A 102112-nucleotide genomic window follows, 5' to 3' on the forward strand; every position below is an offset into this window, starting at 1 on the left:
CGTCGTGGAACTTCACGCCCTGGCGCAGGTGGAAGGTCCAGACCGCCTTGTCGTTCGGATCCTGCTCCCAGCGCTCGGCCAGCGCCGGGATGATGCCGGCCAGCTTGGTGGTGCTCTTGAGGTCCCACTGCACCAGCCCCTCGAAGATCGGGTAGCCGAGGAAGCGCATCCCCTCGAAGCCGTTGTTGGGCATGCCCGTCGTGGTGGGGATGTCGCTCGCCGTCATGGCGATGCGCAGGACGCTCTCGGCGCTGGCCGACCCCGTCAGGGCCACGGTACCCGCCAGGGCGGCGGCAATCAGGCGGCGAAATGTCATCCGGATCCCAATCGTCGAAGTTGCGGCGCGCCAACCGCAATTCCCGCGCCACGCCCAGGCTTAGGCCCTGCGTTCGGCGAACAGAAGATGCCGGACGTCGCCTCTTGCGCGTGGCGCCGGCTGCGTCACGATAATACAAAATGCGAGTCGCCAGCCGGGACGGCCGGCCCCTGAAGGAGACGCCCGTGACCGACGAGACGCCGCGCGCCATGAACGGGGCCGAGAGCTTGGTCCGGACCCTGGTGGAGGGCGGCGTCGAGGTCTGCTTCACCAATCCCGGCACCTCCGAGATGCACTTCGTCGCCGCCCTCGACCGCGTCGAGGGCATGCGCTGCGTCCTGTTCCTGTTCGAGGGCGGGGCGACCGGCGCCGCCGACGGCTACGCCCGCATGGCCGACAAGCCGGCCTCGACCCTGCTCCATCTCGGGCCCGGCCTCGCCAACGGGCTGGCCAACCTCCACAACGCCAAGAAGGCGCGCACGCCCGTCGTCAACATCGTCGGCGAGCACGCGACCTACCACCGGGAGTACAACGCGCCGCTCACCTCGGACATCGAGGGGCTGGCCCACCCGATGTCCTCCTGGGTGCGGACCGGCATGAGCGCGACCGAGATCGGCTCCGACGGCGCCGCCGCCATCGCGGCCGCCCGCACCGCCCCGGGTCAGGTCGCGACCCTGATCCTGCCGGCCAACACCGCCTGGGATCCCGGCACCGGCCCCGAGCCGGTGCCGCCGATCCCCGAGCGGGCGCGGGCGAGCGACGACGCGATCGCGGCGGCCGTGCGGGCCCTGCAGAGCGGCGAGCCCGTGCTCCTGCATCTCGGCGACCGGGCCGTGCGCGGCGAGGGCCGGGTGATCGCCGACCGGATCGCCCGCAAGACCGGCGCCCGGCTGATGGCGATGACCTCGAACGCCCGGATCGACCGCGGCGCCGGCACCGTGCCGATCGAGCGCCTCCCCTACCCGATCGACCAGGGGATCGCGGCGCTCAAGGACTTCCGCCACATCGTCCTGATCGGCGCGACCCCGCCGGTCGGCTTCTTCGCCTACCCGGGCAAGCCGAGCCTGCTGGCGCCGGAGGGCAGCACCACGATCACGCTGGCCACGCCCGAGGAGGACCAGATCGACGCCCTGGAGCGGCTCGCCGAGGCCGTCGCGGCCCCGCCCGCCGAGCCGGTCGCTGTCGGGCCGCGGCCGAAGCTCCCGACCTCCGGTCCCCTCGACCAGGACACGATCGGGCAGGTGCTCGGCGCGCTGATCCCCGAGGGCGCGGTGATCTGCGACGAGTCGATCACCACGGGCCGCAACTTCTTCGCCCTGACCCGGGACGCCGCGCCCCACACCTGGCTCCAGCTCAGCGGCGGCTCGATCGGCCTCGGCATCCCGATGGCGACCGGCGCGGCCGTGGCCTGCCCCGACCGCAAGGTCATCAACCTGCAGGCCGATGGCAGCGGGCTCTACACGGTGCAGGCGCTCTGGACCCAGGCGCGCGAGCACCTCGACGTGGTGACGCTCGTCTGGTCGAACCGCTCCTACGCGATCCTGCGGGCGGAACTCACCAATGTCGGCGCGCTCAATCCCGGCCCGAAGGCGCTGGGCATGCTGAGCCTCGACGATCCGGCCGTGGATTGGGTGAGCCTCGCCCGCGGCTTCGGCGTCGCGGGGCGGCGGGTCGAGACCCTGCCCGACTTCATCGAGGCGTTCCAGCACGCGCTGGCCAACCCGGGACCGCACCTCATCGAAGTGGCTCTGTGAGCGTGGCGACCTACGCTCTCCCCGGCCTCGACGGGCCGGTGGAGATCCGCGTCGACCGCTGGGGGCTGGCGCATATCCGCGCCGGCACCGCGCTCGACGCCTTCCGCGCGCAGGGGTTCAACGCGGCGCGGGACCGGCTCTGGCAGCTCGACCTGTGGCGCAAGCGCGGGCTCGGCCTGCTGGCGGCGGATTTCGGACCGGGCTACCTCGCCCAGGACCGGGCCGCCCGGCTGTTCCTCTACCGCGGCGACATGGCGGCCGAGTGGGCGGCCTACGGGCCGCAGGACACGCGGGCCATCGTCGCCGCCTTCGTGTCGGGGATCAACGCCTACGTCGCCCTCGCCGAGGCGCGGCCCGACCTGCGTCCGCCGGAATTCGCCCTGACGGGCACGCGCCCGGCCCTGTGGCAGCCGGAGGACGTGGTGCGCATCCGCAGCCACGCGCTGATCCGCAACGTCCTGTCCGAGGTCGCCCGCGCGCGGGTCCTCGCCCGCGGTCGCAGCCCGGCGGACGGGCTCGCCACGGACGATCTGCGCAAGCGGATCAGCCCGCCCCATGAGCCGGTCGTCCCGGACGGCCTCGACGCCGCCGACTGGCCGGACGACCTCCTCGATGCCTTCCGTCTCGCCACCGCGCCGGTCGGGTTCGGCCCGGACCGGGTGGCGGCGACCCGCGCGGAGGCCTGGGACTGGTCGAGGGTCGACGCGCACGGGACCGTCACGCGCGGTCCCCGCAGCGCGCCGAAGGAGCCGGCCGAGGGCTCGAACAACTGGGTGGTCGGGCCAGCCCGCACCGCCACCGGCCGGCCGATCCTGGCGAGCGACCCGCACCGGGTCTACCTGCAGCCCTCGTTGCGCTACGCCGTCCACCTCACCGCGCCGGGACTCGACGTGATCGGGGCCGGCGAGCCGGCCCTGCCCGGCATCTCCATCGGCCATAACGGCCACGCCGCCTTCAGCCTCACCATCGCGCCGATCGATCAGGAGGACCTGTTCGTCTGCGAGACCGACCCGGCCGATCCCGACCGCTACCGCTCCGGCGACGGTTGGGAACCGATCGCGCGCGTCGCGGAGCGGATCCCGGTGCGCGGCGGGCCGGACGAGACCGTGATCCTCGGCTTCACCCGGCACGGGCCGGTCCTCCGCGAGGAGAGGGGCCGCGCCTTCGCGCTGCGGACCGTCTGGACGGAGCCCGGCGCTGCCGCCTATCTCGGCAGCCTCGCCTATCTCGGCGCCACGACGCCCGAGGCCTTCGGCGAGGCCCTGCGCCACTGGTCGGCGCCCTCGGTGAACCAGCTCTACGCCGACGCGGCGGGGCGGATCGCGTGGTTCATGGCCGGCAAGGCGCCGGTGCGGCCCGGCCATGACGGGTTGCTGCCGGTGCCGGGCGACGGGCGGTACGACTGGGCCGGCTTCCACGATCCCGGCGCCCTGCCCCGGAGCGTCGATCCGGAAGCGGGCTGGCTCGCCACCGCCAACGAGATGAACCTGCCGCCGGACTATCCCGCGGAGGACCGGAGGGTCGGGTTCGAGTGGGCCGAGCCCTGGCGGGCCCGCCGCATCCGGGCCGTCCTCGGCGGGCAGGACCGGCACAGCCTCGCGGATTCGCGGGCGCTCCAGGGCGACGTGGTCTCCGAGCCGGCCCGGCGGCTGGCCGACCTGGTGCGCGCCCTGCCGGCGGCGGACGATCCCGACGCCGCCGCGGCCCGGGCCGTGCTGGCCGCGTTCGACGGCGCGCTGCACCACGGCTCCGCGGCGGCCGCCCTCATCGAGGTGGTCTGGGTCCGGCACCTGCGCCCGGCCCTGCTCGCGGCGCTCGTGCCCGATGCCGGCACGCGCCGCCTCCTGCCGCCCGGCGACACGCAGAGCCTGCTCGAGCGGCTGGAGACCGGTCTCGACCCGGCGACGCGCGCCGGCCTGATCAGCGACGCCCTCGGCGCCGGCCTTCGCACCTGCCGGGAGCGGATGGGCGCCGACCCGGCGCACTGGTCCTGGGGCCGCCTGCACCACGCGCTGTTCGCGCATCCGCTGACGGCCCTGGCGCCCGGATCCGGCTGGGACGTCGGCCCGCTGCCGGTGGGCGGCGCCGCGGCATCGGTCATGCACGCGGAGTACCGGACCGACACGTTCCGGCTCACCCACGGCGCCTCGTTCCGCATGGTCGTGGACGTCGGGGACTGGGACCGCTCGGTCTTCATCAACGTGCCGGGCCAGTCGGGAGACCCGGGAAGTCCGCACTACGCCGACCTGGCCCCGGTCTGGGGGCGCCAGGACTACGTGCCGATGCTCTACGGCCGCGCGGCCGTGGACGCGGCGACCGAGACGGTCATCACGCTGACCCCGAGCCCCGCCTGACCCGGCGGCCGGGACGGATTGGGACAGGACCTTGAAGATCTTCATCGCCGGCCTCGCCACCGAGACCAACACCTTCGCGCCGCTGCCCACCGGACGGTCGGCGTTCCACGCCGACTACGCCCGCCGGGACGGCAGCCGGAACCCGCCGAGCCTCAGCAATATCGGCCTCAAGGCCTGGCGCGCGATGGCCGAGGCGGACGGGCATACGGTCGTCGAGAGCCTCTCGACCTTCGCGCAGCCCGGCGGGATCACCCTGCGGGGCGTCTACGAGGAGCTGCGCGACGCCCTGCTGGAGGACCTGGAGGCCGCGATGCCGGTCGACGCGGTGCTGCTGTTCATGCACGGCGCCATGGTGGCCGAGGGGTACGACGACTGCGAGGGCGACACCCTGGAGCGGGTCCGCGCCGTCGTCGGCCCGGACGCCACGATCGGCGTCGAGCTCGATCTCCACTGCCACCTCACCGAGACGATGCGGACCAGCGCCGACGTCATCGTGATCTACAAGGAATACCCGCACACCGACATCGTCGACCGCGCCCGCGACCTGTATCCGCTGGTCGTCCGGACCGTGTCGAAGGACATCCGGCCGGTGATGGCCTACGCCGACTGCCGGATCGTCAATATGTGGCGCACCAGCCGCGAGCCGGTCGCGGGCTTCGTGCGCCGGATGGAGGCGCTGGAGGGGCGCGACGGGATCCTGTCGGTCTCATTCGGGCACGGCTTCCCCTGGGGCGACGTGGCGGATGTGGGCGCCAAGATGCTGGTCGTCGCCGACGGCGATGCCGCCCGGGCGCAGGCGCTGGCCGACGAGCTGGCCGGCGCCGTCTGGGCCATGCGGGAGGAGGCGGCGAGCCGCTGCGACACGATCGACGCGGCGATCGACCGCGCCCTCGCTTCCGACGACCCGCGCCCGATGGTGCTCGCCGACTTCGCCGACAATGCCGGCGCGGGCGCCCCCTCCGACAACACCGCGATCCTCGCCCGCCTCGCCGAGCGGGGCATCGCGGACGTGGCGCTCGGCCTGATCTGGGATCCCGGCGCGGTCGGCATCTGCCACGAGGCCGGCCTCGGGGCGACCTTCACCCTGCGGATCGGCGGCAAGTGCGGCGTGACCTCCGGGAACCCGGTGGACCTGCGCGTCACGGTCCGCGGCCTTTCGGACGACCACAGCCAGACCGGCCTCAGCGGCGGCCGGGCCCATCTCGGCCCCGCGGCGTGGGTGGAGGCGGACGGGATCCACGTGGTGCTGACCCACAAGCGCCAGCAGGCCTTCGCGCCCGACGCGTTCACGGGCCTCGGCCTGAGCCTCGACGACAAGCGGATCGTCGTGGTGAAGTCGATGCAGCACTTCTACGCCGCCTTCGCGCCGATCGCGAGCGAGGTCCGCTACGTCGCGGCGCCGGGCGCCGTCCCGCCGGATTACGGCGCGATCCCCTACACCAAGCGGTCCGGCCTCTACTGGCCGCGGGTCGCCGATCCGTTCGCCGAGGAGAAAGCCCGATGATCCCGGAGATGATCCCGGACCTGCCCTTCGACGCGCGCGACATCCTCGCGACCCTGGAACCCTGGGTCCTGTGCGAGAGCCCGACCCACGACACGGCGGCGGTCAACCGCATGATGGGCGTGGCCGCCCGCGATCTCGCGCTCCTCGGGGCCACCGTCGAGACGATCCCGGGCCGCATGGGCCTGAGCGACTGCGTCCGCGCCCGGTTCCCGCACCGGGACCGCGACGCGCCCGGCATCCTGGTGCTCGGCCACCTCGACACGGTGCATCCGGTCGGCACCCTCGGCAGCCTGCCCTGGCGGATCGAGGGCGACCGCGCCTACGGTCCCGGCATCCTCGACATGAAGGGCGGCAACGTCGTCGCGCTGGCGGCGATCCGCGCCCTGGCGGCGGCCGGGATCGAGACGCCGCTGCCGGTGACCGTCCTGTTCACCGGCGACGAGGAGGTCGGCAGCCCCTCCACCCGCGACCTGATCGAGGCGGAGGCCGCCCGCCACGCCTTCGTGCTGGTGCCCGAACCCGGCCAGCCCGAGAACGGGGTCGTCACCGGGCGCTACGCCATCGCCCGCTTCGAGCTCGAGGCCCTGGGCCGCCCGAGCCACGCCGGCGCCTCGCCCCACGAGGGGCGCTCGGCGATCCGCGCGATGGCGCGGAAGATCCTCGCCATCGACGCGCTGTCGGATGCCGACTGCACCGTCTCGACCGGGGTCGTCTCGGGCGGGCAGTGGGTGAACTGCGTCCCGACCGTCTGCCGCGGGCAGGCGCTCAGCATGGCGAAGCGGCAGGCCGACCTCGACCGCGGCGTCGCGCGGATGCTGGCCCTGTCGGGCGAGGAGGACGGCGTCCGCTTCACCGTGACCCGGGGCGTGACCCGGCCGGTCTGGGAGCCGGATGCCGGCTGCATGGCGCTCTACGAGCGGGCGCGCGCGCTGAGCGAGGCGCTCGGGCAGCCCCTGCCGCATCGCAGCGCCGGCGGCGGCTCGGACGGCAACTTCACCGGCGCCAACGGCATCCCGACCCTCGACGGGCTCGGGCCTCTGGGCCAGGGCTACCACACCCTGGAGGAGCACGTGCTGATCGAGAGCCTGCCGCGGCGGGCGCGGCTGTTCGCGGCCCTGCTCGCCAGCCTCGGCGCCGCCGGCCGGGCGTGAGCCCGGCCGCGCCGCGGTCAGGCGCGACCCCGGCCGAGGGCCGCGACCGCCAGCGCGCCCAGGAGCCCCCCGGCCGTGCCGCCGCCGAAGAAGCCCGCCAGGGCGAGGAGCGGCCCCGACGGCAAGGCCAGCAGACAGGTCAGGGTGCTTCCGAGGCACCCGCCGGTAGCGATCATCGACATGCCGCGCTCCATGCCGCGCTCTCTGCAACCAATGGTTGTAAAAGCGGGGCCGCCACGGTTCGGTTCCGGCGGAGGCGATTCCGCGTCAGGCCGGGTCGACCGGCATCTCCGGCACGCCGCCGGCCTCGATCGCCGCGCCGGCCGCGAGGCAGAGGTCTTCGCGGTAGCGGGCCGCGACCAGCTGGACGCCGACGGGCGTGCGCCCGACGAGGCCGGTCGTCACCGTGAGCGCCGGGACGCCGATCGGCGCCAGCCCGACCTGCAGCAGGTTCGCCTCGAAGGCCCGGGCGATCCCGGCATCGCCGGTGCGGTCGAGCCCGTCCGGGAAGGGCAGCTCGCCCGACACCGGGACCAGCAGCACGGGGTTCTCGGCGAGGAACAGCGCCCATTCCCGCGCCAGCGTCGCGCGCCGCGTCAGCGCCCGCGCGATGGCGTCGGGCGCCATCGCCTCGGCCCGCGGCCGGAAGCTCTCCAGGAGACCGATCGCCGCCGGATCCCCTTCCCGCTCGGCCGCGGCCCGGACCGCCGCGTAGCCGTCGCCGAGCCAGAGCTGGAGCTGGAGTTCGCTGGCCTCCCGGATCGGCGGGGTGTCGGCGATCTCGGTGACCGCCCACCCGGCCTCGACGAGGCGCCGCGCGGCCTCGCGCAGGGCGGTCTCCACTTCCGGTGCGGTGGCGAGTCCCCCGGGCCGCATGCAGAGGGCGACCTTGCGCGCGACCGGCGGCCCGTCCAGCGGTGCCGGCACCCACCACGGGTCGCGCGGGTCGGGCGCCGCCATGACCTCGAGGCCGAGGCGCACATCGGCGATGCTGCGGGCGAGCGGACCGGAGACCGCCATCAGCTGGGGGCCGATGCCGCGCTCGGGCGAGGACGCGTTCCAGGCCGGGATCCGGCCCAGGCTCGGGCGCAGCCCGTGCACCCCGCAGGCGTAGGCCGGGTAGCGCACCGAGCCGGCGATGTCGGTGCCGTGCGCGATCGCCCCGATCCCGGCCGCCACCGCGGCGCCGGCGCCGCCGGAGGAGCCGCCGGGCGTCAGCGCCGGGTCGCGGGGGTTCTTGGTGTCCCCGTGGAGCTGGTTGGTGGTGAACCAGCGGAGCGAGAAGGCCGGCGTGTTGGTCCGCCCGAGCAGCACGGCGCCGGCCCGGCGCAGGTTGGCGACGACGGGGTTGTCGTCCGTCGCCACGAGGTCGCGCTGGAGGCGCAGGCCGTTCGTCGTCGCGAAGCCGCGCTGGTCGGCGTTGACCTTGATGGTGACCGGTACCCCCGCCAGCGGCCCGGGGGCCTCGCCGCGCGCGCGGGCGGCGTCCACCGCCTCCGCCTGCGCCAGCACGTCCTCGGGGCGATGCTCGACCACGGCGTTGATGCGCCCGTTGACGGCCTCGAGCCGGTCGAGGGCGTCCCGCGCGGCCTCCCGGGCCGAGACCTGGCCGGAGCGGATCAGGGCCGCGAGGTCGGTCGCCGTGAGACGCCAGAGCTGCATGGGTGTTCCTTTCGCGCGCCCGGACGGGCGGGATCCATCCTACGATTCGCACCGCCCGAGCGGCTCTCGGCCGGCGCGCGCAGCATATTCAAAATGCAAGACGCCGGCCGCTTTTTTGCGCATCCGCGGATCGCGAGCCCGGCCAAGGCTTTGCCGCATTGCAGCGGAAGGGCCTAAGCATTTCGACGTATACGACCCTTGCCACCCTCGGAACGACTGTTAACCTCGCCCTCGTTCGCGCGTTCGACCGGCCAATCCAGCGAGAAGGGACGATTTCCTCAGACGAAAGCAGGCAACCTCCAGCATAAGGCAGGCTCCCATGGCAGAGGTGATTCGCGTCAGGCCGACTCACGACGGCACCTATACCGTGTATCGCGGGACACTCGCGTTGATATGCGGTCTCACCCGCCTCCAGGCCGAGCGCTACGAAGCAAGTCTCAGCCGACAGCAGCGCGCCGACCTCGCGGTCGCCGGCATCTGAACCGCATCCGTGCTGAACATTGACCCGGCACGGCCGTGATCGCGGCCGCGCCGGGTCGCGCCCTCAGGCGCGATCCGGCGCGTCGAGGTCCAGCGTGCCGAGGTCGGTCACGGTGCCCGACGCGTCGAGGCCCCGCCGGCGGGCCGTGACCGCGTAGCCCTGTTCCGCCCGGCCGATCTCGAACAGCAGGTAGGAGGCCCGGCGCGACGCGATCGCCCCGTGCCCGTCCGGGCGCGCCGAGGCGGAGGGGGCGCCGATGACCGGAACGGTCCGCCCGTCCGGCCCCGCGATCCGGGCGGTGCTGGTGACGTGATTGTGACCGTGCAGGATCAGGTCCGCGCCGGCCCGCGCGACCATCGCGGTGAACGCCGCCGCGTCCTTGAGCTCGCGCCCCGGCGAGGCTCCGCCGGGCTGCGGCGGATGGTGGATCATCACCACCCGGAACGGCCGACCGGGCTCGGTGGCCAGGGCGCGGAGCAGGGTCTCGGCCGCGGCGAGCTGCGACGCGCCGAGGCGGCCGGTCGCCACGAAGGGCTTCGTCGGGATCGCGCTGGACAGGCCGACCAGGGCCAGGGGCCCGCGCCGCCGCAGGTACGGGAAGTGGCCCCACGAGCCCGAATCGTCTCCCGTGTAGCGGCCGCAGGCGGCGAGCAGGCCCTCCAGGGAGCCGCGGACATAGGCGTCGTGGTTGCCCGGCACGAAGCTCACCGCCTCGGGGGAGCCCAGAGCCTCCAGGAAGGTGCGGGCGGTCTCCCACTCGCTGGGCAGGCCGATGTTGCACAGGTCGCCCGTACAGGCCACGTGCCCGGCGCCCTGCGCCTTCAGGTCGGTGACCAGCGCCTCCAGCACGGTCATGTCGTGGCTGCGCGAGCGCCCGCGCCGCCAGTTGGCGTAGCCGGTGGCGCGCTTGCCGATGAGCTGGCGGAGGCGCACCCGGCCGAGGGGGCCGACATGCGGGTCGCTGAGATGGGCGAGGCGGAAGGTCAACGCCGGTGGTCACCCTCGACACGGGGAAAGGCGCCCCGCATCGCGGGCGCGGCGCGTCCCGTCAAGCGCTTCCGATCAGCATCCCGACGACCAGCACCAGCGCGCCGCCGAGCATGACCTGCAGGGCCGCGCGCCAGAACGGCGTCGCCATGAAGCGCGTGCGGATCGCCGCGATGACGGCGAGTTCCACGATCACCACCAGGATCGCGAGGCTCGTCGCCAGGACGAACGGGTTCGGCCAGCCGGCCGGGAGCGTGTCGGGGATCGCGTAGGGCAGCGTGTGGCCGAGGCCGCCGAGGGTTGTCATCGCCCCGCAGACCAGGCCGCGCAGCCACGGGTCGCCGCGGCCCGTGACGGCGCCGTCGTCCGACAGGGCCTCGGTGAACCCCATGCTGATGCCGGCGCCGACCGAGGCCGCGAGCCCCACCAGGAAGGTCGCGCCGTTGTGACCCGTGGCGAACGCCGCCGCGAAGATCGGCGCGAGGGTCGAGACCGAGCCGTCGATCAGGCCGGCGAGGCCGGGCTGCACGTAGCGCAGCACGAAGGCGCGGCGCGCTTCGGCGTGCAGTTCGGCAGCGCTGTTGAGAGCGGCAGCCATGGGAAGCTCCTTCTTTTGATCCATTCCAATCTATACTCTGGAATTGATCTAAACAAGGAGCGCTGCCGTGTTTTCGCCGCGCCGCGGGAGCATCCGCGGCGCCGGGATGCCCGCCGATCTCGGCGGCCAATCCGTGTGGTTGTGGACGAGGCCGATTGTCTCGTCTCCGGAGCGGGGGCTAGACCATGCGCGGTCGAATTCGATCCGGACCCGATCGGGCGGCGGCGCGCCGGCCCGACCCAAGCGTGACATGAGCCTCGGTAAGCGTCTCCTCCGTAACCCGCCCGTGCAGCGCCTCCTCGGCCGCCTCGCGGCGGCCTATCTGCGGCTCGTGCGCCTCACCAACCGCTTCGAGATCCACGCGGGCGAGGCGCCCGCGGGCGCGGCGGACGGGTGGATCGACGCGCGCACGCCGCTGATCCTCGGCATGTGGCACGGCCAGCACATCATGATGCCGCTCCTGCGCCGGCCGGGCGACCGCGTCGCGACGATCATCTCGCGGAACCAGGACGGGAACATCAACACCATCGCGCTGGAGCGATTCGGCGTCCGCGTCATGCGCGCCTCCGGCGCCCGCGGCCGCGGGCGCGCCACCGATCAGCGCGCCAAGGGCGGCGCGGAGGGCCTGCGGGCGATGCTGCGGGCCCTGAAGGCCGGCGAATCCGTGGCGTTCAGCGCCGACGTGCCGAAGGTCTCGCGCCGGTGCGACGCCGGGATCCTCACCCTCGCGCGCTTCTCCGGCCGGCCGATCGTCCCGGCGGCCGTGGTGACGAGCCGGCACCTGCGCTTCAACTCGTGGGACCGGGCCTGCCTCGGGCTGCCCTTCGGCCGCGGCGCGATCGTGCTGGGCGACCCGATCTACGTCCCGCGGGACAGCGAGGGCGAGGCGTTCGAGGCGCTCCGCCGCTTCGTCGAGGCCGAGATGAACCGGGTCCACGCCCGCGCCTACGCGCTCGTCGGGCGCGCCGACCGGGCGGCGCTCTACCGCGACCCGCTCCCCGAGACGCGGCGCGCGCCGGTGGGAGACCTCGCGTGAGGCGCCCCTCCGTGACCCTGCCGCTGCAGGCCTACCGGGCCGGCCTGCGCATCGGCGAGCCGGCGCTGACCGGTCTGCTCGCGTGGCGCGCGCAGCGCGGCAAGGAGGATCCGCGCCGGCTGCCGGAGCGGCGGGGCCTGCCGGGGCGGGCCCGGCCGGTCGGGCCGCTCGCCTGGATGCACGGCGCCAGCGTGGGCGAGGCCCTGTCGTTGATCGGGCTCGTCGAGGGCATGATCGCCCGCGGCTTCTCGGTCCTCGTCACCACCGGCACGCGCGCGGCCGCCGAGCTGGTCGGCGGCCGGCTGCCCCCGGGCGCGGTGCACCAGTACATGCCCCTGGACGCGCCGCGCTGGGTCGGACGGTTCCTCGATCACTGGCAGCCGGACCTCGCGGTGATCGCCGAGTCGGAGATCTGGCCGAACACGATCCTGGCGCTCGACGAGCGCGAGATCCCGCTGATCCTGGTCAACGGGCGCATGTCGGAGCGCTCGTTCCGGGGCTGGGAGCGCTGCCCGCGCACCGCGAAGGCGCTCCTGGCGCGGATCGCGATCTGCCTCACGCAGACCCAGGAGGACGGCGAGCGCTTCGCCAAGCTCGGCGCGCCGCGCGTGAGCATCGCCGGCAACCTGAAGTTCGACGCGTCGGTGCCGCCGGCCGACGCGCAGCAGCTCGCCTATCTGGGATCGATGGTGGCCGGCCGGCCGGTCTGGGTCGCGGCGAGCACGCATCCCGGCGAGGAGGCCATGGTCGCCTACGCGCACGCGATGCTGAAGGCGCAGTTTCCCCAGCTCCTGACCATCATCGCCCCGCGCCACCCGGCGCGGGGCGGCGAGGCCGTCGCCTGCGCGAACGCCGTCGGCCTGCGCAGCGCGCTGCGGTCCACCGGCGGGCGGCCCCATCCCTCGATCGAGGTCTACGTCGCCGACACGATCGGCGAGCTGGGCCTGTTCTACCGCCTCAGCCCCCTGGTGTTCCTCGGCGGCTCCCTGGTCCCGCGGGGCGGCCAGAACCCGATCGAGCCGCTGCGTCTCGAATCAGCGGTGCTGCACGGGCCGCACACCGAGAATTTCGGCGTGATCTACCAGGCCCTCGACCGCGCCGGCGGCGCCGTGCCGGTGCGCGACGGCGTCGAGCTGGCGGCGGTCGCCGCCGAACTTCTCGGTGACCGGCAGCGCCTCGCCGACATGGCCCGCGCCGGGCAGCGCGCCCTGGAGCCGTTCGAGGGGGCGGTGGCGCGCACGCTCGCGGTCCTCGACCCGTTCGTGGCGCAGATGAAGCTCCAGCGCCTCGACCGCGGCAGCCCCGCGCGCCCGCTCGCGCGGGCCTGATGCGACCGCCGGCCTTCTGGGCCGCGGGGCCGGACCACCCGGCCGCGCGCGGGCTGGGGCCGCTCGGCGCGGTCTACGGGGCGCTGGCGGCGCGACGGATGGACCGACCCGGCGCGCGGGCCGGCTGCCCGGTCCTGTGCCTGGGCAACTTCACCCTCGGCGGTGCCGGCAAGACGCCGGCCGCCCTGGCGGTGGCGGCCCTCGTCGCCGAGCTCGGCGCCGCGCCGGCCTTCCTGTCGCGCGGATACGGCGGCCGGCTCGCGGGTCCGGTGCGGGTCGATCCCGCGCACCACGCCGCCGCCGAGGTCGGCGACGAGCCGCTGCTCCTCGCCCGCCGCGCCCCCGCGGTCGTCGCCCGCGACCGCCCGGCCGGGGCCGCCCTGTGCCGGAGCCTCGGCGCCGACGTCATCGTGATGGATGACGGCCTCCAGAACCCGAGCCTCGCGAAGGACCTCAGCCTCGCGGTGGTCGACGGCCCCGCCGGCCTCGGCAACGGCCTGCCGTTCCCCGCGGGGCCGCTGCGCGCGCCGCTCGCCCGGCAATGGCCGCATGTCGGCGGCCTGATCGTGATCGGGAACGGGGCCGGAGGCGACGCGGTCGCCCGGGCGGCCGAGCGGCGCGGCCTCCCGGTCCACGGGGCGCGCCTCGTCCGTGAGGCGGACGATCTGGCCGGCCGCCGCTGCCTCGCCTTCGCGGGGATCGGCCGCCCGGAGAAATTCTACGCGACCCTGGCCGAGGCGGGGGCGGTGATCGTCGGGACGCGCCCCTACCCCGACCATCATCCCTACCGGGCGCGCGAGCTGGCGGCCCTTGCCGAGGCGGCCCGGCGCCTCGACGCCGAGCTCGTCACCACCGAGAAGGACGCGGTGCGCCTGCCTCGGGCCTTCGCGGCGGGCGTGCGGGTGCTGCGCGTCCGCCTCGCGTTCGACGACGCGGAGGCGCTGCGCCGGCAGATCCGCGGCGCGCTCGGTGCGCCGTGAGCGTCAGGGGCGGCCGGTTTCCTTCAGCCGCTTGAGGATCGCCTCGGGGGAGACGTACGCCTCCTGGCGGGCGGCGCTCCAGTAGCGCAGGGCGTCGAGCGGGATCGGCTCGCCGGTCACCGCGCAGCGCACGAAGCTGCCGGGCTTCACCACCCGCATGGTGCCGTCGCCGTACTCGACGACCGCCTCGCCGTTGTTCGCGCGCTCGTAACGACCCAGCACGTCCGCCTCCTGCTCGATGGTACCTTCTACACGATCCGCGCGCCCCGCGATGCCCGCAAGGCTCAGGTCAGCATCGACGGGGTCTCGTCCCGCGCGAGCATGGCCCGGGCCGCGGCCGCATCGACGTGCATCCGCTCGACGAGCGCCTCGGCGCTGGCGAAGCGCTCCTCGCCGCGGATATAGCCGACGAACTCCACGGCGACGTCCTGCCCGTAGAGATCGCCGGAAAAGTCGAACAGGTAGGTCTCCAGCAGCGGCGCCCCGTCGTCGAAGGTCGGGCGACGCCCGTAGCTCGCCACGCCGTCGCGGAACGCGCCCGAGGCCAGGCGGACCCGCACCGCGTAGATGCCGTGCGCGAGCCCGCAATCGGGCAGCATCACGTTGGCGGTGGGGAAGCCCAGCTGGCGGCCGCGCTTGTCGCCGTGGCGGACCGCGCCGAGGACGAACCAGCGATAGCCGAGAAGGGCGTTCGCGCGGGCGACGTCGCCGGCCGCGAGGGCCGCGCGGATCGCGCTCGAGGAGACCGGCGCGGTCTCGCCGCCGAGGGCGACCGGCGCCACGATGCGGCAGCTCATCCCCGCCTCCCGGCACAGGTCGGCCAGGATCGCGGGCGTGCCCTCGCGGCCGCGGCCGAAATGAAAATCGTGCCCGACGACCACGCCGGACAGGCCCAGGGATCCCTTCAGGAAGTCGAGCACGAAGGCGCGGGCGCCGGTCTCGGCCAGGGCCCCGTCGAAGCGGCGCACGATCAGCCCGTCGAGGCCGAGATGCGCGAACACGATCTCCTTCGCGGCGGGGCCGGTCAGCCGGAACATCGGCGCGTCGGGCATGAAGTACGCCCGCGGGTGCGGCTCGAAGGTCAGGATCGCCGACGGGCGGCCGGCCGCGCGGGCGGCGGCGCGCACGCTGTCGACGAGCGTCCGGTGCCCGAGATGGACGCCGTCGAAGTTGCCGATCGCCGCCACGGCCCCGGCCAGGGCGGGCGGGACGGGGGCGTCGGCGCGGCAGATCGTGAAGGGTCGCGCGGCCGTGTCGTCGCCTGGGGCCATCGGTTCGGGGTCGAGTGCTCGGAAGGGTCGGATGGGGTCGCCTGACATGTCCGCGAGGGGCCCGACGCGGCCGGACCCTGCCCAAAGGCGCCCGGAGGGTCAAGCGACCGATCCCCGGTCGCCTGCCGGCCACGCGCCGGCCGCGCCGATTAACGGCTTCGCAATGCGCATGCCCTATTTGAAATGCTGTGCAGCGCAGCTAAATTGCAGCGTTAGCGAAGCGTTAATCTATCCGGGAGCCGCCGCGGCTTCCCGCCGGGCAATACGGAGCAGTTGTTCGATGGCTCTCGACCTGAGCATGCCGATCCTCGTTGTCGACGATTACCAGACGATGGTCCGCATTATTCGCAATCTACTGAAGCAGCTCGGCTTCGAAGAGGTCGACGACGCTTCCGACGGGACCGAGGCCCTCGCGCGGCTGAAGGGCCGCAAGTACGGGCTGGTCATCTCCGACTGGAACATGGAGCCGATGACCGGCTACGAGCTGCTCCGTCACGTGCGGGCCGACGAAAATCTTCGCACGACGCCGTTCATCATGGTGACGGCCGAATCGAAGACCGAGAACGTGATCGCGGCCAAGAAGGCCGGCGTGAACAACTACATCGTCAAGCCCTTCAACGCGGCCACGCTGAAGTCGAAGATCGAGGCGGTCTGCGGGAGCTGATCGCTCCCCGTCTTCGTCCCCCGCACCGTCCGGGCGGATCGCTCCGGCGCCGCTGGGCGCCGAGACGTGGCGTGGCCGGCCAGGACGGCCACAGATCCGAGGAGGAGAGCATGTCGACAGCCGCCGCGCGGCAGACCGATCTGCGGCTTCGGGAGCCGCAGACGGTCATCGCCGAGCTGATCGAGATCGCCGATTACATCGCCCATCTCCGCGAGGAGATCGGGGCCTTGCGCGCGAACGAGATGAGTCGCGACCGGATCCCCATGGCGCACGAGGAGCTCGGCAGCGTCGTGCAGGCGACGGCCGGCGCCACCAACACGATCATGGAGGCCGCCGAGGCGATGCTCGGCCTGCCCGACGGGCCGGGCTACCGCGACGCGGTCGAGGAGCGCATCAACACGATCTTCGAGGCCTGCGCGTTCCAGGACATCACCGGCCAGCGGATCGCCAAGGTGGTCGAATCGCTGCGCCTGTTCGAGCAGCGCCTCGCCCGCTTCGTCGGCGCCGTGAAGGCCCGCGACGCGGCCTCCATGGATCCCGCCGAGCGCGCCCGGCGGACCCGGGCCGAGGACCTCATGCTGAACGGCCCGCAGGCCGTGGAGGCCATGCCTTCCCAGGACGACATCGACGCGCTGTTCGCCTGACGCGATCCGGGCCGGCACGGGGCCCGTCGTCCGGAGGCCGGCCGCCGGCGCGGCGGTCGACTCGGCGGCCGCCTGCCGGCTAGATCGCCTCCCGGACCCGCCCCGACGCGGGTCGGGAGGAGGCCGCGGCAGGATGACGGCGCAGTTCTGGTCCGAGCTGACCACCGATGACTTGGCCCGACGCGACATGGGCCGCGCGATCGCCGTCCTGCCGGTGGCTGCCACCGAGCAGCACGGTCCCCACCTGCCCCTCGCGACCGACACCCTCATCGCCGAGGGCTACCTCGCCCGGGTGCGCGACGGCGTGCCGGCGGATCTCGACGTGCTGCTGCTGCCGGTCCAGCCCGTGGGCAAGTCCGACGAGCACGACGCGTTTCCCGGCACCCTCTCTCTGGAGACCGGCACCGCCCTCGCCGCCTGGACGGGGATCGGCGCGGCCGTCCACCGCGCCGGCTGCCGCAAGCTGGTGATCGTCACGAGCCACGGCGGCAACAGCGCGCTCATCGATCTCGTGGCGGGCGAGCTGCGCGCCCGGTTCGGCATGGTGGCGGTCACGACCTCCTGGGCGCGGCTCGGCTATCCCGACGGCCTGTTCCCGGCGGACGAGATCGCCCACGGGATCCATGCCGGCGGCATCGAGACGGCGCTGATGCTGGCCCTGCGGCCGGATCTCGTCCGGACCGACCGGGTCGCGGATTTCCCGCCCCGCACGCTGTCGATGATCCGCGATTTCACCCACCTGCGCGCCGGCCGCCCCGCGGCCTTCGCCTGGAAGGCCGGCGACCTCCAGGCTTCGGGTGCGATGGGCGACGCGCGGCTCGGCACCGCCGAGGCCGGCCGGGCGGCGCTCGACCACGGCGCCCGGGCCTTCGTCGCCCTGCTGCGCGACGTCGACGCCTTCGAGCTCGCGCCGCCGGTGTAACCGCCGCCGCGCCGCCGCCGAAGGAGCCGGTACGCCGGGTACGAAGCGCCGGCGTGCGGGAGTTCCGGCCATGCGCCCTACCCTCTTGATCGCCGCCGCCCTCCTGTGCGGCGGCCTCTATCGGGCCGACGCGGCGGAGCGCCCCGTCGTCGTCGAGCTGTTCACCTCGCAGAGCTGCTCCTCGTGCCCGCCCGCGGAGGCGCTGATCGGCCGCCTCGCCCGCGAGCCGGCGGGGGCGCGGGGCGACGTCCTGCCGCTCGCGTTCCACGTCACCTACTGGAACCATCTCGACTGGCGCGATCGCTACGCCCTGCCGGCAGCCACCGCGCGCCAGGAGGCCTACGCGGACCGCCTCGGCGGCTCCACCTACACGCCGCAGGCGGTGGTCGACGGGCAGGTCGGGCTGGTCGGCTCCGACGAGGCGGCCCTGCGCGCCGCGATCGCGCGCGCGCGGCAGGCCGGGCCCGGCATTCCCGTGACGCTGGCCCGCGACGGCGAGCAGGTCGTCGCGCAGGTCGGGGCCGGGGCGGAGGGCGGCGGCTCCGCGGGCCGCGTCCTGCTGATCGGGTACGATCCGAGCCACACCACCCGCGTGCTGCGCGGCGAGAACGCCGGTCGCACCATCGAGCAGGCCAACATCGTCCGGTCGGTGCGCGATCTCGGGCGCTGGTCCGGCTCCGCCGCGACCTTCGCGTCGGCGCATCCCGAGGGCGAGGCGGCCGCCCTGCTGCTCCAGTCCGATGACGGGCGCATCCTCGGCGCCGCGCGCCTCGCCGCTTCCCCCGCTGCTTCCCCCGCCGGGGCGGTCCTGGAGGCCGTGCGATGATGCTCGCCGTTCCGGGCGGGATGCCCGCGCGCGGCTGGGCGCTGGCGTCGGGATCGGACCGTGGGGTAGATACGCCGCGTGCCGGGGGACGGAACGACGGCGGAGCCCGGATGGCGCTCGAACAGGAACTGGCGACCCTGATGACGGCGGCCCAGGGCGGCGACGCGGCCGCCTATCGCGCGCTGCTGAAGGCCTGTCTGCCCGTGGTCTCGGCGATCGCGCGGGCGCAGGGCGTGCGCGGCGAGGCGGTGGACGACGTCGTGCAGGACGCGCTGATGACCGTCCACCGCGCCCGGGCGAGCTACGATCCCGCCCGGCCGTTCCTGCCCTGGCTGCGCGCCATCACCCAGCGGCGCGCCATCGACCGGCTGCGCCGCGCCGGGCGGCGCCCGCGGGAGGTCAACGACCCGCTGGCCTACGAGGCGGAGGTCGATCCGGGGCCGGCCCCCGGCCAGGGGCTGGAGGCGCGGGACCGGGCCGCCGCGCTGGCCAGGGCGGTGGCGGCCCTGCCCGACGGCCAGCGGCAGGCGGTGGAGCACCTGGGCCTGCGCGAACTGTCGCTCGACGAGACCGCGGCCCTCACCGGCCGCAGCAAGGGGGCCCTCAAGGTGAACCTGCACCGGGCGCTGAAGGCGCTCCGGGCCAGCCTGACGCAGGAGCGGGAGTGATGCCCGGAGAGGGGAGCAACTGGGCCGGCGGCGACCTGTCCCGTCACGAGCGGCTCGTCGAGGAACTCGCGGGCGGGCTCGAGCCCGTGCGGCCGCTGCCGGCGCCGGAGGCCCGGGCGGCCCTCTGGCTCGGCGCGACGCTGGTGATCGGCGTCGTCCTCGCGGCCTGGATCGGGACCGGCGGCTTCATGCTGCGCATGCATGTACCGGATCTGGCCCTCGCGGCGGTCGGCGCCGTGCTGACGGCGATCACCGCGGCCTTCGCGGCCTTCGTCACGAGCGTGCCGGGACGGTCCGGCCGCTGGGCGCTGCTGCCGCTTCCGCCCCTCGCCCTCTGGGTCGGCGCGAGCGGGCTGGGCTGCCTGCGCGACTGGATCGCGCCCGGGGCCGACATGCCCGGCGAGCACGCGATCACGGGCTGCTTCAGCTTCCTGATCTGCGTCTCGGTGCCGCTGTCCGTGCTGATCGTCGTGATGCTGCGGCGCGCCTGTCCCCTGCGACCGAACCTCACGGCGGCCCTCGGGGGGCTGGCGGTGGCCGCCGCGGCGGCGGCGCTGCTGATGCCGGTTCACCCGCACGACGCGACCGCCACGGACCTGCTGTTCCACGCGGCGGCGGTCGCCATCGTCATCGCGGCGAACGGATTGGCCGGCGGCCGGCTGCTCGGCCGGGACTCCGGGGCCGGCTAGGGCGTACCGGTCGAGGCGGCGCGGCCGCTCCGGCGTGAGCGGGGCCGCGGGCGTCGGGCGCGGGCGCCTCAGGCGGCGCTCGGATCGAGGCCAGGCCAGTCCACGATCCGGTCCGGCAGCTCGTCCTCCGAGAATTCCTCCTCGTTGCCGCTGAGCCGGCCGCGGACCGAGATGCCCGCCTCGTGCACGCTCGCGGCCCGGCCGGAGACCAGGGGGTGCCACGGGTAGAGCGGCTGCCCGTCGCGCACGAGCCGGTACGCGCAGGTCGGCGGCAGCCACGCGATCGACCGCACCGCCTCGGGCGTCAGGCGCACGCAGTCGGGCACGCGCTTCTGCCGCCTTGCGTAGTCGCGGCACCGGCAGGTCAGGCCGTCGAGCAGCGTGCAGCCGATATCGGTGTGGTGGACCGCGCCGGTATCCTCGTCCTCGAGCTTCATCAGGCAGCACCGGCCGCAGCCGTCGCACAGGCTCTCCCACTCGGACGGGGTCATGGCTTCGAGCGTCTTGGTCCGCCAGAACGGCTCGACCGCCCCGCGGCGCGGCGCCTCGGGCTTGGGCATCGGAAAAGTCTCTCGACTGGGAAGGCGCCTCTCTGCCCGAGGCGCGGCACCGCTGCAAGCGCGGCCGCCGACGGGTCCCATGCGACCGGATCGCGCCGCCGCGCGTTACGTCCGGGCTCGTCCGCGGCGAATCGCGAGACTGCGCAGAGCCTCGCCGCCGGTTCCGGATCCTGCTATGGACGTCGGATGCCGTGCGGCGGCGCCGGCGCAGGGTTCGTCTCCGCGGCGCGGGCGCCCGACCATCCGCCGCCAGGATCCGCCGCAGAGGCGCTCGACAAGCCGGGTTCGACATCGTGCGCCTGCCGACGTTCACCGAGATCAAGGTCCGCCTCGAACGCGCCGCCCTCGCCTTCGACGCCTGGGTCAACGCGAGCCTGTACGACGGCGGCCAGTCGACCGGTCAGGCCTACGAGCGCTTCCAGCGCGTCATGAGCCGCTTCGCGGTGCGCGGCTGGAAGCGCGCCGCCCTCGACCTGACGAGCGAGGGCGTCACCATCGGGACCGGCGGCGCCATCCTGATGCTCGCCCTGGCGCAGCCCGCCTTCCAGCTCACCAGCGAGAACTGGCTGAAGCAGCAGGACCTCGCCGTCACCTTCCTGGACCGTTACGGCACCGAGGTCGGGCGCCGGGGCATCAAGCACGACGACTCGCTGAAGCTCGACGAGTTTCCCGACATCATGATCAAGGCGCTGGTCTCCACGGAGGACCGGCGCTTCTACGAGCACTGGGGCATCGACCCGATCGGCACGCTGCGGGCGCTGGTGAACAATTCCCGCGGCGGCAGCGGCACGCAGGGCGGGTCCTCGATCACCCAGCAGCTCGCCAAGAACCTGTTCCTGACGAACGAGCGCTCCCTGGAGCGGAAGATCAACGAGGCCTTCCTGGCCCTGTGGCTCGAGAGCCATCTCACCAAGAACGAGATCCTGAAGCTCTACCTCGACCGCGCGTATATGGGCGGTGGAACCTTCGGCGCGGTGGCGGCCGCGGATTACTATTTCGGCAAACCGCTCAAGGACATCAGCCTCGCGGAGGCCGCCATGCTGGCGGGCCTGTTCAAGGCGCCGACCAAGTACGCCCCGCACGTCAACCTGCCGGCGGCCCGCGCCCGGGCGGCGGACGTGCTGCACAACATGGTGGAGGCGGGCTTCGTCACCGAGGGCCAAATCCAGACGGCGCTGCGCAACCCGGCGACGCCGGTGACCCGCACCCGCGACATCACCGCCGACTACTACCTCGACTGGGCCTTCGGCGAGATCAAGGCGATGGCCGACGCCGGCAAGCTGCGCAACGACCGCGTGCTGACCGTGAAGACGCCGCTCGACCTCGCGATCCAGAAGCGCGCCGACGAGGTGGTGGCCGACATCCTGCGCAAGTCCGGCGACGCCTACGATGTGGACGAGGCCGCCATGGTGATCCTCGATCCCGACGGGGCGCTGCGCGCCATGGTGGGCGGTGCCGATTACGGCGAGAGCCAGTTCAACCGTGCCACCGACGCGCTGCGCCAGCCCGGCTCCTCGTTCAAGCCCTACGTCTACTCGGCCGCCCTGAACTCGGGCCTGTTCAAGCCCGACACGACCGTGGTCGACAGCCCCGTCTGCATCGGCAACTGGTGCCCGCAGAACTACGGCCGCTCCTATGCCGGCCGGGTGCCGATGTGGCTCGCGGTGGCCAAGTCGATCAACACGATCCCGATCAAGATCTCCATCGCCCTCGGCAAGGCGATGGGCATCACCCACGAGGCGAAGGCCGCGAAGGCGGGCCGCGCGAAGATCATCGAGCTCGCCCACAAGATGGGCATCACCTCGAACCTGATCGACACGGTCTCGATGCCGATCGGCTCGGACGAGGTGACGGTCATCGATCAGGCGGCGGGCTACGCGGTGTTCGCCAACGGCGGCTTCCGCGCCAAGCCCTACGCGGCCATCGAGGTGAAGAACTCGTCCGGCGAGGTGATCTACCGCCACGCCGACGAGGCGCCCGAGCGGGTGCTCGCGCCCCAGGTCGTGGCGGACATGAACTTCATGCTCAACAAGGTCGTCGAGGAGGGCACCGGCAAGCGGGCGCAGCTCGAGGGCGTGAAGGTGGCCGGCAAGTCCGGCACGACGAACGCCTACCGGGACGCGTGGTTCGTCGGCTACACCGGCAATTACGTCGGCGCCGTCTGGTTCGGCAACGACGACCACACCTCGACCAACAAGCTCACCGGCGGCTCCCTCCCGGCCCAGCTCTGGCACGACGTGATGGAGCCGGCCCACCAGGGCATCGAGATCAAGGGTCTGCCCGGCCTGAAGGAGAGCCCGCGCGCCGCCCAGCAGCAGGCCTCCGGCGGCCCGACCGCCCCGACCGATCCCAATGCCAGCGCCTACGGCAAGCTTTCCCGCCGCTCCTTCGAGGTGATCAGCGGCCTGAACGGCCTGTTCCGCACCGTCGAGCGCGCCCCCGGATCCGCCGCGGACGCGCCCGCCAACGCTGGGGACGCGCCGAAGACGGGCCGGAAGCCCGGCGACCGGGCGGCGGCGCCGTCGGGTCAGCTGCGCGAGGTCGCCGAGGGCGCCCGCCCGGTCGGCGGCTTCACCGAGGTCCGGTGAGCGCATGAAGCTCACGATCCCCGACGCGTTCGGCCGGACCGCCGCGCTCGCCGGCGCCCCGCGCGGCGGCGCCGCCCGCCTCGTCCTGCGCCTCTGGCGCAAGAGCTCGATCGCCGGCCTCGCCGCCTACGCCCTGGCGCTGGGCGCCGTGCTGGGACTCGCCAGCGCCGACTGGGCCACGAGCGGCGGCTACCCGTTCGGCGGCGTGCAGGTCGGCGCCTGGACCGCGTGGCCGCGGGCCGGCGCGGCGAATGCCGATCCCTACACGCGCGCCGTCAACGCGCGCCGCGGCGAGATCCCCCTGGCGGTCGGTGAGGGCCTGCTCCTGACGGCGGCGGTCGACGATTCCGGGCAGGCGCTCGACGCCACCTGCACGTACCAGATCGGCGGCGCGACGCCGCCGGCCCGCGCCTGGACCGTCACGGTGGCCGGGCGCGGCCCGCGTGAGCCCGGCCGCGCGCCCCTGCGCGAGGGCTTCACCTCCACGGAGGTGCTGCGCGCCGCCGACGGGCGGTTCACCATCACGCTCGCGCCGGATGTCCAGCCGGGCAACTGGCTGCCGAGCCCGCGGGCGAGCGGGCCGGTTCGCCTCGCCCTGCGCCTGTACGACACGCCGGTCGCCGCCAGCGTCGGGTCCCTCGACCGGAGCTCCGTGCCGGCCATCACCCGTCTGGGATGCGCCCCGTGAGCCTGCGCTTCGTCTACGCCACGCTGATCGGCCTCGTGCTCGCCGGGATCGTCCACATCGCGGCGGTCCTGGCGATCCCCGCCCTGTCGGAGACCGACGCTGTCTCGCGGGCCCGCACCAGCGAGAACCTGGACCATCCGCAATCGATCTACGCGGTCGCGACCGGCGACGACCCCTCCCCGCCCGAGGCGTGGCTGCCGATCCCGGATCCGGCGGTCGCCGTGGGCGTGTGCGCCTACAACCTCGCGGACGGGCCCATGCGCGTCTCGGCCCGCACCGGGCCGCTGTCCCTCTCGCTCGCCGCGCATGCCCGCCGCGGGGCCTTCTACGCGGTGACCGATCAGGCCGCGGTCCGCGGCGCCCTCGACCTCGTGATCCTGACCCGCGCGCAGTACGACGAGGCGCTGGCCGACGACGACGAGAACGATCCGAGCCGCGACGTGCGCATCGTCGCGCCCGACACGCGCGGCTTCGTGGTGGTGCGGGTGATCGCCGGTCTCCCGAGCCAGCGTCCCGCCGCCAACGCCGCCGTCCAGGCCGTCTCCTGCACCACCGACACGCCGACGGACGACGCGCCGGCGGGCAAGGATGCGTCCGGCAAGGATGCGTCGGGAAGGGGATCGGGACGCTGAGGGCGGACCTCGCACGGGTTCGCCGCGTCGCGCGGCCGATGTTGAGCCTCCGCGGCCCCGCGCTCTCCCGGGCGGCGGAGCCAGCCGCGCCGTCGCGATGACCGGATCCGCCGCGACCGTGCCCTCCCCGGCCGCCGGGCTCGCGCCGTCCGCCCTCGATCTGCTGGGCAACGCGCCGCTCGTCGCCCTCGACCGTGTCCATGCCGGTTCCGGCCGCGCATCCTCGCGAAGGCCGAATTCATGCGGCCCGGCGGCCGCGCCGCTGTCGTCCGGGCGTCTCCCCCCGCGAACCGACCGCCGTGACCGTCCACTGCGACACCGGGCTGAAAGGCTCGGGCCGGCGAGGTCCGGCTTCGGGGCATCCGCGAAGCGCGAGCTTCGTCCTGGGGCGGCCTCGGCCGCTCAGTATTTGACCACCAGCGGCTCCGCCTGCGCGACCGGCGGCGGGGGCGGCAGCGGAACCGGCCCGAGGCCGCACCGGGCGGCCGCGTCCGGCGGGAGGAGCGGGTCGAGCAGGTTGCGGCGCGCGGCCAGCATCATGATGGATCGCTCGGCCGAGACCGATTCCGACGCCGGTGCCGCGGCGAACAGGTGCTCCAGGGCGAACCGGTACCGGGCGAGCCGCAGGCCGGCCTCGAAGCGCACCCAGGCGATCAGGCAGCGGTTCTCGGCGACCCGCTGGACGGCATCCCGGACGGCCGCGTCGTCGAGGGTCTTGGCGAAGGGCAGGCTGCGCAGCCGCGCGGCATCCGCGTCGATGACGCGGGCGGCGAGCGCCACGAAGATCGGGATCAGCCGGGCATCGGCGGTCGCGTCGTCGCTGAGCTTCCGATAGCGGGAGACCGGGGAGCGGGACGGCTCCGCCGTCAGGGCCTCGTAATAGGCGCCGACCTCCTCGTAGCGCCACGTCGGCGGGAGCGTGTGGGCGCTGGCGAGGCCGAACACCGTGTCCTGGAAGGCCGCGAAGCTGCTGGCAGGCTCGACGAACCGCCACGCGCGGTCGCGCAGGGCCTGCTCGTCGTCGGTCAGGCCGGATTCGAGCAGGAGGCGCCCGCGATCCCGGGTGCTGAAGCTGCCCGTCGTGTCGATGAACCCGTTCCAGACGCCCGTGCGCGGCCGGCCGAAATCGCCGCTCTGGGTGCAGGCCGCGAGCAGGGCCAGCGCGGCGCCGGCGGGGGCGAGGCGCAGCGCGGTGCGCGCGTGGCCGAGCGGCCGGCGATCCGGGGCAGGCATGGGAGAACCGTCGGTGGTGTCGCGCGGCCGGGACGACATGCGCGGGTCTGTCCTCAGGACGCCAGGCGCTCGTAGCGCACGCCGAGGAACAGGAGGATCTCGCCGCGCCGCTCGTCGGAGCGCGGGATCCGGCAGGTCCGCCGCGCCTCCGCGCCGGGGAACGGGATCAGGGTGGCGGACGCCGCCGGGGCAGCTCTGCGCGCGGACTCGGCGGCGAGCGTCGACGGACGGGTTTCGCCGGTCTCCTGCGGCTTGAAAAGGGTCATGGTCTCCGGCTCCTGTCGGCGGTCCGAGCATCTGGCCCGGGCCCTTCGGAGGGCGTCGGCAAGGGCTACCGAAACAATCCAGCACGACGTGGTTAACGGAGTCTTGCCGCGGCAGGACCGCGAATTGCGGCGCCTCCGGAAGTTGGCGCGTGAATTGCGTGGCTGTCTCCGCCCATGGCGGGCGTTTCCTCCCTTCGACTTGAGGCCCTGTCCGATCCCGGACGGGGCCTTCTTATGTCCGGCCGGTCCCGCCGGGCGGCGACGCTGTGCGACCCGCGCGCCACACCGCGGCGAAGCGTGGCCGCGACGTTCCCGCGCGGAACCCGTCGGGACCCTCGGCGCTTGCCTACCGCCCGGCCCGACCGATATGCCGGACTCGGGCGATGGCGGGACTGCCGCGTCGGTTCTCCGCCCGATCGAGATTGAGGACACCGCTGAATGCGACTGGTTCCGGAACGATCCCTGCGCGCCTCCCGCCGCCGCGGGCTGGCTACTGCGGCGCTGGCGCTGTTCGCGCTGACCGCCGGCCCCGCCTATGCCCAACGGGAGGACCAGGGCCTGCAGCTCGGCTGTGCCAACGACTATTTCCGCCTCTGCGCGGGCGTCGATCCGAACAGCCAGGACGCGGATCGCTGCATGATGCGCAACCGCAAGCGCCTGTCCCCCGAGTGCCGGTCCGCGATCGGCGACTACGACAAGCGCACGGGCAGCAAGTCTCTGTCCGACGATTGAGACGGGACCCGGTCGAGTTGCCCGCCGTTGGCGAGAGGCGTTTCGTATGAGCCTGACCGTCGCGGTTCAGATGGACCCGATCCAGAATATCCGGATCGCGGGTGACACCACCTTCGCCCTGCTGCTGGAGGCCCAGCGGCGGGGGCACGCGCTCGTCTACTACACGCCGGACCGGCTCTCGATGCAGGGCCGGCGCGTGACCGCCCGCGTCGAGCGGCTGAAAGTGCAGGACGTCGAGGGCGCGCATTTCACCCTGGCGCCGCCAGAGCGGCTCGACCTCGCCGAGGCGGACGTGGTGCTGATGCGCCAGGACCCGCCCTTCGACATGGCCTACATCACGGCCACCCACATGCTCGAGCGGATCCATCCGGAGACGCTCGTGGTCAACGACCCTTTCGAGGTGCGCAACGCGCCCGAGAAGCTGTTCGTCCTCGACTTCCCCGAGTTGATGCCGCCGACCCTGATCAGCCGCGACAAGGCGGAGATCGAGGCCTTCCGGCTGGAGCACGGGACCGTGGCGATGAAGCCGCTGCACGGGCACGGCGGCGCGGCCGTGTTCAAGGTCACCGAGAAGGATCCGAATTTCGGCTCGATGTTCGACCTGTTCGCCACGACCTTCCGGGAAGCCTGGGTCGTGCAGCGCTACCTCGACCGGGTCACGGAGGGCGACAAGCGCATCATCCTGGTCGACGGCGTCGCGATGGGGGCGGTCAACCGCGTCCCGGCCGCGAACGACATCCGCTCCAACATGGTCCGCGGCGGCGCCGCCTCCGCCTCCGAGCTCACCGACCGCGAGCGCGAGATCTGCGCCACGATCGGCCCGGAGCTCGCGCGGCGAGGCCTGATCCTGGTGGGCATCGACGTGATCGACGGGCACCTCACCGAGATCAACGTCACCTCCCCCACCGGCATCCGGGCGATCCAGCGGCTCGGGGGGCCTGACCTGTCGGTCGCCGTCTGGGACGCGATCGAGGCTCGGATCGCGGCGCGCAAGGGCGTCTGACGGGGCGCGCCCTCACGTCTCCGCGCGCGGGGTCGCGCTGAGTTCGGCCCAGTCGAATTCCTCCTCCAGCAGGTAGTAGGCGTCGTCGCCGATCCGACCCTGGCGGCGCAGCGCGAGCACCGCGTCGCGAGCGGCCTCGACGGCGCGCCGCCGCGCGGCATCCGCCGGCAGGCTCTCCGGCGCCAAGCCCTCGTCGTGCGCCTCCGCCTCCGCGAGCGCCGCGCGGAACTCGGCGCGCAGGGCGTCGGTCGCCGGCTCGTTCTCGGCGTCGGCGAGGCTCTCGAGAGCGGCCTCGTAGGCGGCCGCCCGAGCCCAGCCCGTCTCGCGGCCCACCGGGTCGTCGTCCTCAAGCCGCAGGTGGGCGAGCAGCGGCCGCAGGGTCAGGCCCTGGACGATCAGCGTGCCGAGCACCGTGACGAAGGCCGTGACCACCACGAGGTCCCGGTGCGGGAACTCGGCGGGCAGCGCCAGGGCGGCCGCCACGGTGACGATCCCGCGCATGCCCGCCCACGACAGGGCGATCCCCGGGCCCAGCCGCGCCGCGGCTCCGGCCTGCCGGAGGCCGAAGCCGCGGATCCCGGTGGTCGGCAGCACCCAGGCGAGGCGAGTCAGCACCACGGTGGCGAAGGTCGCGCCCGCGAGGATCATGGCCTGCCACGCGTCCGCGCCGCTCAGCCGCTCCCGGATCGGGTCGATCTGGATGCCGATGAGCACGAAGGCCAGGACGTTGAGCACGAACACCGCCGTGTCCCAGACCGCGTAGGAGATCACCCGGGCGCGGGGCGCGGTGATGCCGGGTGCCCGGCGGGCGACCGTCACCGCGAAGGTCACGATGGTCAGGACCCCCGACAGCTCCAGCCGCTCGGCGGCGAGCCAGATTCCGAAGGCGGCGACGAACTGCAGCACGATCGCGCTCGCCGGATCGGTCACGCGCCGCGTCAAGGCCACGAACAGCAGGCCGAGGCAGGGGCCGACCACGAGGCTCGCGACGACGCCCAGGAGGAACGCCGGCGCCACCTCCGCCGGGTGGAACGTGCCGGCCATCGCGGCCGTCACGCCGAGCCGGTAGATCAGCAGCGAGGCCGCGTCGTTGAGGAGGCTCTCGCCGCGCAGGATCGTGGCGAGCCGGTGCGGCATCGGCGCGTGCTTGAGCACCGCCAGAGCCGCCACGGCGTCGGGCGGCGCGACCACGGCGCCGAGCACGATGCAGGCGGACAGCGGCATGTCCGGCACGACGAGCCGCGCCGCGATCGCGACCGCGGCGGTCGTCACGGCGACGGCTCCGACCGCGAGCCCGAAGACCGGGCGCCAGTTCTCCTTCAGGTCCCGCACGGAGGCGTCGAAGCCGGCGTCGAGCAGGACCGGGGCCAGGAACAGGGCGAGCGCCAGTTCGGGATCGAGGCGCAGGTTCGGGACGCCGGGGACGAAGGCGAGGCCGACGCCGCCCAGCGCCAGGAAGGCTGGATACGGCGCGCCGAGCCGGCGCGCGACGCCGGCCAGGAGGACGGCGCCGAACAGGACGCCGACGACCCACTCGAAGATCAACATGCTGCTGAAAGAGGCGGAGGCCCGGGACCGTTCCGGGTGCCGCGGTCGCAGGCCCGCTCAGTACTGCACGGTCGCGCGCAGGCCGAGCACCGCCGCGTTGCGCAGCCGGCGGCCGTCCGGACCGGCGATGCCGGCGCCGGGCCGGATGACGTACTGCGCGTCGGGCTGCACCGTGAAGCCCGGCACCACCACCGCCTGATAGGTCGCCTCGATCACCGCCTCGGCGCGGCGGCGCGGCATCGGCAGGCCCGTGTAGAGGATCGTGTCCCGGTCGGCCCGCTGCGCCTCGTCGCCGATGCGGGCGTAGGCGAAGCTGAGGCCGATCGTGTCGTCGTCGCGCCCGTCGAACAGGCCCTTGTAGGCGAGGCCGGTATCTACGTAGGCGTCGATCAGGCTGGAGCGGGTCGGCGACCACGCGGCGCGCACGAAGAAGCCGAGACCCTCGTCGTCCTTGCCGGATTCGCGGTACAGGGTCTGGTCGTAGATCGCGTAGAGGCCGGCATTGCCGCGCACCGGACGGCCGATCCCGGTGGCGTTCGGGTCGGCGAGCGGCACGCCGGTGATGTCGAAGCGCAGGCTGTCGAACCGGCCGAAATGCTGCCAGCCGCCGAGGGTAATGTCGCCGGGCAGGCCCTTCGATCCGGGGGCGATGTTGTACGCGTAGGTTGCCTCGGCGATGACGAGGGCCGGATCGCGCAGGCGGAAATTGGTGCCCGTGCGGTCGAGACGCTGCGCTTCCGGGTCGTCTCCCGGGCGGTTGGCGCCCGCCGGATCGCCGTCGTAGAGCCCGACCTGCAGGGAGAAGCCGTTGCCCGGCACGTACTTGGCCCGGATCGCCGGCGCCGCGAGCGGGTAGGCCGGTCCCCCGCTCGGCAGGTCGAGCCCGGTGATGGCCGGCCAGCCGAAGGTGGAGTTCACGAACAGGGTCGCGGTCTGGCTGACGAAGAACTCGGTATCGGCGGCCTGCTGGCCGATCCGGATCCCGAGCTGGCCGTCCATCAGGCTCTGGTCGAGCCAGAGCACGTAGAGTCGACTCGAGGGCAGCGCCTCGATGACGCTCGTCGTCAGCAGATTGCCGACATAGTAGCGCGACAGGCCCGTGCCGTGGATGAAGTAGGCGTTGGCGTGAACCGTGGCGCCCTGCCAGCCGACGAGTCGGTCGAGGTCGAGATTGAGGCGGAGGTTGAGGCGATCCTCGACGATCGCGCCCTGGCGAAGGCCGCCGACCGGATTGCCGAGGACGTCGACGATGTAGGTGAGGCTGTACTCGATGCCCCGCGCCTTCAGGGCGGGGCGGAGGGCCAGCGGATCGCCGAGCGGTCCGAGATACGGCTCCACCGACCGGACGTAGCCGCCGGAGGCCTGGCTGGTCGTCTCCGGCTGTGAGACCGAGATGCGGGGATCGGCGCCCGCACCCTCGAAGGCCGACGGGACACGTTGCTGAGCCGTGGCAGGCACGACCGACAGGCCGAGGGCGATCCAGGGGGTGAGCTTCGGGACCATGGGCCGCTTCTGGGCGACAGCGCGCGCGCAGCATAGCACGGCGCACCGCTTGTACACGGCCGGCCTTTGCAGGAGGCACCGGCTCGCCTAACCCTGCGGCCGGTACAGCACAGGACCGTCGATGCCCGAGACTCCCGTCTTCACGTCCGCCGCCGTCGCCGCGCCCCACAGCCTCGCCGCCCAGGCCGGCCAGACCGTCCTGGCGCAGGGCGGCAACGCCATCGAGGCGATGGTGGCGATGGCCGCCTCCATCGCGGTGGTCTACCCGCACATGAACGGCATCGGCGGCGACGGCTTCTGGCTGGTGCGCGAGCGCGGCGGCCGGGTGCGCGGCATCGAGGCCTGCGGTCCGGCCGGGCGCCTCGCCACGATCCCGCGCTACCGGGAGAAGGGCTACGACGCGATACCCGCCCGCGGCCCCGACGCGATGGTGACGGTCGCGGGCGCGGTGGGCGGCTGGCGCCTCGCCCTCGAGCTGGCGCGGGCGCTCGGCGGCCGCCTTCCCCTGGAGACCCTGCTCGCCGACGCGATCGCGCAGGCGCGCGGCGGCGTCCCGGTCTCGCCCTCCGAGGCGCGCTACGTGCCCCAGGAGCTCGATACCCTCCACGACGCCCCGAACTTCGCGGGGACGTTCCTGAAGGACGGCAAGCCCTACCCGGCCGGCGAGACCCGCGCCCTGCCGCTGCTCGCCGCCACTCTGGAGCAGCTCGCCCATGCGGGCCTCGGGGACTTCTATCGCGGCGATATCGGCCGGGAGATCGCCGCCGACCTGGAGCGCCTCGGCGCGCCGGTCACCCGGGCGGATCTCGAGGCCTTCGCGGCGGTGGAGCGGGCGCCCCTGTCGATCCGGCGCCGCGACGCGACCCTCTACAACTTCCCGCCGCCGACCCAGGGGCTCGCCGCCCTGCTGATCCTCGGGATCTTCGACCGGCTGAACGTCACGGAGCCCGAGACCACGGCTCATTACCACGGCCTGATCGAGGCGACGAAGCGCGCCTTCGCGATCCGCGACCGGGTGGTCACCGATTTCGCCCGCCTGCGGCACGACCCGGCCACCTTCCTCACGCCGGAGCGGCTCGCCCGCGAGGCCGCACTCGTCGACATGGGCCGCGCCGCCCGGGTGCCCCTGCCCGACCCGGGTCACGGCGACACGGTGTGGATGGGCGCGATCGACAAGGACGGCCTCGCGGTCTCCTACATCCAGTCGGTCTACTGGGAGTACGGCTCGGGGACGGTCCTGCCCGCCACCGGCATCTGCTGGCAGAACCGGGGCATGTCGTTCGCCCTCGACCCGAAGGCCGTGAACCCCCTGGAGCCGGGGCGGCGCCCGTTCCACACGCTGATCCCCGCGCTCGCCGCCTTCGACGACGGGCGGGTGATGAGCTACGGCAGCATGGGCGGCGACGGGCAGCCGCAGTTCCAGGCCCAGATCTTCACCCGCTACGCCGATTACGGGCTGTCGGTGGCGGATGCCGTCGACGCGCCGCGCCTGCTCTACGGGCGCACCTGGGGGGCGCCCTCGCTCAGCGTGAAGGTGGAGGACCGGTTCGATCCGGCCTGCATCGCGGCCCTCGGCCGCCTCGGCCACGAGATCGAGGAGCTCGGCGGCCCCTACATCGACTCGCTCGGGCACGCGGGCATGCTGGTCCGCCATCCCCGGAACGGTCGGATCGAGGCGACCCACGACCCGCGCTCGGACGGCGGCGCCCTCGGGCTCTGAGAGGACGCGCCGCCCGCCCGGCGGCGCGGGACGCCGGCTAGCCCGCCTGCACGAGCCAGCACGCGGCGCGCAGGCGCACGGCGCCGCCCGCCGCGTGCCGCGCGAGGGCCTCCGCCACGGCCGCCTCGGCGCGCGCCCTGAGATCCGGTGCGGCCTCGCGCACGAGGTGGGAGCTCGGGCCGAGGTTCAGGGAGACGTGGGTGGCCGCCGCGGTCGCCGCCGCGTCGGTCTCGCCCTCCCCGACGACGATGTCGCGGTCGAGGGCGTCGCAGGTCACGGCGTCGAACCCGGCACCGCGCAGGAGCGCGACGAGCGGGTCGGCCCCGGCGAAGCGGAACGGCCCCGGCGTGTCGGGCTGCGGCGGCGGCGGCACTTCCGGGAGGAGCGGCAGCACCGCGTCGCGCGGCACGCCCACCCACGGGTTCTCGGACAGGGCCCGCCAGCACAGGAAGGTCATCCGGCCCCCCGGCCCGAGCATCCGGCGCACGTTGGCGAAGGCGCGGGCGGAATCCGCGAAGAACATCACGCCGAACCGCGACACGATCCGGTCGTACCGGCCGAGATCGGCCGTCTCGACATCGGCCTCGACGAAGCGGATCGGGGCGGCCCCGGGCGGCTCCGCCCCGGCGCGGTCCCGCCCCACGGCGAGGAGCGGCACCGAGATGTCGGCGCCGGTCACGCCGCCGCCGGGCCCGACCCGGCGCGCCGCCTCCAGGGTCGTGGCCCCCGCGCCGCAGCCGATGTCGAGCACCGTCTCTCCGGCGGCGAGCCGCGCGCGGGCGAAGAGCGCCTCCGTCAGCGGCACGAACATCGCGTCGAGGACGGCCTGATTGCGCGCCCAGCGCGTGCCGACCTCGCCGTTCCAGTACTCGGCCTGGGTGACGCCGCCCGCCATGGTGACCCCCGTCAGGCCGTCGTCGCAGCGACCGACAGTTCCGGCTTGTGGTTGAGGGTCTGGAAGACCACGCAGTAGCGCTCGGTCAGCTTCAGGAGCTGCGCGAGCTTGTCCTCCGGCGCGTCGGTGTCGAGTTCGAAGAACAGGCGGATGCTGCGGAAGCCCACCGGCGCCTCCTTGTCGACCCCGAGGGTGCCGCGGAAATCGAGGTCGCCCTCGGCGCTGACCGTGCCGGCGCGCAGCGGGATCTCGAGGGCGGTTGCCACCGCCTTGAGCGTCACGCCCGCGCAGGCGACGAGCGCTTCCAGCAGCATGTCGCCCGAGCAGAGCTCCGCGCCCGAGCCGCCGGTGGCCGGATGCAGCCCAGCCTCCGCGATGGCGCGGCCCGTCTCGACCTTGCAGGCGATCTTGGTGTCGTCCAGCGTGCCCCTGGCCTTCAAGGTGATGACCGCCGCGTCCGGCGCGGTGCGGTACTTGTCCTTGATCGGAGCCTGGAGGGCTCGCAGCGCGGTGGCGTCCATGGCGTCGTCCTCTCGATCCCGGGGCCGTCCCGCTTCTCGGCGGCGGGCCGGCCGGAGCGCTCCGGCTCCGTCAGGGCCTCGGTATAGGTGCGCGCCGCGCGGACGGGAAGCGGCTCTCAGGCGCGCCCGGTGAGGGCGGCCACCGCCTCCGCCAGGGCGTCGACCTGGGCCTCGTCGTGGGCGGCCGAGCAGGCCACCCGCAGCCGCGCGGTCCCGGCCGGCACGGTCGGCGGGCGGATCGCCACCACTAGGAAGCCGGCGGCCTCCAGCGCGGCCGAGATGTCGAGCGCCGCCTGCGCCTCGCCCACCAGGACCGGCACGACCGCGCTCTCGGCCTCCGGGAGGCCCAGACGGGCGGTGAAGCGCCGGGCCAGGGCGAGCGGCCGGGCCCGGCGCTCGGGCTCCGCCTCCAGGATCGCCAGCGCCTCCAGGGCGGCGGCGGCGGAGGCCGGGGGCAGGCCGGTGGTGTAGACGAAGCTGCGGGCGCGGCTCGTCATCAGGTCGACGACCGGGCGCGAGGCGCAGAGATAGCCGCCGTACGAGCCGAGCGCCTTCGACAGGGTGCCCATCTCCAGGGGCGCCCGCGGTCCGTCCTCGACCACGCCGATGCCGTGGGCATCGTCCACCAGCGTCCAGGCGTCGTAGGATTCGGCGATGCCCAGGATGTCGCCGAGCGGCGCCCGGTCGCCGTCCATGCTGAACACCCGCTCGGTGAGCACGAGGGCGCGGCCGTGGTGGGGCCGGTGCTCGGCGAGCCGCGCCGCGAGGTCGCCGGGATCGTTGTGGCGGAAGGTCATGACCTGGGCGCCCGAGAGCCGCGCGCCGGCCCACATGCAGGCGTGGGACAGCTCGTCCAGCAGGACGAGGTCGCCCCGCCCGGCGAGCGCCGGGGTGATGCCGAGATTGGCGAGGTAGCCGCTGCCGAAGACCAGGGCGGCCTCCGCGCCCTTGTGGCGCGCCAAGCCGTCCTCCAGCGCGCCGAGATAGGGGTGGTCGCCGGTCACGAGCCGCGACCCGCCCGCCCCCGCGCCGTGGGACGCCGCGGCCGCCTGAGCCGCCGCGATCACCCGTGGGTGGTGCGAGAGGCCGAGGTAATCGTTGCACGAGAAGGAGACGAGCGCCCGCCCCCGCCGCGCCGCCGCGGCGCCGGAGCCGCGCTCCGTCGGCACAAGCTTGCGGCGCAGGCTGCCCGCCTCGAGGGCGTCGAGTTTCCCGGTGGCGAAGGCGTCGAGGCTGTCCATGGGGACGGGGATGGGCGGTGCCGCGCCGGCAAAGTCAAGCGGCGGGTGCCGGACCCTTGACCCTCGTCCGAGGCGCCCCCATGCCGGAGGCATGACCCTCGCGACGCCCGCAGGCCATCTCTGGCGGCCCTACACCCAGATGCGACACGCGGCGGCGCCCCTGGAGGCGGTCGCGACCCACGGCACCCGCATCCGCCTCGCCGACGGTCGCGAGCTCGTGGACGGCATCGCTTCCTGGTGGACCGCCGTGCACGGCTACAATCACCCGCACATAGCGGGCGCGGTGGCCGAGCAGCTCGCGCGCATGCCCCACGTGATGTTCGGCGGCCTCACCCACGCGCCGGCGGAGGCACTGGCCCGGCGGCTCGCCGCCCTGCTGCCGGGCGATCTCGACCACGTCTTCCTCAGCGATTCGGGCTCGGTCGCCGTGGAGGTCGCGCTCAAGATGGCGGCGCAGATGTGGATCAACCGCGGGGTGAGCGGTCGGACGAAGGTCCTCGCGTTCCGCGGCGGCTACCACGGCGACACGATGGGGGCGATGTCCGTCTGCGACCCCGAGGAGGGCATGCACCGCCGGTTCGGAGCCTACCTGCCGAGCCAGATCTTCTGCGACCTGCCGCGGGGCGCGGCCGAGACCGCGGCGCTCGATGCCGCCCTGGCGGCTTATCGCGACACCCTGGCGGCGGTGATCGTCGAGCCGCTGGTGCAGGGGGCCGGCGGGATGCGGACCCACCCGCCGGAGGTGCTCGCGACGATCGCCGGGCTGGCGCGCCACCACGGCCTGCCGCTGATCGCCGACGAGATCTTCACCGGCTTCGGGCGCACCGGCACCCTGTTCGCCTGCGAGCAGGCGGGGATCGTGCCCGACATCCTGTGCCTGTCGAAGGCGCTCACGGGCGGCACGATGGCGCTGGCCGCCACGGTCGCCCGCACGGAGGTGTTCGCGGCGTTCTGGTCCGAGGATCCGGCGGCGGCGCTGATGCACGGCCCGACCTTCATGGCCAATCCCCTCGCCTGCGCCGCGGCCAACGCCAGCCTCGACCTGTTCGAGACCGAGCCGCGCCTGAGCCAGGCCCGCGCCATCGCGGAGCGCCTCGCCGCGGGGCTGGCGCCGCTGCGGCGCGTGCCCGGCGTGGCGGATGTCCGCGTCCTCGGGGCCATCGGGGCGGTGCAGTTCGCGCGGGCGCCCGACCTGGCCGTCCTGAAGGCGGAGCTGCTCGCCCGCAGCGTCTGGGTGCGGCCGTTCGGCGACATCGTCTACCTCACCCCCGCCCTCACGATCGACGCGGCGGATCTCGACCGGCTGATCGAGGCCGTCGCCGGGGTGGTGACCAAGCTGGCGCCGGGATCGACATGACGCTCGCGCGTTCCACATTCCCGTGACCGGCCCTGGCGCCGGCCTGCAACCCGGGACCGTTTCTGCCGTTGGGCCTACGGCTGGAGATGCGTGCGGCGGCCCGCGCGGCCGGGCGCTGCCGAAGGGAGTACACAGTGGCGAGCGAGCAGACGGGTTCGAGCGGCGACCGGCCGGTAATCCTCCTCGTCGAGGACGAGGCGCTGACCATCATGGACCTCGGCGACGTGCTGGAGGAAGGCGGCTACGACACCGTCCAGTGCGCCTCGGCCGAGCGGGCGCTCAGCATCCTGCAGGCGCGCCCGGACATCTGCGGGCTGGTCACGGACGTGCAGCTCTCGGGAAAGACCGACGGCTTCGACCTCGCGAGTTCCGTGGCCGAGGCGCGGCCGCAATTGCCGATCCTGATCGTGTCCGGGCGCGCGGCCCCCGACCCGGCCCGCATGCCCAAGCACGCCGAGTTCATCGCCCGGCCCTGCACCGGCGAGGACATCCTGGACCGTCTCCAGCGTCTCATGCACTGCTGAGCGGACCTCCGCGCCGGCCCCGTCATCCCACCGTCACCGGTCGTCGCCACAGGGACCTGGGCGGCCGCTTGATGGGGGTGGACGGTGCAGATTCAGGATCGTCCGGCGGCCGCCGGCACTAATTCGGGCGCTCCGGTGGGCGACAAGCAGAAGCGCGATCATCGGGACGAGGCGGCCGCCGTGCTCGGCCTCCCGTCGAAGAAGCTGAGGCCACCCGGCGTGCGCAGCGTCGGCTGGGCCCTGGTCCAGGCGGCGCGCCTGCACCGGGCGCGGACCGGCGACCGCTTAGCCAAGCTCGGCCTGTTCGCCGGTCAGGAACAGGTGGTGCAGGCGCTGGCCGCGGCCGGCACGATGACGATGGGCGATCTCGCCGCCCTGCTGCGCGTCCGACCGCCCACCGCCTCCAAGACCGTCACGCGGCTCGCCGCCCTCGGCATCGTCGAGCGCCGGGCCGAATCGGGCGACGGCCGCGTGGTCCGGGTCCAGCTCACGGAGGCCGGCATGGCCAAGGCCGAGGCCATCGAGCGGATCCAGGAGGAGGTCGAGGCCGAGCTGCTCGACCACCTCGATAAGACCGATCGCCGCCGCCTCCGGAAGCTTCTGCGGAAGGCGGCCCGCGGCCTCGCCGAGGCGGCCGGCGCCTCCGGTCAGACGACCGAGGCAGACGCCGAGATCGAAGCCGAGGACGAGGCCGAGGCGCTGGCGACCTGACCGCCGGCCTCAGGCCGCGCGGCGCCACGCCGGGAACGGGTCCGGCAGGCCGCGATAGGGCGCGGGATCGAACGGCTCCCGGTCCGCACCGGTCTCGATCAGGCAGGCGTCCAGCGCCGCCGTGAGGGCCGCCGCGTCCATGCCGGCGCCGATGAACACCAATTCCTGGCGCCGGTCGCCCCAGACCTCGCTCCAGACGTCCTGGAGCCGCGTCCAGAACTCGGGCGCCTCCGGCCAGCGCCGCCGCGGCACGGCCGACCACCAGAAACCCATCGCCGAGACCCGGGCCACGGCGCCCGCCAGGGAGAACTCGCCCACCCAGTCGGGCCGGGTCGCGAGCCAGAAGTGGCCCTTCGCGCGGATCAGGCCCGGCCAGGTGGCGTTGACGAAGGCGTTGAAGCGCTCCGGGTCGAAGGGCCGCCGGGCCCGGTAGACGAAGGAGGCGATGCCGTACTCCTCCGTCTCCGGCACGTGCTCGTGGGCGCCGTAGAGTTCCTTGAACCAGAGCGGGTGCTGCTGGGCCCTGTCCTCGTCGAACAGGCCGGTGTCGAGGATATCGGCGAGCGGCGCGCGCCCGTGGTCGGTCTCGAGGATGCGGGCATCGGCGTTCAGGCCGCGCACGACGGAGCGCACCAGCGCGAGATGCTCGGCCGACACGTCGCGCGCCTTGTTGATCACCACCACGTCGGCGAACTCGATCTGCTCCACGAGCAGGTCCACGAGCGTGCGCGTGTCCTCGGCGCCGGCCGTCTCGCCGCGCTCGCGCAGGAAGGCGGCCGAGCCGTAATCCTTGAGCAGGTTCACCGCGTCGACCACCGTGACCATCGTGTCGAGCCGGGCGAGATCCGCGAGGGAGCGGCCGGCCTCATCCCGGAACGAGAAGGTCGAGGCGATCGGCAGCGGCTCGGCGATGCCGGTCCCCTCGATCAGCAGGTAGTCGAACCGCCCCGTCTCCGACAGCCGCCGGACCTCGGCGAGCAGGTCGTCGCGCAGGGTGCAGCAGATGCAGCCGTTGGTCATCTCGACCAGGGTCTCGTCGGTCCGGGACAGGTCGGCGCCTCCGGCGCGGACCAGGTCGGCATCGATGTTCACCTCGCTCATGTCGTTGACGATCACCGCGACGCGGCGGCCGTCGCGATTGTTGAGCACGTGATTGAGGAGCGTCGTCTTCCCGGCTCCGAGGAAGCCGGACAGAACGGTGACGGGAAGGCGGGTATCACGCTGGGTCATGACGCTATCAAAACGTTATAACGTTTCAAAGTCAACCTGGGTTAAGGGGCCGACCTGCCGCACGGAACGAGCGGCTGTTGCAACGATGTAACGTTTCTCGACCGTGTCCGGCGCGCGCGGGATTAACGCTTGCACCCGGGCGACGCGCCGCAACAATGAAACGATATAACACTGTGTGAGTCTCGATGCCTCCCTCGCGCCGCTTCGGCTTCCTCGCCAGCACGGTCCTGTCCTCGACTGTCTGCGCCGGCCTCCTGACACCGTCCGCCGTGCGGGCGCAGCAGGCCGTCGCCCTCGACGAGATCAGCGTCACCAGTCCGAGCCCGATCCAGCCGTCGCGCAGCGCGGTCGCGGCGGACGCGGCGGTGCCGATCGGCGTCCTTCCGGTGGCGACCAACACGTTCTCACCGGTGACGGTGGTGACCCAGGATCAGATCGCGCGCGATCAGCCCCGGACCCTGGGCGACGCCCTGTTCGACAGGCCGGGCATCTCGGGCACGACCTACGCGCCGGGGGCGGCGTCCCGGCCGATCATCCGCGGCCTCGACAATGCCCGGGTGCGGATCCAGGAGAACGGCATCGTCAACGGCGGCGTGTCCGACCTCGGCGAGGACCACGCCGTGCCGGTCAACCCGCTGGTCGCCGACCGGATCGAGGTGATCCGCGGCCCCGCGACCCTGCGCTACGGCTCGGGGGCCATCGGCGGCGTCGTCTCGGCCGACAACAACCGGGTGCCGACCTTCATCCCGGCGAACGGGGTGCAGGGCCAGGTCACCAGCGGCTTCTCCAGCGTGGATAACGGCCGGCTCGGTGCCGCCACGGTGGATGCCGGCGGCGACGGCATCGCGGTCCATGCCGACGGCTTCAAGACCGCGAACGACAGCTACGCGATCCCCGGCGGGATCCAGCGCAATTCCTACAACGAGTCGCAGGGCGGCGCGGTCGGCATCTCGGCGATCGGCGACCGCGGGTTCGTGGGCATCTCCTTCAGCCACTACGACGCGGTCTACGCGATCCCCGGCGGCGTTGCCGAGCAGGACCGGACCCGCCTGACCCCCAACCAGGACCGCGTCCTGTCGCGGGGCGAGTACCGCCCGCTCGACGGACCCTTCGAGGTGATCCGCTACTGGGCGGGCTACTCGGTCTACCGCCACAACGAGGTCGGGATCGGCGACGACGGGATCGAGGGCGTCCAGGCGATCTTCAAGAACCGCGAGGCCGAGGGCCGCCTGGAGCTCCAGCACGTCCCGGTCTTCACCGAGTTCGGCAAGCTCACGGGCGCGCTCGGCTTCCAGTCGGATCGGCGCGTGATCAACACGCAGCTCGAATCGTTCCTGCCGAAGACGGAATCCCGCGCGAACGCGGTCTACCTGTTCGAGGAGCTGGAGCTGCAGCCGGGCACGCGGCTGCAGGCGGCCGGGCGCTACGAGGTCGACCGGCTGTCGAGCACGGCGGCGCAGTTCCCCGCCGACTACGTGCCGGTCGACGGGCAGGAGCCGTTCCAGTACGCGCGGACCCGGCGCTTCGCCCCGAAGAGCGCCAGCATCGGCGCCCTGCAGGACCTGCCCTACGGCTTCGTGGCGAGCCTCACCGGCTCCTACGTCGAGCGCGGGCCCACGGGCTACGAGCTGTTCTCGCAGGGCCCGCACGACGCCACCGCGACCTTCGAGATCGGCAACCCGAACCTCAAGAAGGAGCGCGCCCGGACCATCGAGGCCAGCATCCGGCGGGCCGAGGGGCCGTTCCGCCTCGACGCCACCGGCTACTTCACCCGCTACACCGGCTTCATCTACCGCAACTACACAGGTCTGACCTGCGACGACGACTTCGCGTCCTGCGGCACCGGCACCGACAATCGGCAGATCGTCTACCAGCAGCAGAACGCGACCTTCTACGGCGCCGAGATCATCGGCCAGTACGACCTCGTGCCGGTGGGCAACGGCTTCGCCGGCGTCGAGGCGCAGTTCGACTTCGTCCGCGCCCAGTTCGACAACGGCACCAACGTGCCGCGCATCCCGCCCTACCGGCTCGGCGGCGGCGTCTACCTGCGGGCCGACGGGTGGTTCGCGCGGGTGAACCTGCTCCACGCCTTCAGCCACGACGCCACGGCCGTGTACGAGACGCCGACCCCCGGCTACGACGACCTGCGCGCCGAGCTGAGCTACACCAAGGCCGTCGATCCCGCGGTCTACGGGGCGAGCGCGATCACCCTCGGCGTCCAGGGCCGCAACCTGCTGAACGACGACATCCGCAACTCGACCTCGTTCAAGAAGGACGAGATCCTGCTGCCGGGACGGAACGTGCGCCTGTTCCTGACGGCGCGGTTCTGAGCGCCGCGTCGGTCATCGAAGGTCCTATGCCGAGAGGGTCCGGCGCAGCCTGCGCCAGCCCGCGACGAGCCCCGTCAGGGCGATGCCGGCTGCCAGGAGGTTCAGGAGCCACTGCGCCGCGTCGTGGAGCGGGCGGCTGCCGGTGAGCCCGGGCAGGTCGAGGCGGTGCGCGGCGTCGAACAGCCAGCGGTTGATCCGGCCCGAGCGGTCCAGGCGCTGGAGGATGGTCCCGTCCCGGGGATCGACGTGCAGCCAGGTGGCGTCCGGGTCGCCGAACCGCAGGCGCAGCACCGGCAGCGGGCGCGGATCGGACCCGTGCGGGTACCAGTAGAGATCGTAGGCGGTCAGGTCCGCGACCGCCCGCAAGCCGCCGGGCAGCACCGGGCCGGCGGCCCGCGCGATCGCGGCCGCGTCGAGGGCCGCGCCGTCATCCGCGCGGCGTGCCGGGACGCCGGCCGGGCCGTCGGCGACGATCCACCACGAGCCGCCGATGGCAACGAAGCGCAGCGCCCGAGTCCCGGGCCCGGCGAAGCCGCTCAGGGCCTCGGCGGCGAGGCCGAGGGCCGGCGGCTGTCCGGCGTAGGCGGCGCGGATGGCGGCGGGCGCCGCGGTCGACGAGAACCAGCGGTTCGGGTTCATCGAGATCCAGCCGCTGAGGATGAAGGTGCTGAGCCCGATCCCGCCCGCGAGGCCGAACAGGTGGTGGAAGCGGGCGAGCCCGCGATAGGGCGTGACCGCCCCGCCCGCGTAGCGCCGCCGGAGTCGCAGGCGCCAGATCCCGATCGCCAGCCCGCTCAGCGCGCCCAGGGCGGCGAAGCCCGACAGCCACAGCAGGACCGTCCGCCACAGCTCGGGCCGGGCGCGCAGCGGCGTGAGGTAGATCCAGTGCACCACGGCGCCGACCCAGTTCCACGCCCGCTCGGACCGGGTCGTGTCGAGGGCGATCGCGCCGGTGACCTGCGAGACGTAGAGCTCGGTCCCTGCCGGGTCCCCGAGGGCGACCTTCAGGAAGGGGCGGAGCGGGTCGTACCGGGCCGTGACGGTCCACTGGTCGCGCTCGACCGGCGCGACCCGAGCATCCGGAGCCCCGTCCGGGATCCCGTCGGTCGCGAGACGCAGCGCGTCTTCGGGCGTCACCGGGCCGAGCCGCGCACCGGTCCGCGCCGAGACCGTGGCCCGGGCGCCGTCGCGGTCGGCGATCCGGTAGACCGCCTCGCCGCCCCGCATCTCCAACGCGAAGGCGGCCGGCGCGCCGCCGAGCCCGCCGGCCCGCAGCGCCGCCTCGGGCGCGACCGTGACCTGATCCCAGGCGATCGGGGCGAGCCGTGACAGCCGCTCGGCCCCGGTGAGTGCCGGGAACGGCACGTAGAGCATCACCAGCCCGGATCCGATCCACAGGGCGAAGAACAGCCCCGCGACGATCCCGGCCCAGCGGTGGAACAGGAGCAGCCAGCGCCGTCCCGCCTTGCCGAACCGCCGCGGCCGGCTCACCACGTCACCGTGTAGGCGACCTCGACCGAGCGCGGGCGCCCGAGCAGCCAGTTGGTGCCGACCCCGTTCACCGCGTTGCCCGAGATCGCGTAGACCTTGTCGAACAGGTTGTAGACCCGCACGGACAGGCGCGAATCCGCCGTCACCTGATGGTCCAGGACCGCGTTGACGAGGTTGTAGGCCGGGCGCCGCGCCGTGTTGCCGAAGTCGCTGTAGACCTGCCCGACGTTCTGCAGCCCGACCCGCGCGGTCCAGTCGCGGGTGACGTCCCAGGTCAGCCAGAGGTTGGCCACGCGCTCCGGCACGTCGATCGGCTGGTTGCCGGCATACGAGACCGTGGCGCCGTTCACCGTCTGGTCGAACCGGTCGTACTGCGCGTGCAGGAGCGCGAGGTTGCCGTCGAGGCGCCAGCCCGGCGCGAAGCGCCAGCCGAGCGCCAGCTCGAAACCCTGCGAGGACTGGCTCCCGACCTGCGTCGAGAGCGTCGGCTGTCCGGGGATCGCCGAGATCAGGTTGTCCTTGACGATCCGGTAGCCCGCGACGGTCCATTCCAGGGCGCCGTCGAAGGCCAGACCCTTGGCGCCGATCTCGACCTGATCGCCGGTCGCGAGCTTGAAGCCGGCCAGCGACTGCGACAGCGTGATCAGGCTGTTCACCGGGTCGGTGGCGAAGCTGTACTGGGCGTAGAGCGCGCTGTCCGGCGTCGGGTTGTAGACGAGGCCGAACCGGTAGCCGAGCGCCCGGTAGGTCCTCTCGAACCGCGATCCCGTCTGCAGGTCTTCCCGATTGAGCGTCGGCACGTCGAGGCGCACGCCGGTGAGGAACGAGAGCTTGTCCGACAGGATCAGCCGGTCCTCGGCGAAGACCGAGGCCTGGCTCGTCTGCGTGGCGTAGGCCGGACGGGCCCGCCCGTTCTGCGGGAACAGGCCCGGATCGTAGCCGGTGAGCGGCACGCTGGTGGTCTGGTCGAAGTAGAAGTTGTTGGTGTGGCGGAAATCGATGTGGTTCACGTCGAACCCGGCCACGAACTGGTTCGGCAGCCCGAACAGGCTCCCGCGGAACGTCGCGTCGAGGCGGTCTCCGACCTGCTCCTGGCTGTGGTAGATCTCCAGGTAGTCGCCCCGGTCCACGAGCCCGGTGCCGCGGTTGTAGCTGTACTGCTCGACGTCGAGCCAGTGGCGCCGGCTGGTGAGCCGGTAAGCGGTGTTGCGGATCGTGATGTCGGCCGAGGGGGACCACTCGGTCTTGAGCTGGGTCCAGTTGTCGGCCCAGGTGATCTTCGCGTCGCGGACGTTGTAGTTGTTGAACCGTATGAGGTCCGGGATCCGTCCCGCGACGAGCGGCGTGCCCCAGTAGCGGGCGGGCTCCTGGTAGCCGAGATCGTGGCTCAGCGTGAACGCGAGGTCGGCGCTCGGCCGGAACAGCAGGGCGGCGGAGACCGCGAGGTTGCGGAAATCGCCCTCCGGCCGGATCCAGCCGTCGGCGCGGTTGCCGCTGACGTTGAGGCGGTACGCGAAGGTGTCGCCGTACTCCGCCTGGCCCAGCGGGCCGCCGGAATCGAGGGCGAGGCGCGCGACCCCGTCGGTGCCGATGACCGCGCGGGCGGCGTTGACCGGCACGAAGACCGGCTTCTTCGGAACCACGTTGATGACGCCGCCGATGGCGCCGTCGCCGTAGAGCACCGAGGACGGCCCGCGCAGCACCTCGATCCGCTCGACGTTCCACGTGTCGAACGGGAAGGTCACGGTGTTGGCGCCGACGTAGAAGCGCGTGCCGTCGTAGAGCTGCTGGATCGAGTTCGGCCCGGCGAAGCCGCGGGACGTGAACGCGCCGTTGCCGTTGCCGGGCGCCGCGATGGTGGTGATGCCGGTCGCGTCCTGGATCACGGCCTCGGCGATCGTATCCTGTCCGCGGAGCCGCGCGGTCTCGCCCGACACGATGTCGAGGCTGGCCGGCGTCTCCAGCGGCGTCAGGCCGAGGCGACTCGCGGTCCGGTCGGGCGTGCGCAGGTTGAGGCCGTTCGGCGGGAGGCGGCTCGGGTCGCCGCCCGCGCCCGCGACGGACAGCTCATCCAGGGTGACCGCCTCCTGGGCGGCGGTCGGGCCGGCGAGGAGCGCGAGGAGAACGCCGCAGAGCGGGGCCCGCCCGCCGAGGCGGGAGCGATAGGTCGAGAATGACATGGGAGAAGCGGTCCGTGCACGGCGCGCGCCGGCCCCCGCGTCGTACACGCATTGTAATAACATTACAACGCGTCGGCCGTCCGGATGGCTCAGCCTGTGCGGGCGCGCGACGGCGTCCCGGGACAGGGCTCGAGGGTCTCGAGGCGGCGGAGACGGGCATGGGAAACGGCGTCGCGGGCGCGCTTGCTGTGGCACGTCACCGCGAACGAGGCCTCGGCGACCGCCTCCCCTCGGGACTGGCGGCGCCTCGACACCCGCCAGGACACCCCGCCCGGCGCGTTTCGCGTGTGACCACGGCTGACGGCAGGTCTCCTGGCTCGCGGGTCGCCGCCCTCGCACCGTCTTCCCGGGGTGACCCAGTGACGTGGTGGTGAAGGGCTCGCCGCTCACAGTTGCGGGGGCAGCCGCGGCTTCGGGGCGAACCCCTCACCGCGTTCCCTTTTGATCCCCGAGGGGAACCGTCGAGCACAGCTTGGCCGTAGCGGGCCCGGGCGTCAACCGCGTGTCCGTTTGTTGCCGTGGATCGGCGCGCGGGGCACCGAGCCGTTGCGGCCTCGCCGACGACGGGCTAGCCGGTGCGGGATGACGGTCTGGCGGCCCCCTGCGGAGATTCGCGTGAAGGCGCTGGGCCTGCCCCGGCGCGGCAACAGCCTGCTCGTGGCGGAGGTCCGCGCGGATGACGGGCGCCTGAAAGGCGTCCGGCCCCTCGGCGGCAGCGTCGCCTTCGGCGAGCGGGTCGAGGACGCCCTGATCCGGGAGTTCCGGGAGGAACTCGGCGTCACCGTCTCGGTGCTCGGCGGCCCCCGCGTCATGGAGAACATCTTCACGCACGAGGGGCAGGTCGGGCACGAGGTGCTGTTCCTGTTCCCCGTCGCCCTGCCGCCGGGGCTGTTCGACGGGCCGGAGCGCTTCGTCTTCCACGAGGATTCCGGCACCGCCTGCGTGGCCCGGTGGTGCGATCTGGACGGGCTCGACGTCCCGGGCGGTCCGGATCTCTTCCCCGCAGGCCTGAAGGCCCGGCTCCGCGACGCGTGGGACGCGGAGCCCTGACGGACCGAGCCGGCCCACCGCCTTTGCCGCTCGGCGCGGGCGATGCTACAGCCGGGCAATCCCATCGGTCCGGACGTCCGCGACGCCGCGGCCCATGCGCTTGGACGCTCCGTCCGACGCGAAGACGGGTGCCGGCGGAAGCATGACGACACGACCTCCCAGAAGCGGCGGGCCGAAGGGGCGCAAGCCCCAGGCCGGCAAGTTCGATGCGGGCAAGTTCAGGGGCGGCAAGGCCCAGGCCGACGGCCGCGCCCGCACGGGCCCGCGCACCAGCGCCCGCGACGCCGCCGAGCGCGCGGCCCGCAACCGCGGCGAGGATGCCGGCACCCGCGATCCTTGGGGATCGCAGGGCGCTGCGGTCTCCGCGCCGGCCCGGCCCCCGAAGCCGCGCCGCGACGTCGCCGCACCGCGCGACGACGCACCGCGGGACGCCGCCGCGGCCAAGCCCGGCAGCCGGCCTCCGGCCAGGCGCTCGGCGGCCCCCTCCCCCGCCCTTGCCGCCGCCCCCGCGCCCGGTCCGACCCGGCGCGAGCAGCGCGCCGCCGCCTCCGCGACCCTCGCCTCCGGCGTGCAGACCCTGACGGTCGAGCCGGACGAGGCCGGGATGCGGATCGACCGCTTCCTCACCGCCCGCTTCCCGCTCCTGCCCTTCACCCGCGTGCAGACCATCGTGCGCAAGGGCGAATTGCGGGTCGACGGCAAGCGCGCCAAGCCGAACGACCGGCTGGAGCCGGGCATGAGCGTGCGCGTGCCGCCGCTGCGCCTGGACCAGCCTACCGAGCGGCCGCGCAGCGCCGCCCGCGAGCAGGACGACGCGGCGTTCATCCGGTCGCTGATCCTCTACGAGGACGCCGACATGATGATCCTCAACAAGCCCTTCGGCCTCGCGGTCCAGGGCGGTTCGGGGACGGTCCGCCACGTGGACGGCCTGCTCGCCGCCCTCACGGGTCCGGACGGCCAGAAGCCGCGCCTCGTCCACCGGCTGGACAAGGATACGGCCGGCTGCCTGATCATCGCCAAGACCCGACTCGCCGCCGCGACGCTGGCCAAGAGCTTCCGGTCCCGGGCGGCGCGGAAGATCTACTGGGCGCTCACCGCGGGCGTTCCCCGGGTGCGGCAGGGGCGCGTCTCGACCTACCTCGCCAAGGAGGAACCCACGGACGCCGACGCGCGGATGCGGGTCGCCAAGCACGGCGACGAGGGTGCGAGCCACGCGCTGACCTACTACGCGATGGTCGATCAGGCCGCCCAGAAGCTGTCCTGGCTGTCGTTCAAGCCGGTCACCGGCCGCACGCACCAGCTGCGCGCCCACGCGGCCCATATCGGCCACCCGATCGTGGGCGACCCGAAATACTTCTCGGTGGAGAACTGGGAGCTGCCGGGCGGCATCCAGAACCGCCTCCACCTGCTCGCCCGGCGGATCGTCATCCCGCATCCGCGCACCGGCAAGCCGGTCGACGTGAGCGCGCCGCTCCCGCCCCACATGGCCCAGAGCTGGAACCTCCTGGGCTTCGACGCCGCCCGTTACGACCCGATCGTCGAGGCCCCGGAGGCCTGAGCCCGCAGCCAGGGCACGATCGCGTCCGCCAGGGCGTCGGGGGCTTCGAGCGGCAGCATGTGGCCCGACCCGTCGATCACCGTCAGGGTCGCGCCCGGGATGCCGTCCCGGAGCTCCCGCGCCTCGTCGAGGCTCCGCAGGGCGTCCTGGGCCGCCGCCACGACCAGGGTCGGGCATCCGATCGCGCCGAGGCGGTCGCGGTCGGAGTCCCGCGCCTGCCCGGCCTGGCGCAGGAAGACCTCCCCGCCGAGCCGGTCGCCCATCTGCCGGATCCGTGTCAGGAGCGCGCCGTCGCCGGCCCGGTCCGGGTGCACCGACTGGAGGATCGCCGCGCGGCTGAGGCCACGGTAGCCCTGCTGGCGGATATGGGCGACGGCGGCGGCCTTCCGGCGCGCCTGGGCGAGCGTGTCGGCGCGCGACGAGGTGGCGACGAGGACGAGCGCCTCCACCCGGTCCGGCACGAGCCGGGCGACTGCCCGGGCGACGTAGCCGCCCATGGAGAAGCCGACGAGCCCGAAGCGCGCGGGCGCCTCCGCGGCGACGCGGCGCGCCATGTCGGCGATGGCGGCGTCCCGCGCGAGGTCGCCGTGCGCGATCGGGCCGACCTCGGCGAGACGCGCGACGATGTCCGACCAGAGGTCGGTATCGGTCATGAAGCCGGGCAGCAGGACGAGGTTCATCACCGGATCACCCTCTTCGTCACCGCAATAACCGTCCCGCGCGCCCTGCCGCGCCGCGGCATGTTTGTGAAACCGGGGCGCGATCCGGGCGTCCCGCGTGACGCATGCCTTGGCAACCGGCCGCGCCGCCTCATATGCTGCCCCGCGCCCCGCCGATCCGCCGCGGGGCGTTTTCCCGGCGGTTCGAGACCCTGACACATGAAGCTCGCGATGCTGGCCTGCCTCGCCGCCCTGTGCCTCACCGGGCCGATCGCGCATGCCGCACCGGGCGAGACGACCAAGGCGGCGCCGGCGGCGAACGGCACTCACCCGCCCGAGACGGCGGCCCCGCATCCGGCCGCCTCGCCCGCACCGGGCGCGGCGCCCGCGCAGGCCGCCCCGCGGACGGCCAACAATGCCCGCGCGGAGCGCCGGCGGCGCTCCTACGCGGCCTGCAACCGCGCCTCGCACCAGCGCGGGTTGCGCGGCGGCAAGCGCCGGCGCTTCCTGATCCGCTGCCGGCTCGGCTACGAGCGGACCCGCGTCCCCGGCGGGCAGCCCGCCGCGGCCGCGCCGGCACAGCCGGGCCGGAAGCCGTGACGGAGACCAGGATCTACCCACCCGCGCCGTCGGGGCGGCTCTCGGCGCGCCGGCCGCGATGAGGCTCGTCGTCTTCGACGTCGACGGCACCCTCGTCGACAGCCAGCACCTGATTGTGGCGGCCCAGGAGGTGGCTTTCGCGGAGAACGGTCTGCCGGCGCCGGGGCGGCGGGAGGCCCTGTCGGTGGTCGGCCTGTCGCTGCCGCAGGCCTTCCGGCGCCTGGTCGGCGAGGACGGCCCGGTCGCGGAACTCTCGGAGAGCTACAAGCAGGCCTACAACCGCCTGCGGCTCGACCCCGCGCACGAGGAGCCCCTGTTCCCCGGCATGGCCGACCTGCTCACCCGGCTGCGCGGGCGCTCCGACGTGCTGATCGGCCTCGCCACCGGGAAGTCGCGGCGCGGTGTCGACCGGCTGATCGCGCATCACGGCTGGGCGGGCTGGTTCGCCACCACCCAGAGCGCCGACGACGCGCCGTCGAAGCCGGATCCGACCATGCTGCAGCAGGCGATCCGCGAGGCCGGCTGCGAGCCCGAGGCCACCGTGATGGTCGGCGACACCACCTTCGACATCGCCATGGGCGTGGCGGCCGGCGCCACCGCGATCGGGGTCGCCTGGGGCTACCATCCTCCGGACGCGCTCTACGGGGCCGGGGCCGTGACGGTGGTTCCGAGCGCCGCGGCGCTGGAGGCGCTGCTTCTGGAGCGGCTCGCGACGGGCGCCTGATCGCGAGAGGCTCGCGCGCGGGGCCGGAAGCGCCTATCTCGCCTCCATGAGCGATCAGACGACAGACTGGCTCGGGCAGCCGAGCGACGGTGAGAAGCCCGATCCGGTGCGGGCAGCCCGCGGCCACGCCAAGCCGGCCCTGCCCCGGCGGTTCTACGACGAGGCCGCCTTCGCCGAGGACCAGGGCGGGTACCGGCTGACCCTGGACGGACGTCCGGCCAACACGCCGGCCCGCAACCCGCTGAGACTCCCCAGCCGGATCCTGGCCGAGCGTGTCGCGGCGGAATGGGGCGCCCAGGACACCGCGATCGACCCGGCGCGGATGCCGCTGACCCGGCTCGCCAACACGGCGATCGACGGTGTGACGCCCCGCCTGGTCGAGGTCGCGGCCGATCTCTGCGCCTACGCGGGTACCGATCTCCTGGCCTACCGCGCCGGCGACCCGGAGCGCCTCGTGGCGGCCCAGGCGGAGGCCTGGGATCCCATCCTCGCCTGGGCGCGGGACGCGTTCGGTGCGCGGGTGATCCTGAGCGAGGGCGTCATGCACGTCGCGCAGCCGGCCGACACGATCCGGGCCCTCTCCGAGGCGGTGAACGCGGTGACCGACCCGTTCCAGATGGCGGGCCTGCACACGCTCACGACGCTGACCGGCTCCCTGCTGATCGCCCTGGCGGTTCTCAAGGGCCGTCTGACGCCGGCCGAGGCCTGGGCCGCGGCCCATGTCGACGAGACCTACCAGGCCGCCGTCTGGGGGCGCGACGCCGAGGCGGAGGCCCGCCTCGAAGCGCGCCGGACGGAGTTCGAGGCGGCCGCCGCGTTCGTCGGGGCCGGCGACTGAGACCGAGCCGCCGGCCGGGGCCGTCGCGCAGATGCAATTGGGCAACAACCCCGCATTCGCGACGCCCGCCCCGCGCGGGCTGCTGACAAAGTGCGAACACTGTTTTAGGGTCGACGCACATTGTGTTCGAGTCGATGATGCGTGCCGATCAGCCTGCCCGATGCAGTTTTGAAGGCGAACTGGCTAGTTTGATCGCGACGAAGCAGTCTTCCCGGGATCTCGACGCGCGGTGCGCACTCTTCGACGCCCTGTCGGACCTTGAGCGCCGTGCTCAGAGCGCCGGAGCGCCCGACATGACCTTGCGCAAGATCGCCGAGATCCGGTTCCTGACCGGGATCCTGCGCGAGTCGGTGCGTCCGTTCCCGATCGCGCCGCTGCGGACGGTGCTGCGCGCGCGTGAACGGGGCGACGCGCGCCGCGTCGCCTCCGCCGCGGCCGCGGATCTCGACGCGGTCTGACGCCGGCGCGGCTCAGGCGGCCAGGGCGGCCTGGATCTTCGCCTCCAGGGCCGCGGGCTTCGTCCCGGGGGCGAACCGGGCGATGACCCGGCCGTCGCGCCCCACCAGGAATTTGGTGAAGTTCCACTTCACCGCCCGCGTGCCGAACAGGCCTGTCCGGGCCCGGGTAAGATGGGCGTAGAGCGGATCGGCTCCCGACCCGTTCACCGCGATCTTGGCGAGCACCGGGAAGCTCACGTCGTAGCGCAGGGCGCAGAAGCTCGCGATCTCGGCGGCGTCGCCCGGTTCCTGCGCGCCGAACTGGTTGCAGGGGAAGCCCAGGACTGTCAGGCCCGCTTCCCGGTGCCGGCGCCAGAGCGCCTCGAGCCCCTCGTACTGCGGGGTGAAGCCGCAGCGTGAGGCCGTGTTCACGATGAGCAGCACCTGACCGCGATGCTGCGCGAGCGGGTACGGCGTTCCGTCGGCCGCGGAGACGCTGAAATCGTGAACGGTCGTCATGCCGGATCACTCGGGCAAACCGGCCGGAACCGCAAGGCGCGCGCGTCGCGACATCGCGTCGGCCGCGATCCTAACGCCGTATATGGTCGATCGGGCGCGCGTGGCGTAACAGGTCCGTCAATCGCGGCGACGAGACTCGGCAGGGCCGCGAGTGAGGGGTACCGTCATCCCCCGCCTGGACCCGCCCGGGACGTGTGGATGCCGCGCTACCACTTCCACATCCACGACGGATCCACGATCCTGGACACCGCGGGGACGGACCTTCCGGACTGGCAATCCGCCCGGCTGGAAGCCGTCCGGCGCGCCGGCGACATCCTGAAGCAGGACGCCCAGCGCGTCGCCCTCGGCGAGGATTGGCGGATCGAGGTGACGGACCAGACGGGGCTGATCCTGTTCCAGATGACGTTCCTGGTGGTCGAATCCCCGGTCATGCGGCGGCACTCCGGCACCGAGCGCTGAGCCGGCCCGGATCCCCGAGCCCTGCCGGTCGGCCGTCGGCCGGTTCAGGCCGGCACTTTCCGGACGTCGAAGCTCGGGCCCTGGGGCGTCATCCGGTCGGTGGTGACGATGCGCTCGTCGGCGCCGACGATCCCGAGGCCGACGTCGCGGTCGGGCAGGATGACGGTGGTGCTCTTGTTGACGTGGACCAGCACGTGCCGCCGCAGGGGCACCGAGGCCACGGCCCAGCGCTTGAGCTGGCCGTAATAGGGCTCGCGCCGCCACGCACCGGCCTGTCCGGGATCGACCTGCACGTTCATGTTGCGGGTGAGCGGGTCGAGGCTCAGCACCATCTTGGCGCGATCCGGCTTCCATTCCGGGCCGAGCCAGCCCTCGGTCATCCAGAGGCAGTGGAACGCCCGGCAATGGTCCGGGCGGGTGGCGTGGATGGCGCAGCCCTGGCCGGCCCTGGTGTGCCGGCACCACGTGCCCGCGACGCTCTCGACCGCGGGCACGTCGTAGACCTTGCAGCACAGCGTGCAGGCGCCGCAGGCGCGGCCGGGGGCGGGTTGTGCGACGTAGGCTTCCGGGTTGAGCATCGGTCGGGCGCGGCGAGGGGCGGTGCTGGGGGCGGTCTGACGGCATGCGTGCGGCAACGGCCGGACGCGGATCCTGTGGGCTACCTGCCGGGGCATCGGGTCGGTAGTGTGGCGGCGGTCACCCGCGCACGAGGACCTTGCGAACCATGCTCTCGAACCTCGCGACCCGCGACGTCGAAACCCTCCTGCATCCCTACACCAACCTGTCGGCGCACCGACAGACGGGCCCGCTGGTTCTCGAGCGCGGCGAGGGCGTGCACGTCTACGACACCGAGGGGCGCTCCTACATCGAGGGCATGTCCGGCCTGTGGTGCACGGCCCTCGGCTACTCGAACGCGGAGCTCGTGGAGGCGGCCCGGGCGCAGATGGCGCGCCTGCCTTTCACGCACCTGTTCTCCGGCCGCAGCCACGATCCGGGTATCGAGCTCGCCGAGACGCTCAAGGAGCTGATGCCGGTCCCGACCTCGAAGATCTTCTTCACCTCCTCGGGGTCGGAGGCCAACGACACGCAGGTCAAGCTGACTTGGTACTACAACAACGCCCTGGGCCGGCCGAAGAAGAAGAAGATCATCGCCCGCCAGAAGGGCTACCACGGCGTCACGGTAGCCAGCGCCTCGATGACCGGGCTCGCGGCGAACCACGCCGACTGGGACCTGCCGCTGCCGGGCTTCCTGCACGTCTCGCCCGCGCACCACTACCGGGGCGCGGAGCCGGGCGAGAGCGAGGAGGCCTACTCGGCGCGCCTCGCCGCCGAGCTGGAGGAGACGATCCTGCGCGAGGGCCCCGACACCGTCGCGGCCTTCATCGCCGAGCCGGTGATGGGCGCGGGCGGCGCGATCGTGCCGCCGCGGGGCTACTTCTCGGCGATCCAGGCGGTGCTGGCGAAGTACGACGTCCGCTTCATCGCCGACGAGGTGATCTGCGGCTTCGGCCGGCTCGGCACGTGGTTCGGCAGCGAGGCGGTGGGGGCCCGGCCCGACTCCATCTCCTTCGCCAAGGCCCTGACCTCGGCCTACATGCCGCTCGGCGGCGTCAGCATCGACGAGCCCCTCTACGAGGCGCTGATCGGACAGAGCGAGAAGATCGGCACCTTCGGCCACGGCACCACCTATTCCGGGCACCCGGTGGCCGCCGCGGTGGCGCTGAAGGCGATCGAGATCTACCGCCGCGACCGGGTGATCGAGGGGGCGGCCGAGAAGGCGCCCCAGTTCCAGCGCCGTCTCGCGGCCCTCGCCGGGCACGACATCGTGGGCGAGGCGGGCGGGCTCGGGCTGATCGGCGGCCTGGAGATCGTCGCCGACAAGGCCACCAAGCGGCAGTACGACCCGAAGAAGGGGGTGGCCGCCCGCTGCGTCGCCTTCGCGCAGGGCGAGGGGCTGATCGTGCGCGCGCTCGCGGGGGACCGCGTCGCCGTCTGCCCGCCGCTCATCATCGCGCCGGACGAGATCGACGCCCTGTTCGACCGGCTCGGCCGCGCGCTGGACCGCACCCGCGACTGGATCCGCGCCGAGGGGCTGGAGGCGATGCCGGGCTGAGGACCGCCCCACGCGTGGCGGCGCGGGCGCACATCCCGGCCGCGCTCGGCGCGCGCCGCCGTCACACCGCGTCGCGCGGCCCGTCCGGCAGCGCGGCGGCCTGGATCCCCGCCGAGGTCAGCGGCGTGATGCGCAGCGTGGTGATGCGGTTCTTGGCCTTCCGCAGCACCTGGAAGCGGAAGCCGTGGAAGTTGAAGGCCGTCCCCTGGTCCGGGATGGTCCGGGCCTCGTGGATGACGAGGCCGGCGATCGTGGTCGCCTCCTCGTCGGGCAGGTTCCAGTCCATGGCCCGGTTCAGGTCGCGGATGGGCACGCCACCGTCGACGTTCACCGACCCGTCCCCCTGCGGGCGCACGCCCGAGACGGTGACGTCGTGCTCGTCGGCGATGTCGCCGACGATCTCCTCCAGGATGTCTTCCAGGGTCACGAGCCCCATCACTTCGCCGTACTCGTCGACCACCAGGGCGAAGTGGGTCTTCTTGGTCAGGAAGGCCTTGAGCTGGGCGCGCAGCGACGTCGTGCCCGGCACGAACCACGTCTCGAGGGCCAGCGCCTCGACCTTGAGGCCGGAGGCGTCGCCGCCCGCGGCGTCGAGCGCCCGCAGCAGGTCCTTGGCGTGGAGGACGCCGACGATGTTCTCGGGCGTGCCGCGCCACAGCGGCATGCGGGTGTAGGGCGAGGACAGCACCGCCCGGACGATGTCCTCGGAGGGCTGGTCGGCGTCGATCGCCCGCATCTTGGTGCGGTGGACCATGACGTCGGAGACCGACAGGTCCGACAGGTCGAGCAGGCCGCCCAGCATGTCGCGCTCGGCCTTGGCGACGCCACCCTCCCGGTGCATCAGCGCCACCTGGCCGCGCAGCTCCTCGGCGGCGGTGAGGATCGACTGGTGCTCGCCGATCGTGACGCCGAACGGCTTCAGCATCACCCGCACGACCTGCTCGATGGCGAGCGCCAGCGGGCCCATCAGCGCCACCGCGAAGGCCACGGGCCGGGCGGTGAGCAGCGCGGTCTTGTCGGGCTTCGAGATCGCCAGCGTCTTCGGCAGCACCTCGGCGAAGACGATGACCAGCACCGACATGCCGACCGTCGCGTAGATGACGCCGCTCTTGCCGAACAGCGCGGTGAGCACGCTGGTGGTGAAGGCCGAGGCGCCGATCGCCACGATGTTGTAGCCGATCAGCATCGCGCCGATGAAGCGCTCGCGGATCGCCAGGATGCGGTTAACGATCGCGGCGCGCGGGTCGCCCGCCTGCTCGAGGGCGTGCATCCGGGCCCGCGAGGCGGCCGTGAAGGCGGTCTCCGCGCCCGCGAAGAAGGCCGAGAGCAGCAGCGAGATCGCCACGATGCTCGCGGCGAACCACAGGTCGATATGGGTTTCCATCGGGTCCGTCAGGCACGCCTCGCGCGGCTTGTCGGCCGCCCATATAGCGCCTCCTGCGACTTATTGCGCGCCGATCGGGCGCACCGTCCACGTCGCCCAGTAGACGGGCCGCCCGTACAGGCTCGACGCGTCGCGCCCGGAGGCGGTCGGGGCGAGCCGGTCGAGCCAGGTCAGGAAGCCCGCCTTGTTCGGGTAGATCGCCGGCGTGTCGAGGTTGCCCTCTGCGTCGGTCATCCAGAAATGCGCGCTGCGGTCGTACCGGCCGCTGCCGTCGCCCCCCGAGCGCAGCCCGAGATAGGCGGCGGAGCGGCCCGCTTCCACCGGATCGGCGTAGAGCTTGAGGGCGCCGATCCCGTCGAGGTTCAGGTCGGCCGTGTACTGCAGGCAGATATCCGCCACCGGGCCGCCCGGGGCATTGGCGGGCCGCTGGCACGTGTAGGACACGGCCCAGCGCTGCATGCCCTTGGCCCGGGCCACCCGCACCAGGGTTCCGGGCGGCAGCGGCCCGGCGAGCTTGCGCGCCGTCGACCAGACCTTCGGCCCCGACAGGTCCTGCGCCGTGCGCAGGAACAGCCCGGTGCGGCGCTTCTCGGGGGCGAGGCCGCAATCCTCGGGCAGCACGTCGGTGTAGACGTAGTGATAGGTGCGGTCGACGACGCTGATCGAGCCGGCGAGGCCGTGGGTCTCGAAGGCGGGCGCCGCGCAGGCCGACGTGACGGGCTTGCCCGCCTCGTCGACCACCGCGGCGGGGACGGGCGGGTCGGCGCGCCGGCCGCGGCCGGCGCCGGCCTCGAACGGCGTCCAGGTCAGCCCGTAGCCGTCGGCGGTGCGGGTCCGGATCTCGAAGGTCTGGAAGTCGAGGGTCCGCGCCTCGATCTGGACGCGGCGCCGGACGTCCGCCGGCCCCGTGGCAGGCTCGTCCCGCTCCGTCCGCCGGCGCCGGCGCCGGCCGCGGCGCTCGGTGTCGGCCCCGTCGCCGCCGGTGACGCCCACGCGCTCCTGCCCGAGCAGGAAGACGTAGCTGTAGGCCTCGCCGGCCCAGGTCCGGCCCGTCACCGCGATCGGGTCGCGCGGGCCGATGCCCTCGGCGGACGGCGTCGGTTCGGACCAGCCCCGCGTCCGCGCGCGCTCCTCCGGCAGGTCGACCCAGAACCGGTCGGCCGAGGGCGGCAGCGTCGTGACCAGGGCCTCGAAGGTGCGGCCGGTGCGCAGGGCGCCGCCGTCGCGGCTGTCCGTGGCGCGCCGCTCCGGGCAGGGCTCATCCCGGCGGGACGCCGCCGGGGTCTGGCCCTGGAACACGGCCTGGAGCGGGCCGGGCGCCTCGGAGCGTGCGAGCCGCAGGATCTGCACGCCGCGCACGAAGGCGCAGGGGGCCGGCGCGATCAGGACGCCCTCGGCCTCCGAGCCCTCGCGGCAGATCTCGAGCGCGCCGCCGCCGGTCAGGAAGCAGCTCGGGGCGCTCCCCTCGTAGCCGGTGGGCCGGGCCTCGGCGGATCGCGTCCCGATGAGCGCGGATCCGGCCAGCGCCGAGAGCGCCGCGAGCGCCGCGAGGTGCAGGCGGCCGCCCGACCGCCGGGACGCGACGCCGCGTGCAGGAGGAATGACGGTATCGGCCGGCGACGTCCTGACAGTCTTAATAGAAATCACGTCTATCGCCGATGTCGATCCGGGTGTCGGATTAGTCTCGCAGCCTCTATCCCAGGGGCGCTGAGCCGGAAAGTGGCGCGGACCACGCAACCCACCTTCGATGGGGACGGGGCGAACCCGGCGCCCGCTCGCCCGTTGTCGCGGCTTGAGGGCCCCGCTTGCCCGACCCCGTCAGCGTCCGGAGATCAGCGCATGGATATCGCCGTCGAAACCGTCACCGACATCGTCATGCGGCTGCGCGCCGTCGAGGTGAAAGAGGGCAACACCGACCCGGATTCTGGCTCGAACCCGATCGACGACGGCGCCACCGACGTCCTGGTCTCCGGCACCGACGACGCGACGGAATCCGAGGTCCGGGGCATGATCGCCGGGCTCGACGACGATTCCCGTGCCGAACTGCTCGCCCTCCTCTACGTCGGGCGCGGCGACATGGAACCGGAAGAGTGGAGCGAGGCGGTGCGCTTCGCCCGCGAGCGCGAGGCCGCCGGCGAGGGCGCCGTGCGGGAACTGCTCGGCAGCCCCGATGCCGGCGATCTCCTGGAGGAGGGCCTCGACGCGATGGGGCTCAGCCCCGAACTGCCGCAGGCCTGAGCGCCTGACGGCGGCCGGTCGCCATGGTCTCGCGCGCGCGCAGGGGCGCCACCAAGGCCCTGCGGGTCCTCACCCGGCCGGTCCGTCGCGCGCAGGGGCGTGGCGGCAAGGGCCGGGGCGGGCTCGTGGTCGAGCCGTACCGCGGCTACGGATCCCGCGACGAGGTGTTCCTGATCGGCCGCGTCTTCCGGCAGTCGCCGGGGATCCCCGGCGAGGATCCCGAGTCCCTGCGGGCGCAGTGGCGCGACCTGCGCCGCCGGATCGCCCGGCGGACGATCGCCGGCGCGGGCGTGACCGCCCGGTTCGGCGACGACGCCGTGCGGGTCGAGACCGACCGGGACGGCTATTTCCGCGTGCACCTGCACCCGCGGACGCCCCCCACCGAGGCGGGTGACTGGCACGCGGTCGACCTCCTCCTCGATGCCGATCCGCCAATCCCCGCCGAGGGCGCGGTGTTCATCCCGCACGACCGCTGCCGCTGCGTCGTGGTCAGCGACATCGACGACACGGTGATGCGCACCGGCGTCGCCAACAAGCTGAAGATGCTCTGGCGCCTGTTCGTCGAGGATGCCGAGAGCCGGGTCGCCTTCCCGGGCGTCGCCGCCCTCTACCGCGCCCTCCACGCGGGCGCCGGAGGCGACGAGGGCAACCCGATGCTCTACGTGTCCCGCGCGCCCTGGGGCCTCTACGAGATGCTGTCCGAGTTCTTCCAGCGCCACGGCATCCCGGCCGGGCCGGTGCTGTTCCTGCGGGAATGGGGCCTGTCCTGGACTCACCCGCTGCCGCGCCGGGCCACCGACCACAAGCAGGCGCTGATCCGGCACATGCTTGCCCTCTACCGCGATCTGCCCTTCGTGCTGATCGGCGACAGCGGCCAGCACGACCCGGAGGTCTACGCGCAGATCGTCGAGGAGAATCCCGGGCGGGTGCTGGCCGTCTACATCCGCAACGTGTCCCGCGACGCCGCGCGGGTCGAGGAGATCGTCCGGCTCGCCGGTGCCGTCGCCCGGGCCGGATCGAGCCTCGTGCTCGCCGCCGACAGCGTCGCCATGGCCGAGCACGCCGCCGCCATCGGGCTGATCGCGCCCGGGGCGGTGGCCGGCGTCGCCGACGAGCACGCCGCGGCGGCCGAGACCGGGCCGCGCCGGGAGACTGCGCGGATCACGCCGGAGCCATCGGGCGTTGCCGACGCGACGGATGACCCGATCGGGCCCGAGGCGATCGCCGAGGCGCTCGCCGGCGACGGCACCGTGCCGGCGACCCTGGTGGTCGAGCCGGAGACGCCGGCCGCGCTCCCGCGGCTCGGCGCGTGAACGCGCGGCCACGATCGTAACCCGGGCCGCTGTCGCGCTCGGCCCCGTCCCATAGTTTCCGAGCCGGCGCAGCGGGCACCCGCCGGGACGGGTTCGCAGGCCGGGCTGCCGCTGGAGGAACCGAGATGCGTTCGAGCCTGTCCGCGCTGCTGATGATCGCCTGCGGCACCCAGGTCGCCTTCGGGCAGGCCGCGCCGGCGGAGAGGCCGGCTCCGGGTTTCGAGCAACTGGAAGCCGAGATGGGTGCCGCCAACGCCGCCCCGGGTCCGCGGACGGTCCCGGCCAAGGTCGTGCCCGTTCCCGACACGACGAGCCCGCAGTTCCGAACCGCCGTGGCGGCGCCCTACCGCGTGCCGGCCTGGAACGCGAACCCGCCGGACGCCGCGGCCTGGAAGGCGCTGGTCGACAAACTCGCTGCTGCCGGAGCCGCCACCCTCCCGGCCCTGCGCGAGAAGCTCGGCGTCACCAGCGAGGCCGCGGTGATCGGCGGCGTGAAGGCCTTCGTGGTCCAGCCCCGGCAGATGCCCGAGGCGAACCGCAACCGGCTGCTCCTGCACATCCACGGCGGCGGCTACGTCTACAATCCCGGCGAAGCCGGCACGCTGGAGGCGATCCTGATGGCCGGCCTCGGCGGCTACAAGGTCATCTCGGTCGATTACCGCATGCCGCCGGATGCCCCCTACCCGGCGGCCATGGACGACGCCACCGCCGTGTGGCGGGCGATGCTGTCCATGCAGAAGCCCGGGAATATGGCGGTCTTCGGCACTTCCACGGGCGGCGGCATGACCCTGGCCCTGATGCTGCGCGCCAAGGCCGAGGGTCTGGCGCTGCCGGCGGCGATCGGCCTCGGAACACCCTGGTCGGACATGACCGAGACCGGCGACAGCTACCGGACCAACGAGTGGCTCGACAACGTCCTCGTCAGCTATTCCGGCTACCTGACGCCGGCCGCGAAGCTCTACGCCGCCGGCCGCGACCTGAAGGACCCGCAGCTCTCGCCGATCTACGGCGACTTCACCGGCCTGCCGCCCGCGATCCTGGTCACCGGCACCCGCGACCTGTTCCTGTCGAACACGGTGCGCACCCACCGGAAGCTGCGCGCCGCCGGGATCGACGCGTCGCTGCAGGTGTTCGAGGGCATGTCCCACGCCCAGTACCTGTTCACGCCGGACGCGCCCGAGACCCGGGAGGTGTTCGGCGAGATGGCGCGCTTCTTCGATGGGCATCTCGGGCGCTGAGGCGCGGCGGGGCGGGCTTGTGCGGAGCTTGCGCTCACGAAATGGTGCAATGCAGCATTTCGGTGGGATGGGTTCACATCGCGGCCGCGATGCCTAGGTTCGGGCGCTCGCATGCCGGTCCACGCTCCTCGAGCCTCCTGGAGGCCATCCGTGCAAACCTACACCCTCGCCATCGCCGACGGCGTCCTGTTCGCCTGCCTGCCCGACGAGGCCGACATCTCGGCCGCGATCACGGACGCGACCGCCACCAATTACGGGTTCGGACTCAGCCTCGACATCGTCCGCGGGGCGACCCTCACCGACGCGGCGGGTCCAGAGGACGAGGTCGTGTGGCAGGAGGGGCCCGACAGCGAGCTGCTCGACGCGCAGGGACGGCGCTACCGCTACGCCGTCCGCCGGCCCTGCTGAGAACGCCGTGCCGAGCCGCTGACGCGGGCCCGTCCCGCAATGCTAGGCTCCGCCCGTCCGGGCGGGAGGCTGTGGCGTGCGGGACTTTGCTCGAGGACTCGCTCCGGGCGCCGTCGTCCCGGGCAGGCCGTCCCCCGCGCGGAATGACGGGGTGAAGACCCGTCCGGTGCGAACATCCCGATGAGGGCCGAGGGGAGCAGCGCGGAACGGCGCGGCGGGCTCGCCCGGTTTCTCGCCCTGTACGCGGCGCTCTACGGCGCCTACGGCGTCCTGTCGCCGGTGCTGCCGGGCTTCCTCGCCGCGCGCGGTCTGACACCCGGCGAGATCGGTCTCCTCCTCGCGGCCGCGGGCGCCCTGCGCCTCGGGATCGGGCCCCTGGCCGGCGCCTTCGCCGACCGCCACCGGGCCGGCCGATCCGTCCTGGCAGCGAGTCTCGCGCTGGCCGGGCTCAGCGCCCTGGCGCACCTGCCCGGCGCCGGGCTGGCGCAATTGATCGGTCCGGCGCTCCTCTACGCGGCGGGCACCGCGGCCCCGGCGCCCCTCGCCGACGCGCTCGCGCTGGCCGCCGCACGGGGCGGTGCGGCGTTCCAGTACGGCTGGGTCCGCGGCGCGGGCTCGGCCGCGTTCATCGCCGGCACAGCCGCGGCCGGCTGGCTGATCGGCCTCTACGGCCTCGCCGCCGCCCTCGTGGCGAGCGGCAGCCTGTTCCTGGCCGCCGGCGCGGCGGCCCTGGCCCTGCCCGCCGGCCCGGGCGTCGCGGCTCGGGCCGGGGCGCCGTGGCACGGCTTCGCCGCCCTGGTCACCCTGCCGCGCTTCCGCCGCACGGTGCTCGTCGCCGGCCTGGTGATCGGCGCGCACGCGATGCACGACGGCTTCGCCATGATCCTGTGGCGGTCCGCCGGGATCGCGGCGACCACCGCCGGCCTGCTCTGGTCGGTCTCGGTGGCCGCCGAGGTCCTGGTGTTCCTGCTGATCGGGCCGCCCCTGCTGGCGCGGATCGGCCCCGCGGCCGGCGTCGCGGTGGCGGCCTGCGCGGGGGCCCTGCGCTGGGCGGTGCTGGGATCCACGACCGCGATCCCGTGGCTGGCCGCCGTCGAATCCCTGCACGGGCTGAGCTTCGCCCTCCTGCACCTCGCCTGCCTGAGGCTCATCGAGGCGTCGACGCCGGCCGATCTCAGGACGACCGCGCTGGCGCTCTACGGGACGCTGGGCCTCGGCCTCTCAGGGGTCGCCGCGACCCTGGCCTCCGGGGTTCTGTACGGCGCGTTCGGCGCACCGGCCTTCTGGGCCATGGCGGCGCTGAGTCTCGCGGCCCTGCCGCTCGTGCCGGCGCTGCGGGATCGCTGAAGCGGCGGGTTCTTTTCCCGCGCCTATGGTACGGACCCGGAACGGACCCGCCCGAAAAGCCCCGCATGCCCGTCGTCGCCGAGATCCTGATCCCGCTCGCCCTCGATACGCCCTACAGCTACGTGGCGCCGGCCGGGCTCGACCTCGCCGCGGGCGACGTGGTCCAGGTGCCGCTCGGCCCGCGCGAGATCGTCGGGGTCGTCTGGGGCGTCGCCGAGACGCCCGGCGGCTCGAACCTCCGGCCGGTGACCGGCCGCCTGCCCTACCCGCCCCTCTCGGACCCGCTGCGCAGCCTCGTCGACTGGATCGCCCGCTACACGCTGGCGCCCAAGGGCTCGGCGCTGGCCATGGTGCTGCGGCTGCCCGACGAGGCGGCGGCCGGCGAGACCGCCCGGGTCGCCGTGCGCCTCACGGACAAGCCCCCGTCCCGGCCGACTCCGGCCCGCACCAAGGTGCTCGCCGCGGCGGCCGACGGCGCCCTGCGCGGCAAGAGCGCGCTCGCCAAGGAGGCCGGCGTCTCGCTCTCGGTGGTCGACGGGCTGATCGACGACGGCGTCCTCGAGACCGTGGCGGTCGAGCCCGAGCCGGTCGCGCCGCGGCCCGACCCAGACTTCCCGCGGGCGCCGCTCTCGCCCGCGCAGGCCGAGGCCGTGTCGGCCCTCGTCGCGCCCTTCCCGTGGGACCGGCCGCAGCCGCAGGAAGCCGACGATCTCCGCCCGGTCCTGCTGGAGGGCGTCACCGGCTCGGGCAAGACCGAGGTCTACTTCGAGGCGGTGGCGGCCTGCATCCGCGCCGGGCGCCAAGCACTGATCCTGATGCCCGAGATCGCCCTGACGGCGCAGTTCCTCGACCGGTTCGCCGCGCGGTTCGGGGTCCGGCCGGCCGCGTGGCATTCGGGGATCGGCGGCAGGCGGCGCGAGCGCCTGCGCGCCGCCGTGGCCGAGGGCGAGGCGCTCGTTGTGGTCGGCGCGCGCTCGGCCCTGTTCCTGCCCTTCGCGCGGCTCGGCCTGATCGTGGTCGATGAGGAGCACGAGACCGCCTACAAGCAGGAGGACGGCGTCCATTACCACGCCCGCGACATGGCGGTCGTGCGCGGACGCCTCGAGGGCTGCCCGGTCGTCCTGACCTCGGCGACGCCCGCCATCGAGACCCGCGTCAACGCCGCGCGGGGGCGCTACCGGCACGTCCTGCTCCCTGAGCGCTTCGGCGGGCGGCGCCTGCCCGACATCGCCGCCATCGACATGCGCCTCGACCAGCCCGAGCGGGGCCGCTTCCTGAGCCCGCCGCTGGTCAACGCCGTGAAGAGCACCCTGGAGCGCGGCGAGCAGGCGCTGCTGTTCCTCAACCGCCGGGGCTACGCGCCGCTGACCCTCTGCCGGGCCTGCGGCCACCGCTACCAGTGCAAGAACTGCTCGACCTGGCTCGTGGAGCACCGGTTCCGCCGGGCGCTGGTCTGCCACCAGTGCGGCTACGCGGAGCGCCGGCCGGAGGCCTGCACCGAGTGCGGGACCTTCGACAATCTCACCGCGTGCGGGCCCGGCGTCGAGCGGATCGCCGAAGAGGCCGCCGAGATGTTCCCCGACCGGCGCATCGTCGTCCTGTCGAGCGACTTCCCAGGCGGCGCCGAGCGTCTGCGCCAGGAACTCGAAGCGGTGGCGGCGGGCGAGTGCGACGTCGTGATCGGCACGCAGCTCGTGGCCAAGGGCCACAACTTCCCGTTCCTGACCCTGGTCGGCGTCCTCGACGCCGATATCGGCCTGACATCGGGCGACCCGCGGGCAGCCGAGCGGACTTTCCAGCTGCTCCAGCAGGTCACCGGGCGCGCCGGACGCGGCGAGAAGCCCGGGCGCGCCCTGGTCCAGACCTACCAGCCGGACCACCCGGTGATCGCGGCGCTCCTCTCGGGCGACGCCGAGCGCTTCTACGCGGAGGAGATCCAGGCCCGCGAGGCGGCCGGCCTGCCGCCGTTCGGGCGGCTCGCGGCCCTGATCGTCTCGGCGAGCGAGCGCGAGGTCGCGGAGGCGCACGGTCAGGCCTTGGCCCGCGCCGCCGAGCCGCCGGAGGGCGTGATGGTGCTGGGGCCCGCCGAGGCGCCGCTCGCCCTGGTGCGCGGCCGCTACCGCTTCCGGCTGCTCGTGAAGACCGAGCGCAACGTCGATCTCCAGGCCTACCTGCGCGCCTGGATCGCCCGGGGCCCGAAGGTGCGGGGCAACGTGCGGGTCGCCATCGATGTCGACCCGCAGAGCTTTTTGTAGGAGACTTCGCGGACCTCCCGGCCTTGTGAACGCCGGTTCACCGTCGGGAGGCACGTCAGAGCGAGGGTCCGGGGCCATACCGGTTCGTCCCGCGATCGGGTATGGCTCAGGTCACGGGCGGCGGACCCTGGTCGGAGACCGGCTACGGGACGCGTGCGGTTCCCGGAGGAGCGATCAGTGCTGACCTACACCAAGACGCCGGATTCGAATGTCGCCGAGATCGTGGTCGACGGGAAGATCACCGACGAGGAGATGAACGCGGCGATGACCGCGATGAAGGCCGACCTCGACAAGGGCGGCAAGATCAAGCTGCTCGAGGATATCCGCGCCTTCGAGGGCATGGAGCCGGCGGCCTTCTTCAAGGACCCGCGCTTCGGGTTCTCGATGATGAAGAGCGTCAGCCACGTCGCCCTGGTCACGGACGCTCCCTGGCTGAAGGCGCTCGCCGAGACCTTCAACTTCGTCTCGCCGACCCAGATCAAGGTATTCGAGCGCGCCCGCATCGACGAGGCGCGCAGCTGGCTCGCCGCGGCGGCCTGAGCGACCTCAATCGGCCTGCGCGGTGCGGGTGTCGCTGCGCCGCGCGGTCCAGTGACCGGAGCACAGGGACGAGACCTTCCAAGTGCCGGCGCCGCTGCCGGCCTGGAGCCGCCCGGTGCCGGTGCCGCTCGCCGTCCCGTTGCTGACGGTGATGCCGACGCTGCCGTCGGGCCGCACGTGGCCGTTCACCTGTGCCCCGGCGCTGCCGGAAATGAGCTGCACCTGCCCCTCGCGGATGGCGAGTGCGTAGGTGTAGCGGGCGCTGCACAGGCCGCTCTCCGTCACGAGCTCCACCGACCACCGCCCGTTATGCGTGCTCGACCCCGCGCTGGCGGGCAGGCACGTCGGGAGGGACAGGCCGGCGGCGAGAGCCGCGACCGCGGTCAGCTTAATCATGCGATGCAATCTTTCAGCGAAGCGAGCGCCGTCCGGAGCGGCGTGCACGGTCAGAATCATCGATCGAGGATGACCCGACGCTGAACGATGGAAGCGGCAAGAGTATGGCCGCCTCCCGCCTGTTCAAGATAGATTACGGCTGAGGAGCCCGCGAAGAATGGTCAAGCTCGACGCCGCCGATGCTGTCGCCTGATCTGGCGATCGGGCCGTCCAGGTCTCCGCTCATCACGGACACGCGCGGAGGTAGCCCAGCATCTCAACGGGGAGGACCGGAGCCGCCGGGCCCGCGGACGAGCGCCTTCGAACTGTTCCTGATCCCCTCTCCGCGGGCGTGCCCCGGGCGCCGGAGGCCGAATAGGCTCTCGGCGAAATAGCATCGGAAGGTCCGGGCCGGCCGCGTTCGGATCTGCCAGCGGGCGCGGGCAGCATTCCAGTCCCCCGCCCGTCCCGCGCGTCGTGTCAGGCCGCTCCGCCGCACGACGGCCGGAGCGGCCGGTGGCGCTCAGTCAATCAGCGGACGGGCTTCCTCGGGCAGCATGATCGGGATCCCGTCGCGGATCGGGTAGGCGAGCTTCGCCGAGCGGCTGATCAGCTCCTGCCGGGCCGAATCGTATTCGAGGGTGCCCTTGGTCAGCGGGCAGACGAGGATCTCCAGGAGCTTCGGGTCGACGCGGGTCGCCTCGACGGGGGCGGTGAGATCGTTGGACATCGGTGAGGCAACCTATTGCATCGGCGACTCGGGGCCCGAGCCGCGAACCAGTTCCATCTGCGTGACCGCGATCAGGATCTCGGCCCGGGTCTTCAGGTCGGGAGCCTCCAGCATCGCCTGCTTTTCGCGCACCCCGAACGGGCTCATCATGCACAGGGCGTTGACCAGCGCCTCGTCGGGCGCCTCGTCGATCCCGGCCCAGTCCACCTTGAGGTCGTTCGACTCCACGAAATCGCGCAGCGCCTTGAGGACGCCGTCACGGTCAACCTGCTCCTCGCCCGCCCGCGGCTCGAAGTCCACCGCGAACTCGTCGTAGGAGACGTGGCAGCGGCGATAGGGGCCGATCGAGGCCAGCTCGCTCTCGACCCGGAACCGGGTGACACCGGTGAGCGAGATCAGGTACCGACCGTCGCCGGTCTCGGCGTACTGGGTCACGCGGCCCGCGCAGCCGACGCGGTAGAGCTTCGGGTTCGCCCCGCTCGAGCCTTCGGGATCGGGCTGGATCATGCCGATGATCCGGTCGGTGCGCATGGCATCGTCGACCATCGCCAGGTAGCGCGGCTCGAAGATGTTCAGCGGCATCTGTCCCCGCGGCAGCAGCAGCGCGCCGGACAGCGGGAAGACCGGGATGACGGGAGGGCAGTCCGCAGGGCCCTTGTAGCTCGCATGGGTGCTCATGGCGCCTCCCAGAGGGGCCGATCGGTGGGCCGGGGTGCGAGCCGGTGCCTCACGAGAATAGAAGCGCCGAGAGCTTGCGGCGGCCGCGGATCGTGTCCGGGTCCATCACACCCCAGGCCTCGAAGAACTGCAGCAGCTGCTTGCGCGCCCCGTCCTCGTTCCAGTCCTTGTCGCGCTTGCGCAGCTCGATCAGGTGATCGACGGCCTGGCCGCGCTCACCCCGGGCGGCGAGCCCGAGCGCGAGGTCGAACCGCGCCTGATGGGCGTCGGGGTTCGCCTCGACCTCCCGCTGCAGGCCCGCGAGATCGCCCAGCGACGCGGCCTGCTCGGCGAGTTCCAGGGCGGCGCGGATGCCGACGAGGGCCGGGTCGCCGGCCTTCGCCTCCGGAACCATCGCCAGCACGCGCTTGGCGTTCTCGATCTCGCCCGCGTCGAGCTGCATCTTCGCGAGGCCGGCCAGCGCGGTGACGTTGTCGGGCTGCTGCTCCAGCACGGCCGCGTAGATCTCGGCGGCGCCGGCGAGGTCGCCCTCCTGGATCAGGGCGGCCGCGTCGGCGAGGGCCGCCTCCAGCGGGTCCTGCTGCGGGCCAGCCACGCGCCCGATCAGCTCCTTGATCTGGCTCTCCGGAACCGCGCCCATGAAGCCGTCGACCGGCTGGCCCTTCTGGAAGACGATCACAGCCGGGATCGACTGGATGCCGAGCTGACCGGCGATCGAGGGATGCTCGTCGATGTTCATCTTGGCCAGGACGACCGCGCCCGCGGCCTCCCGGACCACCTTCTCCAGAACCGGCGTGAGCTGCTTGCACGGCCCGCACCAGGGCGCCCAGAAGTCGACTAGGACCGGCCGGTGCATCGACTCGGCGATGACATCCTGACGGAAGCTCGCCGTGGTCGTGTCCTTGATGAGGGAGCCGGTGTCGCCGGCCGGGGCACCGCCCGCGGCGAGGGTGTCGTTGAGCATCGGTCTGGCTTCGGAACCTTTTTCGTGGAGCCCCTTAAATGGGGCTTCCGCCCCGATCTGACCAGCCCATAGACCGGTATCCTCAGCGCGGCGGCGCGGCGGCCGGCGCTCCCGCCGCCGCCTTGGCGGCGGTCACGAACGTGCCGGCGAAGGGGCGCCCGTCGGCGGTGCTGGCCTCGCAGGTGATCGCGGTGCGCCCGGGCTCCGGCGTCGAGAAGCGGCAGGCGCCGATCGCGAGGATCGGGGCACCGTCCTTGCCCGTGGTGACGACGTTGATCGGCTGCAGCGGATCGGTCTCCTCGGTGGCTTCCTGCTGGGCGCCGTTGCCGCTGAAGCTGAGGGTCTGGCCGTCGGCGGTGGTGAAGTCGAAGCTCGTGCGGTTGCGGCTGACCGCGTTCGTCAGGACGTTGCTGCAGGCACGGCTCAGGTCCTGCGTGCCGATGACGAGCTTCTCGCAGGTCCCCTCCAGCCGCAGCGCCGCCTGGGCGCGGGCCGCGGAGGGCAGGCTGACGAGGGCGCAGAGCAGCGCGAGGCGCAGGCGGTCGGTCATGGCGTGTCGGGCATCCTCCGGTTGAGAGCCGAACTAGGCGCGCGGCGACTGCCGTCGAGGGTCTCCGCCCGAGAACCGGCTCGACGGCGGGTGAGTCGGGGGCCCGCCGGGCGGAACGACGCGCGGATCCCCCGCTCCCGCAGGGGAGAGGGGGCATGTCGCGGCCGTCCGGACCGGAGAGGCCGGTCTTGCAGGCCGTCGCAGCACGATCGGGGCCGGCCCTAGCCCGCGAACCGCAGGGCCCGATCGTTCGGCGCGGCGAAGTCCAGCTCCGGCCCGAGGGGCACGATTCCCGTCGGATTGATGGTCGGATGGCTCTCGTAATAGTGCCGCTTGATGTGGGTGAGGTTCACGGTCGGCGCGACGCCGGGCAACGCGTAGAGGTCGCGGAGATAGTTCGACAGGTTCGGGTAGTCGGTGATCCGGCGCTTGTTGCACTTGAAGTGCCCGACATAAACGGCGTCGAACCGCACCAGGGTGGTGAACAGCCGGATGTCGGCCTCGGTCAGCCGCTCCCCGCAGAGGTAGCGGCTCCGGTCGAGGCGCGCCTCCAGCGCGTCGAGTTCGGCGAACAGGGCCTCGAAGGCTTGGGCGTAGGCCTCCTGCTTCGTCGCGAAGCCCGCCTTGTAGACCCCGTTGTTCACGCGGTCGTAGACGCGGGCGTTCACGGCGTCGATCTCGGCGCGCAGGTCCGGCGGATAGAGGTCGGGGCCGGTCCCTCCGAAGGCGTCGTTCAGCATCCGCAGGATCTCGGCGGATTCGTTCGACACGATGGTGGCGCGCTCCCGGTCCCAGAGGGTCGGGACGGTGACGCGGCCGCTGTAGGACGGATCCGCCGCCAGGTAGACCTCGTAGAGGCGCCGGGCGCCGTGGATCGGGTCCGGCGTCGCGCCCGGCGTGTCGCCGAAGACCCAGCCCTCCGCGCCCATGTGCGGGTCGACCACCGAGACCGAGATCGCGTCCTCCAGCCCCTTCAAGGCGCGGCCGATCAGCGTGCGGTGCGCCCAGGGGCAGGCCAGGGACACGTAGAGGTGGTAGCGCCCCGGCGCGCCGCGGAAGCCGCCCGCGCCGGATGGACCGGGCGACCCGTCGGCGGTGACCCAGTTGCGAAAGACGGAGGCCTTGCGCTCGAAGCGGCCGCCCGTCGCGGCGGTGTCGTACCACTGGTCGCACCAGATGCCGTCCACGAGGAGGCCCATCGTCGTCTCCGCTTGCTCGAATTATCCGACCAGATGGGCTTCGCGCGGCCGGTGTGAAGGCGCGTGCGGAGCGGCGCGCGACGCGCCACGTCGATCCGGGGTCGCGCCGCCCTCGGGCGGTCCCCCGTAGCCCGCGAACGCCACGCAAGGCAGGCCTGCGCTCGCCCGTCTGTTGCGGTGCAGCAAACTCGGCCATCTGTCGCGTCACCCACCCGTCGCCGTGCGCGTGCCGCAGCTGCCCGACCCGGTGGGGATCGATGGAGGTGAAGTGATGTCGTTCGCGCTGGTGCCCGTCGCCGAGGCGGCCCTGTTCACGTTCGGGTGCCTGGTGATCCACGCCCTGCGGCGCCACGCCGACGTGGTCACCGCGACGCTCGCGTGCCTCGCGACGCTCCTCGTCCTGATGATCGGCATCGCGTGCGCGCCGGAATCCTTCGCGAAGTACCAAGCGGCGAGCGTCGCCGACTTCGCCCGTCTGGATCCGGCGATCTACTGAGGCGGCGCCCCGCGTCCGACGGCGCCGAGGCCGCCGGTCCGGAGCTTCGCGAGGCGGCCGCCGGTCCCGCGCTGGCCGGCGACGGCCACGTCGAAATCGTCCTTCGGCAGCTTGGCGAGGAAGCGCTCGGCCAGCTCGAACAGCAGGATGTCGGCCCGGACCCGCTCGATATAGGCCCAGTCGAGGCTCGACGACCAGACGAAGTGCACCTCGCTGAAGCTCTCGGCGAGCAGCCCGGTCAGCAGGAACGGGTCGAAATGGGCGCAGGAATCGCCGAACAGGACGAGCCGGCGCGGATCGGCCGTCGCTGACGCGTTCCGGTAGACGACATGCGCGCCGACATGCACCTCCCGGTCGCGCCCCTCCGCCTCGTAGGCGGCGAGCAGCGGCCCGGTCTCCACCCGCGTCGCGTCGCGCTGCAGCATGAACCGCTCCAGGCGCTCGCGCGGCCGATCGGGCAGCTTCTCGCCGAGGTCCATCAGCTGGTCCGAGACGATGCCCGGACGCGCGCCGATATCGGCCGGCGGGATCGCCCCGAGCGCCCGCATGATCTCGCGGTAGGCTAGCAGGCAGCCCTGCGCCGTCCAGTGGGTGTCGGTGCGCAGGTAGAGCGGCACCGGTCCGTTCCGGGCGGCGCGGAGCGGGGCGAGGAGATCGAGATAGGCCGGGTCCCGGGCGAGGCTCCGGGCCAGCCGCCGGGTCGAGGCCTTGCCGGGGGCGTAGCGCAGGCCGTCGGTCTTGTCGTCGTAGACCGACAGCTTCTCCGGCACGATCACGTGGAGGCAGCGGATGCCGAGGCCCTCGGCCCGCCTCGCGCGGGCCCTGATCAGCCGCGCCCAGCCGCGCAGCAGCAGCCAGTGCCGCAGGCCGCCGCGATACCGGTCCATGACTCGGTTGGTCCCTCCGGTGAGGAATAACCAGCCGTCGCGGCCGACATGTACGCTCTCCCTGCCTGCAGCCATGACGGTGCTTTAGCCGCACCGCGACCGGGCGACTAGGCCGGACCCGGTGCCGGCACCGCGCGTTCGTCAGGCATGCCGCCCTCGCCCGCCCCGGCCGTTGAGACCCGCGATCGCCCGGAGCGCCCGGGCCCGGCGCCCGATCGCCCGGCGCGCCTGTGGCGCCCGCGCCGGGTGCTGGTGATGCCCGCTGCCCTCGAGCACGCTCACGGGCGAGCCATGCTGGCCCGCGCCGAGGCGCTGGGCCTGCCGGTGGAGCGGCTGCCGTCGAACCGCCTGCCGAGCCCGCGCGAGGCGGATCCTCGCCGGGCCTACGCGGCCGCCAAGGCGACCCTCGCGCTCACGGTCGCGCCGCCGACCAAGCTGCGGCTGCAGCCGATCCCGCCCTCGGCCGACTGGCGCTTCGACCTCGCCGAGGGCTGCCCAGCCCACTGCCAGTACTGCTACCTCGCGGGCTCGCTGTCCGGGCCGCCGGTGACCCGCGCCTACGCCAATCTGGCGGCGATTCTCGGCAGCCTCGCGGACTACGCGGGGCGCGGCGCGGTGACCTCGGCCTCCGCCGAGCGGGCCCAGGAGGGGACCACCTTCGAGGCGTCCTGCTACACCGATCCCCTCGGCATCGAGCACCTCACCGGCTCGCTCTCGGCGGCGATCCGGCATTTCGGCGCCTGGGACGCGCCGGTGCAGCTGCGCTTCACCACCAAGTTCGCCGCGGTCGAGCCGCTCCTCGACCTGCCGCACAACCGGCGCACGCGCATCCGCTTCTCGGTCAATCCGCGGGCGGCCGCGCATTACGAGGGCGGCACCGATCCCCTCGACGCGCGGCTCGCCGCCATGGCGGCGGCGGCGCGGGCCGGCTATCCGGTCGGCCTCACCGTCGCGCCGATCCTGCCCGTCCCGGACTGGGAGGGCGCCTATGCCGGACTGATCCGCGCCGCCGCCGACGCGCTGGCCGGCGTGCCCGATCTGGATCTCACCGCCGAACTCATCACCCACCGGTTCACGCCGGGCTCGAAGGCGGTGCTGCGCGGCTGGTATCCCGGCTCGGACCTGCCCCTCGACGAGGCGGAGCGCGTCGAGAAGCGCACGAAGTTCGGCTCGGTGAAGCACGTCTTCCCGAAGCCCCTGATGCAGGCCATGCGCGCCCATCTCACCGCGTGCCTCGCCCGCGACCTGCCGGCGGCGCGGATCCTGTACTGGACCTGAGCCCCACGGGCGCCATCTGGCCCCGATGATCGACGCGGACCCCCTGATCCTGACGCTCGCCTTCGACGAACCGACCTTCGCGCGGTTCGACGGCGAGCGGCGGCGCCACTTCCCCGAAGCCCTGAACCGCATCCCGGCGCACGCGACGCTGTTCCACCACCTGCCGGGGGATCGGGAGCGGGGCGTGATCGAGGCGATCACCGCCCTCGCCCGCACGGTGCCGCCGCCGGAGGTCGCGGTGACCGGCCTGCGCTTCACCGGCCGCGGCGTCGCCTACGCGCTCGACTCCGACGCGTTGGCGCGGTTCCGGGCCCGTCTCGCGCAGGAATTCGCCGCCCACCTGACCGCCCAGGATCGGCAGGGCTGGCGCCCGCACGTCACGGTGCAGAACAAGGTGTCGCCGGACACGGCCCGGGCGCTGCACGCAGACCTCTCGGCCGGGTTCGCGCCGTTCCGCTTCACCGCGCCCGGCACCCTGCTCTGGCGCTACCGCGGCGGCCCCTGGGACGCCGTCGCCCGCCTGCCCTTCGGAGAGAATACCTGATGGTCATCGACGCGCGCCGGAGGACGGCAGCATGAGGGCGCCGGGCAACCTGCGGCAGAACCGGCTGATCGAGCCCGCCCTGGCAGTGTGGCTGCGGTTGCGCCTGAACGAGGTCGGCCCCCTCGTCGCCCTGCTCTGCCTGAGCATCCTCGGTTACGGCTTCTTCTACCTCGCGCACGAGGTCGGCGAGGGCTCCACCGCGGCCCTCGATCGGCGGATCCTGCTCGCCTTGCGCAACCCCGCCGATCTCGCCGACCCGATCGGGCCGCCCTGGCTCGAGGAATCGATGCGCGACATCACCGGGCTCGGCAGCGTCTTCACCGTGCTGTTCCTGACCTGCGCGGTGGCGGCCTATCTCGGCGTGTCCGGGCGCCGGCGCATCGGCCTCTACGTCCTCGCCGCGGTGGGCAGCGGCGAGCTGGTCTCGACGGTGCTGAAGATCTTCTACCATCGGCCGCGGCCGGACCTCGTGCCCCACGGCATGGAGGTGTTCACGGCGAGCTTCCCGAGCGGCCACGCCACGATGTCGGCGATCGCCTACCTGACCCTGGCGACGCTGATCGCCCGGGTCGAGCGCAACCGCCGCGCCAAGGCGCTGGTCCTCGCGCTCGGGGTGAGCGTGACGCTCCTCGTCGGCATCAGCCGCATCTATCTCGGCGTGCACTGGCCGAGCGATGTCCTGGCCGGCTGGTGCATCGGCGCCGCCTGGGCCTCCCTGTGCTGGTTCGTTGCCCTGCAGTTGCAGCGCCGCGGCGAGGTCGAGGCGCCCGACCCGCCGCCGCCCGCCTGAGCCCGGCGTTAAGGTAAACGCGCGGTTAAGGTGGACGGGCGGGGCTCGTCCGGGCTGGATGGTGGTTGTCCCCGCAACCGGAACCACCAGGGTCAAGCGATCGTGCCCGAGCGCCGCCGTACTGCCCGACGCCGCGTCTGCCTGGGCGGTCGGCTGCGCGTCGCGGCCTTCCTGCCGGAGATCGACTGCACGGTCCGCGACGTGTCCCTCGACGGGGCGCGAGTCCGGCTGCCGGCGGAGGCCGTGCTCTCCGACTGCGTCGAGCTGTTCATCCCCTGTCGCGGCGAGGCTCGGCGCGCCTTCGTGGCCTGGCGGTCGGGCGAGTCGGTCGGCCTCGGCTTCGCCGAGACCCGCGCGGCGACGGAGCCCGAGGCGATCGCGCGCCGGCTCGCCGCCAGTGAGGCGGAGGTGGCGCGTCTGCGCGCCGCGCTGCTCGACGGAAACAGCCCGGAGCCGGGTCGCGTTCACTGAGGGCGCGGTCCCGCCACCCGGCGGTTCCCGGCGCGGGCGGCGCCCCGGGCGCGGCCCTCCCGATCCGGCAACACGGCGAGGCACATGGCGGACGACACCCGGCTCTCACGACGCACTCTCCTCGCGGCCGGAGGCGCCCTGGCCGGCGCCGCGGTGGGCGGCGGCGCGCAGGCCGCCCCGCCTGGCCCCTCGGTTCCCGCCGATACCGGCGCCGTTCAGGGCGGACGGGTGATGTTCCCGAACTGGCGCGGGCCGGGCGACAGGCCGCCCGCCCCGAGCCCGGCGCCGCAGCCGCCGGCCCAGCGCGTCGGCTACTGCGTCGTGGGTCTCGGGCGCCTGAGCCTCGACGAGATCCTGCCGGCCTTCGGCGAGACCAAGCGCGCCCGTCTCGCGGCGGTGATGTCGGGCTCACCCGACAAGGCGAAGCTGGTGGCGCGGCAGTACGGGCTGCCGGAGGACGCCGTCTACGGCTACGACGCGTGGGACCGCCTGAAGGCCAACCCCGATGTCCAGGCGGTCTACATCGTCACGCCGAACGGCGTGCACCGGGACAACGTCGTGGCGGCCGCGGCGGCCGGCAAGCAGATCCTCTGCGAGAAGCCGATGGCCGTGAACTCGGACGAGTGCCGGGAAATGATCGCGGCCTGCGCGAAGGCCGGCGTCAAGCTGATGATCGCCTACCGGTGCCAGTACGAGCCCCACAACCGGGCCGTGATCAAGCTCGCCCGCTCGGGCGAGTTCGGCCGGCCCCGGCTGATCCAGGCGTTCAACGGCCAGACCACGGGACTGCCGGAGCAGTGGCGCCTGCGGAAGGCGCTGGCGGGCGGCGGATCCCTGCCGGATATCGGGCTCTACTGCCTGAACACCGCCCGCGCGGTGCTCGGCGAGGAGCCGAACCTGATCCAGGCCCAGATCCACTCGCCGCCGGACGATCCCAAGTACCGCGAGGTCGAGGAGACGGCGAGCTTCACCCTCCACTTCCCGTCCGGCGTGATCGCCCAGTGCCTGTCGAGCTACGGGGTCTACGAGGCGCGGAGCCTGACCCTGCACACCGGGACCGCCTCCGTCGATCTCCAGAACGCCTTCGCCTACCAGGGCCAGCGTCTCTATGTCGGCCACCGCGACGGCAAGAATGCCGCCCGGGACGAGAAGGTTCTGAGCCCGAAGAACCAGTTCGCCCTGGAGCTGGACCATTTCGCGCGGTGCATCCAGGAGAACCTGCGGCCGCGCACGCCCGGCGAGGAGGGGCTGCAGGACCAGGTCCTGATGGAGGCGATCTACGAGGCGGCCCGGACCGGCACGCCGGTCAAGGTCGGGCCGCCCCCCGGCGCCGGTTCCGGCCTCGACGTCACGCGCGGGCCGGAGCCGGAGGAGCCGGGCTGAGGGGCCTCAGAACGGCAGCAGGATGTCGACGATCTGCTGGCCGTAGCGCGGCTGCTGCACGTCGGTGATCTGGCCCCGGCCGCCGTAGGCGATGCGGGCCTGGGCGATCTTGGCCGAGTCGATGGTGTTGTCAGACTCGATGTCCTCGGGCCGCACCACGCCGGCGACGATCATCTCGCGCACCTCGAAGTTGACCCGGATCTCCTGCTTGCCCTCGACCACGAGGTTGCCGTTGGGCAGGACCTGGGTCACCACCGCGGCGACGTTCGTGGTGACGGATTCGGTGCGCTGGACCGACCCGGCCCCGTCATTGGCGGTGGCCGAGGTGGCGGAGAGCAGCGCGGTGCTGCCGACGCCGAAGGACTTGCCGACCGTGTTGTTCTCCAGGCCCAGGGCGTTGGGCAGGCCGAAGCTCTCGGTGTTGGCCCGGGAGCGCTTGGTCTCGTTGCTGATGTTCGCCTGGTCGGTGACCTTGACCTTCACGGTCAGGATGTCGCCGAGCTTGGCGGCACGTTGATCCTTGAAGAACGCGCGGGAGCCCGTGCGCCACAGCGAGTTCGGGGCGTAGGAGACCGGCTGCACGTCCGGCATCGGCATCCGCACCGGCTTGTAGCCCGGCTGCGCCGTCGGGTCCTCGATCGCCGACAGCGCCGGGGTCGCGCCGACCTGCGAGAGGCGGTCGGCGGTGTTGCAGGCCCCGAGCGCGCCGGCGATCAGAGCGGCGGCGAGCGGGTTCAGGACGGTGCGACGGGCCATCGGGCAATCACTCTTCGACGCGTGCAGGGCGGGCGGTCAGCGCAGGGACGCGGTCGCCTGGACCGGGGCGGCGGCGGCCTGCTGAGCCGCGGGGCTGGGGCTCACCGAGACCCGGCCGGGGCCGATCACGGTGGCCTGCAGGATCTTCTTGGAGGCGACGTTGACGACGTTGACGACGGCGCCCATGCGGCCGGAATCGTTCGACAGGCCGCGCATCGACAGGCTGATGCTCGGCGTCTCGTACACGATGGTCACGGTCTCGCCGCGCGCCACCAGCTCGGGCGGAGCCGTGTCGGTGACCCGCAGCACGGTGCCGGCCATCAGCGTGTTCTGGGCGACCTCGCCGAGGATGGTCGTCACGCTCCCCTGCGCGTCGGGCGCGACGGAGTCGCGCGGGCGCTGCTCCAGGGCGACGTCGCCCTCCTTCACCGGCTCGCCGCGGTTGAGGTTCCGGGTGAGCACCGCGACCTCGCGCAGCTCCATGACCACGCCGGAGACGCGCAGCGACGCCTGCCGCTCGCCGAGGCTGACGAGGCCCGCAACGCGGCGCGTCCGCGGGTCGTAGGTCAGGTCCAGGGCCACGGCCTGCCCTTCGAGGTCCACCGGCGCCAGCAGGGTCGGGCCGTCCCCGTCGAAGCGGACCGCGATGTTGCGCACGTTGAGCCCGTAGCCGACCTCGAGGCCGCGCTTGAGCGCCGCCTCGATCTCCGGCGGGCCGAGGCGGCGGGCGGCGCGCTGCACGGCGATCTGCAGCCGACCGCCGGTCTCCAGGCCGGTGAGGCCCAGGGCGGACGCCGCGTCGAGGATGCGACGGGTCTGGATCGTCCCGGTGGCGCCGAGGGCGGGCGCGCGGAACAGGGGGCGCGTGGAGAGGCGATCGGGTGCGCCCTCGACGAGATCGGCCAGAGTCAGGACGTCGCCGCGGGCGGTGACGTCGCCGCGCAGCCGCAGGACGTCCGCCCGCGCCATGGCGGGGATCGCCAGGGCGCCGAGGACCGCGAAGGTCAGGAAGGCCAGCACCGCGCGCAGGATGACGGCGCCGCCGAGGGGCATCACCCGCGGCGGGACGCGCCGGACGATCGGGCTGATGTCGTCCCCGTCCCCCGCGGCGACGCGGGGCAGGTCGAGGGTCTCGAAATCGGGATCGAGCGGGTCGGGATGCATGCCGGCATACATGGTCAGGGGCCTGAAGCGGGGTGCGGGTCGCGCGATTAGCTGCGGAACATCTGCGTGGTGGTGGAGAGCATCTGGTCGGCGGCGGTGACGACCTTCGAGTTCATCTCGTAGGCGCGCTGCGCGGCGATCAGGGACGAGATCTCCGTGACGGCGTTCACGTTCGCCTCCTCCAGGTAGCTCTGCTGGAGGTTGCCGAAGCCGTCGGCGCCCGGCAGGCCGCTGATCGCCTGTCCGGAGGCGGCGGTCTCGACGAACAGGTTGTCGCCGATCGACTCGAGGCCGACCTTGTTGACGAAGCGCGACAGCTGGAACTGGCCCAGCGCTTGCGGCGCCGTCTGGCCCGGGATGTTCGCCTGCACGGCGCCCGTGGCGCTGATCGTCACGGACGTCGCGTTCTGCGGCACGGTGATCGCCGGATCGAGGAGGTAGCCGTCGCGGGTGACGAGCTGGCCCTGGGCCGAGAGGTCGAAGGAGCCGTCGCGGGAATAGGCGGTGCGGCCGTCCGGCAGCGTCACCCGGAAGAACCCGTCGCCGCGGATCGCGACGTCGTAATCCTTCTCGGTCGAGGAGAGCGTCCCCTGCGACATCACGCGGGCCGTCGAGGTGGTCTTCACGCCCGAGCCGAGGCTGAGCCCGGCCGGGAGCTGGGTGTTCTGCTGCGAGGTCGAGGCGCCGGCCCGGCGCAGGTTCTGATAGAGCAGATCCTGGAAGTGCACCTGCTGGCGCTTGTAGCCGGTGGTGCGCAGGTTCGCGATGTTGTTGGAGATGACCTGGACGTTGAGTTCCTGAGCCGCCATGCCGGTGGCGGCGGAGTAGAGGGCGCGCATCGGTCAGGCCTCCTCAGGCGACGTCGGCGAGGCGGCGGATCGCCGTGCCCCGCAGGTCGTCGAGGCGCGAGATCATGCTCGACACCATGGCGTAGGACCGGTTCACGTCCATGAGCCGGGTCATCTCGATCACCGGGCGGACGTTGGAGCGCTCCAGCGACTCGGGCTCGAGGCGCCCGTCGATCCCGGCGGCGCGCGCGGGCTCCGGCGAGGCGTAGAGGTTGGCCCCCTCGTTGGTCAGCCGCTGCGGGTTGGCGAAGGTCACGAGCTTGATCCGCCCGCGGATGCCGAGATTGGTCGAGACGGTGCCGTCGGGCCCGATGGCGAGGCCGGTCTCCTGCGGGTTGATGCTGATCGGCCCCCCCTCGCCCACGACCTTGTAGCCGTCGCTGGTGACGAGCGTGCCCTGCGCGTCGAGTTCGAAGGCGCCGTTCCGGGTGTAGCGCTCGCCCTGGGGGGACTGCACGGCGATGAAGGCCGCGCCCTTGACCGCCACGTTGAGCGGGTTGCCGGTCTGCTCGATCGGGCCCTGCCCGAGGTCGAGGGTGGTGCCCTGGTCGATGACGTAGGACAGGCGCCGGTCGGGCCGGGCGAACGAGTCCGCGCTGGCCACCGGCATGAGGTACTCCTCGAAGCGGGTGTTGCGCGCCTTGAAGCCCGTGGTCGAGACGTTCGCCATGTTGTTGGCGATCACGTCCAGCTCGCGCTGGAGCGCCATCTGGCTCGACACGCCGACGAAGAGGGCATTCTGCATCGTGGACTCTGGGACTCGCGGGCCGCGGAGGCGGCAACGATCCATTCAGCATCCGCTGTGCCAACCTCAATCGCGGCAAATTCTATCGCTGTGACAGAGACTTAATTAGCATTTCCGGGGACTTCCGGCCGCGCCGGGGCTGCGCCGCGGCAAACCTGACCCGGCAGGAATTGCCTCCTTAACGGCACGTTAACCGTGATGCTCCGATATCCAGGTGTACCTGGCGCGCAGTCTCCCGCGAGAGAGCATTATTCCATGGCCAAGAAGCCGAAGAAGGCCTCCGCCGAGGAAGGCGAGACCGGAGCCGAGGGCGCCCCGAAGGGCAAGAAGAAGCTCATGATCATGGTGGCCGTCGCGGTCCTGGTCGTGGGCGGCGCCGGCGCTGGCGCGTTCGTGATGATGGGCCGCGGCGACAGCAAGCAAGCCGCGCAGGGCGGCGACCACGGCGGGGGGCACGGCGGCGGCGACGCCAAGGGCGCCGGCCCGGAGGGCAAGAAGCCCGTGGTCTTCGTCGACGTGCGCGAGATGCTCCTCAACCTCTCGCCCGAGCTGCCGCAGGACAAGGGCCGGTTCGCGAAGGTCCGGATCTCCCTGGAGCTGAAGGACGCCAAGGTCGAGGAGGAGGTGCGGCCTCTGATGCCCCGGGTCGAGGACGCGCTGCAGGTCTACATGCGCGAGCTGCGCGCCAGCGACATCACGAACTCGGTGGGCCTGTTCCGGCTGCGCGAGGAGCTGCTGCGCCGGGTCAACATCGCCCTGTACCCCGCCAAGGTCGACGCGGTGCTGTTCAAGGACGTGATCGTCCAGTGAGCGCGCCCGCGATTCCGGTCCTCTCCTCGAGCGCCGCGCCGCGCCGGGCCCCGATCGAGCACGCCTGATGGAACCCGAGGACGAACTCCCCGAGGACGACTGGTCGGCAGCACTCCTGGAGCAGGGTGCCGAGGGCGGCGACACGTCGCTGGCCGAGGAATGGGGCGCGGCGCTCGCCGAGCAGGGCACCACGCGCAACGCGGGCGACGTCGCCGCCGAATGGGCGACGATGATCGAGGACGGGGAAAGCGACAACCTCCCCGAACTCGCCGGCAACGACCGGGTGCTGAACCAGGACGAGATCGACGGCGTCCTCGGCTTCTCCATGCGCGAGCTCTCGGCCTCCGGGGCCGGGGGCGTGCAGGCCATCGTCGATTCGGGCGTCGTCCAGTACGAACGCCTGCCGATGCTGGAGATCGTCTTCGACCGGATGATCCGGTTGCTGTCGACCTCCCTGCGCAACCTGTTCCAGGACAACGTCGAGGTGACCCTCGACAACATCACCTCGGTGCGCTTCGGCGACTACCTGAACGCGATCCCGCTGCCGACGCTGCTCGGCGTGTTCCGGGCCGAGCAGTGGGAGAACTCGGGCCTCGTCACGGTCGACTCGAACCTCGCCTACGCGACCTTCGACCTGCTGCTCGGCGGCAAGCGCGGCGGCTCGTCGAGCCGCCTCGACGGGCGGCCCTTCACCGCCATCGAGATGACGCTGGTGCGCCGCCTCGTGGAGATCGTGCTGGGCGACCTGGAGATGTCGTTCCAGCCGCTCTCGCCCGTGAGCTTCGGCATCGACCGGATCGAGACCAACCCGCGCTTCGCCACCATCACGCGGCCGGGCAACGCCGCGATCCTGATCAGCCTGCGCCTCGACGTCGACGGGCGCGGCGGCATGCTGCAGATCCTGTTCCCCTACGCGACGATCGAGCCGATCCGGGAGCTCCTGACCCAGAGCTTCATGGGCGAGAAGCTCGGCCGCGACCATGTCTGGGAGGGTCACCTCGCCACCGAGATCTGGCAGGCCGACGTGACCATGGACGCGGTGCTGCACGAGATGATGCTGCCGCTGAAGCAGGTCATGAGCCTGAAGGTCGGCGAGACGCTGATGTTCGACGCCAAGCCCTCGGACCTCATCACCGTGCGCTGCGGCGACTGGGCGCTCACCCAGGGGCGGATCGGCCGGGTCGACGGGCATATCGCCGTCCAGGTCACCCGGCCGCTGCGCCGCTCCCGCACGACGATCCAGGCCTACGAGGCCTCGATGAACAACCGCTCGGACAGCTAGTGCCGATGAGGGTCCGGTCATGAGTCTCTTCGTCACCCTCGCGGCCGACATCCTGGTCGCCGTCCTCCTGGCGGCGACCATCGTCACGTCCCTCCGGCTCTCGCGCCGCATCGGTCAGATGAAGGGCGACGAGGCCGCGCTCCGCCAGACCATCGGGGACCTGATGGTCGCGACCGGAACGGCCGAGCGGGCGATTGCGGGCCTGCGGGCGGCGATCGACGAGGGCGACCGCACCCTGAACGCGAGCCTGGAGACCGCGACGATCCGCGCCGGCGAGCTGCGGCTGCAGGTCGAGGCCGGCGAGGGCGTGATCACCCGCATCGGCGCCATCGTGGCGCAGATGCGCGCCGTGCCGGTCCGTCCCGAGCCCGCGCCGGAGCCGAGGCCCGCGCCGCAGGCCGTCCCCGAGCCGACGCGCGCGCCGGAGATCCCGGCCGAGCGCCGGCCGGAGCACGCCGGTCCGAACGGGGAGCGCCTCGGCGTGGCGGCCGCGGCGGCCCTCGCCATGAGCGAGCGCGCCCTCGCCCGCGTCCGGGCGCGCGCCGCGTGACCGGGGTCAAGGCCCCGAAGATCCCGCCGCCGAAGCCGGATCCCGAGGAGAGGATACGCCGCGCCGCGACGCCGGAGCGGCGCGCGCGCCGGAAGCCCGTCCGGCAGTTTCGGCTGCGCCTCATCGACGCCGTGGCGCTCGCGGCCGGCGGGCTGCTCGTGCTCAAGCTGCTCAGCCTGCTGCAGGCCGGCCTGCCGGAGAGCGCCGCGCTGCCGGAGTACGGGCGCGCGGTCGCCCGGGCGCGCACCGGCTACGAGCCCTTCGACCCGGTGACGACCGGATCGGTGGGCGCCAAGGAGGCGCCGGCCGCCGCGACCGAGAAGGCGCCGGAGCCGCCCCCGCCGCGGCCCGGACCGCCCGCGGCCGGGAGCCCGGCCTCGCCGACCGAACGCCTGCTCCTCGAGAAGCTCGGCGCCCGGCGCGACGCCCTGCGCCAGAAGAGCGACGAGCTGGAGCTGCGCGAGAAGATGCTGGGCGAGGCCGAGCGCAAGCTCGAGACCGGCCTCGGCGACCTCAAGAAGGCCGAGGACAAGGTCGACGCCGCCGCGAAGGCCAAGGAGGAGGCCGAGAAGCAGGGCCTGAAGAACATCGTCACGATGTACGAGGCGATGAAGCCCAAGGACGCCGCCCGGGTGTTCGACCGGCTCGGGCTCGACGTGCTGGTCCCGATCGTGCTGGCCATGAACCCCCGGAAGATGTCCGAGGTGCTGGCGGTGATGCAGCCCGAGACCGCCGAGCGCCTGACCGTGGCCCTCGCGAACCGCGCCCGCGGTGCCGCAGGGCCGCAGGCCCAGGCGGGAACGGGGCTCCCGGCGAACGAGCTGCCGGCGATCGATCCCGGGGCGCCCGTGCGGTAGCTCCGCGGCGCCGCAGGGCGCCGGGCCGATCTTCCGAGGCTGCCGGCGGATCCGTCCGGCCGGCTCTGTCCGCGCGGCCCTCCCCGCTCGACCCCGTGCGGCGTCCGCGCGGGCTAGGGTCCGGGGCCGGGCGCGCTATAAGGGGCTCATGTCAGAGGTCGATCCCCAGCCGCTCCTCGCCGTCGAGGACCTCTCCGTGGCGTTCCGCGCGCGGGAGGGCGAGACCGTGGCGGTCGACGGCGTCTCCTTCACCATCCGCCGGGGCGAGACCGTCGCGCTCGTGGGCGAATCGGGGTCCGGCAAGTCGGTGACGGCGCTGGCGATCCTGCGCCTCCTCGACCCCGCGGCCCGTCAGGACGGGCGGATCCTGTTCGCGGGCCGCGACCTCGCGCGGCTGCCCGAGCGGGCGATGCGGGACGTGCGCGGCGCCGACATCACCATGGTGTTCCAGGAGCCGATGACCTCGCTGAACCCGCTCCACACGATCGAGCGGCAGATCGGCGAGGTGCTCGGCCTGCACCGCGGCCTCACCGGCAAGGCGGCCCGCCGGCGGATCCTGGAGCTTCTGGAACTCGTGGGCCTGCGCGACGCCGAGCGGCGCATGGGCGCCTACCCGCACGAGCTCTCCGGCGGCCAGCGCCAGCGCGTGATGATCGCCATGGCGCTCGCCTGCGAGCCCGACCTCCTGGTCGCCGACGAGCCGACCACGGCCCTCGACGTGACCGTGCAGGCGCAGATCCTGGCGCTGCTCGCCGACCTGCAGAAGCGCCTCGGCATGGCGATGCTGTTCATCACCCACGATCTCGGCATCGTCGAGCGCATCGCCGACCGCGTCTGCGTGATGCTGAAGGGCAGGATCGTGGAGGCCGGCGCCACCAAGGCCGTCTTCGCGGACCCGCAGCACGAGTACACGCGCCGCCTGATCGCGTCCGAGCCCAAGGGCCGGGCCAACCCCGTCCCGGCCGACGCCGCGCCGCTCCTGGAGGCCGGCCCCCTGAAGGTCTGGTTCCCGCTGAAGTCGGGCCTGCTCCGACGCGTCACCGGCCATGTCAGGGCCGTGGACGGCGTCTCCCTGCGGGTCCGGACCGGCGAGACCATCGGCGTCGTCGGCGAGTCCGGCTCGGGCAAGACGACCCTCGGCCTCGCCCTCTTGCGGCTCACGGGCTCGGAGGGGCCGATCGTCTTCCTCGGCCAGGCGATCGACGGCTACGGCGTGGCGCAGATGCGCCCGCTGCGGAAGGACATGCAGGTGGTCTTCCAGGATCCCTACGGCTCGCTGTCGCCTCGCATGTCGGTGGCCGACATCGTGGCCGAGGGGCTGGTGGTGCAGGGCGCCGCGCGCTCGCGGGCGGAGCGCCGGGCCGTGGTCGCCAAGGCACTGACCGATGTTGGGCTCGATCCGGCCGCCATGGACCGCTACCCGCACGAGTTCTCCGGTGGCCAGCGCCAGCGCATCGCCATCGCCCGGGCTATGGTGCTCAACCCCCGCTTCGTCGTCCTCGACGAGCCGACCTCGGCCCTCGACCGCTCGGTCCAGGCACAGATCGTGACCCTGCTGCGCGACCTCCAGCGCGAGCGGGGACTCGCCTACCTGTTCATCAGCCACGACCTGAAGGTGGTGCGGGCGCTCGCCAACTACGTGATCGTCATGCAGAACGGCCACGTGGTCGAGGAGGGCGCCGCGGAGACGATCTTCGCGAATCCCCGGACCCCCTACACCCGCGCCCTGTTCAAGGCCGCCTTCGCCCTCGAGAGCGACGCGGCCGCCGAGCTGGAGTCCGCCTGACCGTGGCGCGCGCCCTCATCATCGTCCTCGATTCAGTGGGCGTCGGCGGGGCCCCGGACGCGGACCGCTACGGCGATGCCGGGTCCGACACGCTGGGGCACATCGCCGAGCGCTGCGCGGAGGGCCGCGGCGACCGGGCGGGGCTGCGCGCGGGTCCCCTGCGCCTGCCCCACCTCGCCGAACTCGGGCTCGGCCTGGCGGCCGCCGGGGCCTCGGGCCGCATCCCGCCGAACCTCACCCCGGTCGGCCTGCCGCGCGGCGTCTACGGCCACGCGGTGGAGACGGCCGCCGGCAAGGACACGCCCTCCGGTCACTGGGAGATCGCCGGCCTGCCCCTGACCGAGCCCTGGGGGCATTTTCCCGATACGCGGCCGGCCTTCCCGCCGGAGCTGACCCGCGCGCTCGTCGCCGAGGGCGACCTCCCGGGCATCCTCGGCGATTGCCACGCGCCGGGCGTCGCGATCATCGACGCGCTGGGCGCCGAGCACCTCCGGACCGGCCGGCCGATCTGCTACACCTCGGCCGACAGCGTGTTCCAGATCGCCGCCCACGAGGAGGCGTTCGGGCTGGAGCGGCTCTACGACCTGTGTCGCGTGGCGCGCCGCCTGTGCGACCCCTACCGCGTCTGCCGGGTGATCGCCCGGCCCTTCGTGGGCTCGCCGGAGGCGGGCTTTCGCCGGACCGGCAACCGCAAGGATCTCGCCGTCGCCCCGCCCGGGCGCACGCTGCTCGACCGCGCCGAGGCGGCCGGTCGCGCGGTCGTGAGCGTCGGCAAGATCGGCGACATCTTCGCCCACCGCGCCACAGGCCGCGAGATCAAGCCGGGCCCGAACGCGGCCTGCCTGACGGCGGGGCTCGACGCGCTGGCGACGCTGCCGGAGGGAGGCCTGATCTTCGTCAACCTCGTCGATTTCGACACGGAGCACGGCCACCGCCGCGACGTGCCGGGCTACGCCGCGGAGCTGGAGGCGTTCGACGCCCGGATCCCCGAGATCCTGGCGGCGCTGGCACCGGGCGACCTCGCGGTCATCACGGCCGACCACGGCAACGACCCGACCTGGACCGGGACCGATCACACCCGCGAACAGGTCCCGGTCTTGGCCTTCGGCCCCGGCGTGGCCGCCCGACCGATCGGGCGGCGCGAGACCTTCGCGGATATCGGCGCCACCGTGGCGGCCCATCTCGGCCTCGCCTGGGACGGGGCCGGAACACCGTTCCTGTAGGGAGGACAAGACGTGCGGGACGACGACGACCGGCCGCGCAAGGCCGTGGCCCACGAGATCGGGCAGCCCCTCGACACGCTCTCGCTCGGGGATCTCGACGAGCGCGTCGCGCTCCTGCGCGCCGAGATCGCCCGGCTCGAGGCGGCGCGGGCCGCCAAGCAGGCGGCGCAGGGCGCGGCCGACGCCTTCTTCAAGCGGGACTGAGGCTTGGACCGGAGCGAAACCCTCGCCGCCCTGCGGCGCGGCGAACTCGGCGGCGCGCGGGAGCTGCGGCTGCCCGACGGGCTGACGGCGGTGCCGCGCGAGGTCTTCGCCCTCGCCGACACGCTGGAGGTACTGGATCTCGGCCGGGGCAGCCTCGTCGACCTGCCGGACGATTTCGGCCGCCTCCACCGCCTGCGCGTCCTGTTCTGCTCCGGCAACCCGTTCCCGCGCCTGCCGCCGGTGCTCGGCGCCTGCCCGGCGCTGAGCCAGCTGGGCTTCCGCGGCTGCGGCATCCGCGAGGTTCCGGCGGAGTCGCTGCCGCGCGAGCTGCGCTGGCTGACGCTGACCGACAACGCGATCGCCGAGCTGCCCGCCGCCCTCGGCGAGCGGCCGCGCCTGCGGAAGCTGATGCTGGCGGGCAACCGGCTCACCGCGCTGCCCGACAGCCTGTCGGGGGCGGACGAACTCGAGCTGATCCGACTCGCCTGCAACCGTCTCGCGGCGCTCCCGCCGTGGCTCGCGCGCCTGCCCCGCCTCGCCTGGATCGCCTACGCCGGCAACCCCGCCGAGCCGCCGACGGCGCCGGTGGCGGCGCCCGCGGTGCCGTGGGCGGACCTCGCCCTCGGCGAGCTGCTCGGCGAGGGCGCCTCGGGGCGGGTCCACCGGGCCCGCTGGCGGGGGCCGGCCGGCGGGGAGGACGTGGCCCTGAAGCTGTTCAAGGGCGCGATGACCAGCGACGGCCTGCCCGAGCGGGAGATAGAGGCCTGCCTCGCCGCCGGGATGCACCCGGCCCTCACGGGCGCGCTCGGCCGGCTCGACGGCCATCCCGACGGCGCGACGGGACTGCTGCTCCGGCTCCTGCCGGCGCACTGGCGCCCGCTCGCCGGGCCGCCGAGCCTCGCGAGCTGCAGCCGCGACGTCTACGACCCGGACCTGCGCCTCGACGGCGACGCGGCCCTGCGGATCGCCCGCGCCGTGGCCGAGGCGGTGGCGCACCTGCATGGGCGGGGCCTGCTGCACGGCGACGTCTACGCCCACAACACGCTCTGGGACGCCGGAACCGGCGCGGCCGTGCTCAGCGATTTCGGGGCGGCCTCGGCCCTGCCGGACGGGCCGCTCGGCGCGGCTTGGGCGCGGGTCGAGGTCCGCGCCGTCGGCATCCTGATCGGCGAGCTGCTCGACCGCTGCGCGGCGCCGCCGGAAACCCTGCGCGCCCTGGCGCAGGCGTGCACGGGGCCGGATGTCGACGGGCGGCCGGACCTCGGGGCGGTGATCGCCGAGATCGGGCGGCTCCAGGCCTGAACGCGGCGTCGACCGGTCCCGGGACCCTTTCGCCGCCCTCGCCGCGGCTCAGTCCGGGATGTCGCCCTGCCCGCGCGCGACCACCGCGAACAGGTCGCCGAGGGCCGCGAGGCTCGCCGCCTGGAGCTGGGCCGCCGGCACCACGCCGCCGTCCGGTCCGGGCAGGTCCCGCGTCGCCGTGGCGGCGGCCACGACGGTGGGGCGAAACCCGAGGTTGAAGGCGCTCCGGGCCGTGGAGTTGACGCACATGTGCGTCATGAAGCCCGCCAGGACGACGTCCTTCACGCCGGCCTGCTCGAGCCGCGCCTGGAGGTCCGTGCCCACGAAGGAGCTCGGATAGGCCTTGGTGATGACCGGCTCGTCGCCCTGCGGCGCCACTTCCGGGCTGATCTGGCCGATCGGGGCGGTCACGTCGTAGGGCGTGCCCGGCCCGGCATCGTGGCGGACGTGGATCACCGGGATCCCCGCATCGCGCGCCCGTCGCAGGAGCGCGGCCGCCTCCCGGAGCGCGGGCTCGACGCCGTCGAGCCGCATCACGCCCTCCCGGTAGGTCTGCTGCAGGTCGATCATCACGAGCGCCGAGCCCTTGAGCGGGGCCGGCGCGGGGCTCAGGCCGGACAGGCCGCGCAGGGTTGCCAGATCGGACATCGGCGGTTCCTCCAAGGGGCCGCCTCGGAGGCGGCTCTCTGAACCCGGGACGCTACGACGGTGCGGCCCGGTCGCGCCAGTGGGCAAAGGTGCAACGCTCGGGCACGCGGGCCGGATGTTCCCCCAGGAAGGTTGGCCGCGCGGATTGATCCGCCCCGGCGCGTCGCTACATGCGCGGCGTGACCGCCCCGCCCCTGCGCCTCGGCGCGCTGCTCCTCGCCCTCGCCTGCGCGCATCCGGCCGCGGCCGCCCCGTCCGAGGGAGCGACCGAGACGGTCGAGCAGGCGCTGTGCCGCCTCATCGACGACTCCGCCAAGGCCCGCGGCCTGCCGGTGCCGTTCCTGACACGCCTGATCTGGCGCGAGAGCAGCTTCCGCGTGGGCGTCGTCAGCCCGGCCGGGGCGCAGGGCGTCGCGCAGTTCATGCCCGGGACGGCCCGCGAGCGCGGCCTCCTCGACCCGTTCGACCCCGAGCAGGCGATCCCGCACGCGGCCCATCTGCTCGCCGACCTGAGGACCCAGTTCGGCAATCTGGGTCTCGCCGCCGCGGCCTATAACGGCGGCGCCGCGCGGGTCAGCAAGTGGCTCGCCGGCGACGGTGGCCTGCCCGCCGAGACCCGGGCCTACGTGGCCGCCATCACGGGCCGGCCGGTGGACGACTGGCGGACCGGCCCGGCCAAGGGGATCGAGTTTCCGGAAGGCGGCGCGCCCGCCAAGCCCGAGAGCAAGCCCGAGGGCAAGGACGCGAAGGACCAGAAGGACGCCAAGGTGGAGGTGAAGCCGGATGCGCCGCAGACCTGCCTGCAGGTCACCGCGAGCCTGCGCGTCCCGTCGCGCGGCGACCGCTTCGCCCTCGGCCTCAACGAGGGGCCGGCCGCCCCGTGGGGCATCCAGCTCGCCGGCAATTTCTCCAAGGCGCTGGCGCTGCAGAGCTTCAACCGCGCGCGGAGCGCCTACGCGGGGGTGATCGGCGAGGTGCGGCCGATGATCATCGGCACGCGCCTGCGCAACCGCGGGACCCGCGCCTTCTACCGGATCCGCATCCCGGCGCAGAGCCGACAGGCGGCCGACGACCTGTGCGGCCGCATCCGCAAGGTCGGCGGCGCCTGCATCGTGCTGCGGACCTGATTTTTCGTGCCCCGCCCCGAGACCGTCATCAATCCGCCCCGAGGGCGGTGCGGTATGGCCCGGTCGGGACAACCGGATGGGATATGACACGTCTCCTCACCGCGCTCGCTAGCCTCCTCTGCCTCGGGCTCGCCGCGTTCGGCTTCACCGCTGCCTCGCCGCTCGCGCTGTTCGACGCGATCGGCCCGCGCGATCCGGGAGGGCGGCTCGCCGCGAAGGACCAGCCCTTCGGCGAGGGCCCGCGGCGGCGGCTCGACGTCTACGTACCCACCGCGGGCGCCGAGAACGCGCCGGTCCTGGTGTTCTTCTACGGCGGCTCCTGGCAGAGCGGCGCCAAGGACGACTACGCCTTCGTCGGGCACGCCCTCGCGGCGCAGGGCTTCGTCACGGTGCTGCCCGATTACCGGCTCTACCCGGAGGCGCCGTTCCCCGGTTTCCTCGAGGACGGCGCCGAGGCCATCGCGTGGGTGCGCGACAACATCGCCGGATACGGCGGCGACCCGCGCCGCATCGTGCTCGCCGGCCACTCGGCGGGCGCCTACAACGCCGTGATGCTCGGCCTCGACCCGCGCTACGTGATCGCCGCCGGGGTTGATCCCAAGGTGATCAAGGCCGTCGCCGGCCTGTCCGGCCCCTACGACTTCCTGCCGTTCGACCAGGACACCACCGTCAAGGTGTTCGGCAAGGCCCCCGACCCGGAAGCCACGCAGCCCGTCGCCTTCGCGGGCCCGCTCTCGCCCCCCGCCTTCCTGGCAACCGGCGACGCCGACACCGTGGTGAAGCCGCGGCACACGGTCAGCCTCGCCGCCAAGCTGCGGGCGGAGCACGTTCCGGTCCAGGAGCGGCTCTACCCGGGCCTCGACCACAAGGACACGCTGCTGGCGCTGTCCGTCACCTTCCGCTCGAAGGCGCCGGAACTCGCCGAGATGGCGTCCTTCCTGATGCGGCAATCCGCCGGGCGCTCGCAGTACACGATGCGGCGGTGATCGCCCCGGGCCCGCGTCAAGGTTATCGCGCGATCGTCGGCCGCAACCGTCCGATTTCCCGTCGCCCGGCACCCGCGGCCCGCTAGAATGATCCTGGCCGCGCGGCGCGGCCTCGCGGTGGGACGGCATGGCTTCTGCGGACGCGGCGATCGGGATCCCGGCCGACGGGCGGCAGCGCGGCGTCGCGGGCCGCGACGTGCCGGACGTGCTGCGCGTGCTCCTGAACGGGGCCGTCTTCGTCCTGCTCTGGAACCACGTCTGGCTGAAGGACCTGTCCGACCGGTCGATGCTGGCGGCCTCCGAGGACGGCAGCCTGCTGACGCAGATCCTGTTCCTCTCCGCCGGCGCCGCCATGGCGGCGGCGATCCACCGGATCGGCGTGCGCCACCTCCGTCCTCTGGTGACGCGCCCGCTCGTGCTCTGCGCCCTCTGGCTCGGGGCGACGGCGCTGCTCTCCATCGAGCCGAGCCTGTCGCTGCGGCGGCTCGCGCTGTTCGCCATCGCCGCGATGCTCTCGGCGGGCGTGCTGATCGTCGCCCGCTCCCCCCGGCAGCTGGCCCTGACCATGGCCGGGTCCGCCCTGGTGATCGTGCTCGCCTCCTACCTCGCGGTCGGTCTCGTGCCGAACCTCGCGATCCACTCGGCCTTCGATGTCAATTCCGATCCGAGCCATCCGGGTCTCTGGCGCGGGATCTTCCCGCAGAAGAACGAGGCCGGCGCCGCCATGGTCATCCTGGTGATCGTGGGCCTCTACGTCGCCACCGTGGCGAGCCGCGTCCTCGGCTGGGCGATCGTCCTGCTGGCGACCGGGTTCCTGGTTGCGAGCGGCTCCAAGACCGCGATCCTGCTCCTGCCGGTCATCCTCGCCGTGACCGGCCTGTGCCAAGTCCTGACCGGCGGGTTCCTGCGCCGCCTGCTGCTCCTCGGCCCGGTGATCGGGTTCTCGCTGATCTCGATCGGCTCGGTGCTCGCGCCGCCGATCCAGGAGGCGGTGGGCTCGCTGCTCACCGACGCGACCTTCACGGGCCGCAGCGAGATCTGGCAGTTCGCTATCGACAACATCATGATCCGACCCTGGCGCGGCTGGGGGATCGGCGCTTTCTGGATGACCGAGCGGACCATGTATGCCGGCTCCGAGGCGCTGACCTGGGTCAATACCGTCGACCACGCCCACAACGCCTATCTCGACACGGCGCTGATCGGCGGCCTGCCGTTCCTCGCCCTGACGGTCGTGGCCTTCGTGCTCGCCCCGGTGCGCGACCTGCAGCGCGTGGCCGGCGGCACGCGCCTCGACGCGGAGACCCTGCTGTTCCTGAGGCTGTGGTTCCTCGGGCTCGTCTCGGCCTCCTTCGAGACGGTGCTCTACAACGGCAACAACGCCACCTGCTGCATGTTCATGATGGCGGTGTTCGGCCTGCGCCTGCGCACCCGCTACGCCGTCGCGGCGGGCTGAGGCGGTCCAGGCCCCCGGAAGTCCGCGCGCCGTCCCGGGAGTCCGCGCGTCGTGGGCGCGCCTGTCCCGGCCGGCGCCCCCGCGCGAACGCCCCGTCGCCCCGCGCTGACGGCTTCCGTCCGTTAGCGGACGGCAACAACTTGTCCGGGAATTCGTTGGCCAGAATTCTCGCGGAGATTCTGCATGCCGGGCAGGACTCGTTTCGCTTGGACCGACGTGACGTTCGCCCTGGGTGTGAGCATCCTGTGCGCACTGTCCCTCTTCGTAGCGCACTAGCCGCGGAGCCGCGTCGAGGCCCGTCACGCGGATCGGCCCGCGCGGCCGCTCCCGTCACGCCGCGCGCCGCGGCGTCGAGAGCCCGGCGCGCCGTGACCTCCGAACGCGCCGGCCGCCAGCCCGCGAGGACGTCGCCGGCGGACTTCCGCGAACCGTCGCCCGGCCGCGGTCAGTCGGGCAGTGCGAAGACCAGCAGCGCGTCGCCGGTACCGAAGCCGGACGCCCGGGTGAAGGAGGCGCCGCCCGCCGCCACCGCGACGTACTGCTTGCCGTCGAGCGCGTAGGTCATCGCCGGCCCGCTGATGCCGGCCCCGCACTGGAAGCGCCAGAGGATCCGGCCGTCCCGCGCGTCGTGGGCGTCGAGATGCCCGTCCTCCTCGCCCGAGAAGACGAGCCCGCCGGCGGTCGCCAGCGTGCCCCCGGACAGGCGGCTCGCGCCGCGGACCGACCACACGATGCGGCCGCCCTCCGCGAGGTCGACGGCGGTGAGCGTGCTGAAGGACGGCTCGCCCCTGGCCTCGCCGGTCTCCGTGTAGCGGATCTCCGGTCGCCCCGCGGCGGCCGGCACGGTCTTCACCGTGTAGGTCGTCGCGCCGTGGCGGACCTGCACGTAGGCGCGCGTCCCGTCATAGGCGGTCGGCGGCCACGAGACGGCACCGAGGGGGCCGGGCGCCACCACCGTGCCCTGCGGGGTCGGCGGCGCGAACAGGTTCTTCTGCGCGAGGAGCGGGGCCGAGCGGGCTAGCAGTTTCCCCGTGGCGCGGTCGTGGACGTAGATCCAGCCGGTCTTGCTCGCCGAGGCCACCGCCCTGGCGCCGCCCGGCATGTCCAGCAGGAAGGGCGGCGCGGCGACGTCGTAGCCCCACTCGTCGTGCGGCACCTGCTGATAGTACCAGCGCAGCGTGCCGGTTTTCACGTCGAGGGCGACGAGGCACATCGTGTAGAGGTTGTCGCCCGGACGCGACAGGCCGAAATTCTGCGGCGCCGGGTTGCCGGTCCCGAGGAAGATCAGGCCGAGATCGGGGTCGTAGGCGGGCGTCATCCAGAGGGAGCCGCCGCCCACCCGCCACGCGTCGCGGTTGGCGGGGGCCGCCGCCTTCTCGGCGGCGATGTCGCGGTGGAGCGCCGTGCCGTCGGCGGTCCTCTCCACGAAGCCCCCCTCCCAGCCCTCCGCGGGCGTGACGTACCAGCGCCAGCGCTCGTCGCCGGTCTTCGCGTCGTAGGCCGCGAGCCAGCCGCGCCGCCCGTAGCCGCCCTCGATGCCGACCACCGCGCCGCCGTCGAGGCCGCCCGCCTCGTCCTCGATGTGGAGCCCGTAGCCGGCGCCGGTGACGCCGACGATGACGAGCCCGTCGGCGACGAGCGGCGGCATCTTGAAGCCGAGGCGGCTCGAGCCCTGGACGGGCTTGCCGCCGAGGGTCGCGGCGAGGCCCGAGGCGGTCTCGGTCTCGCCCTCCTCCGGGCGCACCGCCTCCTTCTCCCAGACGACCTTGCCGGTCTTGGCGTCCAGGGCGATCAGCTGCCCGTCCATGGTCGCCTCGTAGACCAGGCCCCCCGACACCGCGACCCCGCGGTTCGAGGGCGGCCCGAAGATCTTCTCGGTGCGCGGCCTGTGGGTGTAGGTCCAGAGGGGCTTGCCGGTCCGTGCGTCGAGGGCGGCGACGTTGTTCTGCGTCGTAGAGACGTAGAGGGTGCCGTCCACCATCACCGGCTGGGCCTGGAAGTAGCCGGTCACCCCGGTCTGGAAGATCCAGGCGGGGCGCAGACGCCCGACCGTGTCGCGGTTGATCTGGGTCAGGTCGGAGAAATTGCGGTTGCTCGGATCGTGCCCGAAGGCCGGCCAGGGCGTCTCGGCGGCGGAGGCCGGGCCAAGGGAAGCAGGTCCTGCAAGGCAGGCCAGCAGGGCGGCCCCGATCCATCGCGTCAAAGCTGTGCTCCCGTGTGCGGCGACCGTGGCGCCCGAGCAGGTGTGTTCCCGAAGCGTGGCCTTAGGCCTCCCGACGGACCGCCGCGTCGAGCTGCGCCGGCGTCGCCTGGGCGCCCATCGCCCGGGCCATGTCGGCGGCGCTCTGGCCGGAGGCGTCGCGGCGATCCGGGTCGGCGCCGTGCTGGAGGAGCAGGTCGACCATGTCGGTGCGGTCGAACATGGCCGCGGTCATCAGGGCCGTGCGGGTGCCCTCGCCGGTCCCGTCCACCGCGGCCCCGTGCCGGAGCAGGAGCTGCGCGATGGCGAGGTCGTTCTTGAAGGCCGCGCCGGCGAGCGGCGTCTGGCCGCGGTCGTTGGCGAGTTCCGGGTCGCCGCCGGCCTCCAGGATCACCCGGACGGCGTCCGGCTGGCCATTGTAGGCGGCCAGCATCAGCAGGCTGTCACCCTTGTCGTTGCGCAGGTTCGCCGGCAGCCCCTGCCCGAACAGGTCGGCGAGTTCCTCCGCGTGGCCCATCCGCGCGTACTGGAAGACCCGGGCCGCGAAAGCCAGGGTCGCGTCGTCGAGGGTCGGGGGCGTGTTCGTCTCTGAGGCCATCGCGTGCTCGTCTCTCATCGCGGCTGATCTGGGCCGCTGCGGCATCGACGTCCAGCGGCGGCGGGAACAGTTTCGTCGCGCGGCTCGTTCCAGCCGCCAATCCGGGCGAGGCCCGGCGTCTCCGGAGCGCGACGATGCCCCGACCGTTTGAGCCGTACGCCGACGCACTGCGCACCGCCCGCGAGATCGTGCGCGAGCGGGCGGGAGCCGTCGTCGAGGCGGCGGTCCGCGCGGATTCCCAGGCCTTCGACGAGGCCTGCAACGTCCTGGTCGTCCGCATCGCGGAAGCCATCGTCGATGCCGGCGAAGCCGGGCGCGGGCACGGCCTTGGCCGGGGCAGCGAGGCCGCCTGAGACGCGGGCGGCCGGGTCAGCCCCGCCGTCGCCCGCCGCCGCCCTTGTACTTGGGCTTCTGCCCGCCGAGCCCCTGCGTCGAGCGCGGCTTCGGCCGCTCCTGCCAGACCGGCGCCGCGCCGCCCACCGGCAGCTCCCGGTCCGTGCCCGGGCCCATATGGTCGAGGTCGGGCTTGGCGATGCGGCTGCCCCCGCCCCCGCGCGGCGCCTTCCGGCCGAACTTCCCCGCCTCGCGCTCCACGTCGCTCTGCCGCGCCATCGGGTCGTCCGAGACCAGCAGCTCGGTCGCCTGCAGCCGCTTCAGCTCGTCGCGCAGCCGCGCCGCCTCCTCGAAATCGAGGTCCGCAGCCGCCGCGCGCATGCGCTTCTCGAGGTCCGCCATCACGGCCTTGAGGTTGTGGCCCACCGTGATCGCGTCCTTGGCGAGCCCGGTATCGACCTGGACGTGGTCGCGCTCGAACACGCTGCTCAGGATGTCGGCGATCCCGCGCTTCACGCTCTGCGGCGTGATCCCGTGCTCTTCGTTGTAGGCGAGCTGCTTGGCGCGTCGGCGCTCGGTCTCGGCCATCGCCCGCTCCATCGAGCCGGTGATCGAGTCCGCGTACAGGATGCAGCGCGCGTCGGCGTTGCGGGCGGCGCGGCCGATCGTCTGGATCAGAGAGGTCTCCGAGCGCAGGAAGCCCTCCTTGTCGGCGTCGAGGATCGCCACCAGGGCGCATTCCGGGATGTCGAGGCCCTCGCGCAGCAGGTTGATGCCGATCAGCACGTCGAAGGCGCCGAGCCGCAGGTCGCGGATGATCTCGATCCGCTCCAGCGTGTCGATATCGGAGTGCATGTAGCGCACCCGCACGCTGTTCTCGTGCAGGTACTCGGTGAGGTCCTCGGCCATGCGCTTGGTCAGCGTGGTCACGAGCGTCCGGTAGCCGGCCTGCGCCACTTCGCGGACCTCGCCCAGCAGGTCGTCGACCTGGCTGCGGGCCGGGCGCACCTCGATCACCGGATCGACGAGGCCGGTCGGGCGGATGACCTGCTCGGCGAAGACGCCGCCGGTCTGCTCCATCTCCCATTTGCCGGGCGTGGCCGAGACGTGGACCGTCTGGGGCCGCATCGCGTCCCACTCCTCGAAGCGCAGCGGCCGGTTGTCCAGGCAGGAGGGCAGCCGGAAGCCGTACTCGGCGAGCGTCGCCTTCCGGCGGAAGTCGCCCCGGTACATGCCGCCGATCTGCGGCACGGTGACGTGGCTCTCGTCGGTGAAGACCAGGGCGTTGTCGGGCAGGTACTCGAACAGGGTCGGCGGCGGCTCGCCGGGCTTCCGGCCGGTGAGGTACCGCGAATAGTTCTCGATCCCGTTGCAGGCGCCGGTGGCCTCGATCATCTCGATGTCGAAGGTGCAGCGCTGGTCGATGCGCTGCGCTTCGATGAGCCGGCCCATCTTGGTCAGCTCCTCGATCCGGCCCTTCAGCTCGTGCTTGATGCCCTTGATCGCCTGCTGCAGCGTCGGGCGCGGCGTGACGTAGTGCGAGTTCGCGTAGACCTTCACGAACTTCAGCTCGGAGATGGTCTTGCCGGTGAGCGGGTCGAACTCGACGATGCTCTCGACCTCGTCGCCGAACAGCCCGATCCGCCAGCCGCGATCCTCCAAGTGGGCCGGCCACAGCTCGATCGAATCGCCGCGCACCCGGAAGGTGCCGCGGGCGAAGTCGGACTGGATGCGCTTGTACTGCAGGGCCACGAGGTCGGCGATCAGCTGGCGCTGCTCGATCCGCTCGCCGAGCGAGACCGTGAACGACATCGCCGTGTAGGTCTCGACCGAGCCGATACCGTAGATGCACGAGACCGAGGCGACGATGATGACGTCGTCGCGCTCCAGCAGGGCGCGGGTGGCGGCGTGGCGCATCCGGTCGATCTGCTCGTTGATCGAGGATTCCTTCTCGATGAACGTGTCGGAGCGCGGGACGTAGGCCTCGGGCTGGTAGTAGTCGTAGTAGGAGACAAAGTACTCGACCGCGTTGTCGGGGAAGAACGCCTTGAACTCCCCGTAGAGCTGCGCGGCGAGCGTCTTGTTGGGGGCGAGGATCAGCGCCGGGCGCTGCGTCTCCTCGATGATCTTCGCCATCGTGAAGGTCTTGCCCGAGCCGGTGACGCCGAGCAGAACCTGGTCGCGCTCCAGCGCCTGCACGCCGCCGACCAGTTCGGCGATGGCGCGGGGCTGGTCGCCGGCCGGCGTGAAGTCGGATTTGAGCGTGAACCGGACGCCGCCCTCGGATTTCTGCGGCCGCTCAGGCCGGTGGGGCGTCCAAGTCTTGCCGTCCTTGAAGAGCGGATTGCCCTCGGTGAGCAGCCGCTCCAGCGCCGTCACCGTCGCCGAGGCGCCGCCGTCGCCGCCGGGATCCGGCAGGTCGGCACCCTCCGGCGCGGGGCCGTCCTCGGGCGGCGTCAGGCCGAGCGCCTGGGCCAGGCGCGGGTCGACGTCGGCCGCGTCGCCGAGGGCGTAGCCGGCCTGGGGCGCCTCCGCGAAGCCGTCGCGGGCGATCTCGGCCCTCCGGGTCGCGGCCGCCGACGTCCCGTCCTTCGGACCACCCTTCCCGCCGCCCGGCTTGCCGCCTGTCTTGCGGCCGGGCCGCGCGGGCGCCTCGGGCGGCGGCTCGACGGCGGCCGGACGGTTCCGGTTGAGCGCTGGGTTCAGCAGCTCCGCCAGATAGGTGTCCAGGGGCTTTAGCTCGGGCTTCGACGCCTTGGCGGACGTGGCCGTCACGGAGGCGGCGCGCGGTTTCTTCGGTGCGGGCATGAGAACAATATGGGCCCGGACCGCGCTCCGAGAAACCCTGCGCGGGTGCGGTTTGACGGCTTTCGTCTGCCGCCGGCGGCAGCGGGGACCGGCTGCGGACCGGCCGCGGAGCGCCGCGCCTTTCCACTAAAGACGGTGTGGCGAATACAACCGTTAGGTAGAATTCACCCGGGAGCGAACTCGACCGCGGTCCCGGATGCTGAGAAGATCCGCCTCCGTACACGGGAAATCGGCTTGCCGTGGGCCGACCCCGGCGATACTTTGCGATGCAAAGCGGGGTGGACGGCATGCTGCGGCCGGGGGCTTGAGGCACATGCAGGACCTGGACAAGGCGCTGGCCGACATCGTGGCCATCCGGTCGCAGATCGCCCGCGATACGGCGTTCCGCGGATTGGGCGCGGCGACGGTGGCCGGCACCGGCGGCCTCGCGCTCGCCTGCGCGGCGGGACAGGCCCTGTGGCTCGGGGATCCCGCGGCGCGGCCGGGCCTGTTCTTCGGTCTCTGGATCGCGGCGGCGCTGGCGGCCTTCGCGATGATCGGCGTCGAGGCGGTCCGGCGCAGCCGGCGCCTGCATTCCGGCCTCGCCGACGCGATGGTGTGGAACGCCATCGAGGTGTTCCTGCCGGCCGCGGGCGCGGGGGCCTGCCTCGCCCTGGTCATCGCCCGCTTCGCCCCCGACGAGGTCTGGATGCTGCCGGGTCTCTGGCAGGTGCTGGTCGGCCTCGGCCTGTTCGCCTCGGCGCGGATCCTGCCCCGGGCGGTCCAGGGCGTCGGGGCCTGGTACCTGCTCGCCGGGCTCGCCGTGCTGGCGATCTCGGCCGAGACGCGGGCCCTGTCACCCTGGACGATGGGCCTGCCCTTCCTGTTCGGCCAAGCGTGGCTGGCCGGGATCATCCATCACGGGGCCCGGGCCTTCGATGACGACCGCTGACCGTTCCGACGGGCGCTTCTCCTACGAGGGGCTCGACAGGATCATCCACGAGCGGGCGCGCCTCAGCGTCCTGACGTCGCTGGTGGCGCATCCGAAGGGGCTGCCCTTTCCGGACCTCAAGCGCCTGTGCGGGCTCACCGACGGCAACCTGAGCCGCCACCTCGCCGTGCTGAGCGAGGCGGACCTGGTGAGTCTCGAGAAACGCTTCGCGCAGAGCCGGTCGCAGACAATCTGCCGCCTAACCCCGGTCGGGCGTCAGCGCTTCATCGGCTATCTCGGTGTGCTGGAGCAGGTGGTGCGCGACGCCGCGGATGCGGCCGAGCGCGGCCCCGAATCCGGTGTCCGCGGCCTCGATCCGGCCACGAAAACGGCGTGAGACCGCCCGTCCCGCCGGGAATGTTAACCCCGTTTCGATAGACCTCTGCGCCACGCCCATGCCGGGAGACTTTACGATGCAAAGCGAAGCGGTGCCGGGAGCCCTGCACGCCGCGATCATCATGGACGGCAACGGGCGCTGGGCGACGCAGCGCGGCTTGCCGCGGCTGGCCGGCCACCACCGGGGCGTCGAGGCGATCCGCCGCACCGCCGAGGCCTGCCCGGATCACGGCATCGGCACGCTCACGCTCTACGCCTTCTCGGCGGACAACTGGCAGCGGCCGGCCGAGGAGGTGGGCGGTCTGATGCGGCTCCTGCGCTCGTACCTGCGCAACGAGACGCAGCGCCTCGCCCGCACCGGTACCCGCCTCAGCGTCGTCGGCCGGCGCGACCGTCTGCCGGACGGCATTCCCCAGGCGATCGCGGCCGCGGAGGCTGCCACGGCGGGGGGAACCCGGCTGCACCTGCGGATCTGCGTCGACTACTCGGCCCGCGACGCGATCATCGCGGCGGCCCAAGGCCTCGCCGGCGAGGAGCCGACGCGCGAGAGCTTCGGCAAGCTGGTCGCCGGCCCGATGCACGGCTCCCCGGTGGATGTCGATCTGCTGATCCGCACAGGCGGCGAGCGGCGCCTCTCCGACTTCATGCTGTGGGAAGCCGCCTACGCCGAGCTGCTGTTCACCGAGCGGATGTGGCCCGATTTCGGCCCCGACGACCTCGCCGAGGCCGTGGCCGAGTTCGGCCGCCGCGAGCGCCGGTTCGGCGGGCTGAAGGCACCGGCCGTCCCGGCCGCGGCCTGAGGCCGCTTGACGCGCGCGCGCCGGCGCGCAGAGGGTCGGCGGCATGACCGAGACCCTCGCCCAACGCCGCGTCCTCCTCGTCATCGGCGGCGGCATCGCGGCCTACAAGGCCCTCGACCTGATTCGGCGGCTGCGCGAGCGGGGCGCCAGCGTCTGCCCGGTGCTGACCGCGGGGGCCCAGAAATTCGTGACGCCGCTGGCGGCGGCCGCGCTCGCGGGTGAGCGGGCGCATACCGACCTGTTCGACCGGGCCTCCGAGGCCGAGATCGGCCACATCAAGCTCGCCCGTCAGGCGGATGCCGTGGTGGTGGCGCCCGCGACCGCCAACCTGATGGCCCGGATGGCCGGCGGCCACGCGGCCGACCTCGCGACCACGATCCTGCTGGCCACGACTCTGCCGATCCTGATCGCGCCGGCCATGAACGTCCAGATGTGGGCGCACCCCGCCACCCGCCGGAACCGCGCGGTCCTGGAGGGGGACGGCGTCCGGATCGTCGGCCCGAACGCCGGCCGGATGGCCGAACCCGAATCCGGGCCGGGCCGCATGGCCGAGCCCAACGAGATCGCCGACGCGCTGGAACAAATGCTCGGCGCCCCGGCCGGGGACAGGCCCCTGGCCGGCCGCCGGGTGCTCGTGACGTCGGGGCCCACCCACGAGCCGATCGACCCGGTCCGCTACATCGCCAACCGCTCCTCCGGCCGCCAGGGTCACGCCATCGCCGCGGCCGCCGCCGCGGCCGGTGCCGCCGTGACCCTGGTCTCCGGGCCGGTGGCGATCCCCGACCCGCCGGGCGTCGCCGTCGTGCGGGTCGAGACCGCCCGGCAGATGCTGGCCGCCGTCGAGGCGGCGCTGCCGGCCGACATCGCGGTCTTCGCCGCCGCGGTCGCCGACTGGCGCCCGGAGCAGGAGGCCGGCAGCAAGAAGATCAAGAAGGACGGCACCGGGCCGGCGCCGATGCCGCTGGTCGAGAATCCCGACATCCTCGCCACGGTGGCGCGCCGGCCGTCCGGGCGCCCGCCCCTCGTGGTCGGGTTCGCCGCCGAGACCGACGCGGTGGTCGAGCACGCCCGGACGAAGATCGCCCGGAAGGGCTGCGACCTGATCGTGGCCAACGACGTGTCGGCGGAGGGCGGCGTCATGGGCGGCGTCGACAACACGGTGCACCTGATCGGGCGGGACGGCGCGGTAGAGACCTGGCCGCGCCTGGGAAAAGACGAGGTCGCGCACCGGCTCGTGGCCCATCTCGCGGCCCTGCTGGCCGGCTGACGCCGCCCTGCGGGTTCGCCGCCAGTATCCGAGCCGGACTCGCCAAACGGCGTGACTCGTTCCGGGGCCGAAGGCCGTTGCGCACAGGGAAGATAGAAGTCTCTCTCGCGCCGTCTCCGCTGTCTATCGAGACCAGGCAGAGTGTTTCGGTAGAGATGAGCGGTCTTTTTCGGGCCGGTCCGCGACATATCCGGGTGCGAAAAGTCAATTCGAGGTCGGACGCTGCCTGCATCCTCGCGCGTTGCCCGGATCGTGCCGGGAAAAAATTGCTATGATCCGGTTCGCCCGGCCGATCGGGCGACCGGAGACCAGGCACGATGCGCGTACGGGACCTGTCCATCCGGACGACGATGAGCCTCGTCCTCGTCGTCATGGCCACGATTCTGCTCGGCTTCGCGACGGGCACCGTGCGGGAGGCGCGGCAGCAGGCCGCCGAGGCCGACCGGGTCATCGCGCTGGTGCGGGCGAGCCGCGCCCTCCTCCAGACGCTGAACGTAACCCGGTTCGAGCGGGGCGCGACACTGCAGTTCCTGGCCGCCGCCGAGCCGGTCGAGGCCGAGACCCGCGCGTCGCTCTACGCCGACCGGGAGCGGGCGGTCGCGGGGCTCGCCGCGGCGCGGCCGCTCCTCGACGGCCTGGAACTTCCCGCCGTGACGGCGACCCTCGGCCGGCTGCACGAGGCGAGCGGACGCGTCGAGCGCCTCCGGCCGCGGGTCGACGCGGTTCTGAATGTGTCGGGCGCGCAGCGCGACGGCGCGGTGATGGCGGAGGCGAGGGCCGCCTTCCAGGCCATGCTCGATGCCCTGATCGCGACCAGCGACGCCGTGGACGGCGCGATCCCGCTGTCCGACGCGATCCTCCGGCGCGACCTCGCCCTGAAGCGGGCGGCGTGGGCGACCCGCATGGCCAACGGCGCCGTCGCGCTGCGCGTGCAGACGTCGCTGGCGGCCGGGGCATCGTGGTCGCTGGACGAGACCGTCGCGGCCGCCGAGGAGCGGGGACGGCTCGACGCGGCGTGGAGCGCGGCGACCGAGGCGGCGGCCGAGGCCTCGGAGACGGTCGGGGCCGCGTTCCGGCGGGCCGGGGAGAACAATTTCGCGGGTAGCCCCCTCGCCCGCCGGCGCGCCGTGGCGCAGGCACTGGCTCGCGGCGCGCCGCCGGGGCTGACGCTCGCGCAGGCGCGCAAGCTCGACACGCCCGAGCAGGTCACCCTCGTCGACCTCGCCTTCGTCTGCCTCGACGAGATGGTCGCGCGGGCCGAGACCCTGGCCAACGCGGCGCGCAGCACCCTGTGGCGCGACGGAGCGGCCCTGGTCGCAACCCTGCTGCTCGTCGCGCTCGGTCTGCTCGCCCTGTTCCGCGGCGTGCTGCGGCCGATCCGGGTGATCACTGCGGCCATGGAGGCCCTCGCGGCCGGAAACGCCGCCGTGGCCGTCCCGGGCCTGAGGCGGCGCAACGAGATCGGCGCCATGGCGGCGGCCGTGCAGGTGTTCAAGGACAACCTGATCCGCAGTCGGCAGCTCGAGGCCGAGGCCGAGGCGGCCCGGCAGGACGCGGAGCGCCAGCGCAGCCTCGTCATGCGGCAGATCGCCGATCGGTTCGCCGACACCGTCGGCGGGATCGTCGCGCAGGTCTCGGCCGCGGCGACCGGCCTGCAGGCGACGGCCCGGAGCATGACCGAGACCGCCGCGCAGACCGCCGAGCAGTCGAGCACCGTCGCGGCCGCGGCCGAGCAGGCGGCCAGCAATGTCGGCACCGTGGCGGCGGCGGCCGAGGAGCTCGGCACCTCGGTCCAGGAGATCGGCCGGCAGGTCGACGGCTCGGCCAGCCTCGCGCGCGCGGCCGTCGCCGAGGCCGATCAGACCGGCGCGCTGGTCCAGGAGCTGAGCGAGGCGGTGACGCGGATCGGCGACGTGGTCGGGCTGATCTCGACCATCGCGGGCCAGACCAACCTGCTGGCGCTCAACGCCACGATCGAGGCCGCGCGTGCCGGTGCGGCCGGTCGCGGTTTCGCCGTCGTGGCCACCGAGGTGAAGGCGCTGGCCGAGCAGACCGCCCGGGCGACCGAGGAGATCGCCGGCCAGATCGGGCGGGTCCAGGCCTCGACCGGTCAGGCCGTGGCGGCGATCGGGACGATCACGGCGCGGATCCGCGACATCGACGGCGTCGCGACCTCCATCGCGGCGGCGGTCGAGCAGCAGGGCGCGGCCACCCACGAGATCGTCCGCAACGTCGGGCAGGCGGCG

Annotated in this window: 99 protein-coding genes, 1 pseudogene and 1 riboswitch (1 of these 101 running past the window's edge); of the genes and pseudogenes, 62 read left to right on the forward strand and 38 right to left on the reverse strand. The window is 73.2% G+C overall.

Features of this window, described 5'->3' with window-relative positions:
* On the reverse strand, nucleotides 1–316 hold the 5' end (the start) of the coding sequence (locus ACTJK8_RS13520; protein ID WP_012317903.1) for an ABC transporter substrate-binding protein. The gene continues 1286 nt to the left of window position 1, outside the view; the window shows 316 of its 1602 coding nt (coding positions 1–316); its start codon is at nucleotides 314–316; its stop codon lies beyond the left edge, outside the window.
* A gap of 209 nt (nucleotides 317–525) precedes the next feature.
* Between ACTJK8_RS13520 and ACTJK8_RS13525 the strand changes: the two genes are divergently transcribed.
* Genes ACTJK8_RS13525 through ACTJK8_RS13540 form a run of 4 tightly spaced genes read left to right on the forward strand, consistent with a single transcriptional unit; the run spans nucleotide 526 to nucleotide 7079 of the window.
* The gene (locus ACTJK8_RS13525; protein ID WP_041372507.1) at nucleotides 526–2070 is read left to right on the forward strand and encodes an acetolactate synthase large subunit; all 1545 of its coding nucleotides are present in this window, start codon (nucleotides 526–528) and stop codon (nucleotides 2068–2070) included.
* Complete coding sequence (locus tag ACTJK8_RS13530) at nucleotides 2067–4424, forward strand: penicillin acylase family protein (RefSeq protein WP_440762065.1); 2358 nt, start codon at nucleotides 2067–2069, stop codon at nucleotides 4422–4424. The genes ACTJK8_RS13525 and ACTJK8_RS13530 overlap by 4 nt, the downstream gene beginning before the upstream one ends.
* Before the next feature lie 31 nt (nucleotides 4425–4455).
* Nucleotides 4456–5928 carry a M81 family metallopeptidase gene (locus ACTJK8_RS13535; RefSeq protein ID WP_012317900.1) on the forward strand — a complete coding sequence of 491 codons (1473 nt, stop codon included), beginning with the start codon at nucleotides 4456–4458 and terminating at the stop codon, nucleotides 5926–5928.
* An 8-nt stretch (nucleotides 5929–5936) separates the two neighbouring features.
* Nucleotides 5937–7079 carry a M20/M25/M40 family metallo-hydrolase gene (locus ACTJK8_RS13540; RefSeq protein WP_440762081.1) on the forward strand — a complete coding sequence of 381 codons (1143 nt, stop codon included), beginning with the start codon at nucleotides 5937–5939 and terminating at the stop codon, nucleotides 7077–7079.
* A 17-nt stretch (nucleotides 7080–7096) separates the two neighbouring features.
* Here ACTJK8_RS13540 and ACTJK8_RS13545 read toward each other — a convergent pair whose 3' ends face one another.
* Together ACTJK8_RS13545 and ACTJK8_RS13550 are read right to left on the reverse strand one after the other, a co-directional pair.
* Nucleotides 7097–7261 carry a hypothetical protein gene (locus ACTJK8_RS13545; protein WP_012317898.1) on the reverse strand — a complete coding sequence of 55 codons (165 nt, stop codon included), beginning with the start codon at nucleotides 7259–7261 and terminating at the stop codon, nucleotides 7097–7099.
* 85 nt (nucleotides 7262–7346) lie between these two features.
* Nucleotides 7347–8741 (reverse strand): amidase family protein, encoded by a 1395-nt coding sequence (locus ACTJK8_RS13550; protein ID WP_440762066.1) that lies wholly within the window; start codon nucleotides 8739–8741, stop codon nucleotides 7347–7349.
* 319 nt (nucleotides 8742–9060) lie between these two features.
* Here ACTJK8_RS13550 and ACTJK8_RS13555 point away from each other — a divergent pair, with 319 nt between their 5' ends.
* Nucleotides 9061–9222, forward strand: coding sequence for a hypothetical protein (locus ACTJK8_RS13555; RefSeq protein ID WP_012317896.1), 162 nt, complete (start codon nucleotides 9061–9063; stop codon nucleotides 9220–9222).
* Between the two features lie 63 nt (nucleotides 9223–9285).
* Here the strand turns inward: ACTJK8_RS13555 and ACTJK8_RS13560 are convergent, their stop codons facing one another.
* A complete protein-coding gene (locus ACTJK8_RS13560; protein WP_043073219.1) occupies nucleotides 9286–10209 on the reverse strand; it encodes a metallophosphoesterase family protein in 924 nt (307 codons plus the stop codon).
* A 61-nt stretch (nucleotides 10210–10270) separates the two neighbouring features.
* Nucleotides 10271–10786, reverse strand: a pseudogene (locus tag ACTJK8_RS13565) (VIT1/CCC1 transporter family protein); the annotation flags it as partial.
* Nucleotides 10787–11057: 271 nt separating this feature from the next.
* Here ACTJK8_RS13565 and ACTJK8_RS13570 point away from each other — a divergent pair.
* Genes ACTJK8_RS13570 through lpxK form a run of 3 tightly spaced genes read left to right on the forward strand, consistent with a single transcriptional unit; the run spans nucleotide 11058 to nucleotide 14151 of the window.
* Complete coding sequence (locus tag ACTJK8_RS13570; protein ID WP_012317893.1) at nucleotides 11058–11843, forward strand: lysophospholipid acyltransferase family protein; 786 nt, start codon at nucleotides 11058–11060, stop codon at nucleotides 11841–11843.
* Entirely contained in the window at nucleotides 11840–13171 is a 1332-nt protein-coding gene (locus ACTJK8_RS13575) for a 3-deoxy-D-manno-octulosonic acid transferase (RefSeq protein WP_012317892.1), read from the forward strand. The genes ACTJK8_RS13570 and ACTJK8_RS13575 overlap by 4 nt, the downstream gene beginning before the upstream one ends.
* Nucleotides 13171–14151, forward strand: coding sequence for a tetraacyldisaccharide 4'-kinase (gene lpxK, locus ACTJK8_RS13580; RefSeq protein ID WP_012317891.1), 981 nt, complete (start codon nucleotides 13171–13173; stop codon nucleotides 14149–14151). The genes ACTJK8_RS13575 and lpxK overlap by 1 nt, the downstream gene beginning before the upstream one ends.
* A 3-nt stretch (nucleotides 14152–14154) precedes the next feature.
* Here lpxK and ACTJK8_RS13585 read toward each other — a convergent pair whose 3' ends face one another.
* Complete coding sequence (locus ACTJK8_RS13585; protein WP_012317890.1) at nucleotides 14155–14373, reverse strand: DUF2093 domain-containing protein; 219 nt, start codon at nucleotides 14371–14373, stop codon at nucleotides 14155–14157.
* Between the two features lie 62 nt (nucleotides 14374–14435).
* Nucleotides 14436–15422 (reverse strand): bifunctional riboflavin kinase/FAD synthetase, encoded by a 987-nt coding sequence (locus ACTJK8_RS13590; RefSeq protein ID WP_029360162.1) that lies wholly within the window; start codon nucleotides 15420–15422, stop codon nucleotides 14436–14438.
* A gap of 280 nt (nucleotides 15423–15702) precedes the next feature.
* Here ACTJK8_RS13590 and ACTJK8_RS13595 point away from each other — a divergent pair, with 280 nt between their 5' ends.
* From ACTJK8_RS13595 to ACTJK8_RS13620, 6 genes are all read left to right on the forward strand, one after another.
* Nucleotides 15703–16086 carry a response regulator gene (locus ACTJK8_RS13595; protein WP_012317888.1) on the forward strand — a complete coding sequence of 128 codons (384 nt, stop codon included), beginning with the start codon at nucleotides 15703–15705 and terminating at the stop codon, nucleotides 16084–16086.
* A 110-nt stretch (nucleotides 16087–16196) separates the two neighbouring features.
* Nucleotides 16197–16730, forward strand: coding sequence for a protein phosphatase CheZ (locus ACTJK8_RS13600; protein WP_012317887.1), 534 nt, complete (start codon nucleotides 16197–16199; stop codon nucleotides 16728–16730).
* A gap of 133 nt (nucleotides 16731–16863) precedes the next feature.
* A complete protein-coding gene (locus ACTJK8_RS13605; RefSeq protein WP_012317886.1) occupies nucleotides 16864–17652 on the forward strand; it encodes a creatininase family protein in 789 nt (262 codons plus the stop codon).
* A 70-nt stretch (nucleotides 17653–17722) separates the two neighbouring features.
* Entirely contained in the window at nucleotides 17723–18478 is a 756-nt protein-coding gene (locus tag ACTJK8_RS13610; RefSeq protein WP_024830913.1) for a DUF1223 domain-containing protein, read from the forward strand.
* 110 nt (nucleotides 18479–18588) lie between these two features.
* Nucleotides 18589–19146 carry a sigma-70 family RNA polymerase sigma factor gene (locus tag ACTJK8_RS13615; protein WP_024830914.1) on the forward strand — a complete coding sequence of 186 codons (558 nt, stop codon included), beginning with the start codon at nucleotides 18589–18591 and terminating at the stop codon, nucleotides 19144–19146.
* Nucleotides 19146–19835, forward strand: a complete 690-nt coding sequence (locus tag ACTJK8_RS13620) for an NrsF family protein (RefSeq protein ID WP_029360164.1) — start codon at nucleotides 19146–19148, stop codon at nucleotides 19833–19835. Before ACTJK8_RS13615 ends, ACTJK8_RS13620 begins: the two co-directional genes overlap by 1 nt.
* A gap of 68 nt (nucleotides 19836–19903) precedes the next feature.
* On the opposite strand, the gene ACTJK8_RS13625 is transcribed toward ACTJK8_RS13620, so the two are convergent.
* Nucleotides 19904–20395: a YcgN family cysteine cluster protein gene (locus tag ACTJK8_RS13625; protein ID WP_012317882.1), complete on the reverse strand. Its 492-nt coding sequence runs from the start codon at nucleotides 20393–20395 to the stop codon at nucleotides 19904–19906.
* A gap of 293 nt (nucleotides 20396–20688) precedes the next feature.
* Between ACTJK8_RS13625 and ACTJK8_RS13630 the strand changes: the two genes are divergently transcribed.
* Genes ACTJK8_RS13630 through ACTJK8_RS13640 form a run of 3 tightly spaced genes read left to right on the forward strand, consistent with a single transcriptional unit; the run spans nucleotide 20689 to nucleotide 24303 of the window.
* Nucleotides 20689–22983 (forward strand): transglycosylase domain-containing protein, encoded by a 2295-nt coding sequence (locus tag ACTJK8_RS13630; RefSeq protein ID WP_024830916.1) that lies wholly within the window; start codon nucleotides 20689–20691, stop codon nucleotides 22981–22983.
* A gap of 4 nt (nucleotides 22984–22987) precedes the next feature.
* Nucleotides 22988–23671: a DUF1214 domain-containing protein gene (locus ACTJK8_RS13635; RefSeq protein ID WP_012317880.1), complete on the forward strand. Its 684-nt coding sequence runs from the start codon at nucleotides 22988–22990 to the stop codon at nucleotides 23669–23671.
* On the forward strand, nucleotides 23659–24303 hold the full coding sequence (locus ACTJK8_RS13640; protein WP_024830918.1) for a DUF1254 domain-containing protein: 645 nt from the start codon (nucleotides 23659–23661) through the stop codon (nucleotides 24301–24303). Before ACTJK8_RS13635 ends, ACTJK8_RS13640 begins: the two co-directional genes overlap by 13 nt.
* Nucleotides 24304–24705: 402 nt before the next feature.
* Here ACTJK8_RS13640 and ACTJK8_RS13645 read toward each other — a convergent pair whose 3' ends face one another.
* Complete coding sequence (locus ACTJK8_RS13645; protein ID WP_053620720.1) at nucleotides 24706–25536, reverse strand: hypothetical protein; 831 nt, start codon at nucleotides 25534–25536, stop codon at nucleotides 24706–24708.
* A 53-nt stretch (nucleotides 25537–25589) separates the two neighbouring features.
* Nucleotides 25590–25802: a hypothetical protein gene (locus tag ACTJK8_RS13650; protein WP_012317877.1), complete on the reverse strand. Its 213-nt coding sequence runs from the start codon at nucleotides 25800–25802 to the stop codon at nucleotides 25590–25592.
* Between the two features lie 438 nt (nucleotides 25803–26240).
* Between ACTJK8_RS13650 and ACTJK8_RS13655 the strand changes: the two genes are divergently transcribed.
* Nucleotides 26241–26534 carry a hypothetical protein gene (locus ACTJK8_RS13655; protein WP_024830920.1) on the forward strand — a complete coding sequence of 98 codons (294 nt, stop codon included), beginning with the start codon at nucleotides 26241–26243 and terminating at the stop codon, nucleotides 26532–26534.
* Nucleotides 26535–26580: 46 nt separating this feature from the next.
* Nucleotides 26581–27537, forward strand: coding sequence for a glutathione synthase (gshB, locus tag ACTJK8_RS13660; RefSeq protein WP_012317875.1), 957 nt, complete (start codon nucleotides 26581–26583; stop codon nucleotides 27535–27537).
* Between the two features lie 12 nt (nucleotides 27538–27549).
* On the opposite strand, the gene ACTJK8_RS13665 is transcribed toward gshB, so the two are convergent.
* Together ACTJK8_RS13665 and ACTJK8_RS13670 are read right to left on the reverse strand one after the other, a co-directional pair.
* Entirely contained in the window at nucleotides 27550–29085 is a 1536-nt protein-coding gene (locus ACTJK8_RS13665) for a cation:proton antiporter (protein ID WP_440762067.1), read from the reverse strand.
* A 57-nt stretch (nucleotides 29086–29142) separates the two neighbouring features.
* Complete coding sequence (locus ACTJK8_RS13670; RefSeq protein WP_012317873.1) at nucleotides 29143–30588, reverse strand: carbohydrate porin; 1446 nt, start codon at nucleotides 30586–30588, stop codon at nucleotides 29143–29145.
* A gap of 121 nt (nucleotides 30589–30709) precedes the next feature.
* On the opposite strand from ACTJK8_RS13670, the gene ACTJK8_RS13675 reads away from it, so the two are divergent.
* Nucleotides 30710–32308, forward strand: a complete 1599-nt coding sequence (locus tag ACTJK8_RS13675; RefSeq protein WP_127991445.1) for a gamma-glutamyltransferase family protein — start codon at nucleotides 30710–30712, stop codon at nucleotides 32306–32308.
* 37 nt (nucleotides 32309–32345) lie between these two features.
* On the opposite strand, the gene ACTJK8_RS13680 is transcribed toward ACTJK8_RS13675, so the two are convergent.
* The 3 genes from ACTJK8_RS13680 to ACTJK8_RS13690 form a co-directional block, all read right to left on the reverse strand.
* Nucleotides 32346–33203, reverse strand: a complete 858-nt coding sequence (locus tag ACTJK8_RS13680) for a class I SAM-dependent methyltransferase (protein WP_440762068.1) — start codon at nucleotides 33201–33203, stop codon at nucleotides 32346–32348.
* A gap of 11 nt (nucleotides 33204–33214) precedes the next feature.
* Nucleotides 33215–33724, reverse strand: a complete 510-nt coding sequence (locus tag ACTJK8_RS13685) for an OsmC family protein (protein ID WP_012317870.1) — start codon at nucleotides 33722–33724, stop codon at nucleotides 33215–33217.
* 116 nt (nucleotides 33725–33840) lie between these two features.
* Nucleotides 33841–34965 (reverse strand): aminotransferase class I/II-fold pyridoxal phosphate-dependent enzyme, encoded by a 1125-nt coding sequence (locus tag ACTJK8_RS13690; protein ID WP_440762069.1) that lies wholly within the window; start codon nucleotides 34963–34965, stop codon nucleotides 33841–33843.
* Nucleotides 34966–35056: 91 nt separating this feature from the next.
* Here ACTJK8_RS13690 and ACTJK8_RS13695 point away from each other — a divergent pair, with 91 nt between their 5' ends.
* From ACTJK8_RS13695 to ACTJK8_RS13705, 3 genes are all read left to right on the forward strand, one after another.
* Entirely contained in the window at nucleotides 35057–36322 is a 1266-nt protein-coding gene (locus ACTJK8_RS13695; RefSeq protein ID WP_440762070.1) for an adenosylmethionine--8-amino-7-oxononanoate transaminase, read from the forward strand.
* Nucleotides 36323–36456: 134 nt separating this feature from the next.
* Nucleotides 36457–36846: a response regulator gene (locus ACTJK8_RS13700; protein WP_012317867.1), complete on the forward strand. Its 390-nt coding sequence runs from the start codon at nucleotides 36457–36459 to the stop codon at nucleotides 36844–36846.
* Between the two features lie 84 nt (nucleotides 36847–36930).
* Nucleotides 36931–37557 (forward strand): MarR family winged helix-turn-helix transcriptional regulator, encoded by a 627-nt coding sequence (locus tag ACTJK8_RS13705; protein ID WP_012317866.1) that lies wholly within the window; start codon nucleotides 36931–36933, stop codon nucleotides 37555–37557.
* A 9-nt stretch (nucleotides 37558–37566) separates the two neighbouring features.
* On the opposite strand, the gene zigA is transcribed toward ACTJK8_RS13705, so the two are convergent.
* Nucleotides 37567–38787: a zinc metallochaperone GTPase ZigA gene (zigA, locus tag ACTJK8_RS13710; RefSeq protein ID WP_440762071.1), complete on the reverse strand. Its 1221-nt coding sequence runs from the start codon at nucleotides 38785–38787 to the stop codon at nucleotides 37567–37569.
* 185 nt (nucleotides 38788–38972) lie between these two features.
* On the opposite strand from zigA, the gene ACTJK8_RS13715 reads away from it, so the two are divergent.
* On the forward strand, nucleotides 38973–41117 hold the full coding sequence (locus tag ACTJK8_RS13715; protein WP_206614547.1) for a TonB-dependent receptor: 2145 nt from the start codon (nucleotides 38973–38975) through the stop codon (nucleotides 41115–41117).
* A gap of 24 nt (nucleotides 41118–41141) precedes the next feature.
* On the opposite strand, the gene ACTJK8_RS13720 is transcribed toward ACTJK8_RS13715, so the two are convergent.
* Complete coding sequence (locus ACTJK8_RS13720; RefSeq protein ID WP_440762072.1) at nucleotides 41142–42611, reverse strand: PepSY domain-containing protein; 1470 nt, start codon at nucleotides 42609–42611, stop codon at nucleotides 41142–41144.
* A complete protein-coding gene (locus tag ACTJK8_RS13725) occupies nucleotides 42605–44788 on the reverse strand; it encodes a TonB-dependent receptor (RefSeq protein WP_440762073.1) in 2184 nt (727 codons plus the stop codon). The genes ACTJK8_RS13720 and ACTJK8_RS13725 overlap by 7 nt, the downstream gene beginning before the upstream one ends.
* 285 nt (nucleotides 44789–45073) lie before the next feature.
* Nucleotides 45074–45266, reverse strand: a riboswitch (cobalamin riboswitch).
* A gap of 137 nt (nucleotides 45267–45403) precedes the next feature.
* Here ACTJK8_RS13725 and ACTJK8_RS13730 point away from each other — a divergent pair.
* Nucleotides 45404–45838, forward strand: coding sequence for an NUDIX hydrolase (locus ACTJK8_RS13730; protein ID WP_012317861.1), 435 nt, complete (start codon nucleotides 45404–45406; stop codon nucleotides 45836–45838).
* Nucleotides 45839–45980: 142 nt separating this feature from the next.
* On the forward strand, nucleotides 45981–47396 hold the full coding sequence (locus tag ACTJK8_RS13735) for an RluA family pseudouridine synthase (RefSeq protein WP_440762074.1): 1416 nt from the start codon (nucleotides 45981–45983) through the stop codon (nucleotides 47394–47396).
* Here the strand turns inward: ACTJK8_RS13735 and ACTJK8_RS13740 are convergent.
* Nucleotides 47363–48076, reverse strand: coding sequence for an alpha/beta fold hydrolase (locus ACTJK8_RS13740; RefSeq protein ID WP_053620726.1), 714 nt, complete (start codon nucleotides 48074–48076; stop codon nucleotides 47363–47365). The two genes, ACTJK8_RS13735 and ACTJK8_RS13740, sit on opposite strands and share 34 nt — an antisense overlap.
* A 198-nt stretch (nucleotides 48077–48274) precedes the next feature.
* Between ACTJK8_RS13740 and ACTJK8_RS13745 the strand changes: the two genes are divergently transcribed.
* From ACTJK8_RS13745 to ACTJK8_RS13760, 4 genes are all read left to right on the forward strand, one after another.
* Complete coding sequence (locus ACTJK8_RS13745; RefSeq protein WP_012317858.1) at nucleotides 48275–48655, forward strand: hypothetical protein; 381 nt, start codon at nucleotides 48275–48277, stop codon at nucleotides 48653–48655.
* 58 nt (nucleotides 48656–48713) lie between these two features.
* A complete protein-coding gene (locus ACTJK8_RS13750; protein ID WP_012317857.1) occupies nucleotides 48714–49379 on the forward strand; it encodes an HAD-IA family hydrolase in 666 nt (221 codons plus the stop codon).
* 46 nt (nucleotides 49380–49425) lie between these two features.
* On the forward strand, nucleotides 49426–50217 hold the full coding sequence (locus ACTJK8_RS13755; RefSeq protein WP_440762075.1) for an ATP12 family chaperone protein: 792 nt from the start codon (nucleotides 49426–49428) through the stop codon (nucleotides 50215–50217).
* A gap of 137 nt (nucleotides 50218–50354) precedes the next feature.
* Nucleotides 50355–50675 (forward strand): hypothetical protein, encoded by a 321-nt coding sequence (locus tag ACTJK8_RS13760; RefSeq protein ID WP_440762076.1) that lies wholly within the window; start codon nucleotides 50355–50357, stop codon nucleotides 50673–50675.
* 12 nt (nucleotides 50676–50687) lie between these two features.
* Here the strand turns inward: ACTJK8_RS13760 and ACTJK8_RS13765 are convergent, their stop codons facing one another.
* Nucleotides 50688–51173, reverse strand: a complete 486-nt coding sequence (locus ACTJK8_RS13765) for a glutathione peroxidase (RefSeq protein WP_024830932.1) — start codon at nucleotides 51171–51173, stop codon at nucleotides 50688–50690.
* A gap of 198 nt (nucleotides 51174–51371) precedes the next feature.
* Between ACTJK8_RS13765 and ACTJK8_RS13770 the strand changes: the two genes are divergently transcribed.
* Nucleotides 51372–51632, forward strand: a complete 261-nt coding sequence (locus ACTJK8_RS13770) for a DUF6894 family protein (RefSeq protein ID WP_012317853.1) — start codon at nucleotides 51372–51374, stop codon at nucleotides 51630–51632.
* A 44-nt stretch (nucleotides 51633–51676) separates the two neighbouring features.
* On the opposite strand, the gene ACTJK8_RS13775 is transcribed toward ACTJK8_RS13770, so the two are convergent.
* On the reverse strand, nucleotides 51677–52210 hold the full coding sequence (locus ACTJK8_RS13775) for a hypothetical protein (protein WP_012317852.1): 534 nt from the start codon (nucleotides 52208–52210) through the stop codon (nucleotides 51677–51679).
* A 146-nt stretch (nucleotides 52211–52356) separates the two neighbouring features.
* On the opposite strand from ACTJK8_RS13775, the gene ACTJK8_RS13780 reads away from it, so the two are divergent.
* Nucleotides 52357–53745 (forward strand): aminotransferase, encoded by a 1389-nt coding sequence (locus ACTJK8_RS13780; RefSeq protein WP_058607851.1) that lies wholly within the window; start codon nucleotides 52357–52359, stop codon nucleotides 53743–53745.
* Nucleotides 53746–53806: 61 nt separating this feature from the next.
* On the opposite strand, the gene ACTJK8_RS13785 is transcribed toward ACTJK8_RS13780, so the two are convergent.
* Both ACTJK8_RS13785 and ACTJK8_RS13790 read right to left on the reverse strand, forming a co-directional pair.
* A complete protein-coding gene (locus ACTJK8_RS13785) occupies nucleotides 53807–55129 on the reverse strand; it encodes an HlyC/CorC family transporter (protein ID WP_024830934.1) in 1323 nt (440 codons plus the stop codon).
* Between the two features lie 60 nt (nucleotides 55130–55189).
* The gene (locus ACTJK8_RS13790; RefSeq protein ID WP_029360921.1) at nucleotides 55190–56776 is read right to left on the reverse strand and encodes a hypothetical protein; all 1587 of its coding nucleotides are present in this window, start codon (nucleotides 56774–56776) and stop codon (nucleotides 55190–55192) included.
* Nucleotides 56777–56968: 192 nt separating this feature from the next.
* Between ACTJK8_RS13790 and ACTJK8_RS13795 the strand changes: the two genes are divergently transcribed.
* The 7 genes from ACTJK8_RS13795 to ACTJK8_RS13825 all read left to right on the forward strand — a co-directional run bounded on the left by ACTJK8_RS13795 (nucleotide 56969) and on the right by ACTJK8_RS13825 (nucleotide 64468).
* Nucleotides 56969–57367, forward strand: a complete 399-nt coding sequence (locus tag ACTJK8_RS13795) for a DUF3775 domain-containing protein (protein ID WP_012317848.1) — start codon at nucleotides 56969–56971, stop codon at nucleotides 57365–57367.
* Nucleotides 57368–57390: 23 nt separating this feature from the next.
* Nucleotides 57391–58680 (forward strand): App1 family protein, encoded by a 1290-nt coding sequence (locus ACTJK8_RS13800; protein ID WP_012317847.1) that lies wholly within the window; start codon nucleotides 57391–57393, stop codon nucleotides 58678–58680.
* A gap of 125 nt (nucleotides 58681–58805) precedes the next feature.
* The gene (locus ACTJK8_RS13805; protein WP_024830935.1) at nucleotides 58806–59918 is read left to right on the forward strand and encodes an alpha/beta hydrolase; all 1113 of its coding nucleotides are present in this window, start codon (nucleotides 58806–58808) and stop codon (nucleotides 59916–59918) included.
* 150 nt (nucleotides 59919–60068) lie between these two features.
* Nucleotides 60069–60326 carry a hypothetical protein gene (locus ACTJK8_RS13810; RefSeq protein WP_012317845.1) on the forward strand — a complete coding sequence of 86 codons (258 nt, stop codon included), beginning with the start codon at nucleotides 60069–60071 and terminating at the stop codon, nucleotides 60324–60326.
* A 180-nt stretch (nucleotides 60327–60506) separates the two neighbouring features.
* A complete protein-coding gene (locus tag ACTJK8_RS13815; RefSeq protein ID WP_182178675.1) occupies nucleotides 60507–61673 on the forward strand; it encodes an MFS transporter in 1167 nt (388 codons plus the stop codon).
* A 65-nt stretch (nucleotides 61674–61738) separates the two neighbouring features.
* Nucleotides 61739–63928: a primosomal protein N' gene (locus ACTJK8_RS13820; protein ID WP_182178676.1), complete on the forward strand. Its 2190-nt coding sequence runs from the start codon at nucleotides 61739–61741 to the stop codon at nucleotides 63926–63928.
* A gap of 177 nt (nucleotides 63929–64105) precedes the next feature.
* On the forward strand, nucleotides 64106–64468 hold the full coding sequence (locus ACTJK8_RS13825) for an STAS/SEC14 domain-containing protein (protein WP_012317842.1): 363 nt from the start codon (nucleotides 64106–64108) through the stop codon (nucleotides 64466–64468).
* A 6-nt stretch (nucleotides 64469–64474) separates the two neighbouring features.
* On the opposite strand, the gene ACTJK8_RS13830 is transcribed toward ACTJK8_RS13825, so the two are convergent.
* The 6 genes from ACTJK8_RS13830 to ACTJK8_RS13855 all read right to left on the reverse strand — a co-directional run bounded on the left by ACTJK8_RS13830 (nucleotide 64475) and on the right by ACTJK8_RS13855 (nucleotide 68964).
* Nucleotides 64475–64864, reverse strand: a complete 390-nt coding sequence (locus ACTJK8_RS13830) for a hypothetical protein (RefSeq protein ID WP_024830939.1) — start codon at nucleotides 64862–64864, stop codon at nucleotides 64475–64477.
* Nucleotides 64865–65366: 502 nt separating this feature from the next.
* Entirely contained in the window at nucleotides 65367–65573 is a 207-nt protein-coding gene (locus ACTJK8_RS13835; protein WP_024830940.1) for a Trm112 family protein, read from the reverse strand.
* Nucleotides 65574–65585: 12 nt separating this feature from the next.
* Entirely contained in the window at nucleotides 65586–66251 is a 666-nt protein-coding gene (locus ACTJK8_RS13840) for an LON peptidase substrate-binding domain-containing protein (RefSeq protein WP_012317839.1), read from the reverse strand.
* Between the two features lie 49 nt (nucleotides 66252–66300).
* Entirely contained in the window at nucleotides 66301–67215 is a 915-nt protein-coding gene (trxA, locus tag ACTJK8_RS13845; RefSeq protein WP_012317838.1) for a thioredoxin, read from the reverse strand.
* 82 nt (nucleotides 67216–67297) lie between these two features.
* Entirely contained in the window at nucleotides 67298–67765 is a 468-nt protein-coding gene (locus ACTJK8_RS13850) for a hypothetical protein (protein WP_029360917.1), read from the reverse strand.
* A 221-nt stretch (nucleotides 67766–67986) separates the two neighbouring features.
* Nucleotides 67987–68964 carry a glutathione S-transferase family protein gene (locus ACTJK8_RS13855; protein WP_029360915.1) on the reverse strand — a complete coding sequence of 326 codons (978 nt, stop codon included), beginning with the start codon at nucleotides 68962–68964 and terminating at the stop codon, nucleotides 67987–67989.
* A gap of 271 nt (nucleotides 68965–69235) precedes the next feature.
* Between ACTJK8_RS13855 and ACTJK8_RS13860 the strand changes: the two genes are divergently transcribed.
* A complete protein-coding gene (locus ACTJK8_RS13860; protein WP_012317835.1) occupies nucleotides 69236–69460 on the forward strand; it encodes a hypothetical protein in 225 nt (74 codons plus the stop codon).
* On the opposite strand, the gene ACTJK8_RS13865 is transcribed toward ACTJK8_RS13860, so the two are convergent.
* Nucleotides 69454–70422, reverse strand: a complete 969-nt coding sequence (locus ACTJK8_RS13865; protein ID WP_041372258.1) for an alginate O-acetyltransferase AlgX-related protein — start codon at nucleotides 70420–70422, stop codon at nucleotides 69454–69456. The genes ACTJK8_RS13860 and ACTJK8_RS13865 overlap by 7 nt on opposite strands.
* A 180-nt stretch (nucleotides 70423–70602) precedes the next feature.
* Here ACTJK8_RS13865 and ACTJK8_RS13870 point away from each other — a divergent pair, with 180 nt between their 5' ends.
* From ACTJK8_RS13870 to ACTJK8_RS13890, 5 genes are all read left to right on the forward strand, one after another.
* The gene (locus tag ACTJK8_RS13870) at nucleotides 70603–71625 is read left to right on the forward strand and encodes an SPL family radical SAM protein (protein WP_085985332.1); all 1023 of its coding nucleotides are present in this window, start codon (nucleotides 70603–70605) and stop codon (nucleotides 71623–71625) included.
* Between the two features lie 25 nt (nucleotides 71626–71650).
* Nucleotides 71651–72169 (forward strand): 2'-5' RNA ligase family protein, encoded by a 519-nt coding sequence (locus tag ACTJK8_RS13875; protein WP_012317832.1) that lies wholly within the window; start codon nucleotides 71651–71653, stop codon nucleotides 72167–72169.
* Between the two features lie 31 nt (nucleotides 72170–72200).
* Entirely contained in the window at nucleotides 72201–72959 is a 759-nt protein-coding gene (locus tag ACTJK8_RS13880) for a phosphatase PAP2 family protein (RefSeq protein ID WP_012317831.1), read from the forward strand.
* 102 nt (nucleotides 72960–73061) lie between these two features.
* Nucleotides 73062–73430: a PilZ domain-containing protein gene (locus tag ACTJK8_RS13885; RefSeq protein WP_024830944.1), complete on the forward strand. Its 369-nt coding sequence runs from the start codon at nucleotides 73062–73064 to the stop codon at nucleotides 73428–73430.
* 84 nt (nucleotides 73431–73514) lie between these two features.
* A complete protein-coding gene (locus ACTJK8_RS13890) occupies nucleotides 73515–74813 on the forward strand; it encodes a Gfo/Idh/MocA family protein (RefSeq protein ID WP_234741370.1) in 1299 nt (432 codons plus the stop codon).
* Between the two features lie 6 nt (nucleotides 74814–74819).
* On the opposite strand, the gene flgH is transcribed toward ACTJK8_RS13890, so the two are convergent.
* The 4 genes from flgH to flgF are packed head-to-tail and all read right to left on the reverse strand — an operon-like array spanning nucleotide 74820 to nucleotide 78326.
* On the reverse strand, nucleotides 74820–75569 hold the full coding sequence (flgH, locus tag ACTJK8_RS13895; RefSeq protein ID WP_012317828.1) for a flagellar basal body L-ring protein FlgH: 750 nt from the start codon (nucleotides 75567–75569) through the stop codon (nucleotides 74820–74822).
* Between the two features lie 36 nt (nucleotides 75570–75605).
* On the reverse strand, nucleotides 75606–76745 hold the full coding sequence (gene flgA, locus ACTJK8_RS13900; protein ID WP_206406919.1) for a flagellar basal body P-ring formation chaperone FlgA: 1140 nt from the start codon (nucleotides 76743–76745) through the stop codon (nucleotides 75606–75608).
* Between the two features lie 35 nt (nucleotides 76746–76780).
* Nucleotides 76781–77572, reverse strand: a complete 792-nt coding sequence (gene flgG / locus ACTJK8_RS13905) for a flagellar basal-body rod protein FlgG (protein WP_024830946.1) — start codon at nucleotides 77570–77572, stop codon at nucleotides 76781–76783.
* A 13-nt stretch (nucleotides 77573–77585) separates the two neighbouring features.
* Nucleotides 77586–78326 carry a flagellar basal-body rod protein FlgF gene (gene flgF, locus ACTJK8_RS13910; RefSeq protein ID WP_063110197.1) on the reverse strand — a complete coding sequence of 247 codons (741 nt, stop codon included), beginning with the start codon at nucleotides 78324–78326 and terminating at the stop codon, nucleotides 77586–77588.
* Between the two features lie 255 nt (nucleotides 78327–78581).
* Here flgF and fliL point away from each other — a divergent pair, with 255 nt between their 5' ends.
* The 8 genes from fliL to ACTJK8_RS13950 all read left to right on the forward strand — a co-directional run bounded on the left by fliL (nucleotide 78582) and on the right by ACTJK8_RS13950 (nucleotide 86340).
* A complete protein-coding gene (fliL, locus tag ACTJK8_RS13915) occupies nucleotides 78582–79136 on the forward strand; it encodes a flagellar basal body-associated protein FliL (RefSeq protein ID WP_012317824.1) in 555 nt (184 codons plus the stop codon).
* 64 nt (nucleotides 79137–79200) lie between these two features.
* Nucleotides 79201–80418 carry a flagellar motor switch protein FliM gene (gene fliM, locus ACTJK8_RS13920; RefSeq protein WP_085985309.1) on the forward strand — a complete coding sequence of 406 codons (1218 nt, stop codon included), beginning with the start codon at nucleotides 79201–79203 and terminating at the stop codon, nucleotides 80416–80418.
* Nucleotides 80419–80437: 19 nt separating this feature from the next.
* Entirely contained in the window at nucleotides 80438–80968 is a 531-nt protein-coding gene (locus ACTJK8_RS13925) for a DUF6468 domain-containing protein (RefSeq protein ID WP_012317822.1), read from the forward strand.
* Entirely contained in the window at nucleotides 80965–81825 is an 861-nt protein-coding gene (locus ACTJK8_RS13930; RefSeq protein WP_012317821.1) for a MotE family protein, read from the forward strand. Before ACTJK8_RS13925 ends, ACTJK8_RS13930 begins: the two co-directional genes overlap by 4 nt.
* A 148-nt stretch (nucleotides 81826–81973) precedes the next feature.
* Entirely contained in the window at nucleotides 81974–83611 is a 1638-nt protein-coding gene (locus ACTJK8_RS13935; protein WP_012317820.1) for an ABC transporter ATP-binding protein, read from the forward strand.
* 2 nt (nucleotides 83612–83613) lie between these two features.
* Nucleotides 83614–84834, forward strand: a complete 1221-nt coding sequence (locus ACTJK8_RS13940) for a phosphopentomutase (protein WP_440762077.1) — start codon at nucleotides 83614–83616, stop codon at nucleotides 84832–84834.
* A gap of 12 nt (nucleotides 84835–84846) precedes the next feature.
* Nucleotides 84847–85038, forward strand: a complete 192-nt coding sequence (locus tag ACTJK8_RS13945; protein WP_440762078.1) for a DUF1192 family protein — start codon at nucleotides 84847–84849, stop codon at nucleotides 85036–85038.
* Between the two features lie 3 nt (nucleotides 85039–85041).
* Nucleotides 85042–86340, forward strand: a complete 1299-nt coding sequence (locus ACTJK8_RS13950) for a leucine-rich repeat-containing protein kinase family protein (protein ID WP_182178686.1) — start codon at nucleotides 85042–85044, stop codon at nucleotides 86338–86340.
* A 48-nt stretch (nucleotides 86341–86388) separates the two neighbouring features.
* Here the strand turns inward: ACTJK8_RS13950 and ACTJK8_RS13955 are convergent, their stop codons facing one another.
* Entirely contained in the window at nucleotides 86389–86988 is a 600-nt protein-coding gene (locus tag ACTJK8_RS13955) for a cysteine hydrolase family protein (protein ID WP_012317816.1), read from the reverse strand.
* 170 nt (nucleotides 86989–87158) lie between these two features.
* Between ACTJK8_RS13955 and ACTJK8_RS13960 the strand changes: the two genes are divergently transcribed.
* From ACTJK8_RS13960 to ACTJK8_RS13970, 3 genes are all read left to right on the forward strand, one after another.
* A complete protein-coding gene (locus ACTJK8_RS13960; protein WP_053620738.1) occupies nucleotides 87159–88115 on the forward strand; it encodes a lytic transglycosylase domain-containing protein in 957 nt (318 codons plus the stop codon).
* A gap of 83 nt (nucleotides 88116–88198) precedes the next feature.
* Nucleotides 88199–89101: an alpha/beta hydrolase gene (locus ACTJK8_RS13965; RefSeq protein ID WP_012317814.1), complete on the forward strand. Its 903-nt coding sequence runs from the start codon at nucleotides 88199–88201 to the stop codon at nucleotides 89099–89101.
* A 127-nt stretch (nucleotides 89102–89228) separates the two neighbouring features.
* Nucleotides 89229–90554: an O-antigen ligase family protein gene (locus ACTJK8_RS13970; RefSeq protein WP_182178688.1), complete on the forward strand. Its 1326-nt coding sequence runs from the start codon at nucleotides 89229–89231 to the stop codon at nucleotides 90552–90554.
* 445 nt (nucleotides 90555–90999) lie between these two features.
* Here the strand turns inward: ACTJK8_RS13970 and ACTJK8_RS13975 are convergent, their stop codons facing one another.
* Both ACTJK8_RS13975 and ACTJK8_RS13980 read right to left on the reverse strand, forming a co-directional pair.
* Nucleotides 91000–92757 (reverse strand): pyrroloquinoline quinone-dependent dehydrogenase, encoded by a 1758-nt coding sequence (locus tag ACTJK8_RS13975; RefSeq protein WP_182178690.1) that lies wholly within the window; start codon nucleotides 92755–92757, stop codon nucleotides 91000–91002.
* Between the two features lie 61 nt (nucleotides 92758–92818).
* Entirely contained in the window at nucleotides 92819–93352 is a 534-nt protein-coding gene (locus tag ACTJK8_RS13980; protein ID WP_127991464.1) for an ankyrin repeat domain-containing protein, read from the reverse strand.
* A 134-nt stretch (nucleotides 93353–93486) separates the two neighbouring features.
* Between ACTJK8_RS13980 and ACTJK8_RS13985 the strand changes: the two genes are divergently transcribed.
* Entirely contained in the window at nucleotides 93487–93705 is a 219-nt protein-coding gene (locus tag ACTJK8_RS13985; protein WP_012317810.1) for a hypothetical protein, read from the forward strand.
* 16 nt (nucleotides 93706–93721) lie between these two features.
* Here ACTJK8_RS13985 and uvrB read toward each other — a convergent pair whose 3' ends face one another.
* Nucleotides 93722–96493: an excinuclease ABC subunit UvrB gene (gene uvrB / locus ACTJK8_RS13990; protein ID WP_029360072.1), complete on the reverse strand. Its 2772-nt coding sequence runs from the start codon at nucleotides 96491–96493 to the stop codon at nucleotides 93722–93724.
* Between the two features lie 313 nt (nucleotides 96494–96806).
* On the opposite strand from uvrB, the gene ACTJK8_RS13995 reads away from it, so the two are divergent.
* The 5 genes from ACTJK8_RS13995 to ACTJK8_RS14015 all read left to right on the forward strand — a co-directional run.
* Nucleotides 96807–97424 (forward strand): hypothetical protein, encoded by a 618-nt coding sequence (locus ACTJK8_RS13995; RefSeq protein WP_012317808.1) that lies wholly within the window; start codon nucleotides 96807–96809, stop codon nucleotides 97422–97424.
* Nucleotides 97411–97800 carry a transcriptional regulator gene (locus ACTJK8_RS14000; protein ID WP_012317807.1) on the forward strand — a complete coding sequence of 130 codons (390 nt, stop codon included), beginning with the start codon at nucleotides 97411–97413 and terminating at the stop codon, nucleotides 97798–97800. The genes ACTJK8_RS13995 and ACTJK8_RS14000 overlap by 14 nt, the downstream gene beginning before the upstream one ends.
* Nucleotides 97801–97876: 76 nt before the next feature.
* A complete protein-coding gene (locus tag ACTJK8_RS14005) occupies nucleotides 97877–98599 on the forward strand; it encodes a di-trans,poly-cis-decaprenylcistransferase (RefSeq protein WP_012317806.1) in 723 nt (240 codons plus the stop codon).
* 43 nt (nucleotides 98600–98642) lie between these two features.
* The gene (coaBC, locus tag ACTJK8_RS14010) at nucleotides 98643–99866 is read left to right on the forward strand and encodes a bifunctional phosphopantothenoylcysteine decarboxylase/phosphopantothenate--cysteine ligase CoaBC (protein ID WP_440762079.1); all 1224 of its coding nucleotides are present in this window, start codon (nucleotides 98643–98645) and stop codon (nucleotides 99864–99866) included.
* Nucleotides 99867–100183: 317 nt separating this feature from the next.
* A partial coding sequence (locus tag ACTJK8_RS14015; RefSeq protein WP_440762080.1) for a methyl-accepting chemotaxis protein occupies nucleotides 100184–102112 on the forward strand: 1929 nt, incomplete at its 3' end.

The sequence above is a fragment of the Methylobacterium sp. 22177 genome (assembly GCF_052045615.1).
Classification (GTDB): domain Bacteria; phylum Pseudomonadota; class Alphaproteobacteria; order Rhizobiales; family Beijerinckiaceae; genus Methylobacterium; species Methylobacterium radiotolerans.

Excerpts from the sequence above, each read along its gene's own strand:
- ACTJK8_RS13525 (WP_041372507.1), top strand. The coding sequence starts at position 526 with ATGAACGGGGCCGAGAGCTTGGTCCGGACCCTGGTGGAGGGCGGCGTC.
- ACTJK8_RS13540 (WP_440762081.1), top strand. The coding sequence starts at position 5,937 with ATGATCCCGGACCTGCCCTTCGACGCGCGCGACATCCTCGCGACCCTG.
- ACTJK8_RS13545 (WP_012317898.1), bottom strand. The coding sequence starts at position 7,261 with ATGTCGATGATCGCTACCGGCGGGTGCCTCGGAAGCACCCTGACCTGT.
- ACTJK8_RS13550 (WP_440762066.1), bottom strand. The coding sequence starts at position 8,741 with ATGCAGCTCTGGCGTCTCACGGCGACCGACCTCGCGGCCCTGATCCGC.
- ACTJK8_RS13555 (WP_012317896.1), top strand. The coding sequence starts at position 9,061 with ATGGCAGAGGTGATTCGCGTCAGGCCGACTCACGACGGCACCTATACC.
- ACTJK8_RS13570 (WP_012317893.1), top strand. The coding sequence starts at position 11,058 with ATGAGCCTCGGTAAGCGTCTCCTCCGTAACCCGCCCGTGCAGCGCCTC.
- lpxK (WP_012317891.1), top strand. The coding sequence starts at position 13,171 with ATGCGACCGCCGGCCTTCTGGGCCGCGGGGCCGGACCACCCGGCCGCG.
- ACTJK8_RS13590 (WP_029360162.1), bottom strand. The coding sequence starts at position 15,422 with ATGGCCCCAGGCGACGACACGGCCGCGCGACCCTTCACGATCTGCCGC.
- ACTJK8_RS13595 (WP_012317888.1), top strand. The coding sequence starts at position 15,703 with ATGGCTCTCGACCTGAGCATGCCGATCCTCGTTGTCGACGATTACCAG.
- ACTJK8_RS13600 (WP_012317887.1), top strand. The coding sequence starts at position 16,197 with ATGTCGACAGCCGCCGCGCGGCAGACCGATCTGCGGCTTCGGGAGCCG.
- ACTJK8_RS13605 (WP_012317886.1), top strand. The coding sequence starts at position 16,864 with ATGACGGCGCAGTTCTGGTCCGAGCTGACCACCGATGACTTGGCCCGA.
- ACTJK8_RS13610 (WP_024830913.1), top strand. The coding sequence starts at position 17,723 with ATGCGCCCTACCCTCTTGATCGCCGCCGCCCTCCTGTGCGGCGGCCTC.
- ACTJK8_RS13615 (WP_024830914.1), top strand. The coding sequence starts at position 18,589 with ATGGCGCTCGAACAGGAACTGGCGACCCTGATGACGGCGGCCCAGGGC.
- ACTJK8_RS13620 (WP_029360164.1), top strand. The coding sequence starts at position 19,146 with ATGCCCGGAGAGGGGAGCAACTGGGCCGGCGGCGACCTGTCCCGTCAC.
- ACTJK8_RS13625 (WP_012317882.1), bottom strand. The coding sequence starts at position 20,395 with ATGCCCAAGCCCGAGGCGCCGCGCCGCGGGGCGGTCGAGCCGTTCTGG.
- ACTJK8_RS13635 (WP_012317880.1), top strand. The coding sequence starts at position 22,988 with ATGAAGCTCACGATCCCCGACGCGTTCGGCCGGACCGCCGCGCTCGCC.
- ACTJK8_RS13640 (WP_024830918.1), top strand. The coding sequence starts at position 23,659 with ATGCGCCCCGTGAGCCTGCGCTTCGTCTACGCCACGCTGATCGGCCTC.
- ACTJK8_RS13645 (WP_053620720.1), bottom strand. The coding sequence starts at position 25,536 with ATGCCTGCCCCGGATCGCCGGCCGCTCGGCCACGCGCGCACCGCGCTG.
- ACTJK8_RS13650 (WP_012317877.1), bottom strand. The coding sequence starts at position 25,802 with ATGACCCTTTTCAAGCCGCAGGAGACCGGCGAAACCCGTCCGTCGACG.
- ACTJK8_RS13655 (WP_024830920.1), top strand. The coding sequence starts at position 26,241 with ATGCGACTGGTTCCGGAACGATCCCTGCGCGCCTCCCGCCGCCGCGGG.
- gshB (WP_012317875.1), top strand. The coding sequence starts at position 26,581 with ATGAGCCTGACCGTCGCGGTTCAGATGGACCCGATCCAGAATATCCGG.
- ACTJK8_RS13665 (WP_440762067.1), bottom strand. The coding sequence starts at position 29,085 with ATGTTGATCTTCGAGTGGGTCGTCGGCGTCCTGTTCGGCGCCGTCCTC.
- ACTJK8_RS13670 (WP_012317873.1), bottom strand. The coding sequence starts at position 30,588 with ATGGTCCCGAAGCTCACCCCCTGGATCGCCCTCGGCCTGTCGGTCGTG.
- ACTJK8_RS13675 (WP_127991445.1), top strand. The coding sequence starts at position 30,710 with ATGCCCGAGACTCCCGTCTTCACGTCCGCCGCCGTCGCCGCGCCCCAC.
- ACTJK8_RS13680 (WP_440762068.1), bottom strand. The coding sequence starts at position 33,203 with ATGGCGGGCGGCGTCACCCAGGCCGAGTACTGGAACGGCGAGGTCGGC.
- ACTJK8_RS13685 (WP_012317870.1), bottom strand. The coding sequence starts at position 33,724 with ATGGACGCCACCGCGCTGCGAGCCCTCCAGGCTCCGATCAAGGACAAG.
- ACTJK8_RS13690 (WP_440762069.1), bottom strand. The coding sequence starts at position 34,965 with ATGGACAGCCTCGACGCCTTCGCCACCGGGAAACTCGACGCCCTCGAG.
- ACTJK8_RS13695 (WP_440762070.1), top strand. The coding sequence starts at position 35,057 with ATGACCCTCGCGACGCCCGCAGGCCATCTCTGGCGGCCCTACACCCAG.
- zigA (WP_440762071.1), bottom strand. The coding sequence starts at position 38,787 with ATGACCCAGCGTGATACCCGCCTTCCCGTCACCGTTCTGTCCGGCTTC.
- ACTJK8_RS13715 (WP_206614547.1), top strand. The coding sequence starts at position 38,973 with ATGCCTCCCTCGCGCCGCTTCGGCTTCCTCGCCAGCACGGTCCTGTCC.
- ACTJK8_RS13725 (WP_440762073.1), bottom strand. The coding sequence starts at position 44,788 with ATGTCATTCTCGACCTATCGCTCCCGCCTCGGCGGGCGGGCCCCGCTC.
- ACTJK8_RS13735 (WP_440762074.1), top strand. The coding sequence starts at position 45,981 with ATGACGACACGACCTCCCAGAAGCGGCGGGCCGAAGGGGCGCAAGCCC.
- ACTJK8_RS13740 (WP_053620726.1), bottom strand. The coding sequence starts at position 48,076 with ATGAACCTCGTCCTGCTGCCCGGCTTCATGACCGATACCGACCTCTGG.
- ACTJK8_RS13745 (WP_012317858.1), top strand. The coding sequence starts at position 48,275 with ATGAAGCTCGCGATGCTGGCCTGCCTCGCCGCCCTGTGCCTCACCGGG.
- ACTJK8_RS13750 (WP_012317857.1), top strand. The coding sequence starts at position 48,714 with ATGAGGCTCGTCGTCTTCGACGTCGACGGCACCCTCGTCGACAGCCAG.
- ACTJK8_RS13755 (WP_440762075.1), top strand. The coding sequence starts at position 49,426 with ATGAGCGATCAGACGACAGACTGGCTCGGGCAGCCGAGCGACGGTGAG.
- ACTJK8_RS13760 (WP_440762076.1), top strand. The coding sequence starts at position 50,355 with ATGCGTGCCGATCAGCCTGCCCGATGCAGTTTTGAAGGCGAACTGGCT.
- ACTJK8_RS13765 (WP_024830932.1), bottom strand. The coding sequence starts at position 51,173 with ATGACGACCGTTCACGATTTCAGCGTCTCCGCGGCCGACGGAACGCCG.
- ACTJK8_RS13770 (WP_012317853.1), top strand. The coding sequence starts at position 51,372 with ATGCCGCGCTACCACTTCCACATCCACGACGGATCCACGATCCTGGAC.
- ACTJK8_RS13775 (WP_012317852.1), bottom strand. The coding sequence starts at position 52,210 with ATGCTCAACCCGGAAGCCTACGTCGCACAACCCGCCCCCGGCCGCGCC.
- ACTJK8_RS13780 (WP_058607851.1), top strand. The coding sequence starts at position 52,357 with ATGCTCTCGAACCTCGCGACCCGCGACGTCGAAACCCTCCTGCATCCC.
- ACTJK8_RS13785 (WP_024830934.1), bottom strand. The coding sequence starts at position 55,129 with ATGGAAACCCATATCGACCTGTGGTTCGCCGCGAGCATCGTGGCGATC.
- ACTJK8_RS13795 (WP_012317848.1), top strand. The coding sequence starts at position 56,969 with ATGGATATCGCCGTCGAAACCGTCACCGACATCGTCATGCGGCTGCGC.
- ACTJK8_RS13800 (WP_012317847.1), top strand. The coding sequence starts at position 57,391 with ATGGTCTCGCGCGCGCGCAGGGGCGCCACCAAGGCCCTGCGGGTCCTC.
- ACTJK8_RS13805 (WP_024830935.1), top strand. The coding sequence starts at position 58,806 with ATGCGTTCGAGCCTGTCCGCGCTGCTGATGATCGCCTGCGGCACCCAG.
- ACTJK8_RS13815 (WP_182178675.1), top strand. The coding sequence starts at position 60,507 with ATGAGGGCCGAGGGGAGCAGCGCGGAACGGCGCGGCGGGCTCGCCCGG.
- ACTJK8_RS13820 (WP_182178676.1), top strand. The coding sequence starts at position 61,739 with ATGCCCGTCGTCGCCGAGATCCTGATCCCGCTCGCCCTCGATACGCCC.
- ACTJK8_RS13830 (WP_024830939.1), bottom strand. The coding sequence starts at position 64,864 with ATGATTAAGCTGACCGCGGTCGCGGCTCTCGCCGCCGGCCTGTCCCTC.
- ACTJK8_RS13835 (WP_024830940.1), bottom strand. The coding sequence starts at position 65,573 with ATGTCCAACGATCTCACCGCCCCCGTCGAGGCGACCCGCGTCGACCCG.
- ACTJK8_RS13840 (WP_012317839.1), bottom strand. The coding sequence starts at position 66,251 with ATGAGCACCCATGCGAGCTACAAGGGCCCTGCGGACTGCCCTCCCGTC.
- trxA (WP_012317838.1), bottom strand. The coding sequence starts at position 67,215 with ATGCTCAACGACACCCTCGCCGCGGGCGGTGCCCCGGCCGGCGACACC.
- ACTJK8_RS13850 (WP_029360917.1), bottom strand. The coding sequence starts at position 67,765 with ATGACCGACCGCCTGCGCCTCGCGCTGCTCTGCGCCCTCGTCAGCCTG.
- ACTJK8_RS13855 (WP_029360915.1), bottom strand. The coding sequence starts at position 68,964 with ATGGGCCTCCTCGTGGACGGCATCTGGTGCGACCAGTGGTACGACACC.
- ACTJK8_RS13860 (WP_012317835.1), top strand. The coding sequence starts at position 69,236 with ATGTCGTTCGCGCTGGTGCCCGTCGCCGAGGCGGCCCTGTTCACGTTC.
- ACTJK8_RS13865 (WP_041372258.1), bottom strand. The coding sequence starts at position 70,422 with ATGGCTGCAGGCAGGGAGAGCGTACATGTCGGCCGCGACGGCTGGTTA.
- ACTJK8_RS13870 (WP_085985332.1), top strand. The coding sequence starts at position 70,603 with ATGCCCGCTGCCCTCGAGCACGCTCACGGGCGAGCCATGCTGGCCCGC.
- ACTJK8_RS13875 (WP_012317832.1), top strand. The coding sequence starts at position 71,651 with ATGATCGACGCGGACCCCCTGATCCTGACGCTCGCCTTCGACGAACCG.
- ACTJK8_RS13880 (WP_012317831.1), top strand. The coding sequence starts at position 72,201 with ATGAGGGCGCCGGGCAACCTGCGGCAGAACCGGCTGATCGAGCCCGCC.
- ACTJK8_RS13890 (WP_234741370.1), top strand. The coding sequence starts at position 73,515 with ATGGCGGACGACACCCGGCTCTCACGACGCACTCTCCTCGCGGCCGGA.
- flgH (WP_012317828.1), bottom strand. The coding sequence starts at position 75,569 with ATGGCCCGTCGCACCGTCCTGAACCCGCTCGCCGCCGCTCTGATCGCC.
- flgA (WP_206406919.1), bottom strand. The coding sequence starts at position 76,745 with ATGTATGCCGGCATGCATCCCGACCCGCTCGATCCCGATTTCGAGACC.
- flgG (WP_024830946.1), bottom strand. The coding sequence starts at position 77,572 with ATGCGCGCCCTCTACTCCGCCGCCACCGGCATGGCGGCTCAGGAACTC.
- flgF (WP_063110197.1), bottom strand. The coding sequence starts at position 78,326 with ATGCAGAATGCCCTCTTCGTCGGCGTGTCGAGCCAGATGGCGCTCCAG.
- fliL (WP_012317824.1), top strand. The coding sequence starts at position 78,582 with ATGGCCAAGAAGCCGAAGAAGGCCTCCGCCGAGGAAGGCGAGACCGGA.
- ACTJK8_RS13925 (WP_012317822.1), top strand. The coding sequence starts at position 80,438 with ATGAGTCTCTTCGTCACCCTCGCGGCCGACATCCTGGTCGCCGTCCTC.
- ACTJK8_RS13935 (WP_012317820.1), top strand. The coding sequence starts at position 81,974 with ATGTCAGAGGTCGATCCCCAGCCGCTCCTCGCCGTCGAGGACCTCTCC.
- ACTJK8_RS13955 (WP_012317816.1), bottom strand. The coding sequence starts at position 86,988 with ATGTCCGATCTGGCAACCCTGCGCGGCCTGTCCGGCCTGAGCCCCGCG.
- ACTJK8_RS13960 (WP_053620738.1), top strand. The coding sequence starts at position 87,159 with ATGCGCGGCGTGACCGCCCCGCCCCTGCGCCTCGGCGCGCTGCTCCTC.
- ACTJK8_RS13965 (WP_012317814.1), top strand. The coding sequence starts at position 88,199 with ATGACACGTCTCCTCACCGCGCTCGCTAGCCTCCTCTGCCTCGGGCTC.
- ACTJK8_RS13970 (WP_182178688.1), top strand. The coding sequence starts at position 89,229 with ATGGCTTCTGCGGACGCGGCGATCGGGATCCCGGCCGACGGGCGGCAG.
- ACTJK8_RS13980 (WP_127991464.1), bottom strand. The coding sequence starts at position 93,352 with ATGGCCTCAGAGACGAACACGCCCCCGACCCTCGACGACGCGACCCTG.
- ACTJK8_RS13985 (WP_012317810.1), top strand. The coding sequence starts at position 93,487 with ATGCCCCGACCGTTTGAGCCGTACGCCGACGCACTGCGCACCGCCCGC.
- uvrB (WP_029360072.1), bottom strand. The coding sequence starts at position 96,493 with ATGCCCGCACCGAAGAAACCGCGCGCCGCCTCCGTGACGGCCACGTCC.
- ACTJK8_RS13995 (WP_012317808.1), top strand. The coding sequence starts at position 96,807 with ATGCAGGACCTGGACAAGGCGCTGGCCGACATCGTGGCCATCCGGTCG.
- ACTJK8_RS14000 (WP_012317807.1), top strand. The coding sequence starts at position 97,411 with ATGACGACCGCTGACCGTTCCGACGGGCGCTTCTCCTACGAGGGGCTC.
- ACTJK8_RS14005 (WP_012317806.1), top strand. The coding sequence starts at position 97,877 with ATGCAAAGCGAAGCGGTGCCGGGAGCCCTGCACGCCGCGATCATCATG.
- coaBC (WP_440762079.1), top strand. The coding sequence starts at position 98,643 with ATGACCGAGACCCTCGCCCAACGCCGCGTCCTCCTCGTCATCGGCGGC.